This window comes from Devosia sp. (assembly GCF_014860165.1).
GTDB lineage: Bacteria > Pseudomonadota > Alphaproteobacteria > Rhizobiales > Devosiaceae > Devosia.
In genome coordinates this window covers 1-112,215 of sequence record NZ_JACZKG010000003.1, presented here as the reverse complement: position 1 = coordinate 112,215, position 112,215 = coordinate 1, and the positions used below count along the sequence as shown (strand labels likewise).

General features: G+C 61.8%; 113 protein-coding genes and 7 pseudogenes (1 of these 120 only partly in view). 57 read left to right on the top strand and 63 right to left on the bottom strand.

Annotated features, from left to right (window positions below; genetic code table 11):
- The 6 genes from IH615_RS00875 to IH615_RS00850 form a co-directional block, all read right to left on the bottom strand.
- Positions 1 to 768: the 5' portion of a toprim domain-containing protein gene (locus IH615_RS00875; protein WP_291359063.1), read on the bottom strand. 285 nt of this gene lie to the left of the window's left edge; 768 of the gene's 1,053 nt are visible here — the first part of the coding sequence; the start codon lies at positions 766 to 768; the stop codon falls past the left edge of the window.
- 10 nt (positions 769 to 778) lie between these two features.
- Positions 779 to 5,131, bottom strand: coding sequence for a strawberry notch family protein (locus IH615_RS00870; protein ID WP_291359062.1), 4,353 nt, complete (start codon positions 5,129 to 5,131; stop codon positions 779 to 781).
- A gap of 70 nt (positions 5,132 to 5,201) precedes the next feature.
- Complete coding sequence (locus IH615_RS00865; RefSeq protein ID WP_291359060.1) at positions 5,202 to 5,648, bottom strand: hypothetical protein; 447 nt, start codon at positions 5,646 to 5,648, stop codon at positions 5,202 to 5,204.
- 142 nt (positions 5,649 to 5,790) lie between these two features.
- The gene (locus IH615_RS00860; RefSeq protein WP_291359058.1) at positions 5,791 to 7,908 is read right to left on the bottom strand and encodes a ParB/RepB/Spo0J family partition protein; all 2,118 of its coding nucleotides are present in this window, start codon (positions 7,906 to 7,908) and stop codon (positions 5,791 to 5,793) included.
- Between the two features lie 221 nt (positions 7,909 to 8,129).
- Entirely contained in the window at positions 8,130 to 9,092 is a 963-nt protein-coding gene (locus IH615_RS00855; RefSeq protein ID WP_291359056.1) for a zincin-like metallopeptidase domain-containing protein, read from the bottom strand.
- Between the two features lie 215 nt (positions 9,093 to 9,307).
- The gene (locus IH615_RS00850; RefSeq protein WP_291359054.1) at positions 9,308 to 9,493 is read right to left on the bottom strand and encodes a hypothetical protein; all 186 of its coding nucleotides are present in this window, start codon (positions 9,491 to 9,493) and stop codon (positions 9,308 to 9,310) included.
- Between the two features lie 364 nt (positions 9,494 to 9,857).
- Between IH615_RS00850 and IH615_RS00845 the strand changes: the two genes are divergently transcribed.
- Positions 9,858 to 10,343 carry a MucR family transcriptional regulator gene (locus IH615_RS00845; protein ID WP_291359051.1) on the top strand — a complete coding sequence of 162 codons (486 nt, stop codon included), beginning with the start codon at positions 9,858 to 9,860 and terminating at the stop codon, positions 10,341 to 10,343.
- Between the two features lie 285 nt (positions 10,344 to 10,628).
- A complete protein-coding gene (locus IH615_RS00840; RefSeq protein WP_291359050.1) occupies positions 10,629 to 11,069 on the top strand; it encodes a rhodanese-like domain-containing protein in 441 nt (146 codons plus the stop codon).
- A 16-nt stretch (positions 11,070 to 11,085) separates the two neighbouring features.
- Here the strand turns inward: IH615_RS00840 and IH615_RS00835 are convergent, their stop codons facing one another.
- From IH615_RS00835 to aztA, 4 genes and pseudogenes are all read right to left on the bottom strand, one after another.
- Entirely contained in the window at positions 11,086 to 11,355 is a 270-nt protein-coding gene (locus IH615_RS00835; protein ID WP_291359049.1) for a hypothetical protein, read from the bottom strand.
- 17 nt (positions 11,356 to 11,372) lie between these two features.
- Positions 11,373 to 12,260: a metal ABC transporter substrate-binding protein gene (locus tag IH615_RS00830; RefSeq protein WP_291359047.1), complete on the bottom strand. Its 888-nt coding sequence runs from the start codon at positions 12,258 to 12,260 to the stop codon at positions 11,373 to 11,375.
- Between the two features lie 9 nt (positions 12,261 to 12,269).
- On the bottom strand, positions 12,270 to 13,142 hold the full coding sequence (gene aztB, locus IH615_RS00825) for a zinc ABC transporter permease AztB (protein WP_291359045.1): 873 nt from the start codon (positions 13,140 to 13,142) through the stop codon (positions 12,270 to 12,272).
- Positions 13,139 to 13,909: pseudogene (aztA, locus tag IH615_RS00820) on the bottom strand (zinc ABC transporter ATP-binding protein AztA). The gene aztB and the pseudogene aztA overlap by 4 nt, the downstream one beginning before the upstream one ends.
- A 944-nt stretch (positions 13,910 to 14,853) precedes the next feature.
- Between aztA and IH615_RS00815 the strand changes: the two are divergent.
- The 11 genes from IH615_RS00815 to IH615_RS00765 all read left to right on the top strand — a co-directional run bounded on the left by IH615_RS00815 (position 14,854) and on the right by IH615_RS00765 (position 21,437).
- Positions 14,854 to 15,168, top strand: a complete 315-nt coding sequence (locus IH615_RS00815; protein WP_291359043.1) for a hypothetical protein — start codon at positions 14,854 to 14,856, stop codon at positions 15,166 to 15,168.
- A gap of 129 nt (positions 15,169 to 15,297) precedes the next feature.
- Positions 15,298 to 16,263, top strand: coding sequence for a hypothetical protein (locus IH615_RS00810; RefSeq protein ID WP_291359040.1), 966 nt, complete (start codon positions 15,298 to 15,300; stop codon positions 16,261 to 16,263).
- A gap of 11 nt (positions 16,264 to 16,274) precedes the next feature.
- Positions 16,275 to 16,757, top strand: coding sequence for a DUF411 domain-containing protein (locus IH615_RS00805; RefSeq protein WP_291359038.1), 483 nt, complete (start codon positions 16,275 to 16,277; stop codon positions 16,755 to 16,757).
- 34 nt (positions 16,758 to 16,791) lie between these two features.
- Positions 16,792 to 17,256: a cytochrome c gene (locus IH615_RS00800; protein WP_291359037.1), complete on the top strand. Its 465-nt coding sequence runs from the start codon at positions 16,792 to 16,794 to the stop codon at positions 17,254 to 17,256.
- The gene (locus IH615_RS00795; protein ID WP_291359036.1) at positions 17,253 to 17,855 is read left to right on the top strand and encodes a DsbE family thiol:disulfide interchange protein; all 603 of its coding nucleotides are present in this window, start codon (positions 17,253 to 17,255) and stop codon (positions 17,853 to 17,855) included. The genes IH615_RS00800 and IH615_RS00795 overlap by 4 nt, the downstream gene beginning before the upstream one ends.
- Complete coding sequence (locus IH615_RS00790) at positions 17,852 to 18,469, top strand: TlpA disulfide reductase family protein (RefSeq protein WP_291359034.1); 618 nt, start codon at positions 17,852 to 17,854, stop codon at positions 18,467 to 18,469. Before IH615_RS00795 ends, IH615_RS00790 begins: the two co-directional genes overlap by 4 nt.
- A 13-nt stretch (positions 18,470 to 18,482) precedes the next feature.
- On the top strand, positions 18,483 to 18,809 hold the full coding sequence (locus IH615_RS00785; protein ID WP_291359033.1) for a hypothetical protein: 327 nt from the start codon (positions 18,483 to 18,485) through the stop codon (positions 18,807 to 18,809).
- Between the two features lie 48 nt (positions 18,810 to 18,857).
- Positions 18,858 to 19,550 carry an SCO family protein gene (locus IH615_RS00780; RefSeq protein WP_291359032.1) on the top strand — a complete coding sequence of 231 codons (693 nt, stop codon included), beginning with the start codon at positions 18,858 to 18,860 and terminating at the stop codon, positions 19,548 to 19,550.
- Between the two features lie 17 nt (positions 19,551 to 19,567).
- Complete coding sequence (locus IH615_RS00775; protein WP_291359031.1) at positions 19,568 to 20,371, top strand: DsbA family protein; 804 nt, start codon at positions 19,568 to 19,570, stop codon at positions 20,369 to 20,371.
- 30 nt (positions 20,372 to 20,401) lie between these two features.
- Positions 20,402 to 21,142, top strand: a complete 741-nt coding sequence (locus IH615_RS00770; protein ID WP_291359029.1) for a cytochrome c biogenesis protein CcdA — start codon at positions 20,402 to 20,404, stop codon at positions 21,140 to 21,142.
- Between the two features lie 88 nt (positions 21,143 to 21,230).
- Complete coding sequence (locus IH615_RS00765) at positions 21,231 to 21,437, top strand: hypothetical protein (protein ID WP_291359027.1); 207 nt, start codon at positions 21,231 to 21,233, stop codon at positions 21,435 to 21,437.
- Positions 21,438 to 21,450: 13 nt separating this feature from the next.
- Here the strand turns inward: IH615_RS00765 and IH615_RS00760 are convergent, their stop codons facing one another.
- Positions 21,451 to 21,882, bottom strand: coding sequence for a helix-turn-helix domain-containing protein (locus IH615_RS00760; RefSeq protein WP_291359025.1), 432 nt, complete (start codon positions 21,880 to 21,882; stop codon positions 21,451 to 21,453).
- Positions 21,883 to 21,985: 103 nt separating this feature from the next.
- Here IH615_RS00760 and IH615_RS00755 point away from each other — a divergent pair, with 103 nt between their 5' ends.
- From IH615_RS00755 to IH615_RS00740, 4 genes are all read left to right on the top strand, one after another.
- Complete coding sequence (locus tag IH615_RS00755) at positions 21,986 to 22,357, top strand: mercuric transporter MerT family protein (protein WP_291359076.1); 372 nt, start codon at positions 21,986 to 21,988, stop codon at positions 22,355 to 22,357.
- Between the two features lie 14 nt (positions 22,358 to 22,371).
- Positions 22,372 to 22,704, top strand: a complete 333-nt coding sequence (locus IH615_RS00750; RefSeq protein ID WP_291359023.1) for a cation transporter — start codon at positions 22,372 to 22,374, stop codon at positions 22,702 to 22,704.
- 4 nt (positions 22,705 to 22,708) lie between these two features.
- Positions 22,709 to 24,127, top strand: coding sequence for a mercury(II) reductase (merA, locus tag IH615_RS00745; RefSeq protein ID WP_366484659.1), 1,419 nt, complete (start codon positions 22,709 to 22,711; stop codon positions 24,125 to 24,127).
- 328 nt (positions 24,128 to 24,455) lie between these two features.
- Complete coding sequence (locus IH615_RS00740) at positions 24,456 to 26,291, top strand: type II toxin-antitoxin system HipA family toxin (RefSeq protein ID WP_291359022.1); 1,836 nt, start codon at positions 24,456 to 24,458, stop codon at positions 26,289 to 26,291.
- Between the two features lie 174 nt (positions 26,292 to 26,465).
- Here IH615_RS00740 and IH615_RS00735 read toward each other — a convergent pair whose 3' ends face one another.
- The 4 genes from IH615_RS00735 to IH615_RS00720 all read right to left on the bottom strand — a co-directional run bounded on the left by IH615_RS00735 (position 26,466) and on the right by IH615_RS00720 (position 30,043).
- Positions 26,466 to 27,995, bottom strand: coding sequence for a multicopper oxidase domain-containing protein (locus IH615_RS00735; protein WP_291359021.1), 1,530 nt, complete (start codon positions 27,993 to 27,995; stop codon positions 26,466 to 26,468).
- A gap of 76 nt (positions 27,996 to 28,071) precedes the next feature.
- A complete protein-coding gene (locus tag IH615_RS00730; protein WP_291359019.1) occupies positions 28,072 to 28,452 on the bottom strand; it encodes a hypothetical protein in 381 nt (126 codons plus the stop codon).
- A gap of 306 nt (positions 28,453 to 28,758) precedes the next feature.
- Entirely contained in the window at positions 28,759 to 29,103 is a 345-nt protein-coding gene (locus IH615_RS00725) for a hypothetical protein (protein ID WP_291359018.1), read from the bottom strand.
- Between the two features lie 421 nt (positions 29,104 to 29,524).
- Positions 29,525 to 30,043, bottom strand: coding sequence for a DUF305 domain-containing protein (locus IH615_RS00720; RefSeq protein WP_366484657.1), 519 nt, complete (start codon positions 30,041 to 30,043; stop codon positions 29,525 to 29,527).
- Positions 30,044 to 31,222: 1,179 nt separating this feature from the next.
- Between IH615_RS00720 and IH615_RS22200 the strand changes: the two genes are divergently transcribed.
- From IH615_RS22200 to glgP, 3 genes are all read left to right on the top strand, one after another.
- Positions 31,223 to 31,486, top strand: a complete 264-nt coding sequence (locus IH615_RS22200) for a DUF2933 domain-containing protein (protein WP_366484656.1) — start codon at positions 31,223 to 31,225, stop codon at positions 31,484 to 31,486.
- A 143-nt stretch (positions 31,487 to 31,629) separates the two neighbouring features.
- Positions 31,630 to 32,169, top strand: coding sequence for a hypothetical protein (locus IH615_RS00715; protein WP_291359016.1), 540 nt, complete (start codon positions 31,630 to 31,632; stop codon positions 32,167 to 32,169).
- Positions 32,170 to 32,209: 40 nt separating this feature from the next.
- Complete coding sequence (gene glgP, locus IH615_RS00710; RefSeq protein ID WP_291359015.1) at positions 32,210 to 33,892, top strand: alpha-glucan family phosphorylase; 1,683 nt, start codon at positions 32,210 to 32,212, stop codon at positions 33,890 to 33,892.
- Between the two features lie 81 nt (positions 33,893 to 33,973).
- Here glgP and IH615_RS00705 read toward each other — a convergent pair whose 3' ends face one another.
- The 18 genes from IH615_RS00705 to IH615_RS00620 all read right to left on the bottom strand — a co-directional run bounded on the left by IH615_RS00705 (position 33,974) and on the right by IH615_RS00620 (position 55,460).
- Positions 33,974 to 34,498 (bottom strand): SRPBCC family protein, encoded by a 525-nt coding sequence (locus IH615_RS00705; RefSeq protein ID WP_291359014.1) that lies wholly within the window; start codon positions 34,496 to 34,498, stop codon positions 33,974 to 33,976.
- 27 nt (positions 34,499 to 34,525) lie between these two features.
- Positions 34,526 to 36,898 carry a phosphoketolase gene (locus IH615_RS00700; RefSeq protein ID WP_291359012.1) on the bottom strand — a complete coding sequence of 791 codons (2,373 nt, stop codon included), beginning with the start codon at positions 36,896 to 36,898 and terminating at the stop codon, positions 34,526 to 34,528.
- Positions 36,895 to 38,091 (bottom strand): acetate/propionate family kinase, encoded by a 1,197-nt coding sequence (locus IH615_RS00695; protein ID WP_291359010.1) that lies wholly within the window; start codon positions 38,089 to 38,091, stop codon positions 36,895 to 36,897. Before IH615_RS00695 ends, IH615_RS00700 begins: the two co-directional genes overlap by 4 nt.
- A 23-nt stretch (positions 38,092 to 38,114) precedes the next feature.
- Positions 38,115 to 39,320, bottom strand: coding sequence for a hypothetical protein (locus tag IH615_RS00690; protein WP_291359009.1), 1,206 nt, complete (start codon positions 39,318 to 39,320; stop codon positions 38,115 to 38,117).
- Between the two features lie 207 nt (positions 39,321 to 39,527).
- Positions 39,528 to 40,820 carry an MFS transporter gene (locus IH615_RS00685; RefSeq protein ID WP_291359007.1) on the bottom strand — a complete coding sequence of 431 codons (1,293 nt, stop codon included), beginning with the start codon at positions 40,818 to 40,820 and terminating at the stop codon, positions 39,528 to 39,530.
- Positions 40,795 to 41,742 carry a carbamate kinase gene (gene arcC, locus IH615_RS00680; RefSeq protein WP_291359006.1) on the bottom strand — a complete coding sequence of 316 codons (948 nt, stop codon included), beginning with the start codon at positions 41,740 to 41,742 and terminating at the stop codon, positions 40,795 to 40,797. Before arcC ends, IH615_RS00685 begins: the two co-directional genes overlap by 26 nt.
- Positions 41,743 to 41,746: 4 nt before the next feature.
- A complete protein-coding gene (argF, locus tag IH615_RS00675) occupies positions 41,747 to 42,748 on the bottom strand; it encodes an ornithine carbamoyltransferase (protein WP_291359004.1) in 1,002 nt (333 codons plus the stop codon).
- An 18-nt stretch (positions 42,749 to 42,766) separates the two neighbouring features.
- Positions 42,767 to 44,011 carry an arginine deiminase gene (locus IH615_RS00670; protein ID WP_291359003.1) on the bottom strand — a complete coding sequence of 415 codons (1,245 nt, stop codon included), beginning with the start codon at positions 44,009 to 44,011 and terminating at the stop codon, positions 42,767 to 42,769.
- A complete protein-coding gene (gene arcD / locus IH615_RS00665) occupies positions 44,008 to 45,480 on the bottom strand; it encodes an arginine-ornithine antiporter (protein ID WP_291359001.1) in 1,473 nt (490 codons plus the stop codon). The genes IH615_RS00670 and arcD overlap by 4 nt, the downstream gene beginning before the upstream one ends.
- A gap of 67 nt (positions 45,481 to 45,547) precedes the next feature.
- Positions 45,548 to 46,513: a ribose-phosphate diphosphokinase gene (locus tag IH615_RS00660; protein WP_291358999.1), complete on the bottom strand. Its 966-nt coding sequence runs from the start codon at positions 46,511 to 46,513 to the stop codon at positions 45,548 to 45,550.
- The gene (locus tag IH615_RS00655; protein WP_291358997.1) at positions 46,510 to 48,927 is read right to left on the bottom strand and encodes a cation-translocating P-type ATPase; all 2,418 of its coding nucleotides are present in this window, start codon (positions 48,925 to 48,927) and stop codon (positions 46,510 to 46,512) included. The genes IH615_RS00660 and IH615_RS00655 overlap by 4 nt, the downstream gene beginning before the upstream one ends.
- Before the next feature lie 32 nt (positions 48,928 to 48,959).
- The gene (locus IH615_RS00650; RefSeq protein ID WP_291358995.1) at positions 48,960 to 50,339 is read right to left on the bottom strand and encodes a multicopper oxidase family protein; all 1,380 of its coding nucleotides are present in this window, start codon (positions 50,337 to 50,339) and stop codon (positions 48,960 to 48,962) included.
- Positions 50,336 to 50,815: a hypothetical protein gene (locus IH615_RS00645; RefSeq protein WP_291358993.1), complete on the bottom strand. Its 480-nt coding sequence runs from the start codon at positions 50,813 to 50,815 to the stop codon at positions 50,336 to 50,338. The genes IH615_RS00650 and IH615_RS00645 overlap by 4 nt, the downstream gene beginning before the upstream one ends.
- Positions 50,812 to 51,879 (bottom strand): type II glyceraldehyde-3-phosphate dehydrogenase, encoded by a 1,068-nt coding sequence (locus IH615_RS00640; protein WP_291358991.1) that lies wholly within the window; start codon positions 51,877 to 51,879, stop codon positions 50,812 to 50,814. Before IH615_RS00640 ends, IH615_RS00645 begins: the two co-directional genes overlap by 4 nt.
- Positions 51,872 to 53,443, bottom strand: coding sequence for a thymidine phosphorylase family protein (locus IH615_RS00635; protein WP_291359073.1), 1,572 nt, complete (start codon positions 53,441 to 53,443; stop codon positions 51,872 to 51,874). Before IH615_RS00635 ends, IH615_RS00640 begins: the two co-directional genes overlap by 8 nt.
- The gene (locus IH615_RS00630) at positions 53,443 to 54,810 is read right to left on the bottom strand and encodes an MBL fold metallo-hydrolase (RefSeq protein ID WP_291358989.1); all 1,368 of its coding nucleotides are present in this window, start codon (positions 54,808 to 54,810) and stop codon (positions 53,443 to 53,445) included. The genes IH615_RS00635 and IH615_RS00630 overlap by 1 nt, the downstream gene beginning before the upstream one ends.
- A gap of 51 nt (positions 54,811 to 54,861) precedes the next feature.
- On the bottom strand, positions 54,862 to 55,137 hold the full coding sequence (locus IH615_RS00625) for a hypothetical protein (RefSeq protein WP_291358988.1): 276 nt from the start codon (positions 55,135 to 55,137) through the stop codon (positions 54,862 to 54,864).
- Positions 55,134 to 55,460, bottom strand: a complete 327-nt coding sequence (locus IH615_RS00620; protein WP_291358986.1) for a hypothetical protein — start codon at positions 55,458 to 55,460, stop codon at positions 55,134 to 55,136. Before IH615_RS00620 ends, IH615_RS00625 begins: the two co-directional genes overlap by 4 nt.
- Before the next feature lie 311 nt (positions 55,461 to 55,771).
- Here IH615_RS00620 and IH615_RS00615 point away from each other — a divergent pair, with 311 nt between their 5' ends.
- Together IH615_RS00615 and IH615_RS00610 are read left to right on the top strand one after the other, a co-directional pair.
- On the top strand, positions 55,772 to 56,149 hold the full coding sequence (locus tag IH615_RS00615; protein WP_291358984.1) for a hypothetical protein: 378 nt from the start codon (positions 55,772 to 55,774) through the stop codon (positions 56,147 to 56,149).
- A 242-nt stretch (positions 56,150 to 56,391) separates the two neighbouring features.
- Entirely contained in the window at positions 56,392 to 57,060 is a 669-nt protein-coding gene (locus IH615_RS00610) for a DUF6629 family protein (RefSeq protein WP_291358983.1), read from the top strand.
- Positions 57,061 to 57,168: 108 nt separating this feature from the next.
- Here IH615_RS00610 and nirK (IH615_RS00605) read toward each other — a convergent pair whose 3' ends face one another.
- The 3 genes from nirK (IH615_RS00605) to nirK (IH615_RS00595) form a co-directional block, all read right to left on the bottom strand.
- The gene (nirK, locus tag IH615_RS00605) at positions 57,169 to 58,341 is read right to left on the bottom strand and encodes a copper-containing nitrite reductase (protein ID WP_291358981.1); all 1,173 of its coding nucleotides are present in this window, start codon (positions 58,339 to 58,341) and stop codon (positions 57,169 to 57,171) included.
- 276 nt (positions 58,342 to 58,617) lie between these two features.
- Positions 58,618 to 59,055, bottom strand: a complete 438-nt coding sequence (locus tag IH615_RS00600) for a DUF411 domain-containing protein (protein WP_291358980.1) — start codon at positions 59,053 to 59,055, stop codon at positions 58,618 to 58,620.
- Between the two features lie 14 nt (positions 59,056 to 59,069).
- Positions 59,070 to 60,023: a copper-containing nitrite reductase gene (gene nirK, locus IH615_RS00595; RefSeq protein ID WP_291358979.1), complete on the bottom strand. Its 954-nt coding sequence runs from the start codon at positions 60,021 to 60,023 to the stop codon at positions 59,070 to 59,072.
- 397 nt (positions 60,024 to 60,420) lie between these two features.
- Here nirK (IH615_RS00595) and IH615_RS00590 point away from each other — a divergent pair, with 397 nt between their 5' ends.
- A complete protein-coding gene (locus IH615_RS00590) occupies positions 60,421 to 61,401 on the top strand; it encodes a heparan-alpha-glucosaminide N-acetyltransferase (protein ID WP_291358978.1) in 981 nt (326 codons plus the stop codon).
- A 332-nt stretch (positions 61,402 to 61,733) separates the two neighbouring features.
- On the opposite strand, the gene IH615_RS00585 is transcribed toward IH615_RS00590, so the two are convergent.
- Complete coding sequence (locus IH615_RS00585; protein ID WP_291358977.1) at positions 61,734 to 62,135, bottom strand: four-helix bundle copper-binding protein; 402 nt, start codon at positions 62,133 to 62,135, stop codon at positions 61,734 to 61,736.
- 1,198 nt (positions 62,136 to 63,333) lie between these two features.
- On the opposite strand from IH615_RS00585, the gene IH615_RS00580 reads away from it, so the two are divergent.
- From IH615_RS00580 to IH615_RS00565, 4 genes are all read left to right on the top strand, one after another.
- Positions 63,334 to 65,070, top strand: a complete 1,737-nt coding sequence (locus IH615_RS00580) for a penicillin-binding protein 2 (protein WP_291358975.1) — start codon at positions 63,334 to 63,336, stop codon at positions 65,068 to 65,070.
- Positions 65,067 to 65,624 carry a GH25 family lysozyme gene (locus tag IH615_RS00575; RefSeq protein ID WP_291358974.1) on the top strand — a complete coding sequence of 186 codons (558 nt, stop codon included), beginning with the start codon at positions 65,067 to 65,069 and terminating at the stop codon, positions 65,622 to 65,624. Before IH615_RS00580 ends, IH615_RS00575 begins: the two co-directional genes overlap by 4 nt.
- A 107-nt stretch (positions 65,625 to 65,731) precedes the next feature.
- Positions 65,732 to 66,739, top strand: coding sequence for an acyltransferase (locus IH615_RS00570; RefSeq protein WP_291358972.1), 1,008 nt, complete (start codon positions 65,732 to 65,734; stop codon positions 66,737 to 66,739).
- A gap of 227 nt (positions 66,740 to 66,966) precedes the next feature.
- The gene (locus tag IH615_RS00565; protein ID WP_291358970.1) at positions 66,967 to 67,161 is read left to right on the top strand and encodes a hypothetical protein; all 195 of its coding nucleotides are present in this window, start codon (positions 66,967 to 66,969) and stop codon (positions 67,159 to 67,161) included.
- Between the two features lie 103 nt (positions 67,162 to 67,264).
- On the opposite strand, the gene petA is transcribed toward IH615_RS00565, so the two are convergent.
- Positions 67,265 to 67,828, bottom strand: coding sequence for a ubiquinol-cytochrome c reductase iron-sulfur subunit (petA, locus tag IH615_RS00560; RefSeq protein ID WP_291358969.1), 564 nt, complete (start codon positions 67,826 to 67,828; stop codon positions 67,265 to 67,267).
- A 306-nt stretch (positions 67,829 to 68,134) separates the two neighbouring features.
- On the opposite strand from petA, the pseudogene IH615_RS00555 reads away from it, so the two are divergent.
- A pseudogene (locus IH615_RS00555) lies at positions 68,135 to 68,437 on the top strand (integrase core domain-containing protein); the annotation flags it as partial.
- A 283-nt stretch (positions 68,438 to 68,720) separates the two neighbouring features.
- Complete coding sequence (locus IH615_RS00550) at positions 68,721 to 69,500, top strand: murein L,D-transpeptidase family protein (protein WP_366484653.1); 780 nt, start codon at positions 68,721 to 68,723, stop codon at positions 69,498 to 69,500.
- An 8-nt stretch (positions 69,501 to 69,508) separates the two neighbouring features.
- On the opposite strand, the gene IH615_RS00545 is transcribed toward IH615_RS00550, so the two are convergent.
- From IH615_RS00545 to IH615_RS00525, 5 genes and pseudogenes are all read right to left on the bottom strand, one after another.
- Positions 69,509 to 69,835 carry a DUF305 domain-containing protein gene (locus tag IH615_RS00545; RefSeq protein ID WP_291358967.1) on the bottom strand — a complete coding sequence of 109 codons (327 nt, stop codon included), beginning with the start codon at positions 69,833 to 69,835 and terminating at the stop codon, positions 69,509 to 69,511.
- A gap of 149 nt (positions 69,836 to 69,984) precedes the next feature.
- Positions 69,985 to 70,191: pseudogene (locus IH615_RS00540) on the bottom strand (hypothetical protein); the annotation flags it as partial.
- Positions 70,191 to 70,664 carry a DUF305 domain-containing protein gene (locus IH615_RS00535; RefSeq protein WP_291358965.1) on the bottom strand — a complete coding sequence of 158 codons (474 nt, stop codon included), beginning with the start codon at positions 70,662 to 70,664 and terminating at the stop codon, positions 70,191 to 70,193. The gene IH615_RS00535 and the pseudogene IH615_RS00540, both read right to left, overlap by 1 nt.
- Positions 70,665 to 71,164: 500 nt before the next feature.
- Positions 71,165 to 72,046 (bottom strand): cytochrome c, encoded by an 882-nt coding sequence (locus IH615_RS00530; protein ID WP_291358963.1) that lies wholly within the window; start codon positions 72,044 to 72,046, stop codon positions 71,165 to 71,167.
- A 2-nt stretch (positions 72,047 to 72,048) separates the two neighbouring features.
- The gene (locus tag IH615_RS00525) at positions 72,049 to 72,690 is read right to left on the bottom strand and encodes a cytochrome c (protein ID WP_291358962.1); all 642 of its coding nucleotides are present in this window, start codon (positions 72,688 to 72,690) and stop codon (positions 72,049 to 72,051) included.
- A gap of 889 nt (positions 72,691 to 73,579) precedes the next feature.
- Between IH615_RS00525 and motA the strand changes: the two genes are divergently transcribed.
- Entirely contained in the window at positions 73,580 to 74,443 is an 864-nt protein-coding gene (motA, locus tag IH615_RS00520) for a flagellar motor stator protein MotA (protein ID WP_291358961.1), read from the top strand.
- Positions 74,444 to 74,481: 38 nt separating this feature from the next.
- Here the strand turns inward: motA and IH615_RS00515 are convergent, their stop codons facing one another.
- On the bottom strand, positions 74,482 to 74,748 hold the full coding sequence (locus tag IH615_RS00515) for a hypothetical protein (RefSeq protein WP_291358959.1): 267 nt from the start codon (positions 74,746 to 74,748) through the stop codon (positions 74,482 to 74,484).
- A 648-nt stretch (positions 74,749 to 75,396) separates the two neighbouring features.
- On the opposite strand from IH615_RS00515, the gene IH615_RS00510 reads away from it, so the two are divergent.
- Genes IH615_RS00510 through IH615_RS00500 form a run of 3 tightly spaced genes read left to right on the top strand, consistent with a single transcriptional unit; the run spans position 75,397 to position 77,998 of the window.
- Complete coding sequence (locus IH615_RS00510) at positions 75,397 to 76,647, top strand: L,D-transpeptidase family protein (RefSeq protein WP_291358957.1); 1,251 nt, start codon at positions 75,397 to 75,399, stop codon at positions 76,645 to 76,647.
- Positions 76,648 to 76,688: 41 nt separating this feature from the next.
- Positions 76,689 to 77,180: a cytochrome b/b6 domain-containing protein gene (locus IH615_RS00505; RefSeq protein WP_291358956.1), complete on the top strand. Its 492-nt coding sequence runs from the start codon at positions 76,689 to 76,691 to the stop codon at positions 77,178 to 77,180.
- Positions 77,181 to 77,215: 35 nt separating this feature from the next.
- Positions 77,216 to 77,998: a DUF1007 family protein gene (locus IH615_RS00500; protein WP_291358955.1), complete on the top strand. Its 783-nt coding sequence runs from the start codon at positions 77,216 to 77,218 to the stop codon at positions 77,996 to 77,998.
- Here the strand turns inward: IH615_RS00500 and IH615_RS00495 are convergent.
- Positions 77,982 to 78,602, bottom strand: coding sequence for a TetR/AcrR family transcriptional regulator (locus IH615_RS00495; RefSeq protein ID WP_291358954.1), 621 nt, complete (start codon positions 78,600 to 78,602; stop codon positions 77,982 to 77,984). The two genes, IH615_RS00500 and IH615_RS00495, sit on opposite strands and share 17 nt — an antisense overlap.
- A gap of 15 nt (positions 78,603 to 78,617) precedes the next feature.
- Between IH615_RS00495 and IH615_RS00490 the strand changes: the two genes are divergently transcribed.
- On the top strand, positions 78,618 to 79,088 hold the full coding sequence (locus tag IH615_RS00490) for a hypothetical protein (protein ID WP_291358953.1): 471 nt from the start codon (positions 78,618 to 78,620) through the stop codon (positions 79,086 to 79,088).
- Between the two features lie 81 nt (positions 79,089 to 79,169).
- Here the strand turns inward: IH615_RS00490 and IH615_RS00485 are convergent, their stop codons facing one another.
- Both IH615_RS00485 and IH615_RS00480 read right to left on the bottom strand, forming a co-directional pair.
- Entirely contained in the window at positions 79,170 to 79,370 is a 201-nt protein-coding gene (locus tag IH615_RS00485; protein WP_291359072.1) for a heavy-metal-associated domain-containing protein, read from the bottom strand.
- A gap of 90 nt (positions 79,371 to 79,460) precedes the next feature.
- Positions 79,461 to 80,027, bottom strand: coding sequence for a TetR/AcrR family transcriptional regulator (locus tag IH615_RS00480; RefSeq protein WP_291358952.1), 567 nt, complete (start codon positions 80,025 to 80,027; stop codon positions 79,461 to 79,463).
- Positions 80,028 to 80,121: 94 nt separating this feature from the next.
- Here IH615_RS00480 and IH615_RS00475 point away from each other — a divergent pair, with 94 nt between their 5' ends.
- Together IH615_RS00475 and IH615_RS00470 are read left to right on the top strand one after the other, a co-directional pair.
- Entirely contained in the window at positions 80,122 to 80,298 is a 177-nt protein-coding gene (locus IH615_RS00475) for a hypothetical protein (protein ID WP_291358951.1), read from the top strand.
- A complete protein-coding gene (locus IH615_RS00470; protein ID WP_291358949.1) occupies positions 80,295 to 80,807 on the top strand; it encodes a hypothetical protein in 513 nt (170 codons plus the stop codon). Before IH615_RS00475 ends, IH615_RS00470 begins: the two co-directional genes overlap by 4 nt.
- 20 nt (positions 80,808 to 80,827) lie before the next feature.
- On the opposite strand, the gene IH615_RS00465 is transcribed toward IH615_RS00470, so the two are convergent.
- Entirely contained in the window at positions 80,828 to 81,448 is a 621-nt protein-coding gene (locus IH615_RS00465; protein WP_291358947.1) for a Crp/Fnr family transcriptional regulator, read from the bottom strand.
- Between IH615_RS00465 and IH615_RS00460 the strand changes: the two genes are divergently transcribed.
- The 10 genes and pseudogenes from IH615_RS00460 to IH615_RS00415 all read left to right on the top strand — a co-directional run.
- On the top strand, positions 81,432 to 81,953 hold the full coding sequence (locus IH615_RS00460) for a hypothetical protein (protein ID WP_291358945.1): 522 nt from the start codon (positions 81,432 to 81,434) through the stop codon (positions 81,951 to 81,953). The genes IH615_RS00465 and IH615_RS00460 overlap by 17 nt on opposite strands.
- 127 nt (positions 81,954 to 82,080) lie before the next feature.
- Entirely contained in the window at positions 82,081 to 84,639 is a 2,559-nt protein-coding gene (locus IH615_RS00455) for a heavy metal translocating P-type ATPase (RefSeq protein WP_291358943.1), read from the top strand.
- Complete coding sequence (gene cueR, locus IH615_RS00450; protein WP_291358941.1) at positions 84,636 to 85,100, top strand: Cu(I)-responsive transcriptional regulator; 465 nt, start codon at positions 84,636 to 84,638, stop codon at positions 85,098 to 85,100. Before IH615_RS00455 ends, cueR begins: the two co-directional genes overlap by 4 nt.
- A gap of 738 nt (positions 85,101 to 85,838) precedes the next feature.
- Complete coding sequence (locus IH615_RS00445) at positions 85,839 to 86,144, top strand: hypothetical protein (RefSeq protein ID WP_291358940.1); 306 nt, start codon at positions 85,839 to 85,841, stop codon at positions 86,142 to 86,144.
- A gap of 193 nt (positions 86,145 to 86,337) precedes the next feature.
- Positions 86,338 to 86,850, top strand: coding sequence for a disulfide bond formation protein B (locus tag IH615_RS00440; RefSeq protein WP_291358939.1), 513 nt, complete (start codon positions 86,338 to 86,340; stop codon positions 86,848 to 86,850).
- Between the two features lie 83 nt (positions 86,851 to 86,933).
- Positions 86,934 to 87,290 carry a hypothetical protein gene (locus IH615_RS00435; protein WP_291358937.1) on the top strand — a complete coding sequence of 119 codons (357 nt, stop codon included), beginning with the start codon at positions 86,934 to 86,936 and terminating at the stop codon, positions 87,288 to 87,290.
- Between the two features lie 23 nt (positions 87,291 to 87,313).
- A complete protein-coding gene (locus IH615_RS00430; protein WP_291358936.1) occupies positions 87,314 to 87,961 on the top strand; it encodes a L,D-transpeptidase in 648 nt (215 codons plus the stop codon).
- On the top strand, positions 87,958 to 88,656 hold the full coding sequence (locus IH615_RS00425; RefSeq protein WP_291358935.1) for a ferric reductase-like transmembrane domain-containing protein: 699 nt from the start codon (positions 87,958 to 87,960) through the stop codon (positions 88,654 to 88,656). Before IH615_RS00430 ends, IH615_RS00425 begins: the two co-directional genes overlap by 4 nt.
- Before the next feature lie 110 nt (positions 88,657 to 88,766).
- Complete coding sequence (locus IH615_RS00420) at positions 88,767 to 88,967, top strand: heavy-metal-associated domain-containing protein (protein ID WP_291358934.1); 201 nt, start codon at positions 88,767 to 88,769, stop codon at positions 88,965 to 88,967.
- Between the two features lie 259 nt (positions 88,968 to 89,226).
- A pseudogene (locus IH615_RS00415) lies at positions 89,227 to 89,334 on the top strand (ATPase); the annotation flags it as partial.
- On the opposite strand, the gene IH615_RS00410 reads toward IH615_RS00415, so the two are convergent.
- Complete coding sequence (locus IH615_RS00410) at positions 89,329 to 89,652, bottom strand: hypothetical protein (protein ID WP_291358933.1); 324 nt, start codon at positions 89,650 to 89,652, stop codon at positions 89,329 to 89,331. The pseudogene IH615_RS00415 and the gene IH615_RS00410 overlap by 6 nt on opposite strands.
- A 546-nt stretch (positions 89,653 to 90,198) precedes the next feature.
- Between IH615_RS00410 and IH615_RS00405 the strand changes: the two genes are divergently transcribed.
- Positions 90,199 to 90,696, top strand: coding sequence for a cytochrome c biogenesis protein CcdA (locus IH615_RS00405; protein ID WP_291358932.1), 498 nt, complete (start codon positions 90,199 to 90,201; stop codon positions 90,694 to 90,696).
- A gap of 36 nt (positions 90,697 to 90,732) precedes the next feature.
- Positions 90,733 to 91,068, top strand: a complete 336-nt coding sequence (locus IH615_RS00400) for a YnfA family protein (protein WP_291358931.1) — start codon at positions 90,733 to 90,735, stop codon at positions 91,066 to 91,068.
- Between the two features lie 52 nt (positions 91,069 to 91,120).
- Here the strand turns inward: IH615_RS00400 and IH615_RS00395 are convergent, their stop codons facing one another.
- The 3 genes from IH615_RS00395 to IH615_RS00385 are packed head-to-tail and all read right to left on the bottom strand — an operon-like array spanning position 91,121 to position 93,921.
- Positions 91,121 to 91,534, bottom strand: a complete 414-nt coding sequence (locus tag IH615_RS00395; protein ID WP_291358930.1) for a Fur family transcriptional regulator — start codon at positions 91,532 to 91,534, stop codon at positions 91,121 to 91,123.
- Between the two features lie 31 nt (positions 91,535 to 91,565).
- Positions 91,566 to 92,762, bottom strand: a complete 1,197-nt coding sequence (locus IH615_RS00390; RefSeq protein WP_291359071.1) for a metal transporter — start codon at positions 92,760 to 92,762, stop codon at positions 91,566 to 91,568.
- A 13-nt stretch (positions 92,763 to 92,775) separates the two neighbouring features.
- Positions 92,776 to 93,921, bottom strand: coding sequence for a multicopper oxidase domain-containing protein (locus IH615_RS00385; protein ID WP_291358929.1), 1,146 nt, complete (start codon positions 93,919 to 93,921; stop codon positions 92,776 to 92,778).
- Positions 93,922 to 94,076: 155 nt separating this feature from the next.
- On the opposite strand from IH615_RS00385, the gene IH615_RS00380 reads away from it, so the two are divergent.
- Both IH615_RS00380 and IH615_RS00375 read left to right on the top strand, forming a co-directional pair.
- The gene (locus IH615_RS00380) at positions 94,077 to 94,358 is read left to right on the top strand and encodes a copper chaperone PCu(A)C (protein ID WP_291358928.1); all 282 of its coding nucleotides are present in this window, start codon (positions 94,077 to 94,079) and stop codon (positions 94,356 to 94,358) included.
- A 495-nt stretch (positions 94,359 to 94,853) separates the two neighbouring features.
- Complete coding sequence (locus IH615_RS00375; protein WP_291358927.1) at positions 94,854 to 95,492, top strand: transglutaminase-like cysteine peptidase; 639 nt, start codon at positions 94,854 to 94,856, stop codon at positions 95,490 to 95,492.
- Positions 95,493 to 95,643: 151 nt separating this feature from the next.
- On the opposite strand, the gene IH615_RS00370 is transcribed toward IH615_RS00375, so the two are convergent.
- The 7 genes from IH615_RS00370 to IH615_RS00340 form a co-directional block, all read right to left on the bottom strand.
- Entirely contained in the window at positions 95,644 to 97,617 is a 1,974-nt protein-coding gene (locus IH615_RS00370; protein WP_291358926.1) for a heme lyase CcmF/NrfE family subunit, read from the bottom strand.
- 323 nt (positions 97,618 to 97,940) lie between these two features.
- Positions 97,941 to 98,192 (bottom strand): winged helix-turn-helix domain-containing protein, encoded by a 252-nt coding sequence (locus IH615_RS00365; protein WP_291359070.1) that lies wholly within the window; start codon positions 98,190 to 98,192, stop codon positions 97,941 to 97,943.
- Between the two features lie 98 nt (positions 98,193 to 98,290).
- The gene (locus IH615_RS00360; protein WP_291358925.1) at positions 98,291 to 99,349 is read right to left on the bottom strand and encodes an acyltransferase; all 1,059 of its coding nucleotides are present in this window, start codon (positions 99,347 to 99,349) and stop codon (positions 98,291 to 98,293) included.
- A complete protein-coding gene (locus IH615_RS00355; RefSeq protein WP_291358923.1) occupies positions 99,346 to 99,906 on the bottom strand; it encodes a DsbE family thiol:disulfide interchange protein in 561 nt (186 codons plus the stop codon). Before IH615_RS00355 ends, IH615_RS00360 begins: the two co-directional genes overlap by 4 nt.
- Before the next feature lie 5 nt (positions 99,907 to 99,911).
- On the bottom strand, positions 99,912 to 100,214 hold the full coding sequence (locus IH615_RS00350; protein ID WP_291358922.1) for a hypothetical protein: 303 nt from the start codon (positions 100,212 to 100,214) through the stop codon (positions 99,912 to 99,914).
- A gap of 95 nt (positions 100,215 to 100,309) precedes the next feature.
- Complete coding sequence (gene lspA / locus IH615_RS00345; RefSeq protein WP_291358920.1) at positions 100,310 to 100,795, bottom strand: signal peptidase II; 486 nt, start codon at positions 100,793 to 100,795, stop codon at positions 100,310 to 100,312.
- Positions 100,792 to 103,143, bottom strand: coding sequence for a heavy metal translocating P-type ATPase (locus IH615_RS00340; protein WP_291358919.1), 2,352 nt, complete (start codon positions 103,141 to 103,143; stop codon positions 100,792 to 100,794). The genes lspA and IH615_RS00340 overlap by 4 nt, the downstream gene beginning before the upstream one ends.
- A 67-nt stretch (positions 103,144 to 103,210) precedes the next feature.
- Between IH615_RS00340 and IH615_RS00335 the strand changes: the two genes are divergently transcribed.
- The 4 genes and pseudogenes from IH615_RS00335 (at position 103,211) to IH615_RS00320 (ending at position 106,053) form a co-directional block, all read left to right on the top strand.
- Positions 103,211 to 103,669 carry a helix-turn-helix domain-containing protein gene (locus tag IH615_RS00335; RefSeq protein ID WP_291358918.1) on the top strand — a complete coding sequence of 153 codons (459 nt, stop codon included), beginning with the start codon at positions 103,211 to 103,213 and terminating at the stop codon, positions 103,667 to 103,669.
- Positions 103,670 to 104,040: 371 nt separating this feature from the next.
- A pseudogene (locus tag IH615_RS00330) lies at positions 104,041 to 104,139 on the top strand (transposase); the annotation flags it as partial.
- A 788-nt stretch (positions 104,140 to 104,927) separates the two neighbouring features.
- Entirely contained in the window at positions 104,928 to 105,107 is a 180-nt protein-coding gene (locus IH615_RS00325) for a hypothetical protein (protein ID WP_291358917.1), read from the top strand.
- 558 nt (positions 105,108 to 105,665) lie between these two features.
- A pseudogene (locus IH615_RS00320) lies at positions 105,666 to 106,053 on the top strand (DUF302 domain-containing protein).
- A gap of 215 nt (positions 106,054 to 106,268) precedes the next feature.
- Here IH615_RS00320 and IH615_RS00315 read toward each other — a convergent pair.
- A complete protein-coding gene (locus IH615_RS00315) occupies positions 106,269 to 106,625 on the bottom strand; it encodes a hypothetical protein (protein ID WP_291358915.1) in 357 nt (118 codons plus the stop codon).
- A 67-nt stretch (positions 106,626 to 106,692) separates the two neighbouring features.
- Here IH615_RS00315 and IH615_RS00310 point away from each other — a divergent pair, with 67 nt between their 5' ends.
- Entirely contained in the window at positions 106,693 to 107,424 is a 732-nt protein-coding gene (locus IH615_RS00310) for a Crp/Fnr family transcriptional regulator (RefSeq protein WP_291358913.1), read from the top strand.
- Here IH615_RS00310 and IH615_RS00305 read toward each other — a convergent pair whose 3' ends face one another.
- The 3 genes and pseudogenes from IH615_RS00305 to IH615_RS00295 all read right to left on the bottom strand — a co-directional run bounded on the left by IH615_RS00305 (position 107,425) and on the right by IH615_RS00295 (position 108,786).
- Positions 107,425 to 107,730: an SDR family oxidoreductase gene (locus tag IH615_RS00305; protein ID WP_291358912.1), complete on the bottom strand. Its 306-nt coding sequence runs from the start codon at positions 107,728 to 107,730 to the stop codon at positions 107,425 to 107,427.
- Positions 107,731 to 107,803: 73 nt separating this feature from the next.
- Positions 107,804 to 108,193 (bottom strand): annotated as a pseudogene (locus tag IH615_RS00300) (SDR family NAD(P)-dependent oxidoreductase); the annotation flags it as partial.
- A gap of 35 nt (positions 108,194 to 108,228) precedes the next feature.
- Positions 108,229 to 108,786, bottom strand: a complete 558-nt coding sequence (locus IH615_RS00295) for a hypothetical protein (RefSeq protein ID WP_291358911.1) — start codon at positions 108,784 to 108,786, stop codon at positions 108,229 to 108,231.
- Between the two features lie 366 nt (positions 108,787 to 109,152).
- Here IH615_RS00295 and IH615_RS00290 point away from each other — a divergent pair, with 366 nt between their 5' ends.
- Both IH615_RS00290 and IH615_RS22195 read left to right on the top strand, forming a co-directional pair.
- A complete protein-coding gene (locus IH615_RS00290; protein ID WP_291358910.1) occupies positions 109,153 to 112,041 on the top strand; it encodes a cation-translocating P-type ATPase in 2,889 nt (962 codons plus the stop codon).
- A 98-nt stretch (positions 112,042 to 112,139) separates the two neighbouring features.
- The coding region (locus IH615_RS22195) for a transposase (RefSeq protein ID WP_366484651.1) at positions 112,140 to 112,215 on the top strand (76 nt) is incomplete at its 3' end.

Genomic DNA, 112,215 nt, shown 5'->3' with positions numbered 1-112,215 from the left:
CGCGGACGCCACCATGCGCAGCGACAGCAGGGTTTCGAGGCCCTCGCCGGCTGCCATAACCGTGATCGGCTGATCGGACGCGATACCGAAGCGGACCCCGGATCCCAACAGTTGACCCATGGCGCGGCGCGGTGACTCGACCGGGGCTTTGTCGGAACCGTCCGGACTGAGCCAGGTACGATGCAGGCCGGTTAGTTCGCCTGAGGTATTCGTGACAGCAGCGATCAGCGCCGGAAATTGGGTGGTGATCCCGTTCGCAGCATCCCGATAATAGCAGTTGGCGTGAAACCGCAGCGCGGAACAGCCGCGGAAGTCGGTGATGCCGCGGTGGCGGAGATAGCGCTCGGCAATTGTGCCCTCGATCGGCACGGTCATGGCATGAAGTCGCCGTGCCGCCTCCTTCGAGCCACGGACTGCGGGTTGCCCGTCCACAATGCCCTTCGGGCGTTCCGGCCGGGGCAGGCTCAAGAACCGGCGCGCTTCATCGGCGACGTCGCGGAATTCGGTGAGCTTGCCGGCATGGGCGATGATATCGAGCAGATCGCCAAATTCTCCCGTTGCCGCGTCCGTCCATTTTCCGGCGGCGCCGGGTCCAGACTCTGGCCCCTCAAGACGGACATAGAGCGAGCGGCCCGGAGAATTGTCGACGTCCCCGACCAGCCAGTAATTGCCGCTCCTCTGCCCATTGGACAGATAGTGTTTGCACACCGCCTCGGCCTCATGCGCGAGGCGCTGTGCCAGCTCGGCGACCGAGCCAGCACGCGACATCGAACAGGCCCTACGCGATCTGGCGATCGGCAATGCCGATCAGGGTATACCGCTCGATCAGACGGGCGAGGATAGCTGGACCCTCAGTGCCCATGGGCACGAAGAAGCGCAGTTTCCAGGAGATGATCTCCGACATCAATCCCATCGACCTGAGCCGATCGCGCATGCCGTCGGTGAACCCGGTCAGTTCGAGGCGATAGTCATTCATCGACCGAACCCGACGCAAATGCAGCCCATCGCCGAGTTCGAGGATGGACTTTCCTGAGGCCAACGCCGTCCAGGCGTCACCCGTCGACAGCAGTGGGACGTCATCGAGGCCAAGGTTCCGATACAGCGCCGCTACATTGGCCGGCGATATCAAGCGGCCAACGATACGTTCGCCGGCATCCGTCTGCAGCCGATAGACCCGGCATTCGTCACCGGGGATGCGCTTCCAGATCGGCAGCAAAAGGCCGGTCAACACATGGAAGGTGCTGCTGGTGAACTCGGGGACCGTGGCCAACTCGTCCGACCAGGCCGCAAAGAAGCTCTGTGCATCCACCTCGCGCCAGAAGGTTTCGGCAAGAGCGGCAACGCCGATATTGGTATGGTCAAGCGGCCGATAGAGCCGAACGCGCTCTTCGACGGCACCGTCGTCGAGCGTGATACTGGCGGCCGGGACCTGCACGGCCGCCCGGTTCGACTTGGTATTGATGAGCAGCTTCCCGGATCGTCCGGCACCGAGCTCGAGCGCGCGCGCCAGAGTCCTCGGACGGTTGCGGTCCTGGCGGGTAATAGTCACCAGCGTCGTCGCTGCCCCTGAGCCCGGATGGGTGTGAACCACCCGACGATCAGCGACGTCGAGACATTCGGCCGTGATGGTTTCCAGACCGCGGTCATAGGTGCCGGCGGCAATCGCACCGTCGATCTTGCCGGCCAGCAGCCCCTCGAAGACCGAGAACAGCAGGTTCTGCATGTCGATGGTGAGCGCGAGCAAGCGATTGAGGAATGTGGTGATCGGCGGCAGCTCATCGAGCAGTGTGCCGTCCTGCCCCTTCAGCGACAAGCCGGTGGTGTCCTCAAACATTTGCAAGGAACAGCCATCGACATTGCCGCGATAGATCTGCAAGTAGAGCTGGCGTAGCGCCGCGCGGGCATAATCGCTTTCCAGGTTATCCTCGGAGCGGAACATCCCCTGCCCGCCCGTCTGGCGCTGTCCCTTGGTGATGGCGCCTAGCGTGTCGAGGCGCCGGGCAATGGTAGACAAGAAGCGCTTTTCCGCTTTGACATTGGTGGCGATCGGCCGGAATAGCGGCGGCTGCGCTTGGTTGGTCCGATTGGTGCGACCGAGCCCCTGGATTGCGGTGTCAGCTCTCCAGCCGGCTTCCAGGAGATAGTGGACGCGCAGCCGGCGGTTCTTCGCACCGAGATCGGCATGGTAGCTGCGCCCGGTGCCGCCAGCATCGGAGAATATCAGCACGTGCTTGATATCGTCCTGGAACGCCTGGGTCTCGGCGAGGCTGGCTGAGCCGGCGCGGCTCTCGACAGCGAGGCGGACGACACCGCTGTTCCCCAGCTTGCGGACGATACGGCGGGACCGCCCGGTGACCTCCGCGACAATTTCGGTGCCGAACCGCTGGATGATCTGATCGAGCGCCCCCTGTACCGCCGGCAGCGACGCGAGATGCTCGATCATCGCACCGCGGCGCCGGACTGCCTCCCGGCACTGCACGGGATTGCCGTCGATATAGACCGGACGCGAGGCGATATTGCCCTCGTCGTCGGAATATTCCTCATAAAGCTGGGTGGGGAAGGAGTGCTGCAGATAATCGAGCACATATTCGCGGGGCGTGATGTCGACCTGCACATCGCCCCAGTCTTCCGTGGGAATTTCTGCCAGCCTGCGTTCCATCAACGCCTCGCCGGTGGAGACAATCTGGACAACGGCGGCATGACCGGCGGCCAGATCCTGCTCGACTCTCGCAATCAGCGTAGGCGTCTTCATCGAAGTGATGAGGTGATTGAAGAAGCGCTGCTTGCTGGATTCGAAGGCCGACCGCGCCGCGGACTTGGCCTGGCTGTTGAGCGTGCCGGTCTCACTGGTGATATTGGCGGCCTGCAGCGCCTCGTTGAGATGGCTGTGGATCACCTGGAATGCACTGGCATAGCTGTCGTAGATGCGGACCTGATCGGGGCTCAATTCATGCTCGACGATCTCGTATTCGACGCCTTCGTAGGAGAGCGATCGGGCGGCATAGAGCCCGAGCGATTTGAGATCGCGTGCCAGCACTTCCATGGCCGCGACGCCGCTGGCCTCGATCGCCTCGACGAATTCGGCACGGGTGGCAAACGGGAAGTCCTCGCTGCCCCAGAGCCCAAGGCGCTGGGCATAGGCGAGGTTCTGCACGGCAGTTGCACCGGTGGCCGAGACATAGACGATGCGGGTATTGGGGAGAGCGTGCTGCAGGCGCAATCCCGCGAGACCTTGTTGCGAGGGCCCCTGATCGCCCCGCGCACCTTTGCCGCCGGCGGCATTCGCCATGGCGTGGGCTTCATCGAAGATGATAACGCCATCGAAGTCGGGGCCGAGCCAATCGACGATCTGCTGCACGCGGCTGGCCTTTTCCTGCCGCTCCTGCGTGCGGATCGTGGCGTAGGTGGTGAACAGGATGCCCTCGTCGAGCCTGATCGCCGTGCCCTGTCGGAACCGCGACAACGGCGTGATCAGCAGCCGTTCCTGGCCGAGGGCCGACCAGTCCCGCTGGGCGTCTTCGATCAGCTTATCCGATTTGCTGATCCAGACGGCGCGGCGCCGGCCTTGCATCCAGTTGTCGAGCAAGATGCCAGCGGCCTGACGGCTCTTGCCGGTGCCGGTGCCATCGCCGAGAAACCAGCCACGACGAAACCGCACGGCGTCCCCAGAGTCGTCGGGAGCGGCCGAAACGGTGTCGTAGGTCTTGGCGACCACCCATGAGCCCGCCAACATCGCACCATGCGCCTCACCGGCATAGATGACGCTTTCGAGCTGTGCTTCCGACAGCAGGCCCTTTGCGACGACATCCGTCGGCAGCGTCGGCCGATAGCTCGGACGGGGTGGTGCGACCGATGCCATGGCTGCGGACTGGACCAGTTGGGTGGGATGGTCTTGCGCGCCAGGGATCTGGATCGCTTCGAGGGCATATCCCTCGTAGATCGCCTCGGTCAGTGAGCCATTCTCGACAGGGCTCCAGTCGATTGTCTCGTAGTCGAGTGGGACCGGCTCTGCCGCGGCCGGGGCCGGCTTGACCGCCCGGGGCGTCGTCAACGCCGTCTGCGAATGCCGACGCAGTGCCGGCACGATGGATCGTGCCCCCTCGATCCCATCTTCCTGGCGTGGACGCTGTGGGATCGTAGCGAGCCATTCGAGCAGTTCAGCAACGCTGCGGGCGGTCTGCCGGGATGCTGGCACGGTTTGCGGAAAGTCAGCAGGAACCTTGTCGATGACGGTCAGGCGCGTCGAGGCCGTGGTGCCGTGCTTGGCATAGACGCGACCATCGATGGGTGCAGAGAAAAGAACGCGTCCCTGCCGCTGCAGGCGCCCGAATGCCTTTCGCCACTGGGGGCTCGCGGGATCGAGACTGGCGCCAGTAATGGCGACCAGGCGCCCGCCGTCGGCGAGCCGGGCGAAGGCGGCACAGAGGTGTCGGAAGTCGGCATGGGCGGCACGGCCCTTAACCTTGGCCGCCACCGAGAACGGCGGGTTCATCAGCACGACGGAGGGGCGGATCGCGGCATCGAGGAAGTCATCGATGTGGGCGGCGTCGTAGCGCGTCACCGATATCGACCGGAACAATACCTCAAGCATGTCGGCCCGTTTGTCGGCCAGCTCGTTGACGTGGAGGCGCGCGCCGGCGCGCTCGGCAAAGATCGCGAGCAGGCCCGTGCCGGCCGAGGGCTCCAGCACCAGGTCGGCCGCGGTTATGCCGGCGGCGTGTGCAGCGACGAACGCCAGCGGGATGGGGGTCGAGAGCTGCTGAAAGGCCTGAGTATCGTCGTCGCGGCGAGTATGGGTCGGCAGCAAAGCCGCGACCTGCACCAACATGGCGAGCAACTTTTTGGGTGTGCCGGCGCGCAGCGTCATGCCGGCGCCGAACTGACGCAGAAACAGAATCTGCGCCGCCTCGCAAGCGTCGTATGCGTCCTTCCAGACCCAGAAGCCGTCGGCATCGCTGCCGCCAAAGGCGTCGATCATGACGGAGCGTAGATGGGTGGTATCGACGGCGCTACCGCGTTCGAGATGGGCGCGCAGGGTCTCGGCGGCGCGAAGGATGGCGGCGGCAAGGGCCGGAGGGGCAGACAGCGGTACGCTGTCGGCGGCAAATCGAGAGGAAGCGGCAATAGGCATGGGATTGGTCCAGGAGAGCCAGAAGCGGGACGGCCCGCCGGATGCTCTCTCTGAACCCGGCTGGCTCGCCTCATCCCGGCCTGTCTCTGCCTCTAGCCTCGGCCGCAGCATCCTCCGGATCATCGGGTCCGCGCCCACCGGCGAGGATGGCCTCGGCCATCTCGATGGCCCAGGTGGCTTTGCCAATCCATTCGGGTGATGTCGCTCGGCCGGCCTCGGCGTCCGCGACCATGATCTTGAGGAGGCCAAGCAAGACCTCAAAATGGCCACCTTGACGCTGCACCGCCTCGCCGAAATGCGGCGGCACCGGAACCGCAGTTCCGGAATAGGCGGTATCGGCGCCACGCCAGATGCCGGTGACGTAGGTCTCGCCGGAGGACTCCGGGTCCTCTTTCTGATTGGACCAGTCGCCGTCTTCGATAGCGAGGCGGCAGGCGGCTTCCGGGGTCTCTGCCGTATAAGTCCGATGCCGGAAGACCGGCAGGCGGTAGGTAGTTTCGATCGTGTAGTCGGGCATGGGTGGCTCCTGAACGAAAGCGGCCCGGCGCTCCATGGCGAGCCCGGGCCGTGAGTTGTGAACTGTGGCGGGCGGCCCGGAGCGTGTGCCCGAGCCGTCAGCGAGTTGCATGTCGAGCTGAGCGCGCGGCCGCCCAGCCGGACTATTCGGCGGCGATCGGGTGCACCTCTCCGGCATCCTCGGCTTCGTCCGAACCGGACCCGTCATTGCCGTTGAGGAAGGCCGGCAATGTGATCGTGTTGGCGCTTTCAAACTCAGCCGATTGGGCATTGGCATCGGCGACCGGCGGCAATCCGGGTGTACGGAGCGGTTCAGGCAACCAGCCGCTACCGGCCAGCAGGCGCTCCGCCTCCTTGGCCATGTCACCCTTTTTGAGATGGTCGATCAATTGAGCCGAGCGTTCATCCACGCCTTCGCGGACCGCTTCGAGAATGCGGAGCTTGGGGACCCGGTTAAGATAATTGTCCGCCGTCGGCGTCCAGCCTGCCGCCACCATATCGAGACCGACCAACTGTGCGATTTGATCGGCGCTGCGCTGACGGCCGCCGCGGTTCCACGCATCATGCTGGGCATTGATGCTGAGCGAAGCGCAATGGGCGAACAGCATTTGCCGGCTGTCGGTATCGAGATTGAGCAGGAAGGCCCAGACATTCTCCACGTCGGGCGGAAGCTGTTCCTTCCACGCGCCACGGCGGGCATCGATCGCCCGTGCCGAGATGGATTCGGCCAGACCCGGGGCCTGCGTGCCGAAGGTCGTATGCCGCAGGCCGACCTCCAGGCAGCTCTCGCTGGTGCGCGAAGGATAGAACAGCGAGAGCACCAGGACATGCAGCACCGCCAAAAACGCTGCATGCGGGTCGTTGGCCACGGCATCGCGCAGGGCGACCGTACGATGCGAGGTCAATTCGAGCTTGAGTCGGTCCGAGAGCGGACGCAGCGTGTCGTCGGCCTCTTCGTCCTCGCTCCCCGTTTCCGCGTCGTCACCGCCGACGAATGCAGCGCCAGGCGAGAGGGCCGAGCCGCGCGGCTCACCCGTCGCGGGGTCGATTGCGGCATCGGCGCTGTCATCGTCCTCACCCGCGAGTTTGGGCTCGTCGTGATAGCGGACATAGCCGCGCTCGATCTCGGATTTGCCTTCTGCATCGAGGCTGATGAACACGCCGGACCGCGCGATCTCCGCCGGATCGTAACGGGTCGGACGACGATCGAAGGTTTCGAGCAGTTCCTCGATCTCGCCGAGACGCTCGTCAACCTCATCGGGGAAGTCGCCCTGGTACTGCTCGTGCAGTTGATCGATTTCGGCCTGCAGCACGGCTCGCGCCGCCGCATCATCGTCATTGAGGGGCTCGACCTCGCCGACCAGCTCGCGCAGCCCGGCGGTGTGCCCATAGGGAAAGTCGATGGCGGTTTCGACCCAGAGCCAGCCTTCGGCTTGGACCTTCTGGGCTTCGATATCGAGCTTGTCCCGCACCAGCTTTTCGAGCAGCGCCGGGTCCTGCAACCAGCCGCCATTGTCGGCCTCGAACAGGTCGCGGGTGATAATACCACCCGCCGCCTCATAGGCCTCGAGGCCGGCATAGATGGCCCGGCGATCATTGGCATTGACGGCGCTCTCAGTCAGCAGGCGCTTGATATAGTAGCCCTGCTTGTTCCAGCCATTGGAGATGGAGATCCACACCTGCTCCTGACGGGCATGGTCGTGGCTGACGGTGAAGGCCATGAGCTGCTCGTAGGTCATGGCGTCCTCGGCATAGAGATCGAGGAGCTTGGAGGAGACCGATGCCAGCTTCAGGCGTTGCTTGACCACATTGACCGAGACGAACTGGCGGGCGGCGATGTCCTCGTCGTCCAACCCCTTGTCCTTGAGGGCCTGAAACGCCCGGAACTGGTCGAGCGGATGCAGCGCAGCCCGCTCGATGTTCTCGGTAAGGCTGTCGTCTTCGGCTATACCGCCCTCGCGGACGATACACGGCACCATCTCGGTCTTGCTCATGCGCTTCTGTTTTACCAGCAGTTCGAGCGCGCGAAAACGGCGGCCGCCGGCCGGGACCTCATACATGCCGGTCTCCTTGCCGTCGGTGTCGACGATGGCGCGGACGCTAAGGCTCTGCAGCAGCGTCTTCTGGGCGATGCTCTCGGCGAGTTGGTCAATCGACAAGCCCGCCTTGACCTGGCGGACATTGGACTGGCTCAGCACCAGCTTGTTGAAGGGGATGTCCCGGGAGGGGCTGAGACTGATTTTCTGGACAGCACTTGCCATGGTGGCGTTCTCCATGACGGGCCGGCCGGGAGCCTCTCTCTCGGCCTCCTGACCCGTCACCAAGAATCCCCGCCACTCTCTCCCTCTGGGATGCCGCCGCACGCGCCCAGGCTGGGGGGTAAAGCTGACCTCTCGAGGGGTCGAGCCCTACTGACGCGACGGGTCTGGTTTGGACGGCACGAGAGAGCCGCCCGATCACCCGCGGCCAGTGACGAACCGCCTCATGCGGCCTCCTCGCCGTCGTCCTGAGCCACTGTCGTCCCCGGCGCGGAGTCAGGAAGGAACGCGAGAATATGGTCGGCGGCCTTCGATGCTGCGCTCGCCGCGCGAACGATGGCCCGATCATCATCGCGCAACAATTCGAGCCATGAGCCGATATAATCTGCGTGCCGAACCGTCGGTACGATGCCGAGCGCGGCGCAGATATAGGCCGCGGAAATTTCCGCCACCAGCTCCTCCTGGGCATACTTCTTCGAACCGAAAGATCCGGTTAGATCGCGCCCCAAACGGGAAGCATGGCCCGAAGCATGCGCCAGTTCGTGAAAAGCGGTGCGATGCCAATTGACGGCCTCAAAGTAGGCCTGCGGGGGCGGTACGCGCACATGGTCGTGCAGTGGATCGTAGTAGGCCCGGGCACCGCCGATCCGGAAGTCGACACCTGTGGCTTCGATCAGACGCTCGGCCTGCGGCAGGATAAGCTCCAGTGCTGGCGGTGCCACCACGGGCACACCAATGCCCGCGGGCAGACCCTCGCATTGTTCGGCGTTGAATACCGTGAATCGCTTCAGGAACGGAATGCCGCGGCGCCTATCGTCAGCCGGGTCGGGCCGGTGGGAATCCTCTCCAGGAATGAACCGGCTGGCATAAACCACGGTCGTGCCGCGCTCGCCTTTGCGCACATTGGCGCCCACGGCCTTGGCCTGCCGAAAGGTCAGCCAGCTCTGGGTCGCGTAACCGCCCTCGATGACGGCGCCCCAGAGGATCAGGACATTGATCCCCGAATAGCGCCGGCCGGTTGCGGCATTGTTTGGCAGATCGAATGATGAGGCCGTGCCGGTGCTGCCCCAAGGCTGAACCCAGGGGAAGCGTCCCGCTTCCAGGTCAGCGACAATTTTATCGGTGATTTCGGCATAAAGGCTGCCCCGGTCCTGTCCGGCAGCACTCATTTCGGCATGGCGTGGCATGGAAATGTCTCCGCGACCGGCCGGTGCGAGCCTCTCTCGCACCCCAACCCGTCACCAACCGCTGGCCCCCCTCTGCCTCTGCTGGCACTGCCGGTTGGGGCCCACTGTGCGTAGGTTCTGAACTCTCATGCAGGCGCGATCTCTGCAGCTTGCGCATGGCCCCGCGGCAGGCCCGCCGACGCGCGGCGGGCGCCGGCGGGAGGCGAAGGCCCGGCTCAATGAGCCGGGCGTCCACCCTGGTAAGGATCGTATTCGAACAGCGGTTCGACTTCTGCGTCGTCAAGTTCATCGGCAGGCATGACGCCGTATGCGCCATCGACCTTGAAGAGAAGGACCGGCACCATCAGGGTGCGGGCGAGGTTCCAGGCGTGTTTCTGGGCAAGATCGAGATCGTTTGACATGTGCTGGCTCCCGTCTTTGGCGGGGACCATTCCCCGCTCGACAGGCGCCCGTTGCTTCCAGAGCCGACGACGATCATCGCAAGGCAAGGCCGTGGCGAACGCATGCATGCATAGCGAACCCCTTGCGGGTTGATCGGTTAGGAGGGGCCGGAACTAGGGAATGAGCCATTGAGAGCGGGGGGTGGCGCCCTGCCCTCGAAGCCAGGTCCCAAGGCGAGGTCGAGGCTGCCCGGAACTAACCGTGCATCCTGCCTCCCGATAGAGAACGCGAGCAGTTTCAGGGTTTGCAGTCGGCCGTTCTTACTGTAGCGAAATTCGTCACGATGGCGGCCCATCGCAACGGATCGAAACAAGAGTTGGCCCAATGACCGAAGAGAACGCTGCTGCCGGCATCGATCTGATCGAGATGACGATGCGCGTCGTCAGCGCCTATGTCAGTCACAACGCCCTATCGGCTGGCGATCTCCCAGGCCTGATCACCGACATAAACGCTGCCCTGTGTGGCTTGCAGTCGGTGAGCACGGCCCCGCAACAGGAAGCAAAGCTCGTTCCTGCTATACCAATCAGGAAATCGGTGACGCCGGATTTCTTGATCTGCCTGGAAGACGGCAAGAAGTTCAAATCGCTCAAGCGTCATCTCAGGACGCAGTACCAGCTGACCCCGGATCAATACCGGGCCAAGTGGGACCTGCCCGCCGACTACCCGATGGTAGCGCCGAACTACTCGGCGACGCGCTCGCAGATGGCTCGCGCAAGCGGTCTCGGACGCAAAAGAGCCGAACCTGTTCCGGAACCGGTGATGCCTGCAGCACCTGCGCCCCGCAAAAAGCTTGGGTTGAAGTTCACCTGAAGCGCCGAATGACGAAGCTGACGTTCTCGAGTTGCGCCAAACTCGAAATCGGGAAACACGCAGCTTCTGTGGCATCATCTCCCGCCATCGGGACACCCGAAATCCATCTACACAGTACCGCGATCATAACGAATCGTCGGCGCAGGGCGCCCTCTTCGCTGTAGTCGAATGCATCCAGTGCGCACCCACCCGATCACAAGCTGGTCAGTGGCACTGGACGTTCGTGGGTGACTGGGCGACAATTCGTTCCTCTCTCGAACTGATTACCCAATCAAGGATCCGACCATGACAGCGACCGGAGCCGATGCGTGGAGCCGGCGGACCTTCGTTCTTGCTCTGCTTGCGTCAGTCGGTTGCGGCAGCCCTCTTTGGAGTGTTGCCCGTGCAACGGCGGCTGAGGAGGCTGATCCGGCATTCGAAACGATCATGAGCGATCAATTGGCGCAGATGCTGAGCCGTAAGGACGTCGTCCTCGTGAACGTCCATATCCCGTATGAAGGCGAGATAGCGCCAACCGATGCTTTCATCCCATTCGATCAGATTGGCGAATATCTAGGCGTGCTCCCCGCCGACAGGACCGCATCGATCGTCCTCTATTGCAAGAGCGGTAGAATGAGCGAGATTGCGGCGAACGCACTGGTGGATTTTGGCTACACTGGCGTTTCTCACCTCGAAGGCGGGATGATCGAGTGGGAAAATGCTGGCTACGCGGTGATTCACAACTAGGCCGCATGACGATTTCTTAGCCCGCCAGCACCGCCTTGATCGCCACGATGAACGTGGCAGCCTCGCTTTCAACGAGGCGTCCGGCGCGGACTTGGGCAGCCGCGGCGTGGACGATGGCGAAAAAGAACGCCGTCAGCCTGGCGATGGGCCGATCAGGTGCGCAAACGCCCCCCGGCCCGCGAGGAAGAAGAATGGCTGCGTAGCCGATGGCCCGACAGTGATGGATCGGTGACCGCGCCAGGTCCTGGGCGCCTGCCGCCGAGAGACTGCTACCAGAATGGCCCACCGATTGGGTCCCGGTAATTACTGTCCAGTGAGCGCGGGGACCAAAAGTTCCACGTTATGTCGGAACATATCGACATAGGTCGCTGCGGGTTGGTTCGGCTCCGAAAGCGCGTCTGCATAGAGTTCGCCGCCGACCGTCGCTCCCGTCTCTTGCGCGATTTGTTCGATCAACCGCGAGTCGCTCATATTTTCGATGAACAGTGCTTTGACCCCTTCCGCCCGCACTTGCTCGATTAGCGCGGCGACGTCAGCCGCCGACGCCTCGCTCTCGGTGCTGACGCCCTCGGGTGCGAGGAAGGTGATGCCATAGGCCTCGCCGAAATAGCCGAAGGCATCATGCGTCGTGATGACCCTGCGCTGCGCCTCCGACACCTCGGCGATCTTCGCCTTAACTTCGGCGTCGAGCGCCGCGAGTTCCGCCGAATAGGCCTCGGCGTTGGCCGTGTAGGTTTTGCAGCCGGCCGCATCCACCGCGCAGAGGGCCCTGGCGATATTGCTCACGTAGATCTGGCCGTTGCTGAGGCTCTGCCAGGCATGGGGATCGGTAATCTCCTCCCCATCCTCATCCATTGTGTGGGTCGCGACGCCCTCCGATACTGTAACCACCGGACCGGCAAATCCTGTTGCTTCGACGAGCCGCTCGAGCCAGCCTTCGAAGCCGAGCCCGTTGACGAAGAACACCTGGGTCGAGGTCAAGGCCGCGGCGTCTGCCGGGGTCGGCTCATAGACGTGGGTGTCGGCATTGGGTCCCACGAACGTGGTAACCGCGACCCGGTCGCCGCCCACGCGGCTCACCATGTCCCCCAGGATCGAGAAGCTCGCCACCGCATCGACTTCAGCGGCTAACGTCGGCATCGCCGTTGGCACGGCGAGAGAAACAAAGGCAACGAAGGCGAGTTTGCGCATTTTAGATCCTTAAGCGACACGATGGCGGGGAGGCGTCAGCCGGGTGCGGATAAGCCCGCGGCTGCCTATGAGAAGCGATGCAAGGTAGATAGCGCCAGCGACGAGAATGATCGCCGGCCCGGACGGAACCGAGAGATGGTAAGAGAGGAGTAGCCCAAGATAGCTCGACACCGCGCCGATTAGGATGGCGACAACGCACATACTTTCGAGACCGTGCACCCAGAACCGCGCCGCTGCGGCCGGCAGCATCATCAGGCCCACCGCCAGCAGCGTCCCGAGCGCCTGGAACCCGCCGACCAGGTTGAGCACCACAAGCCCGAGGAAGATCAGATGCACGGGTTGCCCGGCGCCTGACACGCTGCGCAGGAAATTGGGATCGAGACACTCGGCGAAAAGCGGTCGCCAGATCAGCGCCAGCGACGCGATGCTAATCGTCGCGACCACCCCGATCATGATCAGCGCGTCGTTGTTGAGCGCTAGCACTGTGCCGAACAGCACATGCATCAAGTCGACATTGGAGCCCTTGAGGCTGACCAGCATCACTCCGAGCGCGAGCGAGATGAGGTAGAATGCGGCAAGGCTCGTGTCTTCGCGCTGGATGGTGAACCGCGATACCAGCCCCGCGAGCAGCGCCACCACGAGGCCTGCGACGAACCCGCCCATCGTCATCGGCAGAATTTCGAGGCCTGCGATAAGGAAACCTACGCCCGCGCCGGGTAGGATCGCGTGCGCCATGGCATCGCCCGTGAGGCTCATCCGCCTGAGCATCAGGAACACCCCCACCGGGCCGGCACTGAGGGCGATGACGATCGCGCCGACAAGCGCCCGATTCATGAAGCCATACCGAAGGAAGGGCTCGAGAAAGAACGCATAAAGGCTCACGCTGCCGCTCCATGTTTGTGACGGCCGGACGGCTCGTGCCACGGCGCGTGCTCGTCCCAGGCCTCGGTCATCCGCCGCGCCTTTAGCAAATTCTCGGGCTTTAGCGCTTCCGCCGTCGCGCCCCAGGCGACCGGCTCTCGGGCCATCAGCAGCGTTTGCGGGAAGACTCCGCGGACCAGTTCGGTATCGTGCATACCGCGATCACGGTGCGCCGTTCGGCGTGCCAGCGCAGCACCAGCGCTATCAAGTCCTGCACTGTGCGCTCATCGATTGCCGTGAACGGCTCATCGAGCAGGATGACGTCTGCATCCTGCAGCATCACCCGCGCAAACAGGGCCCGCTGTAACTGCCCGCCGGAAAGGGTGTCGAGTGGCCGGTTCTCGAACCCGGCGAGCCCAACTGTCTTGAGCGCCAACTCGATCTGGGCGTAGTCAGGACCGCTGATCGCGCCGAACAGCCTTCGCTTGGCCCAATGGCCCAAGGCCACGAGATCCGCGATCTGTCGCTGGAAAACTGCGGTCAATCTCGGCGCTCTGCGGCAAGTACGCGATGTTGCGCCCCTTGCGATCGCCCCGCTCGATGGCGCCGCCCAGAGGTCTCAAGATTCCGGTAATGCCTTTGAGCAGCGTCGATTTGCCGGAGCCGTTTGGCCCCATCACCGCAGTGAGTGAGCCGCTTTGAAAGCTCCCATCGAGATGGTGTACCGCCGGATGCCCGTCATAGCCGAGTGTCAAATCCCGCAGATGGATGGAAGCCGCCTCGCGCATGCCTAGCCTACCAGCGACAGGATGGCGGACCAGACCACAATCACCAGGACCGCGGCGATTGCGAGGCGGAACGCTGCGCTGCGTTGCGCGAAGCTAAACCTTCTCCGGGCAGCTACACCGCCGTTGCGGGTGTGCGCACGGTCGTCGTGCAAGAGATTTCTCATCTGAATGTGGGCCTAACAGCACAAAACTGAAAATGTAATAACATTACGACAACGGGCGGGTCAACCGGGGAAGCCGCTAGCGTCACTATACCCGCCACGCTTGGCGAGCCGTAGCGTAGCGCAAGTAGCGCCGTCGTCTAGACCGCAGCCAACCGGGGAGGCGTGAGCTGCTGCCTCGCGCCGCAGGAGCAGCGCGTCCGCCTTGCCAGCATGTCCCATGGCGGAGAACTGCTCCGCCATCCGGGCCATGGGCGCTGCCAACAGCGTGTTTGAGCGTTTGGCGAGGCGTCCGCCGTCTTTGAGAAGTTCGACCTTTAGCGACCCATGAGGCGGCCGAAGCTGGCCAACATCGGCGCATTGGCGATACCCATTTCCACGAACGGCATCCGGGTTGCGCCAGCGGCCCCTCCAGCCGGGCGAGCCAGTCCCGCATCAGGCCGAACTCCACCTTGCGATGTCCAGGATGGCGTCCCCAATCTCATCCCTCCGATCGTCAAGCGTCCGACATTCCCCTCCGGTCAAAGGCTGACTACGGTTTGCCTAGGCGATGCCCCACGCCCAAACTGAAGGGCTTCGCGTCCGCTCAAGCTGGTCGCATGGCAAGCATTCTGGGGAATAGTTCCAATGACCACATCGACGACGAAGACCAGCATTCCGACTTCCGCCAGAGTGGCGACCCCAGCAACCGCCGCGTCGACCACGGGAACATGCGGCAAACGGCGCGTGGACACCGGCGATATAAGTGTCTAGTTTTGGCCCATGGCAACTCTTGTGCGTGCATTGCTGATCGCGCTGGTCGCCGCATTTGCGGTAGGCACGGTTGCGCATGGCACGAGCGTTACGGCCATGGATGTCGCAATGTCGCTTTCGAGCGCCGACATGGGCATGAGCGATTGCCAAGGATGCCCGGATGCCGACGGCCAAGCTCTTTCCTGCGACAGCATCTGCGTGACGCCGGTCATGGCGGTGCTTCCATCGATACGCACGGGTTTGCTGCCGGCAACGTCCTGCACGGCGTGCTTCGAGGTCCGCAGCGTCGCTGGGCGCACCGGGCCGCCTGATCCCTACCCTCCGCGATCCATCATCCTGAGCTGACGCCGTCCGGACTTTGTTCCGGCTCGCGGTGTCTGACGGTCACGCGCGGTTCGTCTGACCGCCCGTGACTCTGCTTTGTAGCGCGCTGCGCCCGAGGTGACGCGAGCGCCCTCAGGATGGTTGGATATCATGATATCGTATTTATCGACGCCGACGCGTCGGACCTTTCTCACATCTGCCAGCGCTTTCCTGGTCGTTGCGACAGTTCCCTTCTCGCGCCCTCTCGGCGCAGAGGCGGATGTCGATCACGGCGTCCAGCCGGACGCGAGGAGCAGCACTGCGGGTTCCGCAATAGCCTTCGACGGCGACGCGCTGATTGTTGCTCACGATGGGCTGTCCCGCCGCGACGGCGATGAAGCGTGGTCACCGCTGCCCGCCCCGGCGGGAGGCAACATTCTGGCACTTGCCGCGCATCCCGATCGTCCCGGCCGAATTGTTGCGGGGTTGGCCGACGGCGTCGCTCTGTCCGAAGACGGCGGGCGCAGCTGGGAGGGGAGACGTCAGGGCCTGCCGGACGCGCCGGTAACGGCGATCACCATGGCGGCAGCCAAGCCGGACACCCTCTATGCGGCGCTTCGCGACGACGGTCTGTGGAAGAGCGAGGATGCCGGCCGATCCTGGGCTTTCGCCATGGACAGGCCATGGCTGGCGGAAGCGGAACGCGATCTGACGGCATTGGCCTCGGTCGAGCTGGCCACAGGCATGGGTGGCATCTGGGTTTATGCCGGAACCGAATTAGGCCTGACACGGGTGCCCGACTGCTTCTGCCGCTGGCAGGACGTACAGCCCGGCGACGCCATGGACGCATTGGTATCCGGGGCAGCGCCAGCGCCCCACGCCCCGCTGCCGGGCGGGGAACCGGTCATTGCACTGGTCAGTGCTGCATCGCTTGCGAGCAGGCTCTATGCCGCCCTGCCTTCGGGTGTCTGGGTGTCCGAGGACGCCGGAGTCGTCTGGGCGCAACGCTCAACTTTTCGCGCCGAAGCGATCGCTGTCCATCCCGGCAATGCCGATTCTGTCGCCGCTTTAACGAGGGACGGCCTCATCCAAAGTCGCGATGGCGGTAAGAGCTGGACCGTAGCCGCAAACCTGTAACGGAGAACATCATGAAAAAGATCATTATCGTCGCAACCGTTGCGGTACTGGCCGCCGCCGCTGGCGTGGGTTTCACCGCGTTGACCACAGCCCAGGACCCGCAAGAAGCAGGCGAGAGCATTGCCGATGCCAAAGCGATCACGATCTGGCGCGATCCGAACTGCGGATGCTGCGATGTCTATGCCGAATATCTGGAGGCCAACGGCTTTTCCGTGACGCGCATTGATGACCGCGACTTCGACAAGCGCTCGATCGAGGCCGGGGTTCCGCAGCAGGGGATTGGATGCCACCTGGCAGAGATCGACGGCTATGTCGTGAGCGGGCTCGTACCGGTCGAGATCATCGAGCGACTGGTCAGCGAGCGTCCGGACATCACTGGGATCACCCTGCCCGGGATGCCGGGGAATGCTCCCGGCATGGCGCCGGCGAAAACTGGCACGCTGAAGACCTACTCGTTCGGCGAGAACGGCGTTACCGTTTATTCCGATGAGTGAGCTCATAAGCGGAGTGGAGGCGAAGCGACTGCTCATGGCGACCGCCGGTTTGGCCGCCATTGCGATGGCCGTGGCAGTGGCATGGGGCGCGGGAATGCAGGCACCGCCAGATGGCCTGACCGTCCTTGGCCGGCCCGTGACGGGCGAGCAGATCGCCCGCGGCCGTGAGGTCTATGCGCAAAACTGCGCCTCCTGCCACGGCGCAAACCTCGAGGGCCAGCCGGACTGGATGCGCCGCCTCGACAACGGCCGCATGCCCGCGCCACCGCACGATGAGAGCGGTCACACCTGGCACCACTCGGACCAGGACCTGTTCGCCATCACCAAGCTAGGCGTCGGCGGAGTCGTCCCGGGCTATGAGAGCGACATGCCCGCCTTCGCCGAGATCTTGAGTGACGACGAGATCGCCGCCGTACTCGCCTTTGTCAAGAGCACATGGCCCGAGCGCCAACGGGGTTTCCAGGCGCAGGTGACGGCCAATGACGAGGGCGGTTCATGAGCACAGTCGGAAAACAACCCGCTGCCACAACGCGGCGCAGCATCCTGGCCTTCCTGCCACTTGCCGTCGCGGCCACTCTTGTCATCGTGCTCGCCTGGGGTCTGAACCGCGATCCAAGCAACCTCCCGTCCACGCTGCTGGGCAAGGCGGTGCCCGATTTCGATCTGCCGCCTGTGCAGGGGCGAACGCTCGGGTTGTCGGGCACAGATCTCAAGGGCGAAGTCTCGCTAGTCAATGTCTTTGCATCCTGGTGCGTCGCCTGCCGAGAGGAACATCCCCTGTTCATGAAGCTGACGGCGCAAGGCACCGTGCCGCTGCACGGCCTCAACTACAAGGATCAGCCGGACGACGCGGCGAAGTGGCTGGACAGTCTCGGCGATCCTTATAGACGCACCGGGGCCGACGTTAGCGGACGCGTAGCGATCGATTGGGGTGTCTATGGCGTGCCCGAGACCTTCGTCATCGGTGCAGACGGTCGCATCGCCTACAAGCACATCGGGCCCGTGAGCGAAGAGGTGCTCACCAGGACCATCCTGCCGCTCGTCGAATCGCTTCGCCAACAGGCGGAAGACCCGTACATGCCGGAGGGCGGCCAATGACGGGCCTCTTACACCGGCAGCGCGCGATATCTGTCTCTCTAGCGGCAGGGGTACTCGCGCTGGTCGCGGTTGCGATTGCCAGCGCGATTTACAGCGGCGGCGATAGGCCATCGGGCGCGCCCACAAGCCGCAACGACCAGGCTGCTGCGACCGCCCCGTCCCAGACCTTCGTCATTCATGAAACCCCGCAGCCACACCCCGAGATCACCTTCGAGGACGGGAGCGGCAGGCCCCTCACGCTCGCCTCATTCAAAGGCAGGACGGTTCTGCTCAACGTCTGGGCGACCTGGTGCGTGCCCTGCCGCGAGGAAATGCCGACGCTCGACGCACTCGAGGCGGCACTCGGCGGCCCTGGTTTCGAGGTCGTGCCGCTTTCGGTCGACAGGGCGGGACCCGAAGTGGTCCGCAAGTTCTATACCGAGATCGGCATCCAACATCTCGGTCTCTATGTCGACGCCTCGATGCGGGCCTCGTTCGACCTTGCGGCCGTCGGTCTGCCGACGACGCTCCTCATCGACGCCGACGGCCGGGAACTTGGGCGGCTCGTCGGGCCGGCTGAGTGGGACACGCCCGAGATGATCGCGTTTCTCAAAACCCATCTGACCTCGCACTGAAAGGGAAATCCTCATGACCACGACACGACAGCCCAATGCAGAAACCGGTTCGCTTGGCCGCGACCTCCTCCACGCGATACGTTACTACCTCCGCGGTCGCCGCGGCCTCCTCATACTTGCCGCGGTCGCGGTCGCTGGCGGTCTCGCGTTCAATTGGAGCTGGCTGGCCGCCGTGGGGGCGGCCCCGCTGATCCTGGCGCTCGCTCCTTGCGCGGTCATGTGCGCGCTCGGACTCTGCATTCACCGGATGACCGGCGGTTCTAGCAAGTCAAACCAGGCCGAAAACGTCGCTGCCGCTGGCGACGAAACGGCACCCGTCAAGCCCCGGACCGACGCGTGAAGCGGGGAAACGGTTGACGCCGGCGTCCCTGTCCCAAGGAAAGCGATCATGCGTATCTCGAGATTTGTTGCAGTTGTCTGCGTGACCCTGCTGGCGCTGTCTGCGCCCGCCATTGCTCATCACCCCGGCGCCAACCTTGACGCGGTGATGGGCGACAAGGAGAAGTTCTTTCAGGCCATCGATCAGCCAGCGCCCGGCTTTGACCTGGTGGATGCCAAGGGAGAGGCGGTGAGCCTTGCCGATTTCGCGGGCAAGATCGTCATCCTCAATTTCATCTATGCGGGCTGCCTCGACGTCTGCCCGCTGCATTCGGAAAGGCTCGCCGAGATCCAGCGGCTGCTCAACCAATCGCCGATGAAGACGCAAATCCAGTTCGTCACCGTAACGACCGACCCCGAACGTGACACGTCAGCAGTCATGGAAGGCTACGGCGAGGCGCACCGCCTCGATCCGGTCAACTGGATCTTCCTCACCAGGAAGCTGGACGAGCCCGAGGATGCGACCCGCGTTCTGGCGCGCACCTATGGGTTAGAGTTCACCGAGACCGAGGACGGCCAGCAGATGCACGGCGTGGTGACCCATGTCATCGACCGCGACGGCCGGCTCGCAGCCAAGTTCCATGGGCTGCGCTTCGAGCCGGTCAACATGGTCCTCTATGTCAACGGGCTCGTCAACAACGCCCAGGCACCAAAGCCAGCAGTCGAGAACGGCTGGTGGGAACGGTTCATGGGCTGGTTCTGAATGGCGGGAGAAGCACGTTGACACACCATTTGAGATTTGCCGGACGCCGGCTCGGATTCCTCCTTCTACCCCTGTTGCTCATCATTGCGGCAGGCTCCTGGTATCTGCTTGATCCTGGGTTCCGGGCAGGCCAGCAGCTCGAGGCCCCGCTGGAGACTCTGCCGCAGGACGCGTTTGAGCGGCGCGTCCGCGAATATCTTGTTGCCAACCCGGAGGTCATCGTCGAGGCCATGCGAAACCTTGAGCAGCGCCAGCGGGGTGCCGAACAGACCGAAGCGCAAGCGGCCCTTGCCACTCATCGCGACGAATTGCTCAACAGCCCGGAAAGCCCGGTTGGCGGCAATCCGCAAGGCGATGTGACCCTGGTCGAGTTCTTCGACTACAACTGTCCCTATTGCCGCGAGGTCGCGCCAGCGATGGTGGAGGCGGAAGCGGGCGATCCGCAACTGCGCATCGTCTACAAGGAGTTCCCCATCCTCGGGCCAAACTCCGTGTTCGCGGCAAGAGCCGCACTCGCTGCGCGCCGTCAGAATGACTATCCGCGATTCCACAAAGCGCTTATGCAGGTCTCGGGCTCTGCCGACGAAGCCCGGGTGTTGGCCATTGCGGAAGAGATCGGTCTCGATCTCGAGCAGCTCAGGACCGACATGGCTGATCCCGCGATCGACGCCGAGATCGAGCGCAATTTCGCACTCGCCCAGGCGCTGCGGATTAACGGCACGCCGGGCTTTGCCATCGGTGACGAAATCCTGCGTGGCGCCACTGACCTGCAAACCCTGCAGGGACTGATTGAGCGTGCCCGCGAAGGCGACAATCGATGAAGCCGGAAATGCAACTGAAAGTCCCTCCGAATGCCTGAACTCTCCAATATCGGCATCCTCAGCGCCTTCGTTGCCGGCATTATCTCGTTCCTGTCGCCCTGCGTGCTACCGCTGGTGCCGGGATATGTGTCCTACATCGCCGGCCGGTCGACCTTTGCCTCACAGTCAGGTGAGGTCGCTGTCGCCCGAAGCGCAACGCTCGGCCTCAGTCTCTGCTTCGTGCTCGGTTTCACGACCGTCTTCGTCATCCTTGGCGCCAGCGCCACCGCACTCGGACAGATGCTGCTCCGTTACCGGTTCGAAATGAACATCGTCGGGGGCGGGATCGTCACGCTATTTGGGCTATTCATGCTCGGAACGATCCGGCCCACCTGGATGATGCGCGAGGCGCGGTTTCATCTGGACATGCCCGGCGGCAAGGCCGTATCGGCCTATGTTCTCGGCCTGGCCTTCGCCTTCGGCTGGACCCCATGCATCGGCCCGATCCTCGGCGCCATCCTGACGGTCGGCGCCGGGTCGGCAACGGTTGCAGATGGTATTGCGCTGCTGACGATCTATTCGCTGGGCCTGGGCGTGCCATTCCTGCTCGCCGCCGTCTTCACCGACACCCTGTCTGCCAGACTGAAGGCATTCGGACGCCTCGGACGTATTCTGCGAACTTTCGCTGGGGCTATCATGATCGTTATGGGCGTCGCCATGATGACTGGCTATCTCTCGGCCTTCGCCTTCTGGCTCCTGGAGACGTTTCCGGTGTTGTCCGCAATCGGCTGAGTTCGCTCCGGGGCGGTTGAAGAGATCGTGATTTGACCTTCCCAGCGCTGGAAGGCGCACGCTCGACCAAAGTAAGGAGGTGACCGCGATGGCCTCGAACACCGACAAGTTGGAGCGTGATATCCTGCGCGTGCTCAGGTGTGCCTGCCGGCAAGACCGGCCCGACATTGCCGAATTCATGCTCGCCGCGCTGGAGAAACTCGATCGCGACGGGATCGAGGGCCCGCAATCTAGTAGTGCCTTGATCGGGGCCTATCGCGAGATCGTAAAGACGGAAGGTCGCAGAGGAAACTGAGCTCTCTCCGGCATCAACCGGGAAGGTCCCCTTGCGACGCCAACGTCTCCAGTACCGGGCATCCGGGTGCGTCGTCTCCGGAGCATTGCGCGGCGGTCACCGCCAAGACTTTCTCGATGCGCCGGAGGTCGGCGATCTTGGCGCGCACATCGGCCAGGTGCCGTTCAGTGCGCTCTTTCACCTCGGCGCAGGTCTGCGTGCCACCATCGACCAGAACCAGCAAGCCGCGAATATCATCGATGGAAAAGCCGAGTTCACGGGCCCGCAGGATGAAGCGCAGCCGCGAGACGTGGGTGTCATCATAGATGCGGTAGCCCGATGTGGTGCGCGGGGGATCGGGTATCATGCCGATCTTTTCATAGTAGCGGATGGTCTCGAGGTTGCAGCCGGTGCGCCGGGCGAGTTCGGCACGCTGCAAACCCCTCCCGGAAACGTGATCAAGCATCTCTCGGAATTCCTCTTGAGCCTGTAGTTGCTACAGACTGTAGCCTTCTTTGGACTGGATTTCGAGGGCGGACCGCATGAGCAGCACGGAAACCGAAACAGCAATGCCGGATGCGCCGCTGGATGTCGTCGACCGGCGCAAGAGTTGGTTCGCCACCGGCGGCATGGTTGGCGCGATCCTCGCCTCGACGTGCTGCATCGCGCCGCTCGTGCTGTTGACGCTCGGCATATCGGGTGCCTGGATCGGCAATCTGACCGCGCTCGAACCTTACAAGCCGATCTTTGCCGGTATTGCACTCGTCTTCATCGGACTCGGCTTCCGGAAGGTCTATTTCACGGCTTGGCCCGCCTGCGAGGTCGGCTCCTACTGTGCCAAGCCTGAATCCGCCCTCATCACCAAAACTGTCCTATGGCTCTCGACCGCGCTGGTCGCTCTCGCACTGACCATCAACTGGTGGGCACCACTGTTCTATTGAGGAGAAACGGTCCCATGAAATCGAAACTCGTTGTTGCGGCGGGATTGCTGGCCATAGGCCTGTCCGGCCTGCCGCTTATCGCCCTCGTTTCGTCGGCCGCTCTTGTTTCGGCCGCTTATGCAGCCGAGACCGAACAGACCGCCACCTTCGACGTGCCGGGCATGACCTGTGCGCTCTGCCCCGTCACGGTACGAAAGGCGATGGAAGGCGTTGAAGGCGTCAGGTCTGTAACGGTCGATTTCGATGGCAGGACGGCGACGGTGGTGTTCGATCCATCCGTGACGACAATCGAGGCCATTGCCGCTGCCTCGGCAAATGCCGGGTATCCGGCGATAGTCAGGGGCTAAGGCGATGGAGGCCTGTTGCGTCAACAAGGACGCCTATGATTTGGCCGTCATCGGGGCCGGCTCGGCCGGCTTTTCGGCCGCAATCACGGCGGCAGAGCAAGGCGCGAGCGTTGCTCTCATCGGCCGTGGTACAATCGGCGGTACCTGTGTCAATATCGGCTGCGTGCCGTCCAAGACCATGATCCGTGCAGCGGAGGCTGTACATGGAGCATACAGGGTAGGCCGGTTTCCCGGGCTCGCCGGGGAGGCTCTCGTTTCAGATTGGCGCGCGCTCGTCGCGGCCAAGGACGATCTTGTCAGGACGTTGCGGCGGAAGAAGTATATCGACCTGCTGCCCGAATACGAAGGCGTCGCATATCTGCAGGGACACGCACAACTCAACGGTGCCGGCGTGCTGGTGGACGGCAGGCCGATCGCGGCCGGCAAGATCATCATTGCCACGGGCGCGTCGCCGGCCATTCCCGATATCCCCGGCATCGAGAGCGTTCCTTATCTCACCAGCACCACCGCGCTGGAACTTGAGGAACAGCCGCGCTCGCTCCTGGTCATCGGCGGCGGCTATATCGGCTGCGAACTGGCGCAGATGTTCGCCCGCCTTGGCACCAGGGTGACGCTCGTCACGCGCGAGCGCCTGCTGCCTGAGGCGGAGCCGGAAATAGCGCAGGCGCTTGACCGATATCTGGCTGATGAAGGCATCGCGGTCCGCAGCGGACTGACCTATTCCAGGATCGAGAGCCGGGAGGGCGAAATCACGCTGACTTTCGACGTGGACGGTCGTGCCGAAACGCTCGTCGCAGAAAAGGTTCTGGTGACCACCGGGCGGTCGCCCAATTCGGCGGGCCTTGGCCTTGATGAGGCCGGAATCAAACAGATGCCGACCGGCGGCATCTACGTCGACGATCGCATGCGCACCTCGCGCCCCGGCATCTACGCTGCGGGCGACGTCACCGGCCGTGACCAGTTCGTCTATATGGCTGCCTATGGCGCCAAGCTCGCCGCGCGCAACGCGCTCAATGGCGACAGCCTTGTTTACGACAACACGACCATGCCCTGGGTGGTGTTCACCGATCCGCAGGTTGCGGGTGTCGGCCTTTCCGAGCGCCAGGCCATACAGCAGGGATTCGATGTCAAGACATCGGTTGTATCGCTCGAGCAGGTTTCGCGCGCGCTCGCCGCCCGCGACACGCGGGGACTGATCAAGCTGATCGCGGAAGCGGGGACAGGCCGTTTGCTCGGCGCGCAGATCCTCGCACCCGAAGGCGCCGATAGTATCCAGACCATGGCGCTGGCGATAAAATTTGGAATGACGACTGCAGAGTTGGGCGAGACGATCTTTCCCTATCTCACCACGGTGGAGGGGCTAAAACTCGCCGCCCAGGGGTTTGAGAAGGATGTCGCCAAGCTTTCCTGCTGCGCCGGATGATCGTCCGTGCCTGGCATCAGCAAGAATAAGTCGGCTATGCCTGTGTTCCGCTACCCGGTCGATTTGGCGGAACGCTCGGATTGATCGCGTGTCGGTGCTGCGCATTGCGTTCCAACGCCTGGCGGGCAGCCTGGCTGGAACCACCTTCCCAAAGTAGGAGGTTCCATGCCGCATTTTATGCCAATCTAATAGATTTCAGCGCCATGGCACGAAGCGCCGTCTTTAAACTATTCCGTATGTCAAACACGCGAAAGTTAAACACAACGTTGACCTCCCCCGGCCCTCGGTCTAACTTTCCCGTATGTGAGATACGAGAAAGTTAGTCCTGATGCTGTTCCTCGTCGGAGAGAATATCGACAAAACCCGCAGCCATTACCAAGCCGAAACGGGCAAACTCGTCCAACTGATGCGGGGCGTCTATGTCCAAGCGGATGACGACGTTGACGCGATGGTGATGAAGCACGGGGTCCGGATCGCGCGCTATCTATATCCCCATGCCTATCTATCAGCGGCCAGCGCCATGCTGCTTGGGCCCACGCGTGACGGGCGGCTCTTTATCAGCGGCCGCCGCATCCAGCGCACCAGGCTGCGCGCCCTCGAAATCATCCAGAACGCCGCTCCCGATCACCCTTCCGTCGGCCATGCCGTCGTTGATGACGGCATGGGCGAGTTCACGGTCAGCGTCTCCGCCCCGCGCCAGCGCTTCCTTGAGGCGTTCCGCATCCGCAGCGAACACGCCGCCTCCCTTGACGAAGGGATGCGCGAGACGATCGCCGAGCGCCTCAAGGAAGAGTATGGCGGCGCCCAAGCTGCCGCCGACGCGGTTTGGGCTCTCGCCCGCGAAAACCAATGGTATCGCGAAGGCGAGCAAGCCGAACGGTTCCTGCTGCGCCGCCCGTCCGCCTCGCCCGGCAAGAACGAAGCCGTGCTCGACCTGATCGTTGCTTGGCACAAAAAGCCGATCGGCAATCTGGCGCATGACGGCTTCGAATGGCGCTGGAAAGCCCCCGATGAACAAGGTCCGCCGCTGGTGCGCCAGACAACGCCTGGCCAGCTGCCGCCCTTCATCGTCTCGCTGTTACCGGAAGGCTGGCTCGAGTCGGTCCTCGGCGACCGCGACGAGCGCGCGCAGCTGCGCTCAGGCCGCCGCTACATGTCGAACATCACGATCGCGCCGACGCAAGCCGAACTCGCCACGATGCCGGCCGATATTCTCGACACGCGCCTGACCGACTACGTCAGCGACGGCGTCTTTACCGGCCACTACGAAGGGCCTGGCCGCGGCGAACTCGAGGGCAGCTTCGAGAGCAATCTCGCCGCGATCTTCGCACGCAACGATACGCCGCGCCTCTCGGGGATACAGATCAAGGCGCCGATGTTTCTCGCAGCCGACGGCGCGCTGCTCCCGAGCACCGGCCAGCCCTTTACCCATATCCTCAAGCCCGCCGGCACCAGCGGCTTCGACCACTTGCCGGTCATCGAATGGCAGGCGCTAACGCTCGGGGCGGCCGTCGGCTTCGAGACGCCTACTATGGCGCTTGTCGCCATGCCGGACCGCATGCCGCCGGCCCTGATCGTCGAACGCTTCGACATTCGCAGCGGCGGACACGACACGCGGCTTCTCGCGCTAGAGGATTTCACATCTGTCCTGGGCGTCGCCACAGACACCAAATATGACGGCACAATCGAACGCGTCGCGCGCGCGCTGCGCCCGCTCTCGACGGACCCCGACGCTGATCTGATCCTCATCCTCAAACGCGCGCTGTTCGCCTGGATGATCGCCGACGGCGACATGCACCTCAAGAATCTGGCGTTGCTCAAGATCGCGGAAACCCGCGGCGACCACTTTACGAGCGTGCGCCTTGCCCCACTCTATGACGCAGTGACAACGCGCGCCTTTCCCCGCCTCGTCCGCGACCGGATGGCCCTCAAGCTCAACGGCAAGGATGATCGATTGCGCCGTGCGGACTTCAAGTCCCTCGCCGCCACCGCCGGCCTCCGCGCCGTCGATGCCGGGGCCGCCATCGACGATCTCATGGAACGGCTCGCCACCGCCGTCGAGGACGTCACGCCGCCGCCGCTGATCACCGCCGGCTCGCCCGCCGCGGAAGCCATGGCGCTGATGCGCGGGCTTATCCGCCAGAGGATTGAATCCTTCGCCTAGAGCCATTTCAGGCCGTGCAGTCATCACAACTCACCGGTGAGGAATTGAGTATCGCTAGGCATAGAATTACTGCTCTGACGCAGATCCGATGATCGTGGCTATGAATCAGCACCAAGGTCTGACCCCGCACGGTGGTGTGGTACGGGGCGCTCGAAACGAGCGCCCCGCTTCCGATCAGGCCGAAGCCTCGACCGAGAACTCGGTCATCATGCCCGAGGCCATGTGAGGCATGTGGTGGCAATGCAGCATCCAGCGCGCGGCCTCGCCCGCATCGACCGCAATCTCGACCATCGCCATTGGGGGCACATAGACCGTGTCGCGCAAGGCCCCCGAGACGCGACGGCCGTTCAGGCCGACGACTTGGAACACATGGCCGTGCAGGTGCATCGGATGGCCCATCATCGACATGTTGTGAAACATCAGCGACACCCGCTCGCCGGCGCGCGCGGGGATGGGCTGGTGCCGGCCCCAGGCCGCTCCGTTGATGGTCCATGCATAGGGCTGCATCGACCCGCCCAGCATGATCATCTGGCTGCGGTCCACGGGACGCTCCAGCAGGGGGTGCAACGCCACCAGACGCGCCTCCTGCGACAGATCGGTGTCGAAGGCGGGTGCGTCATTCTCTGCCAGACCGTCAATGCGCGGTACCTCGGCCCCCGGCGTAGCGAGGATAAGACCGGTGCGCTCGCGCGCGCCTTCGCGCAGGGCCAGAATTGGCCAGGCGCCGCTCTCATTGGGAAGGTCGATCTCGAAATCCATCCGCTGTGCCATTGCCAGGCCGAAGCGTGTGCCGGAAATCGGCTGCACCGAGTCGCCGTCCACCGCGATCAGCCGTGCCTGCGCCGCCCCGGTGTCGATCCAGAACACCGTAGCCGCCGCAGCGTTGATCACCCGCAGGCGAATACGCCCGCCGCGTTCGACCTGTACCACATCGGGGTCCGAGAGCGTCCGGTCATTGGCGAGATAGGCGTCCCAGTTATAGTCGTTTAGGTCCATGGCCATGCCATCCATGCCCATCATTCCACCCATGTCCGGCATGTTGCCCATCGGCATGCCGCCCATTGCGCCTTCGCCAGACCCCGTCGGCATCGCGCCATGATCCATCCCCGGCATGTTGCCCATGGCTGTGCTTGACATATTCGGCGCAGGGCTCGCGTCGCCATGTCCCGCGCCACCGGTGGCGATCTCTTCGAGCACCTCTTCAGGCGCCTTGAAAGAGAAGTCGTGCAGGAACAGCACCACCTCCTGCCGATCGGCTGTCAGATCTTCCGGAGTACGCACGATCAGCGGCGCGGCAAGCAGACGCATTTCATGGGTCGGCACATGGGCGTGCATCCAGAACGTACCGGGCCGGGTCTCGTAGTCATAGGAGCGCGTCTCGCCCGGTGCCATCAGCGGCACCGTGTTCGGCGCCCCGTCCTGCGCATTTGGCGGGATCTGGCCGTGCCAATGCACGATGGTCGGTACGTCCAGATTATTGGTCAGGTCAACGCGGAACCGTTGGCCGGGATCAAAGGTTAGCCCCTGCCCCCCAGGTCCAGAAAGGCCGAAGACGGTTGCAGCGCGACCGTTGATATCCAGTGTGCGTGTCGTGGCCGAAAGGGCAATCGGGGCCGCCTGCGCGAAAGCAAAGCGGGGCATTTGTGCAGCGGCAATGGCAGCAGCACTCGCGGCCAAAAAGCCGCGACGGGAAAAAATAGTCATAGTCGTCTCCTCGGGACAGCGCGTCCCGTTCAAGAAAGTCGATGAAACGCCGCGGGCTGCAGCAGCCCGGGCGCGATCAGAGGAGACGGAGCTTGGGGGGGCGTTCGTTCAGTGCGGGCGGCAGGCTGGCATGGACCGTCCCGGAAGGGACGTCATAGCTCTCGGGCTCATATTCGTGCCCAGCTTCCCCGCATGGCGAGGTCAGGAAGGCTGACAGAATTGCGCAAACGACTTCACACATTTCGGCGTCGTCGGGTCCACAGGGTTGTTCGCCGTCGCATGAAAGTTCGCTATTGCCCGCAACCTGCATCATCTCGCCGACATGCGCCGAACGATCCGAAGCTGTACTCATACTCATACCGGCCGCGTGCGCGGCGGTCAGCGTCGTCAAGACAGTGATCGCGAGCACGGCAAAGATGGTGACTAGACGTGCGAACATGTTGAGGACCTTAGTCATCGCTTACGGGAATGTCCATTGGCGCTAAGGCAAGCCACTTTAGGTGAAGGTGGGTCAGCTCGATCTTGAGTTGACCACCACATCTCGAGGGCACGCATCCCATGCGTGTCATGGCCATCAGGTTCAAGGGGTCTATATCCCTTAACATCGAACGCGCGGCGCACTGCGCGACACCATCCACGCCTTCCATGAGGACTATGTTGGCGGCTCTTGATGCGGACAATCCGGGCATGACGGCTCTACAACTTCGGCAAATTCTATCAGATCGTGTGCGGCGTGACGTCGGAGGTCGTGCACGTCTGACCGCTAGGATGCGTGAGCAATGGATGTCTGCAATTCAGCTTCGGGAGATGGTGTTTTCTTGCCAAGCCGACGGGCAACGAGGAGCACCACTGTCGGCCACAGCATCGTGTTACCAATGTCCCGGAGGGCGCCGGAGATGTCGATATCCAGCGTGCCGTGGTGAATGCCGTCCAGCAGCTCGTTCGCCAACTGGGCGGCGAGAACAACCAACCATGGCACGATACTGGCGGGACCGCGCCGGAAGGCGAGCATGGCCGCAACGTATATGCCCAAGCCGATGTGGATATGTAGCGCATCCCTGCTCAGGAACAGCAACTCACTAAGTTCGGTCTTTATTTTGTTCAGCATGTCTGCCTCCTGCCGAACCTCTAGCAGGCAACCCTTGCCGCAGACTTAAGTGGCACAGCAGATTGGAAGCGCGCCAAATGGCGCACTTCCTGCCGATTGTTACTCGTAGGCGCCTCCGCCATGCCGGCCAACCAAACCCTTCGCAAGAAGTGGACAGCTTAGCCGATCGTGAACTTGTCCATCTTCGCTGCCTTAACGCCGCGTGGCAGGAAGCGAGTTCACTCTTTGGCTCTTGACGGACATCGCCTTGACCCGGTTCGTGGGCTACAGCAGTCGCAGCTGTATTGTCGCGCGGTCCTCACAACGCAAATACCTGGGTACTGATACTCGCCAGCGGTTCAGCAGCGGTGGCGCGGATCGGGTCAGCGAACGCTAACTCACCGGCCACCGGTGATCGCCCTGGCAACGCTGAACTTGTCCATCAGTTGCTCTCCTCCAGATCTTTGATCAAGAACTTCATTTCCGCGATCTCCCGCTCCTGAGCCTCGATGATTTCATCGGCGAGCTTGCGCACCCGAGGATCGGAAATCTGAGCCCGCTTGCTGGTCAGGATGGCAATCGAGTGGTGCGGGATCATGGCCTTCATATAATCGGTATCGTCTACCGTCACCTGACTACGGACCACCCACAACGCCAAGGCGAACACCAAGATCGCCCCACCGAAGATCATCAGATTCCATGCCATCTTCTTGTACATGTTGAGCATGAAACCAAGCATGATAACAACCATGGTCGCGCCCATCACCAACGCCATCCAAGCCCGTGTTTCGCTCCAGTACACATGCTCCAGCGCATAGGTGTTGAGGTACGTGAGGCCGTACATGACCGCAGTCGAGGTGGCGATCATGGCAGCGAAACGCCAATATGACATCCTCATCTTACCCCCGGTCCTGCCTGGCTCGCCAACTCCGTGCTCGCTGGATTTCTGATTGTGATTCATTGGTCTGTTCTCCCTTCTCCAAGTGTAGACGCTTGAATCCGGCAGCTGTTCCATCGACGGATAGGAAACCGTCTGCGCCGAGCCCAGTCAGGCCTTGCACCACGGGCTGGCCGAAGAACTCTACGCCGGCCTGCATCGCACCGAGGAGACTGATGCGCCAGGAAGGTCTGCAGGCTCGCCCGCGCCACCGCGGCTGCTGTATGGCCGCCACCGTCATGGCAGTCTTGCCCAACATGCGGACGGGCGATTGTCGCATCCGACCGAACTACGCTTGGACCGCCAACTTCACCTACATCACGCCAGCTCCAAGACTAGCGCTGCAGCAGTCATCGATCTCAATCCACGCATGGAGTGGGTTGGTTATGGGCTCGTCGATGGCCACAATAACTGGCAGGTGACACTGCAACTTCCAACCCCATGGTGTCGTGAAAACCGGTTAGGGCCTTGCCCCGACAGGGCTGGGCCAAACGCGGCACAACTAGACCCACCGCGACGGTTCTGCTGGATCAGCATTCTCGGAGGCCAAGTCCGAAGCAGCGTGCTTGTCCGTGATCAACTTCCCTTTTCGGTGCCGATAGCGGCACTAAAATGAGACCCAAGGGGCCACCAACTAGGGAATTTTTTTCGAAAGCCCACTTTTGCGGCGCATTGCAGGACCTATGACACCAGGGGCACCCCAAGGCAAAGCCCGGCTTCCGAAGGCGGACACCACGGGCCCGGAAATAGCAACCTCGCGCTTAGGAGGCTCCATGTCGAACGCGACGTCCGCGCGCATCGCGCGCATAAAGCGGCTGTCTGGTGGTCAAGGTCCTCCGATTACCATGGAGCCCAAGTCGTAAAGCAAAGTGACCTCGATTCAGTTGCCCGTGACCACCCTAAAACTTGACGAAGATCAAAGTCACACCTGATGGACTATGGCAAAATTAACAATAGCGCTGCAGGCCTCAGGAGAAGTCGCGTGACCGACGACGTAAGACACACCACGATTCAGGATGACGCAATCGAATGCGGTCATCAGAACGACCTTGCGTCCCATATAGTCGGCGGAGGCTCAAATCAAAGCTGTTGCAGCGAGCCAAGCGCCACCAAGGCGCATCGCCCCGTCAGTCCTGATCGTGACTGCCGCCAGACGCTATCCTTCGAAGAACCGGCCGAAGGCCGCCGCGTTGGAGGAGAGATATGAACGCCCCTATGCCACGGGACAGATCCCCAGCTCCGCCTACTTTCTTCAGAACGCCACTCGGCATCGCGACGCTCTTTGCCCTAGTGCTGGGAGGAGTAGTGCTGTTCTGGTCCGAGCGCCCAAACGTGCTCAGTTGGCTCCCTTGGCTGCTTGTCTTAGCTTGTCCTTTGCTGCACGTGTTCATGCATCGACATCGCGGTAGCGGCGAAACGAGCGAGACGGAGCATACCGAAAGCACTGCGCCGACCCACAGACACTAGCCAACGGTCGCGGCGCAATGTCACGGCGAGCCGTGAGGCCGGTTGCCCTGACTGGCGCCGCCGCGGCTGTGGGCCTGACGCTGGGCGCCAGCCAGCGCGGCGCCCACTACTAATCCCGTTGTAGCAATGAAAAGGAGCCGGGAATGACACAGCTTTCAGCGCGTATCGGCAACTGGGTCCGGCGGGCGCAAACCCCTTGCACGCCCAAAATGACGAGGTTGCTCGCAGCTTTCATCCTGGCCGTGCAACTCGCCTTTGCCATGACGGTAGAAGCAACCGCTAATGACACCAGCGGTTTCAAGACCGTCGCCGGCATTAGCGTCTATATCGGGCTGATGCCGGCCGAGATCGTCAAGGGCCACCCGAGCGGGCACCCCGAGGCGGAAATGCACGGTGGCGCCCCCAACGATCCGCACGCCTATCACCTCGTAGTTGCACTCTTCGATGAACAAAATGGCGCCAACCGGATCGAGGATGCCAGGATTGCTGCGACGGTGTCGGGAGTCGGACATGTCGGGCAGACCAATGTGGCTCTCGAGCCGATGCTCATCGCGGACACTGTCACGTATGGCGCCTTCATCGACCTAAGGGCTCCGGAGCGCTTCGAAATCGCTCTGACTATCACGGTACCAGATCGGGCCGAGCCCGTACGAGTGGACTTCGAGAATCAGCATCTGCCCTGATGGCGGTAGTGTCAAAGGCGGAGCAACAAAGGATGATGCCGTGAATGCCCTAGTCCCCTTTCTTCATCGGACCCGAATTGCGTATTTCTCGATGGAAATCGCGCTGCGCCCGGAGATCCATACCTATAGTGGCGGGTTGGGTGTGCTGGCTGGGGATACGGCTCGGTCTGCCGCCGATCTCGATCTGCCGATGGTCTTCGTCACTTTGCTCAGCCGAGAGGGCTATATCCGGCAGGAGATCGGAGTCCAGGAAAACCAGATCAACAAGCCCAACCCATGGCGCCCCGAGGAGTGGGCGTCACCTCTGCCGGCGATGATCGCGGTGTCGATCGAAGGGCGTAGCGTCTGGGTTCGACCCTGGCTGTACTTGCTCACCTGCCCGGTTGGGAACGTCGTGCCCGTCCTGCTGCTCGACACGGACCTCGAGCAGAACAGCGCCGAGGACCGGCAGATCACTGATCGTCTCTACGGCGGCGATGATGCCCATCGGTTGAAGCAGGAAATCGTGCTCGGGATCGGCGGTTCGCTCCTGCTGCGCGCGCTCGGCTTTAGGATCCAAACCTATCACCTCAATGAAGGGCATGCTGCGCTGCTGGCCTTACAGCTGCTCCGTGAGACGCATCGACCGGGAGGCTTGGGTTCGCCGAGCGTTTATGATCGGCCTAGCGTCCGAGAGCGGTGCGTATTCACGACGCACACCCCTGTCGAGGCGGGGTTCGATCGCTTCGACTACGGCCTGGTCTCGCGCTTGCTGGGGGACTTCTTCGACTTGGCGGAACTCAAGACATTGGCGGGCGAGGATAGGCTGAACATGACCCGCCTTGCGCTTAACCTCAGCGGCTACGTCAACGGTGTGGCGCGGCGTCATGCCGAGACAGCCAGCGGGCTGTTCCCCGGTTATCAGATTCGCTCGATCACCAACGGCGTCCATGTCCAAACCTGGGTTCATAGCGAACTGGCGCGCCGGCTCGAGGCGAGGTTCCCGCAATGGGCGCACGAGCCGGAGGTCATCGCGCTCGCGGACCAGATACCTGATGATGAAATCTGGGCAGCGCACCAGGCTGCCAAGGTCCAGTTGCTGGGCACGATCAGGGAAAGGACGGGAACCGAGTTGCAGCTTGATTTGCCGCTCATCGGTTTTGCCCGCCGCATGACGTCGTACAAGCGTCCGAACCTGCTGTTCACCGACCTCGCAAGACTGAAACAAATCGCCCGCGACCGGCCGTTTCAAGTTGTACTTGCGGGACTCGCACACCCCCTCGACGACCCCGGCAAGCAGATCATCGAGGAGTTGCATCGCCACATCCGTGCATTGCAGGATGCGATCCCGATTGTATTCCTGCCCGAATACGACATGACCCTCGCCCGCATGCTCGTTTCGGGTGCCGACATCTGGCTGAACACGCCGCTGCCACCGCTCGAGGCGTCGGGGACCAGCGGCATGAAGGCGGCACTCAACGGTGTGCTCAATCTCAGCGTCATGGATGGCTGGTGGGTCGAAGCATGCGTCGAAGGCGTGACCGGCTGGGGCATTCAAGGTACGCCACCCGGTGCGGGCGACGCCGAAGCCCTCTATCGCAAGCTTGAGGATGTTGTCCTACCGCTATACCAAGATCGGGCTCGCTGGATCTGGATGATGAAGCAGTCCATCAGCAAGATCGGCCCGACCTTCAACAGCCATCGCATGATGCGCCGCTACGCGACAGAAGCTTATATGCGGTGAGAAGTGTGCTCGCCGCGTTGAGCTGGGTAGAAGAACAATGGGGCTTCGCAACCAAGCAGAATGGGCTCGGCATTCAAAAGTTCACCGCACACGGGTGGGGAGTTGAGAGCGCGCCCTGGCGGAAAAATGCCGCTGCGCGTCCACAACCATCTTCTTGGTGCACCACCTTGCATAGGCTCGATGGAAGAAGATGGACAGAAAACGTGGGAAGCCACGCTGTGGCCTCTCGTAGCTGATACCGACGGTTAGGCTTGCCCCATCAGTTTCGGGTCGGATCTCGAAGCACATTTCGTAGGCTCCGATGACCCAGAGGACAGGGTCGCCGACCGTCTTCCACCGCTTGGATCTCGGAGGTTGGCGTAATGTCACCACTTCACGAACGAAGAGGGGCACGCCGACGATACTGCCCTTGAAGCCGAACTCAGATCCCACCTCACGCGTTCGAAGCGCATCCATGAAGATATCCATGGTCGAACCCAACATCATCCAGGACTTTTCGCCCATGTGAGCAGAAAGGTTGGACTGATCGTCAAGGAATTCGAAGGCATCCTTGTCTGACACCGGAAGCCGCCCAGAGTAGTTCGCCGAGTACTTGTAGGTGACCATCTTTCGCCCCTATGATAGATGTTACCCTCAGTTCTGAACTTGCAAAGGCCGCCACGTCCAGTCGCGGATCTCGGGCATATCCTCGCCGTTCTCGCGGATGAAGCTGTCATGGGCCGCCAGCCTTGTGTCTATCCAGGCTGAAAACTCGGCCCGACGGGACACGAGCGCCGGCACGCGATCGACCACCGCCCGAGCCAGATGGAAACGGTCGATCTGGTTCAGCACGGCCATGTCAAAGGGCGTCGTGGTGGTCCCCTCTTCCTGGAAGCCATGCACGTGGAAGTTCTGGTGGTTGGTGCGCCGATAGGTCAGGCGGTGAATCAGCGCCGGATAGCCGTGATAGGCAAAGACGACTGGCGCACTCCTAGAGAACATGGCGTCGAACGACGCATCCTCAATCCCATGCGGATGCTGGCTGGGCGCCTGCAGGGTCATGAGGTCGACCACGTTGACGAAGCGCAGCTTTAGCTCGGGAAAATGCTCCCGCAGCAACATGGTCGCCGCCAGCGCTTCCATCGTGGGCACATCGCCGGCCGCGGCAATCACCGCATCCGGCTCCTCGTCGCCGCAGGTCGAGGCCCAGTCCCATACCCCCACGCCATCGGTGCAATGCTGCACCGCCGCGTCGCGATCCAGCCATTGTGGCGCCGGCTGCTTGCCCGCCACGATCACATTGATGTAGTCGCGGCTCCGCAGGCAGTGATCGACCACCGATAGCAGGGTATTGGCGTCCGGCGGCAGATAGACCCGGACGATATCTGCTTTCTTGTTCATCACATGATCGATGAAGCCAGGGTCCTGATGGCTGAAGCCATTGTGGTCCTGCCGCCAGACATGGGACGTCAGCAGATAGGTGAGGGAGGCGATCGGCTTGCGCCATGCGATCTCGCGCGAGACGTTCAGCCACTTGGCGTGCTGGTTGAACATGGAATCCACGATGTGGATGAAAGCCTCGTAGCAGGAAAAAAACCCGTGCCGGCCGGTCAGCAGGTAGCCCTCGAGCCAACCCTGGCAGAGATGCTCGCTCAGCACCTCCATCACCCGTCCATTGGGCGATATCTGGCTGTCGCTGGCGATCAGTTCCCCTGTGAACACGCGATCGGTGGCCTCGAACACCGCCCCTAGCCGGTTTGACTCGGTTTCGTCCGGTCCGAAGACACGGAAGTTCTGCGCATCGTCATTGAGCCGCAGGACATCGCGCAGGAATTGCCCGGCATGGCGCGTGGCCTCGGCCACGACCGCCCCCGGTGCCGGCACGGCAACGGCATAATCGCGAAAGTCCGGCAGCTTGAGGTCCTTGAGCAGCAGGCCGCCATTGGCATGCGGGTTGGCGCCCATGCGGCGCGTTCCGCGCGGCGGCAGGTCTGCAAGCTCGTCGACGAGCCGGCCGCCCTCGTCGAACAGCTCCTCCGGCCGGTAGCTGCGCAGCCAGGTTTCGAGCACGGCGAGATGGCCCGGATCCTCGGCAAGCTTGGCCAGCGGCACCTGGTGCGATCGCCAGGACCCCTCGGTCGGTTTACCATCGACTTCGGCAGGTCCCGTCCAGCCCTTGGGCGAGCGGAGCACGATCATCGGCCAGGCCGGTCGACGGGAAAAGCCATTGGCGCGCGCCTCGGCCTGGATCGCCCGAATGTCGGCCATGGCGGCATCGAGCGTGGCCGCCATCTTCTGGTGCATCTCGTGGGGGTCGCTGCCTTCGACGAAAAAGGGTGCATAGCCATAACCTCGGAACAAGGCCTCGATTTCATCATGGCTGATCCGCGAGAGGATGGTCGGGCTGGCGATCTTGTAGCCATTGAGGTGCAGGATCGGCAGCACCGCGCCGTCGCGAACGGGGTTCAGGAACTTGTTGGAGTGCCAACTCGTCGCCAACGCCCCGGTCTCGGCTTCGCCGTCACCCACGACGCAGGCGACGATCAGGTCCGGATTGTCGAACGCGGCGCCATAGGCATGCATCAGGCAATAGCCCAGCTCGCCCCCCTCGTTGATAGAGCCGGGGACCTCGGCAGCCACATGGCTGGGGATGCCGCCCGGCCAGGAGAACTGGGTGAACAGCCGCTTGAGGCCCGCCAGGTCTTCACTGACCTCGGGGTAGAATTCGCTATAGGTGCCCTCAAGGTAGGTATTGGCCACCAGGCCCGGTCCGCCATGCCCCGGTCCGGTGACATAGATCGCGTTGAGGTCTAGCTCTCTGATAATGCGATTGAGATGCACATAGATGAAATTGAGGCCGGGCGTCGTCCCCCAGTGCCCGAGCAGGCGCGGCTTGACATGCGCCAGCGTCAGTTTCTCGCGCAGCAGCGGATTGTCCCGTAGGTAGATTTGCCCAACGGACAGGTAGTTGGCGGCGCGCCAATAGGCGTCGATCCGGCTCAGAAGCTCGGGATTAAGGGGCGTCATGACGCAAGGTTCTCCTGCTGCAGATGGGCAGCGACGGCTTCAGCGATGATCGCCTCCTCGTCAGTTGCCATCACATGGACAGGAACCGCGCTGGAAGGCGTGGAGATGATTGCACGGCCTTGCGCGTTGAAACCTTGATCGAGCGCAATTCCGAGAAATTCGAGCCCGCCGCAAACACGCTCGCGGATCACGGGTGCGTTCTCCCCGATCCCGCCAGTGAAGACGAGCCTGTCGATCCCGCCCAGCACCGCCGCAAACCCGCCTACGGCCTGCTTGATGCGATAGCAGAAGAGCGCGACGGCTTCGGCCGCGCGATGATCGGTCGCCTCCGCGGCGAGCAGCTCGCGCAGGTCTGAACTCGTTCCGGAAACCCCCAGCAGCCCCGCCTCGTGGTTGACCATGTGGTCGAATGCCTCTGCGTCCATCCCTTCCGTCTTAGCCAGGTACCGAACGAGGCCGGGGTCGATATCGCCGGTCCGGGTCCCCATCGGAATGCCTGCAGCTGGCGTAAACGACATCGAGGTGTCGACACTGCGGCCGCCATGGACGGCCGCGAGGCTTGCTCCATTGCCCAGGTGAGCGAGAACCAGCCGCCCGCCGGCCGCCTCCTGGCCGAGTGACCGTTCGAGCTCCTGCAGCAGAAAGCTGTAGGAGAGGCCGTGAAAGCCGTAGCGCTCCACCCCCACGAAGCGCCGCGGCAGGGGCAGGAGGCGCGCAACCGCAGGCATGTCGCGATGGAACGCAGTGTCGAAGCAGGCGATTTGCAGGACGCCGGGGTGTCGTTCGCGACAGAATTGCAGCATCGCGATCTCGGCGGGAAGATGCTCGGGTGCGTAGTCCACTATGCGCCGAAGTTCATCGAAGAGTTCGTCATCCACGACATTATGGGTGCGATAGCGGGGCCCGCCATGGACGATGCGATGGCCGATGGCAGCGAGCTTGGCACCCTTCATTGGCGTCTTGAGCCAGTCGAACAGATGGGCAAGCGCCGTGGCATGGTCGTTGGCCTTGACTGGCCGGGCCTCTTGAGGCTGCCTGGCCATCCGCACGTTGAATGTAGTGCCGGATCGCCCAAGTCGGTCAAACTGCCCGCGCAGGTCCGGAGCCGACTTTCCGGCTGTGTATAGGGCGAATTTCAGACTCGACGAGCCGCCGTTGAGCGTGAGGACGAGTTGGGGGTTGCTCTCGGCCATGTGCTGCTCCTCGACTGTTGGCGTTACACAATCAGGACCGGCGCAAATCCGCCGCCGGGCGTCCTGAGATTGGTGGCCTGTCCCTGATAGACGCGTGCCGCAACCAGCAGGGGCTGGGCTGCATAGGTGTAGAGGCGGACATCAACCTTGCGAGGAACGCGCTGCCCGTCCAGTTCGATGATCCTTTCCCCGGGTGGCACAAACGCTTGGGCGACGAACCCACCTTTGACGATATCTGCCCACACACCCTTCGTGAGCTTGTCGCCGCGGTATACCGCCTTGCTCCCATGGCCGGAGAGCGGCTTGAAGAACATTGTCTTCCTCGCCTGCCATAGCTCGTCAGCGTTCTCATGAGTGACAAGGCGTGTGAGCGGGACGCCCGCAAGGCGGGCAAGCACATCGGCCGTTACACCAAACGTCCGAAGCGATTCCGGATCTGAAAGAAGGGTGAGGTTGCGCTTATTGGCCAGCACGGCATGGTGAAAGGGGCTTGGCGTGACGACGGCGAGCCCGTCGGTATAGGCCTCTCGCAACGCAGAATGGTGAGGTGCCTCCAAGGCGAAATCGACCAGCCGATTGTAGACGAGGTCTACGCGGGTGTTTTCCAGCCAAAGGGCGCCATCGCGGACGTCAAGGTCGCCTGGATCGGCGATATGCGCTTCAAAGCCCTGGCGGATGAGAAGCTCTCTCGCTAGCACAAACTCCGGATACAGGTACTGCTCGTTGGGCGCATCATCTGCGATGACGATCGTGGCGAGGGCGCCATCGCCACGCTGGCGCCGCCACTCCTTGATGAACATAGCCGCGATGTTCGCGTCGAACTCGTCGATTAACCGGCGGTCGATCCTGACATCCGAACAGCAAGCTGCCTGAGCTCGCGCCAGGTGAGCATTTAGAAATGCGCCCCCAGCATTGGTGTTGATCTCAATCAGCTTGGGCCCGTCTGCTGTCAGATGGAAGTCATAGCCCATCAGAGCGCCGACCGGACCGTGATCAATCCGTGAACTCACGGGGGCCCACGACAACACCTCTTCCCGGTATTGGGGAAGGCGCCCGACGGTTTCGATAGCCTCGACAATGGCGACCATTTCGTCGAGTGCGGCGTGTCCAATGAACACCGGCAGGTTCGAAAATAGATGCGGACGATCCGCAGCAAGGTGCCTGAAAAAGCCTGGTTCACCGGCTTCATCGTCGAGCGATTTGGCCAGCTTCTCCGGGTCGATCGTCACACAAAAACACTGCTGATTTAGCCGGGCGGCCAATGGCCGTACAGCGCCAGTGCCTGGGGTGGCCACATCGCTAGATCCCATGGTCAACTTCCTCCCACGCCAATGCATTCGACCACTGACGGGCAAATGCAGGTCGGCGCTCTAACATGCGCCGTGCTCTCGTTTGTGCCCCCTGCGCTATGGCACCAAAGGCTTTGCAAGAGTTCTTCAACGCGGGGCCCCCGAACTTCCAGAAACAGACGCATGCTCTTTCGGCCGCAACAGATTGGGCAGCCCGAACGCCGCCAGCAGCCCGAGCAGCACGGCGACCGCTGCAACGAGAAACGAAGCATCCTTAATGTAGGGCAGATCGAACAGCACTCCACCGGCGACGGAACCGAATGTTGCTCCAAGGCTCGCCGCCGCCGTTTGTCGGCCGAGCAGTGCGCCTTGGGCGGCTCCAGCCTTGCTGGAGATCCAGTAGGTCACGATCGGGGAAAGTATGCCGGCGCTGGATGCCACGGCGCCAACGAGGGCGAGCATGAGGAGGTAGTCAGATGTTCTAGGAAGAAGAAATAGTGCTACCGCCAACACCAGCAGCGCAGGGGCGATGAGCCAGCGCGTTGCCTCTGGCTTTACGAGAGGAGAGAAGACGATGGCCTGCACGATGAACATTACCAGGCTGCATTCGGAGAACATCGTCGCTATCTGGTAGGCCGTCAGCCCCTCCCGCTGTCCTCGCAGCACCAGACCAACCTCAACGACCCCGACCGACGCCGCAACGACAAAGCTCACGATGAGAAGACGCCAAATGAGGTGTGGCTCGGGCCGCGTTCCGGTGGCCCCGATCGCGCCCGACGCTAGCCGCCGCCGAACTGTCGGAACCGCCATCAGAACCACAATAGAGGCGGCAAGACTGAGAATTCCGGTTGCCACCAAAGGCAATGACTGTGGTGCAAATGGGCCGCTTTCCGGCAGGACACTAACAGACTGAGCCAGTACAGCACCGGCCATGGGCCCCACTAAAAATCCCGCCATTCCGGCTAAGGTCACGAGCGATTGACGCCGGGCACGCTCCTCGTCAGCGCTGGCCAAGTCAGCAACGATGGCGAGCGCCACGGGAGCTATGGCAGCCGCGAATAATCCCGTCAGAAAGCGTTCCGCATAGAGCGTCATGGAGCCCTCGAAAAGGGAGAACGTCGCCATCGTCGCGCCGAAGCCCGCGAGGCCGATGACCAAGACCTTGCGACGGCCGTAGCGATCCGAAATCCACCCCCATAGTGGCGCGAAGACGAACAGTGCCGCTGTGTAAAGACCCGTAAGAATCCCGGTGGTCTGCGATAGGGCCGACGCATCTCCCGCTAGCCCTGTGACACGCGCGATCCGGTCTGGCAACATTGGCAGGATGGCTCCATACCCAAGCGACACAGAGAACAGTCCGAGCATTAGCGCCGCCAGAACCGTGGGCCGCACACCCTGCTCGGCACTCGAACGTTTAGGTGTCATGTCGCGCGCTTCCATGCGCAGGCGCATCGGTCGGAAGGATTAAGGTTCCCTCCCTGCCCTCAAGGATTTCGAGGGCTCGATCCAGAAGACCGATACCAGCGATGCCGCCAGAGCTGTCCACGAACGCGCACGCGGCTTCGACCTTGGGCCCCATCGACCCTGCTGCAAACTTTTCGTCCGCCATGGATTGCGGCGTGACGCGCCGAAGTGCCCTTTGACCCGGCTTTCCCCAGTCGAGATAGACGGCATCGACATCAGTCAGAAGCAGCAGGGCCTCCGCACCGATCTCCTGTGCGAGGAGGCTCGCAGTTCGATCCTTGTCGATTACCGCTTGCACGCCGATCAGGCTTCCGTCCGGCCGACGGACGACAGGTATTCCACCTCCGCCTGCGCAGATTACGATGACGTTGGCGTCGAGCAGGAGCGTGATGAGATCGACGTCGGGTATGTGACGCGGTGGCGGCGAGGGCACGACACGGCGAAACTTATCGCCATCCGGAGCGATGCTCCAGCCACGATCTGCAGCCAGTTTTTCTGCCTCGGCCTTGCTGTAGACCGGACCCACCGGCTTGGTCGGCCGCCCGAATGCAGCGTCGTTCGGATCCACTTCGACTTGTGTCAGAAGCGTGGCGACCTTTGGTCCGTCCGGAAGTGCATTTTCGAGCTCCTGCTCGATCAGGTAACCGATCATCCCTTCGGTCTCGGCGCCTAGAATGTCGAGGGGATAGCTCTCGTCCGGCTTTTGAGCGGCAGCCTGAAGAGCCAGAAGTCCGACCTGCGGCCCGTTGCCATGGGTGACGACCAACTGATGGCCAGCCCTCACCAACTCAGCAAGGGAGCCCGCGGCGCGGCGCACATTGTCCCGCTGCACGTCCGCCGACATAGGTTCACCGCGGCGAAGAAGGGCGTTGCCGCCAAGGGCCACTACCACTCGCATGACCTCACCCACCGATCGTGGCGACAAGGATCGCCTTGATGGTGTGCATGCGGTTCTCCGCCTGGTCGAACACTATCGAGGCGGCAGACTCGAATACCTCGTCCGTGACTTCCATGCAGTCGATACCGAAGCGCTTGGCGATGTCGGCGCCGACCTCGGTTTCCGCGTTATGGAAGGCCGGCAGGCAGTGCATGAACTTGGTGTGAGGGTTGCCGGTCGCGACCATGACGTCACGAGTGACGCGGTAGGGCGTGAGTTCGCGGATGCGATCCGCCCAGGCCGCCTCGTCCTCGCCCATCGAAAGCCAAACGTCGGTGTATACGAAATCAGCGCCCCGTACCGCCTCGGCGACGTCCTCGGTCACGGTGAGCCGACCTCCGGTTTCTGCGCCCAGCGCTCTGAGATGGCCGATGAAGCCATCGTCGGGCCACAAGCTGCGGGGAGCCGCGATGCGCATATCGATACCGACCTTGGCAGCACCCAAGGCGAGTGACTGGGCAACGTTGTTACGCCCGTCGCCAAGAAACACCACCACCAGTCCCGAAAGGTGCTTGTGGGTGAACTCGCGCATGGTCATGAAATCGCCAAGCGTCTGCGTGGGATGCGTCTCGTTGGTCAGGCCGTTATAGACGGGTACCCCCGCATAGGCGGCGAGCTCTTCCGCCGTCTTTTGACCAAAGCCGCGATACTCGATCGCGTCGTAGATACGGCCCAGCACGCGGGCCGTATCCTTCATCGACTCCTTGTGTCCGATCTGGCTCCCCGTCGGGCCGAGATAGGTCACGTGGGCGCCCTGATCATAGGCCGCAACTTCGAAGCCAGTGCGGGTACGCGTTGAGTCCTTTTCGAAGATGAGTGCGATGTTGCGGCCGGCAAGCTTCGGCCTTTCGGTTCCCGCCTGCTTGGCGGCCTTCAGCTCGGCAGCCAGACGAATAAGGAACCGGATGTCGCCCGGCGAGTAATCGTCCAGCGTCAGCAAGCTACGGCCACGAAGATTGATCGGCATGGCAAGGTCTTCCTTGTATCAGAGGGGATCGCGAGCGATCGGACAGGTCATGCAATGGCCGCCGCCGCGCCCTCGTCCAAGCTCGGACCCTGCGACAGTAATCACTTCGATGCCCGCCCGCCGGAGCAGGGTGTTGGTGTAGACGTTGCGGTCGTAGCCGATGACGACACCAGGCTCGATTGCCACCACGTTGTTGCCGTCATCCCACTGCTCGCGCTCGGCCTCGTAGCTGTCGCCACCGGTGGCGACGACCCGAAGATGATCGAGGCCGAGCGCCTTTTGGACGACCTCGACAAACGGAGCGCTTTCCGCTGTAATCTCAATGCCGTTAGGTCCGGTGCCGGGGCGGAGCGAGAACGCCCGGATGCGCTCGACGACAGGTGGGTAAATCGTCACAAGGTCGCGATCGCAAAAGGTGAAGACAGTATCGAGATGCATGAAGGAGCGGTCGCGTGGCATCAACGCAGCGATGATCCTTGTCGTGACACCCTTGGCGAAGAGGCGCTTGGCTAGCGTCGCCACGGCCTGCGGCGTCGTCCGCTCCCCCATCCCGATAAGAACGACACCGTTTTCCACCGGCATGACGTCGCCGCCCTCAAGGGTGGCGATACCGGTCCCATCCGAACCGTCCCACCAGGTTTCGAATTCCGCGTCACGAAAATGCGAATGGAAGCGATAGACAGCTTCCACGTTCGTCGCCTCTGGTCGGCGAGCCGGCCAGAACATTGGATTGATCGTGACGCCGCCGTGGATCCAGCACGAGCTGTCGCGGGTAAACATCTGGTTAGGCAGCGGCGGCAGGACAAAGTCCTGCGGCTCCATGGTCCGCCCTGCCAGGCCCGTCGGGGTGAATGGAAGCTCCGCGCGAGCGATGCCGCCGATCAGAAACCGGCCAAGCTCGACTGCCGGCATCTCGTCCAGCCAGCCTCGCATCTCGCCGACCATGTCCTCTCCGACCGTGGCGGCGCTGACTCTCCTGTCGAGGACCCATCGCCGGGCCTCAGCGAGCGCCAGCGTTTCCCCGAGCAGTGTTCCGAAGTCAAGAACAGTAACGCCTCGCTCGCGCATCGTATCAACGAAGGCGTCATGCTCCTGGCGCGCCTTCTTGACCCAGAGGACGTCGTCGAAAAGTAGCGCCTCGCGATTGTCGGGGGTTAGCCGTTGCAGACTCAAGTCCGGCCTGTGGACCATCACCTCGCGGAGGCGGCCCACTTCTGAGTAAGCACCCAGCCGGGTCGTGGAAGTGTTCGGTATCGCGTTCATAGTGGGCTGATGCTCCCGTTCCAGATGAGGTAGGCGGCGGCCAGGCCAGCGAGGACGAGGCCGACGGCCAGTACAGCCTCGAGGCCGTTGAAGCTTTTCTGGCCATTCTCGCGGCGAGCGATGACGTAGAATATGATCCCTGGGGCATAGAGCATCGCCGCCATGAACAGGTAGGTCGGGCCCGCGGCGTAAACCAGCCAGACACCATAGGCGGTTGCGACGAGCCCCGCTATGAGGTCGCGCGTCCGGCTTTCCCCGGTTCGATAGCCCTCTCCCGTGATCGCGAGCTTAGCGGCATAGGCGCCGGAAAAGACGTACGGGACCAGGATGGCCGTCGACGCAATATAGAACAGGGCCGTGTAGGTACTGTTGGCAAAAAGGGCGACGATCAGAAAGACCTGCACCAGCCCATTGGTCACCCAAAGCGACGTCGCCGGAGCGCCACGCTTATTCTCGCCGGCTAAGAAGCGCGGCATCGTGCCGTCGCGACCAGCGACATGCGGGACTTCAGCGGCGAGCAGGTTCCAACTGAGGAATGCCCCGAGCACCGAGACGACCAGCGTGACGTTGACGAGGATCGCACCCCAGGGACCGACAATATACTCAAGCACCCCCGCCATTGACGGGTTCTTCAGCGCGGCAAGCTCCGGCTGCGTCATCACTCCGAGCGACACCAGGGAAATCAGGGCGTAGAGGACGAGCGCCACGAAGAAGCCCACCATGGTCGCGAAGCCGACGTCGGATCGGCGTTCTGCGCGGCCGGAGACCACGCTCGCGCCCTCGACCCCGATGAACACCCATAGCGTGACCAGCATCGTGCTCCTGACCTGGTTGAGTATTGAGCCGAGCTCCAGGTTGCTGGCACCGGTGAAATCGAGGGTGAAGACATCGACCTTGAAGGCGACGACCGCGAGAACGACAAACAAAACCAGCGGGGCGATCTTGGCGATAGTGGTGATCAGGTTAACGAGGGCCGCCGTCTGCACGCCCGATAGTATCAGGGCGTGAACAAGCCAGAGCACAGCCGATGCACCGACGATGGCCTGCCAGGTGTTGCCCTCGCCGAAGGGTGGAAAGAAGTAAGACAGCGCACTGAACATGACCACTGCGTAGGAGACGTTGCCAATCCAGGCGGAGAGCCAATAGCCCCAGGCGCTGTTGAAGCCGATAAACGGGCCAAAGCCGGCCTTGGCGTAGGCATAGGGCCCCGCGTCCAGCGCCGGCTTTCGCCGAGACAGGCTCAGATAGACGAAGGCAAGCGCCAGGATGCCTACGCCGCTGATCAACCAGCCGATGATGATCGCCAGCGGGGCCGCACCGGCGGCCATGTTCTGTGGCAGGCTGAAGACGCCTGACCCGATCATTGATCCTACGACGACAGCCGTAAGTGCGAATAGTCCAAGTTTTCCCGACCCGGAAGACGACGAGCTTGTCGCAGTTGTCGTGTCTGTGGCGTTGGCAATTGTCATGTCTTTGACGCCGAAATCGGCCCTCCAAAATTTGGTGATGTTCTGTTCGGACAGGTGGAACTGAAGTCTATTTGCCGACGTCCAGAATGGGCGTCTGCACGAAGGCGGGACGGCGCTGATCGGTACGGGACGGCGGAGGAGCGTTGATCAAACGTGCCGCATCGAGCGCGATAGCAGGTGAGACATCGATTGCGTTCGAGGCGTGCAACACGGTGTTGGTAGTGACGACCGCTCCGGCCACTGCATCAAGTTCGGCGAAGCTCTCTTGGGCAAACAGGGCATGCACGGCGATGCAGATCGTAGGTTCGGAGGTTCTTTCGCGCAGCAGTCGGGTTGCTTGCAGCATGGTTTGAGCGGAGGACGCGATGTCGTCGACAAGCACGGGGGTCCGACCCGTCAACCCCTCAAGTTCTGGCACGGAAATCCGGACGTTGCGGTCGCCGAGTCGCTCCTTAATGAGGACCTTGTAGGGCGCTCCGACGAGCGCGGCGACGCTCGCCACCCATTGATCACTTTCGCTGTCTGGCCCGATAAGCAGCGGGTCAGGCACATTTGCTGAGATCCAGGTTGCAATGGCGGGAGCCGCAGCGACAGCGCTAGACGGGATGCTGTAAATGGCGTCCAACGAACCGTACCGATGCAGGTGCGGATCGACAGTGACCAGCCAGTCAACCTCCGAAGAAAGTGCCTTGGCGAAGCCCTCAGAGGTGATTGCCTCGCCGTCACGGAAGCGCTTGTCTTGGCGCAGATACGAGAGGTACGGCGCCACCAGCCCAACTCTGATGGCACCGAGCTGCCGTGCTGCTGATGCTGCAAAGACGATAGGCAGGAACTTGAGGTCGGGACGATCCAGGGTGCAGACCAGAGCGATCGACCGTCCTGCCGGGTTGGTCAAGAGGCGGAGATAAGTCTCTTCGTCGGGAAAACGGCGAGTTTCGATCTCTCCAAGCTCGGCATCCATGTGAGAGGCCAGCGCAGCAGCCATATCTTCATTGCCCGGCAGTGCGAACAGGAGGGGGCGGAGTTCGGTCATTGCCCCCTCCCCGGCTCGACCAACTCGCCTGATCGACCCGACTGCGATGTTGCGGGGCGGATGCCATCCAGCCTGGTTCGTTTGAGCAGGAGGGCATTGATCGCAACGAGCGCCGAACTGCCCGACATCGCCAGGGCGGCAATCTGCGGACTGAGGACGAACGGGTAGAACACGCCTGCCGCGATCGGGAACGCGATGACGTTGTAGCCCACGGCCCACCAGAGGTTCTGGTGCATCTTTCGCAACGTCGCCTTGGAAAGCGTCATGGCGCCGACGACATCGAACGGGTCGCTCTTCATAAGCACGATGTCGGCGCTTTCGATGGCCACGTCGGTACCGGCGCCGATGGCAAAGCCCACATCAGCCTGTATCAGTGCGGGGGCATCGTTCACCCCGTCCCCGACCATACCGACTTTCAGCCCCTGGCTCTGGAGCTCCTTGATTTTCTCCGCCTTTTGCCCCGGTAGAACGTCAGCAAGGATGATGTCGATACCGAGCAGGTCGGCTATGCGCTTGGCCGTTCCAGCGTTATCGCCGGTGAGCATGGCGATCCGGACACCCTGCTCGTGTAATTTGGCAATCGTCGCCGCCGAAGTCGGACGCGGGGCGTCGGCTACGGTGATGAGGCCGAGCAGCTTGCCGGACCGGGCGATGTAGGTCACCGTCCGTCCCTCGCCCTTGAGAACCTCGGCCTTCTGGCCGAGTTCGCCGAGCTCGACCGTGTTCTCGTCCATGAGCCGCCGGTTGCCGACGAATACGACGGCGCTATCAATCTCGGCGCTGGCGCCGCGACCGTCCATATAGTTGAAATGGGCCAGGTCCGGCCGCTTCAGATCGGCGGCCCGCTCCAGGATCGCGAGAGCGATTGGGTGATCTGAGTTCTGCTCGATCGCCGCCGCTATCCCGACCAGTTCGTCCTCAGTGACTCCTGATGCAGGAACCACGTCAATGACTTTGGGCTGACCCATCGTGAGCGTGCCGGTTTTGTCGAAGACGATTACATCGAGCTTGGTCGCGTCCTCGAGCGCCGACGCGTTCTTGAACAGGATGCCGTTGGACGCACCAAGGCCCGTTCCCACCATGACGGCCATCGGCGTCGCCAGCCCCAGGGCGTCGGGACAGGCGATAACGAACACCGTAATCGTCAGTGTAAGGGCAAATAGAAGCGGTTGCCCCAAGACCCAGAACCACACCGCAAAGGTGAGAAGGCCGATGAGGATCGCCGCCAGGACCAGCCATTGGGACGCACGGTCGGCAAGGAGTTGGGCCGGCGCCTTTGAATTTTGTGCCTCCTGCACAAGCTTGACGATCTGTGCCAGCGCCGTGTCTGCACCAACCTTGGTCGAGCGATACCGCAGGGTGCCGCTCTTGTTGATGGTGGCGCCGATCACTGCATCACCAACTGTCTTCGTCACGGGCATGGACTCGCCCGTAAGCATTGACTCGTCGATTGTGGACTCGCCCTCGATGACTTCACCATCGACGGGCAGCTTGTTGCCCGGCCGCAGGACAACGATGTCACCCAGGACCACCTCCGACGTCGGGACCTCGCGTTCGACCCCGTCGCGAAGCACCGTGGCCTTCGGCGGAGCAAGGTCCAGAAGAGCTCGGATCGCCGCCGATGCGCCGGCACGCGCTCGCATCTCGAGCCAGTGTCCGAGAAGAATGAAGACGAGCAGGATGGCCGCGGCCTCGTAGAACTGGGCCCCATCGAAGAAGAACGTCGAACCGACACTGAAGAGATAGCCAGTGCCCACACTGAGAACAACGAGGACTGCCATATTGAGCACGCGGTTCCGCAAGGCACGCCAAGCGGAGACGAGGAACGGCCAAACCGGGTAGATAATCGCCGCGGTGGCGAACAGGAACATCGTGACGTTCATGCTCATGCCAAAGGGGGGCTCGAAAAGCGGCTCAGCTAGCCCCATCGGATCCATGGCAAGTATCGGCAGCGTGAAAATGAGGCTGACCAGGAAGCGATTGCGCATGTCCCGGACCATGTCCTGCATGTCCATGCCCGCGCCATGGCCCATGTCGTGGGCCATGGCGTCGTGATCCGGCTTGCCTTTCGGGCTGGGAGACACTGCTTCCTGGTGGATGTGACCCGAGGCGCGGTGGTCCATATGTTCGGCGTGAGACGGCGCCCGCGGGTCGGTGACGCTGACAGCGGTCTGGTCCGGAACACACACGTGCCGGGGTGCGATCTCGCCTCTGCAATGGAAGCCGCAGGCTTCAATTTCCCGCGCCAGGCGCTCCGGACTGGTAACAGCTTCGTCGAAGGCAATGCTGGCCGTGCTGGACCCGGCATTCATGGCAACCCTCTGGACTCCGGGCAGCGCACCAAGGCGCTTTTGGACTGCCGCAAAATCTAAAATGCTGAGGAGATCGCTGACTTGCAGCGTCACGTTCTTCATGTGTCGTTCCTCTTTCGTCAGTATCGTGCGTCTCAGGTCTGATAGCCGAAGGTCGACATCATGCCGGTCGCCATGTGGTACAGATGGTGGCAGTGGAATGCCCATTGCCCGGGGTTGCTCGCATCGACCGCAATGGTAACCGCCCGCCTCGGCGGTATGAGGACGGTGTCGCGGACTGCACCAGCAATCCTCTTTCCGTCGATCGCAACCACTTGAAAATGGTGGCCGTGCAGATGCATCGGATGGGCCATCATACTCATGTTGGTCATCGTGACCTCGACCCGGTCACCCGACGCAGCGATGATCGGCTCCCGTAGGCCAAGGCTCCATCGGTACTTCGCCATGTCGCCGTTGAGCACCATCTCAAACGATTTGTCGGCAACACGGGTCGGGAGCGGCGCGATGGCTCGTAGCTCTGCCTCGAGCGCCAGATCGAGGATGGGCCCGTCTTCACTGCCTATAGATGCCACCCTGGCTATCTGGGAACCTGGTGGCTGCAGGATGACGCCGGTCCGGTGTGCAGAGCCCTCCCGAAGAGCCAGAATCGGGAACGGCCCTCCCTCGCTCGGGAGTTCGACACGGATGTCGAGGCGCTGACCCATGCTGATGGGAAAGCGGCGCCCGCCGACCGGCTCGATGTTCTGCCCATCCACTGCCACCAACTGACCATTGATCGCACCGAGGTCGATGGTGAACGCTGTGGCTGTGGCGCCGTTGATGATACGAACCCGAATGCGGCCACCGCGCTCGACTTTGACGGCTTCGGGGTCGTCCAGGGCTCGATCATTGGCGAGGTAGGCGTCGTATTCGATATCGTTAAGGTCCATCGCCATTCCGCCGTGGTCCATCGGCGCCATGGCATCCGCAGGCTTGGCCAGGCCAGCGAGCAATTCCTCCGGCGAGGCAAAGGAGAAGTCATGGAGGAGAATGACCACCTCCTGCTCATCGCGCCCATCATCCGCCGGATCCTCGACAATCAGGGGGGCGGCCAACAGCATTTGTTCCTGGAGCGTATGAGCGTGCATCCAGTGCGTGCCGGGCGTTTCAAGGGGGAACTCGAATACGCGTTCCATGCCTGCGTTGATCAGGGGCAGCGGGGCGTCGGGAACACCATCGCTCGGCCAGGGCGGCGTAAGCCCGTGCCAATGGATGATGGTCTGCTCAGCAGTCTCGTTGCGCAACAGGACGTTGAAAGGTTCGCCGGCCCGCAGGCGCAGCCCTGTTGAGCCGTCGGCCTGCTCTAGCCCAAAGACGCTGGCGGCCCTCCCATTCACTTCGATCGTCCTTCGCACGATACTGAGCGGGGTGGCGGTGGAGGGTTGGGCCGCATAGGCCGACCGCAAGAATGCGGGTGGGAGAGACAGGGCGGCCGTGCCGGCAACGAGCCCTGTTACGAATTGACGACGTTTCATTTCCATTTTCCTCTATGAATTGATGGGTTTGTCTCTTGCGCAAGACTGATCGGCACTTCGAAGGCGAAAGCCACGAGACTGCTCGCCCAGACGAGCGCGAAGCCGGCGAGTAGCCACTTGAAGTCGGAGTTGATGGAGAAGTTGACTATCGCCATCAGAACGATCGAGACCGTGCCTCCCAGCGAGGCGGCCAGCACGGCTGCCGGGCTCCTTGCGCGGTACGACGTGGCGGCCAACGCGATGGTTACAACGCCCGTCGCCAGGGCAAAGCCGCCCAGCACGTGAAAGACATTGGACAGCCACGGCCCCAATCTTGGACCCAGTTGCTCGACCTCTGTCGGCGAGAACCCGATGAACCGGATATCCTCGGGCAGCAGCGCCGGACGGAAGGCAAGAAAGTAGACGCCGATCCCGGACACCAGCAGGCCGGCGACCGAGAGAAGGACGGCCGACATATTCCATGGACCTTTGGTCATGGGGCATCAGCCTGTCGGTCGGGCCGAGCGACGAGCTTGCCAATCCCTAAAGGCGCGTTGGTGATGGCAATCGAGGACGCCGCCTCCCGCTCAAGCCCGCAAAGCGCTCGAATGGCGTCGATGGTTTCCGGGATGACGATCGCCTGGTTGTCGACCATGTAGGCGTAGAAGAGCTCATCGCCCTCAACAGTCAGCATGTCCTCCCACAACGCAACCTCATAGAGGTCCCCGTGCGGCCGCCCGAGGTCGAGCATCCACTCTTTGATGCTGTTGAGTGCCGGCAGCCCCGCGTCACTACGGATCAGCGCTATGCGGCTGGAGGCTCGAAAAAGGTCCAGGACTTCTGCCACTTCGGCGGGCCTGGTAAGCCGGACGTTCCAGAGGTGCAGGTGGCCAAGGGTTTGCGGGACCTTCACCGCCATCGTCACGACATCCAGATCGGGGTCGACACTTTTGGCATCCGGACCCTGGTGGCTCGGAATGCGGGACTCCGGAACCAGGGTGTTCATTATCCCCGACTGATGGCTCTCCCAGGGATCCGTCGCGCGGCGCAACAGCGTCCCTCTCGCGGACCCGAGCAGGCCACCCTTCTTGAGGGCTGTCAGTGTCCGCACGATTGAGGTGGTGTTGCACGACACCACGCGGGTGCTGGAACCGCCCACGGCACTGGCGTAAGACGCTTCGGCGACGAACGAATGCCCGGTGAGTGCGTGCTTTTCTCCACCTTGCAGAATGTGCTTCGCGCCAGCGGCACGATAGGTAGGGACATTGGCCGCGGCGATGTTCTTCGGTGTGCAGTCGATGACGATGTCGCTATCGGCAAGAAGATCCGCGAGGGTCCCGCTCGTCGCGATGCCGGCGTTGCTCATCGCGGCTACCGCCTCTACCGTCGCGCCGAACACTCGGTACCCTTTTTCGGCGGCCAACCGGATTCGCCAATCGTCGACAACATCCGCGATGCCGGAAACGCTCATGTCGGGTTGGAGCATGATCGCGTCCGCCACGCGCTTGCCGATCACGCCGTAGCCGTTGATCGCAACGCGGACTTTGCGAGGGTCAGTCATTGCCGTCTCCTATTGTTGGCCGAGCACCGTTGCGCTGATCGCCGACGCGGATGATGTCCGGATTGGCGGACACATAATCCAGGGCGTATTGAAGCTCACCGCCAGTATCGGCATGTACGGTGTAGAGTGGCTGGCCAGCCGATACCTTCTCGCCCACCCGGGCAAACATCCTGACGCCGGCGGCTGGAATTCCCGGAGCACCAGCGAGTTTGGCGACGCGCGCAATCTTGCGGTTGTCGATCGCCGTGACATATCCGCCCGACTGCGCAAGTTGCGGCTGCGTGAGTGCCGCCACTGGAGGAGCGCGCATGCCACCCTGAGCCTCGCAAATGCGCTGGAACTTTAACCAGGCGCTGCCGTCGGCGATTGCTTGTGCGGCCACGGCAACGCCGGTGCCTGGAGCTGCTCGCTCGACCATTTCCAGGGCGGCGCCCGCAAGCGTGCAGGCACGCAAGTGCAGATCCGTGGGGTATCCCGGGGTCAGTTGAAGCACCGCCAGGACATCGTGGGCCTCGAGGGCCGGCCCAATTCCGAAGCCGACTGGTTCGCTTCCATCGGAGACCACAACCTTCGTGGTGATCCCGAACTGACCCGCGATGCCCTCGAGCTTGCTGGCAAGCGCGGCGGCAGCGGCCGATGTTCGGATCTTTGCCGTCGGCCCGACAGGAATGTCGAGCACGAGATGTGTGGCGCCGGCCGCGACCTTCTTGGAAAGTACGGACGCTACAAGCTGGCCCTCGGAGTCGAGATCGAGGACCCTTTCGACCCGGATCAGTAGGTCATCGGCCGGACTAAGGCGGACGGCCCCTCCCCAGACGACACAGCCACCTTCTTGTTCCACCACCTGGCGAATGGTCCTAAGGTCGAGGTCGACGGGCGCCAGCGTTTCCATTGTATCGGCCGTACCCGCTGGCGAGGTTATCGCTCGCGATGATGTCTTAGGGATCGTGAGCCCCAGGGCTGCCAGAATGGCGACGACAATGGGGGTCGTCCTGTTGCCGGGCAGGCCGCCGACGCAATGTTTGTCCACGATAGGTCTGCCGGGCCAGGTCAAGGTATCGCCGAGCTCGACCATCACCTTGGTCAAGGCATGCATCTCCTGGTTATCCATCGGGAATGACGAGCCGGAAACCAGGTAGGCGGTCGTTTCGATCGCCGAGTACCGGCGTTCGGCGATATCGCCGATGATATCCCTGAGCTGCACCTCGGACAGCCGGCTACCAAATATTCTGGAGCGCACGTGTGCAAACGAAGCCAAGGGATTGGGATGCCGGGCGACGATGGGATCTCCCTCGGCGACATCGAGCTGGTCCCAGGCGGCCTCTGACAGGCCGGCTTCGTCGGCGTCGAGCATCTCGGAAGCCACCTGGTAAAGTGTCGCGACCACACTCTTGCCTCCCGACTGAAGCAGGACTCGCGAACGTGAGGACAGCCCCTCCGAACGGCAAACATGGCAATCCGTGCGCATGAAGACGATGGGATCGTCGAGCGTCAGGACGCCCATACGCTTTGCCCTCAGTGGCGCGGCTGAGGCGGTCTGATGAGAATCCGGCGAGGGTAACATCATATCAGCACCGCCCGCTGGGCGAGTTCCGGCACTGCGCAGGACCAGCCGAGCTCGGCCTCGATGCGTCGTTTCAGGGCGTCCGAAGCATCAGGTTCGCCATGGGTGATAAACGTCATGCGTGGCGGCCGCGCGAAGCCGCGCAACCAGACCATGATCTCATCGGCGTCCGCATGCGCCGACAGCATGGAGAGGTTCTGGACCTCGGCTCGCACCTGCACGTACTCGCCGTGAATCTTGACGGCGTCGGCACCGGCCACCATTGCGGCGCCGCGGGTCCCGGCCGCCTGGAAGCCGGCAAAGAGAATTGTGTTGCGCCGGTCGGGGGCGTAGCGCTTGAGATGATGCAGGACCCGCCCGCCGGTGGCCATGCCGCTGGCCGAAATAATCACCTTGGGCATGGGGTTGTTCGTGAGGGCCTTGGATTCCTCGACCCCGCGCACATAGGTAGCGATACCACACGCCTTGACGCACGCGTCCGCCGATAGCCTGTGATCATCGAGGTGTGTGCACAGCATATTGCTGGCGTTGATCGCCATCGGACTATCGAGAAATACGGACACATTCGTGAGTCGCCCTGCGGCGCTAAGCTGCTCCAGGTGATAGAGCAGCGACTGAGCCCGACCCACCGCGAAAGCGGGGATCACCACGGTGCCGCCGCGCGCCGTGGTGCGGTTTATGATTTCTGCCAGGGCATCCTGCGCGTTCACCGGATCGTGACGGCGATTTCCGTAAGTCGACTCCACGATCAGGTAGTCCGCTGCCGAAACCGGTTCGGGGTCGACCATCATGGCATCGTTGAAACGGCCGAGATCCCCAGAGAAGACAATCTTGGTTCCGTGCCACTGGCACTCGATCGAGGCTGCCCCCAGGATGTGCCCGGCTCGCCGTAGGGTGATCTCCGGTCCGCCGCCGGGAACGCTGTAGAGCTGGTGGAACGGCACCGGATTTAGGTGCGGCAGCGCGGCCTCGGCGTCCTTCAGGGTATAGAGTGGCTGGGCCGGTCGGTGTTTCGAGTATCCATGCCGGTTGGCTAGCTCGGCGTCCTTTTCCTGAAGGAAACCGCTATCGCGCAGGAGGATTTCGCAGAGCTCCATGGTGGCATGTGAGCAATAGATGCGGCCGGAAAAGCCGTCGCGGACCAGAGCCGGAAGATACCCCGAATGGTCGATATGTGCATGCGTAAGCAGCACCGCATCGAGCGAGCTCGGTGTTACGGGAAAAGCGTCCCAATTCTTCTGACGAAGCTCGCGCGGGCCCTGGAAGAGGCCGCAGTCGATGAGAACTCGCTTTGAGCCGTCTTCAAGGAGATACTTGGAGCCGGTGACGGTTCCCGCGCCGCCAAGGAATGATAGTGAAAGGCTCATGGATCGTTCACTCACAAAAATGGAAAGGGGAGGCCCGGCGACCCGCCATTACTAGAGCCCGCGGGCGGCGACGGCGTTGTGCAATGCCGCGACGATAGACCCACCGACGACCCCGAATGCCGAGCTAAAGAAGATGCCTTCTAGCCAGGCCTGCGGTGAAGTCACTGGGGCCAGTGTGAACAAGGTCACCCAAGCATGGGTCGCCTGAACGCCAGGAAAGGCCAGGCCTGCGACAGCACACAGCGCGAACAGCACGATGAGGGCCGCGCTGGTCCCCACGCTTAGCCCGAGCACCGATAGCGTCCGTTTCGCGACGGAATTGGTCATCGCGATGCCTCCTCGCCGGAACTCGGCGCCGCCGGCAAGGCCTTCTGCATCTCCAGCATCTGCCGCATCATCTCCATTTGCATCGTCTGCATGGACTGCATCATCGCCATCATGCCCATCATGTCCGCACAGCCCATCATCGGGTTCGCCGGAGCGTTTGGTCCGGGGGTTTCAGACTTGTCTGCCGGCGCTTCGATAATTGCCGGGGCCTCGGCGGCGGGCACCTCCGCCCCGGCAGGGTGATGGGGATCATCTTGAGCCATCACGGGATGAGCCAAAGCGAAAGCAAGAGCAGCGATGGATAGGGTTCTAAAAGCGCGCATGGGTAAACTCCCTTTGCGTCTGCGTGAATCTTGATGTGGGGGTGACGTGGTAGCCGATGACACCGCGCGATCGCGATGGCAGACACGACAATCAGCTTGCAACGGGCGCAATCTGGCGCAATGCGCCTAATCGACCCGGATAGCTGGTTTTCTAGACTGCGTGACGGGGAGGCCGCTTACCGACTTCTAGGTGCGCGTCGTACATGGCGACGGGCATCCACGGGCCCGTCACAAAGAGGCGAACAACGGATGGGCCAGCGTTGGTTTCAGTCCCTAAGGCGACAAGGTGGCCACAACAAAGGGAGCTTCCCATGTCATGGCAGCAAATCGAACACTCAGCCTTGGGAGACGCGATCACGCAGGCCTTTTCGATGGGGCCCGTCAAATCACCGACCGCGCGGTGCATCTCATCGGCGGTTGGAAACGGTGCCCCGTCTACGGCGGCAAAGGCTGTGCCGGCGAGTACAACGCCCGCCGCCAGGATCAGCAGCACACCAAAGGTCCGCAATTTGCCAAGTACAGCGTTCATGGGCACACCATACCTTCCGACCCTGCGCTCAACTTTGATCCACATCAATTTAGCGGGCGAGCGGACGCAGTTGAACGAAAAATATCAGCACGCAAAAGATGGCCGTCCGAAGGACCATGCACAAGCTTCGTGGATGACTGTTACCGCGCTGAAAGGGTAACGCCGGGCACCAACCCGGCCTACTTTTGACCATTGCACTTCGTCGGTCGGGCGTACCGCCTTAACCTGGCGACCGCGTCGAAGACCGTAAAGTTATCGGCGCGCGAACGGAGCCAGAATCGGAAAGCGATTGGAGGACAACATTTCGCGCGCTTTGAGGGAGGGCGGCCGTCTCTACTGGTGTCGCACAAATACGTCCGCTAGGTTGGTACCCATCCTACCGCCCGTACTGAGCATTGAAGCATGTGCCTGTCTGCTCCCGTCAGTTTCGCCGCCGCTGCCGCTCTTATTCCAACTGGAGCGTTTGCTGTGAACCGCGCGCTCAAAGTTGACCGACGCTTTCTCGCCCTTGCGGCACTCCCAGTATTCTTCGGCCTGCAGCAGTACTTCGAAGGCATGGTATGGCTCGCCGGCGCCGCGGGCGATCAGGGCGCTGTGTCAGGTAATTCACTGGCCTATATGTTCTTCGCGTGGATTGCTTGGCCAGTGTGGGTTCCCATCTCTGGATACTTCATCGAGACGGGCAGAAAGCGGCTCTTGTATGTAGCGTTCGCGATCGGCGGAGCGATGTTGGGGGCACTTCTGTACGTGCCTTACTTTGCGCATGATGGATGGCTGACGATCCGATTTCTAGAGCGGGCAATCGTCTACGACACAACCGAGCTGCTCGACTTCATAATGGCGCGCGAGTTTACATATGGCATCTATGTATTCTTCGTCGCTGCTCCACTTTTGATCTCGCGAGATCGTCACGTCAGATTCTTTGGATTGCTCGTCGCAGGCGCCCTTGCAGTAACGTATGCCTTCTTTCAATACGCACACATCTCGGTCTTCTGTTTTGGCGGAGCATTGGCCTCGCTGTACCTGGTGTTTGCGATGCTGCAGAAAAAAGAGGCAGTGTCTGCGGTATAGTGTGCCCACCTGCCTCTTTTTGGCAGCGTGCTCGCTTGTCTTTGCTTGCCACGTAAATCACCCAGTTATGAATGGTCAGCCCTTCACTATGCCGGGGCCAAGTCTGGATTAGTGGCCGGACATCGAAGGATCCGGCGGCTCCCCAATGGGCGCGAAGATCTCGGGTTGCTCATCGCCTTCGACGATGAGGTAGCCGGCTAGACCCCGCTCGGCACGCGACAGGGCATGGTCCACCAGCACATAGCGGCCGGGAACATCGCACTTGAATTCGACCACGGCCGCGCCGCCAGACGGAACCGTCACCGTCTGCACATTGGTCAACGGAGAGCTGGTAAGCGACGCCGCCTGGTACACGCGGTCGAAGATCTCGCCGATCACGTGAAAGGAGGAGGTGAAGTTCGGGCCGCCCACGCCGAAGAAGATGCGGACGGTTTCGCCTACATTGGCCTTGAGCGGAAAATGCTCGGTGAGCGCACTGACGTGGCCGTTGAAGACGAAATATTCCGGCCGCTCATTGATCAGCTTGTCGTAGCTCTCGGTGAGCAGGCCCGCCGTGCCGAATGCCTCCTCGGTATAGATTTCGCCCTGCATGACGTAGAATTCGCGGTCAACGGGGGCGAGGCCCTCCTCGGGTTCGACCAGGATCATGCCATACATGCCATTGGCGATATGCATGGCCACCGGCGGCACCGCGCAGTGATAGACATAGAGCCCTGGGTTAAGCGTCTTGAAACGGAAGGCGTGTTCCTCGCCCGGCATGGACGTGGTGAGCACGGCGCCGCCGCCAGGGCCGGTGGCAGCATGGAAATCGACGTTATGCGCCATCCAGCTGTCTTCGGCGTTCTTGAGGTAGCACTCCACCGTGTCGCCGACCCGCACCCGGATAAAGGGGCCAGGCACGCGCGCATTGAAAGTCCAGAAGCGGAATGTGCTGTTGGCGTCGAGATGGGCCTCGAGCTCGACGGTTTCGAGATCGACGCGGACGGTCTGCGGTTCCCGCCGGGTGAGCGGAGGCGGGATCTCGGCCGGATCATGGGCAATGTCATTATGCTCGGTCATCCCGGGATTGACCTGGTAGAGGCGGCCGCTAGGGCTGTTTGCCCCAGCGTAGGACATATGCGCGCTCCGGTTCACCGCAGCGCCGCCTGGGGCTTGAGCCAGCGCCTGCCCACCCAACGCGCCGGCGAAGGTCAAGCCTGCCGATCCAGCCAGCAGGCTGCGGCGGCTGAGACCCGCGCCCGCCTTCGGCCCGTGCATCTCATCGTCCTTTTTATCCGTCATTCGCTCTCTCCGTTCTTGCCAAAAAGGGCCTGCTCATACGGGCACAGGTCCTGAATTCCATTACTGGGCAGCGGGTGCCTTGGACTCGGGCTAATGCCGGCGCGGCGAGCATCAGCCCGGCCAGTCCGCATGCCACGCGAAATGATGCGGTTTTCACTTTCTTCCCCTATCGGTTTTCGGTTTTCTGTCGCAAACGGGGGGACAAGAAAAGGTTCAAACCTAAGTAGGCAAGTCAATGCTCCTGGTGCAGGGCATCCCCTCGGGTCTTACACGCCGCTAGTGCTTGGAAAAGACCACAGCCTCACCATTATCAAGCAGTAACAGCACATCGTAGGGCTCCTCGCTAGCTCCCTCCATGCCGGGCGAACCCGCCGGCATGGAGGGAGCCGCAAGACCTAGCGCGTTCGGACGCTCGGCCAAAAGTCGAGCGATTTCGGGAGCCGGCACGTGGCCTTCGATCACGTAGTCCCCGATCATTGTCGTGTGGCAGGAGGCCCAGTTAGGCCCGATGCCAGCTTCCATTTTGATACGCGCCATCTCGCCGACATCAATATCGCGTGGCAAGAGTTCGAAACCACCATCCCGGGCATGGGCGATCCACCTCTCGCAGCACCCGCACCCGGCGGTCTTGAAGACGTCGGCCACGTCGGCGAGAGCGACGGAAGCTGGCAGCAGCACCATTGCCCCGGCAAGGATAATCGTTCTCAGCTTCATTCGATCAGTTCCCTTCAATGTGCTGGCTCGCCGTGGGATTCTAACTGGTCAGGTTCCGAGCTCTCCGTGGCGCTAAAGATTGCTGGCGCATCCTCTCCTTCGACGACGAGCTTGCCAACAAGGCCACGAGCAGCCCGTGACAGTGCGTGATCGACAAGAAGAAATTCACCGGGCACCTCGAGTGTTAAATCGACCACCGCAGCGCCGCCAGGAGGAACCGAGACGGTTGCCACATCGGACATTGGCTCGGTCGCAAATGATGCCAGATTGTAGACCTTGTCGAAGATCTCCCCGATGACGTGGAAGCTAGAAGACTTATTTGGCCCACCCACTCCAAAGTAGATTCTGACAGTTTCTCCGACTTCTGCCCTCAGCGCGTGGTCGCCCGTCAGCGCCTCGGCGGCGCCGTTGAACACATAGTATTCCGGCTGTTCGTCGAGCAGCCGGTCAACGCTGCCCGTCAGCATTCCCTTGGAACCGAATTCCTCCGCGGTGTAGATCTCGCCCTGCATGACGTAAAACTCCCGGTCAACTGCGGGCAATGCCTCCTCGGGCTCCACGAGGATGAGCCCATACATGCCATTTGCAATGTGCTCGGCCGCAAGCGGCACCGCACAATGGTAGACATACAGGCCAGGCTTCAGCGCCTTGAAAGAGAAGCTCTTTGCTTCGCCGGGTTGCGCATGGGTGGCAGCGCCCCCGCCCCCAGGTCCTGTTGCTGCGTGGAAGTCCACGCTGTGCGGCTCGGTGCTGTCGTCCACGTTATGCAGGCTCACCTCCACGGTGTCGCCAACTCGTGCCCGTACGAAAGGCCCCGGGACCTTCCTGTTGAAGGTCCAGTAGTGGTAGGTGGCGCCGTCAGCAAGAGCACCGGTGACCTCCACCGTTTCCAGGCCGACCTTGATGGTCTCGGGGCCACGCGCAACAAGCGGTCCCGGCAAATCCGTGGGTGCACGAACGATGTCCAACGGCACATCCGCCGTCCCGTTCTCGGCGGGGTGAGCGTGAGTACCGGCCGCATGCGCCGGTGAGGCCAAAGTAGCTGCGAGCACAAGACCGGCAACGGCGTTGAGCAGGGACGTGCGGAGTAGCATCGGACAAGCCTTTCATCATTCTTGCTTTTGACTAGACCTCTGGTCGGCACCGCCTTCTTTGATCCAGCACAACTTCTGGTGCTGTCTCTCGGAAACGTGAATGCCAGCTGATTTCGGCGAATGCGCGATCGAATAGAAAGCACCGCGCCACCCGTCTTGGCCTTGCCCGATCCACCCACGAGGGGACAAGGGCGGCTCCACTCTTGACGCTAGTACCGTCTCTCCTTATCCCCTCGTGGGCGAAACTGCCCGCAGGGCGGATGAGGGTCCTATGACCGACAACCCCGGCACTCCCCGCCCGCGCTTCGCCATTATCGATATCGCCCGCGGCATCGCCATCATTGCCATGGCGGCCTATCACCTGTGCTGGGATTTGAGCTATTTCCGCTTCATCGCCGCTGATGTCGGCTATGACCCAGCCTGGGTGCTGATTGCCCGCAGCATACTTGCGGTTTTCTTGTTCCTTGTCGGCGTCGGGCTGGTGCTGGGCCATGGCAAAGCCATCCGCTGGCGGAGCTTCTGGAAGCGCTGGGTCTTTGTCGTCGCCGGCGCCCTGGCCATCACGGTGGCGACCTGGATTGTCTTCCCGCAGAGCTTTGTCTATTTCGGCGTGCTGCATGCCATCGCCCTGTTCAGCCTCATGGGCCTGGCCTTTGTGCGCACGCCGCTCTGGCTAGCCATCGGGGTTGCCGCCGTGGTCATCGCGTTGCCCTTCTTTTACTCGGATGCCCTGTTCAACGAGAAGGCCTGGTCATGGCTCGGCTTCTGGCAGGTGCCGCCGCCAACCAATGACCTCGTGCCGGTCTTTCCCGGGCTGGGCGTCGTGCTGCTCGGGGTGATTGCCACGCGGCTGGTGCTGGCCTCCTGGGCGCCGCGCATCGCCGCCATCGCACCAACCGGACGCCTGCCGCGCCTGCTGGCTATCCTGGGGCGCTGGAGCCTGCTGATCTATCTGCTGCACCAGCCCCTGCTGCTGGGGCTGGTTTATCCGGCCTCCCTGGTCTTCCAGCCGCAAATCGCCATGCGCAGCGCCGATTTCCTGCGCTCCTGCCAGTCGACCTGTGAGGCCGGCGGCACGGCGCCGGGCCTCTGCACCACCTATTGTCAATGCGGGTTGGAGGGCGTGGAGACCAATGACCTCTGGAGCGCCATCGAAACCGGCATCGTCACGGCTAGAGAGCAGGCCCTGCTCGACGCGCAGAACCGGCAGTGCTCGGCCGTGATCTATCCCGAGCTCAACGCGCCGCAGTGACGCTGGCGCGCGCCATAACAGCGTTATTCTCGCGTTTTTTGCTCAGATTCGAACTTGAATGGTAGGGCTAACCGGCGTTGACTAGTCACGCTTGATTTGTCCGAGCCTCGGCCCCGGTTGGCTTCACTTTCGGGTTGGCTCCACGTCGGTCGGGACCCACACATATATCGAAGTCTGGACTGGCGTGCATCCGAACGGCGACGCCGTCGAGGTCGTGCGCGAGATCAGCAGATACCTGCCGAACGACCACCTCGAGAACATGGCGAACTACCTGGTGAGCATGGAGTGAGTAGCAACGCGGAGCCGCAGCCAAGCCGCGGCTCCTCTGATTCCTAGTGGACGTCGGACAGTGCTTCCCTGCAGGCCAGCTCGCAGGAGCGACACGCCTCGGCACAGATTCGGCAGTGCTCGTGCATCTGGGCGTGCTTTGCACATTCGTCGCCGCAGGCGCGGCACGCTTCGGCGCATGCCTGGATGGCGGCGCGCAGCACTTCAATGTTGGAGCCGGTGCGGCGGGAAGCCATTGCCCCGGCGGCCGTACAAATGTCGGCGCAGTCAAGGTTCAGGCGAATGCAATGGGTCAGTTCGTTGACCATGTCCTCGCCAAGGCAGGCATCGGCGCAGCTGGTGCAGGTCTGGGCGCAGGCATAGCACTCTTCGATGCATTTCAGTAGGTTGTCTGCGGTGCCGCCCTGGACATGTGGGTGGGTGCTGATCATCTCGCGTACGTGCATCTTAAATCTCCTTAGTTGAGGAAGAGCCACAGTCGGCCCGTGGACCAAAAACCTCACCATCGATATGGTTGCAGCACAACTTCGAGCACACCGATCGCCAGGCGCCACCCTCGGAGTTCGGAACCGGAGGTCACCACGATGGAGCCAGACCACGCTAACTTACCAGGGGGGCATGACCTGCACCGGCTGCGAGCGATCGGTATCCAAAGCCGTCAAGGCGCAATTTGGCACGAGGGGAGGCTGAAGTAGACACTGCTTCCGGAGATGTGAGATTGTTCCGAGTTCGCAGATTCAAGCCGAGGTTGGACCAAAGAGCCCGTTGACAGCTTGTTTCGACCGACGATGAGCCATCCAGTCATAGCGCCGGTCGACCCCGCGCCGATTGCTCCGCCTCGTCTTGCGGCCTTTGCAGCATGGCTCGGCATTACTGATGGTTTCAGCAGGCTAGGCCTGATCCTTCCTCCCGGCGAGACCTCCCATGTTGACCGACATCAACGCCTCAACCAACCACGATTGTCCACTGGGCACCCAAGTCCGTTCCTGAACTGGATGGCGCTTCCAACACCGCGTGCACCGAGCCCTTGGCCCCCGGCGAGACAGGTAGCTTCGAGGTCACGGACCTGCGCAGCACCTGATGAATGTACTCCGTTCTGCGCCGGTCATCGACGCAGATGGGGAGCTTTGAGGAACACCTTGGATGAGCCAGGTTCTTTGGATTGTGCACACATGAAAGAAACGGCGTTTCCTCACGCATATTTAACAATTTTGTAGGACGCTGAATTCATGTCGTTCCGCAACCTGAAATCGCTCTTGTCGGTAGGGCTGCTGGCAATATGCGTGGCCATTTTTGCACAGGCGAGTGCGGGGTCTTTTGCGGGCGGTCATGGCGAACGAAGCATTCACTTCGTTTCTGCCAGCCATACACAGCTCCCCTCGGCTGGGGACGTTCAAAGTCACCGCCACGGGCACTCGGTACACGACCATAGCCCTGACGGAAATGCGAACGTCGCGACAAGTTACCAGAACCGCGATAAACCATCTTCGACTTGGCAGTTGAGCAGCACGCCACTGACGACTCTTTCCATTGGACACGTCCTGGAACGGCCACCGAACCGCTCCTGATTACGCAGCCGGGCAGGCTTGGCCCAGACTGACTAAGGCGCCTATAGCGGCGCAGTCGCGTAATTATGGAATCACCTTGAGCACCATTGACCAAACAATCACCCTCCCCGGGGCAAATTACGCGCGCACGGCGATGACTCGCCGACGGCTTGCCATCATGACAATCGTAGTTTCGATCGGCTTTGCTGTGATTGGCGCAAAGCTCGTCCAGCTGGGCACTGTGGAAACCACGACCACCATCGAGGGGCAGGAGATTAGCGAAATCGAGGCGTCTCGTCCGGCCATCCTCGACCGGAATGGATTGGAGATGGCCGTCGACCTTCGGGTGCCGTCGCTTTACGCCGAACCACGCAGAATTATTGATGTCGAGGAGGCGGTAACGGCCCTTCGAAGCGTTCTGCCTGATCTCGATCCCACTTGGCTGCGTAACCGTCTGACTGGGGACAAGGGTTTTGTGTGGGTCCAGCGAGAACTGACACCCAATATACGTGACCAGGTGATGGGCCTTGGGATCCCCGGCATCGATTTCTTGACCGAAAGCCGTCGCTTCTATCCAGGGGGTGTCGAAGCATCACATGTACTTGGAACCGTGAACATTGACAGCCAAGGCATAGCCGGTATCGAAAGCGACTTGGACGATAGCGGCGTGGCCGCCTTGCAAGCTGCGGGTATTGCTCGGGGCCAGGCCCTACAGGCGGTGCGACTGACGATCGACATGCGCGTACAGCACGCCATGTATGTTGAGCTGGTTGATGCGATCAAGCGCTACCAGTCCATCGCCGGCGCCGGTGTGATGCTCGACGCGCGTACGGGTGAAATCCTCGCCATGGTGTCCCTGCCCGACTTCGACCCCAATGTTCCCGCTTCTGCGTTGGAAGAGGGACGTTTCAACCGCATCACGGCCGGCAATTTCGAACTGGGGTCTGTGGTCAAAACCGTTTCGTTTGCCGCAGCATTAGACAGCGGTGCAGTTACCCTCAACGACTCGTTTGATGCGCGCTTTCCGGTGCGTTTTGGCCGCTTTGCGATCAACGACTTTCGCGGCGAAGGCCGCATCCTAACCGTGCCCGAGATCTTTCGTTACTCGTCCAACGTTGGAACGATCCAAATCGTCCAGCAAATGGGTAAAGACAACTACCGCGCCTTCTTTTCGCGCGTCGGTTTCGACAAGCCCATCGTCACCGAGTTGCCGGAAATGGCGGCCCCGAATGTGCCAGCCGAATTTTCCGAAGTCGTCGCAGCCACCGCTTCTTTCGGTCACGGATTCAGCATTTCGCCTCTGCACATGGCACGGGCTCTGGCTGCGTTCGTCAATGGGGGAAACCTGCTCCAGCCAACCTTTTATCCCCGCACTGAAACAGTGGCCCTAACGATGGCAACGAGGGTCATTTCCGAGGAAACTAGCGCCATACTCCGTCAGTTGTTGCGGTTCAACGCCATGCAAGGCTCGGGTTCGCGGATGAACCGTATCGCCATGGGTTATCGTGTCGGCGGCAAAACGGGAACAGCGGAGAAGGTCGTCAACGGACGCTATGGAGCAAAGAAAAATCTGAATGTCTTCGTTACCGCCTTTCCAATGGAAGACCCGCAATACGTGATGCTAATTCTCCTCGATGAAGCGGAACCGGAAAATCCGCAGTCGGGTAATACGGCGGGGTGGAATGCGGGCGAAGTATCGGGACGCATCATTGCAAAAGTTGCTCCGATGCTTGGGGTGGCACCCGCGCCGACACCCGATCTGGACGCCGCTATCATCGCAGCGATGACACGCCCGCTGACGGCTGCTCCGCTTGTCGCGGGAGAGCAGCCGTGATTACCCCGCCGACCAAACGGGTAAGCGCGCAGTATCGCGCGACAGCGCCCCTAACACCATTCAGGTCGGGTTCCAGCGCTGCCGAACGGGCGGCCTGGTTCACCGCCATGGTTCCCGCTGACGCTGACGCGCTGCCGCCGGTGCTCGATCTGGAATGGCAGAACGGCTCAAGCTGCCGCAGCCGCGGGTCGAGAGCCGAAACGCTTGGCAAGGTGCAGCTCATGCTCGCTGCGATGGAACGCCACACCGGCAAGCTGCCCATCATCTATACCGACATCAATTTTCATCGGGATATCCTTGCGGGAGAGACCTTTCCCAACAGCATCTGGCTGCGCTCTACTGCTGCCGATACTAAAGACCATTATGTCAATCGTGGTTGGACTTTCTGGCAGTGGACTCAGACGGGTGTGGTGCGCGGCGTAGTTGGTGAGGTCGATCGCAACGCCTTCTTTGGCTCTGCGATGGATTGGCAGGCCTTTTTAGCGACGGGCTGCGACCCGCGTGCGTTTGCCTATTTCGCCGGCTCCGGTCGCTGCGGGAAGGACCGACAATGAGAACTTTTGGACCTAGACTACCGTCGACCTTAAACGAGGTTGCCGGAATTTCGTTCAACGTTATCAGGTTCCGAAAAGGACTTTTGCCGCTTGGACCAAGCCTATCCATGGCGCTCGACAACCCAGCGAATAGCTTTAACTTTGTCCGGCTGCTTGCGGCCGTTATGGTGATAGTTTCCCATTCCTTTTTTATATTGCTGGATGGAAACCGGTCAGAACCTCTTTCATGGGCGGCCTATGATCTGGGAGCAACTGCAGTAAATATCTTCTTCGTCCTCTCAGGGATGATGGTCAGCCGTAGCTTTGCGCTGCGCCCGAACCTTGCAAGATTTCTGCGGGCCAGAGTTCTTCGAATATACCCGGCACTCCTCATGGCGGGAGTGGTCACCACGGTTGCGATCGGCCCGATAGGCGCCGATGTACCGGTCTGGCGTTACTTCACCGATCCTGCAAACTGGTTGTACCCATTGCAAGTTGCTTATGACTTTGCTGGAGCGGACCTCCCCGCCTTCAGCCATGAGATGCGACATGAGACCAATGCATCTTTGTGGACCATAAAGTTCGAACTTATCGCTTACGTATCCTTCGCTATTCTGGCTGTCCTTGGGTGGGCGGGCAGTCGCTTGATTCTGTCGGTCGTCTTGGCCATAAGCGCCGTGGCTGTAACTTTGGGCATCGGCGTAGATGCCGAAAGCGAGAACGCGGTGGCCAGTCTGGCCCGCTTCGCTTTCGCGTTCACTCTGGGTATGCTAGCTTTCGAGCTGCGACATCGTATCGGCCTGTCGCCTGCACTTGCCTTTATCGCGGTAGCAGCTGCCCTTTCCCTAAGTCTAGTGCCGGGCGCCTCCGTCTGGTCCATCCTGGCCTTCGGCTACGCCGCTTTGGTGCTCGGGGGAACAACTCTGCGGCAAGCGTGGGCGTGGACACAGCGCGCGGACATTTCATTCGGACTCTACCTATATGGCTGGCCAGTGCAACAGGCACTGGTGCATGTATTCAATTGGTCAGAGGGGCTCATCCCAGCCCACATAGCGACGTCCCTGCTCCTGGCGGGTTCCCTGGCGTGGTTTTCATGGGCAGCAGTTGAGCGTCCAGCACTGCGCTGGAAAGGCTAGACCGTAAGGCCAACTCTTGGGGGCTTTCAATTCTTTTAGTGACTAATTGGCGCGCCAGTGCCCACGCGTCGAGGCGATATGTAGCCTGCCAGAGTAATCAGAACGTACGCCAACCACACATGAACAGACGCCGCTCCGGATGGTACCGATCCGAGCGTCGGCACCGAGAAATGTGGCACGAGGCAAGATGCACCTAAGGCCAAACCGGAATGCAGTGAGGCGGCCAAGTGAAGGACAAGCTGCAAACAGGTGGACAAAGGCTTGAACCTGGCAAGGAAGTGAAGTGTGTGACCTCAAAAACCGGACGCTTGGAGCGCGCCATTCTTCATGTGTTTGGCGTGCCGCTGGCGGGACCGGTCGGACTTCGTTGTATTCGAATTGATTGGCGGGCAGGCGGGATGAAGGGAGCCTGCTGCGGATAGATTGTGCGATTGTAAGTCAGGCAGTCGGCGCTTGGCTAGCGTCCGGCGTTACCGCCGCGCGCTTGTGAGAGTCCGCAACGCTGCAACTCCCGAGCGGCGTCTGTCAACCGATCCGGACCATCATGTCAGAGACGAAGGCGTAGGGTGGAATTTCCAAATTGCGCGGAGCCGGCCCTTTTCGGACACGTCCCGAGGAATCGTATTGGGAGCCGTGGCAGGCACAGAACCAGCCGTCCCAATCGCCGACGGGATCGCCCGATTGTTGTCCTAGCGGGATACACCCCAAATGCGTGCAGATGCCGACCTGGATCAGCCATTCGGGCCGCAACGCGCGGTCTTCGTCCCTTTGAGGATCTCTCAATTCGGCCAGATTAGTGGCCCTCGCTTCGGCAATCCGCTCTTGGCTTCGGTGATCAATGAAAACCGGCATCGAGCGCCACATGACCGTTATGCGCTGACCCACTTCAATAGGCGACAGGTCCACCTCAACCGAGACGGCCAGCGCTCTAACGTCGTCGGCGGGGCTTAGGCTGTTGATGACCGGCCAGACCACTGCCGTGATGCCAACGGCAAAAGTTGAAGCGGTTGCAACGAACAGGAAGTCTCGCCGGCTCGACCTTACACTCTCTCCTGCACCCATCGTCCTTGCTCTAAATTCCCAAAGCATGGCATCCACCAGAATAAGGGGGGTTCCCGCCAGGTATCAAGTCACGATATCTTTTCTGCCGACTTGAAACGACGCGCGAAAGTCGTCCATTTGCCTGAAATCCTCTCTTAGCCGGTCTCGATGAGATCAGCATGAATGTCCCCTGCACCCGTCAACGCTGTGGACGCCCAACGTTCCTCCGCTTTACCTACCACCGCGGTTGATAGCTGTGATTACGCGTGGAATGAGGCCCCCCTTTTCGGGGAAATCGGCTTCCAAAAAGCCTCTTTGACGCCGATAGGAGGCCTTATCCGGCGCCGATTGACACGGGGCGCTCCGATGCCTCCCCAGACCCAGGGCAAGATCAGGCGCTGGCACCAGACCCTCAAGGAACCGCATCCTGCTGGAAAACTACTTCCTGCCCGGGAGACCTTGAGGCCCAGATCAGCGCCTTCGTCGAGCATTACAACCATCGGCGCTACCACGAGAGCCTCGACAACGTGACACCAGCCGACGCCCACTTTGGCAGGGCCGCAGCCATCATCAAACAGCGCGAAAGGATTTAAACGCCTGACCATCCAACATCGGCGCTTAACATCAACCCCCAAGACGAGGCCGACACTTCGCTAGCCGCCGACCCAATCTGAGCCAAATGATCCGTTTGCGGACACCGCCCCGCCTCGCCGCTTGGGCGAACGGCAGGGTGCGGCCTGCTTCCGCGACGACGTTTACGCCTTGATATGGCCGAAAGGTGCCGAGGCCCGAAATTCAGGCCCGACCCTTGCTGGAGGCGATACTCGTTGTCGGAGCTTGGGTGATCACTTTTTTGAGCGCCGCAGTCGTCTGGATCGACAGATCACCATACGGTAACCTACGACGCCTATGGTTGCCGAAAAGTTCAAGCGGTGACTTCATGTTCCTTTTCATCCGAACGATGCTACTGCTGGCCACCCTTGTCCTCATCACGGGCTGCAGCCAGTTCGTCGGCGACAACCGTCACAATGTTCCGCTGGCAAAGGCGACCATCGAAAGATTGGCGGAGATCGGCTCGTCTCCAGGCGAGGCCATGGTCGTTCGCGTCTACAAGCAGAGTTCGGAGCTCGAGGTCTGGAAACGCACCCGCACCGGCGACTATACGCTGTTCAAGACGTATCCGATCTGCAAGTGGTCGGGTGGACTGGGGCCCAAGATTCAGGAAGGCGACTACCAGTCTCCGGAGGGTTTCTACGACATCACCCCAGCGCTGATGAATCCGAAATCCGCCTATTGGCTGTCCTTCAACGTGGGTTTTCCCAACAAGTTCGACCAAGTCTGGGGCCGCACCGGCACCAATCTGATGGTGCATGGCGACTGCAAGTCGGTGGGCTGCTTCGCCATGACCGACGAGGGCATCAAGGAGATCTTTGCGCTGGCGCGCGAGAGCTTCCGGGGCGGCAATCGTTCGTTCCAGCTGCAATTGCTGCCGTTCCGCATGACCGACGCCAACCTGGCCTTGAACGCGACCAGCCCTCACGTGCCGTTCTGGCAGAACCTCAAGCAAGGCACCGACATTTTCGAGGCGACACGCCAGCCACCGGCTTGGGATGTATGCGAAAAGCGCTACTTTTTCGGTCCTACCGGCGCGTTGACCGCGCCGCTCGACCCTGCCGCCGCCTGCCCGGCCGGCTCTTTCTCGACCATGGCCGCGCTATAGTACTGCGCTCAAAGCCGCTCCAGGATCGCCTGCATCTGGTCGATCTCGCTCTGTTGGCCGGCAATGATCCGAGGCCACATCAGGATCGCCCCCGAATGGTGCGGCACCATGGATCGCACGAATTCCGCGTCGCCGATGGCGGCCTGGCTGCGCATGCCCCAGAAGCTGATCCCGAAGACCACAAGAGCGACGACCACAATGACCCTGTTGGCCCGCCGGGATGGAAACATCGAGCGCATCGAGATCAGCATCACGACCGCCATGGGCGCCACCATCATCAGCGTCATGTGGACATTGTTGAGGTTGAGGTAGAAGTGCCCGAGGGTCGCGATCATTGTACATCACCAGGTACATGATGACGAAGTCGATCGCGAGTTCGACGCCGAAGCGCCAATAGCTGCCCTTGGTCATCTCCGCATGGTGGTGGTCGGACATGATACCGCTCCTTTTGGGGTTGGAAGGGAACTGCCGTCTGGACAGACCCTCAGCCGATCTTCACATTGCGCAATCTGAGGGAGTTGCCGATGACGCTGACCGAGGACAGCGCCATGGCGGCGGCAATTGCCGATGACAGGGTCAAGCCGAAGGATGGGTAGAGCACACCCGCCACCACTGGAATGCCTGCCGCGTTCAACGGTCCGGCTCCTCGATTGGAAAGGGGCGCCGAAGCGCCCCTAAGTTTTGCGAGGCCTACTTGGCAGCCTGTTCTTCGAGCCAGGCCAGCATGTCGGCGATCTCGGCCTCCTGGGCATCGATTACCTTTTGGGCCATTTCCTTGGCCCACTCGTCGTCGCCGTGCTCCAACTCAGCCTTGGCCATGCTGATCGCGCCCTGGTGATGCGGGATCATACCGCAGACGAAGGCCACGTCGATGTCTTCGGCCATGGCACCGATCATCATATCCTGGTTCATGGCGTCCATACCGGCCATCAGGTCGGTATGGGCTGCGTCCATCTCCATCGATCCCATAGAGCCCATTGAATTCATCGAACCCATGGCTCCAGCCGTTTTGCATATCTCAGGGAGCATCGATTGAGCGGTGGATGCGCCTGACTGACCCATGGTCGACATATCGTGCCCGGGCATCGCGTCCTGGGCTGTAGATGGGCCGACCACCGCGAGCAGCATTGCGGTGGTCAGAATGGTGATTTTAAACGTGTTCATAATAGTGGTTCCTAGTTGGCTTTTGCCGGCAAGGCATAGAGGCCATGCCGTTTGAATCTGCATTCATCAAGAAACTTTTGGTGGCCGATCGGGTCCGTCATTTGACCACCGCAAGGCAATTGATGGGCCATGTGGATCGTGACCGATGACGTGGCTCACGGCCAAAAACCCGGCGGCAGAAGCTGGGGGTGCTCCTAGGCAAATATTCGTGGCGCAGCATCCAGGGGTTGTCTGGTGAGAAGGATCACAACGGCGCTCGGAACAGTCGAACGCTGCTTGCACATGCGTGATTGTGTGCGCTGTGTCTGGTACCCGGGCCACCAATGGTACGTGGTGGACAGTCAGGCTGAGCAGCACCGCGAAGAGAAGTGCAATCGCATGAGCTACTTTGCGAGTCTCGCGCGGAATTGGTGGCTTTGCTCGCATGGTGTGGCTAACGCTCCGGCGTTCAAACTGTTCCCCAATCGTGCCTTCCGCCCGTGGCGATCTTGCGACAAAAATCATTCGAGATTGAGCAGGTAGGTCGCCATGTCCTCCAGATGTTGGTCCAGCAGGTATTTCGTGCCTCCATGGACAACTTCGGCCATGGAGCCGCCGAAAGCATCGCCATCGGGAAGTACACCGGTTCGCAGAGCCGCGACGAGCGCGTCCTTGGTCCAGCCCCGCACTGTCAGGGCCCGCCAAGTTATGGCAGGCGAGCGTCCGCCATCCTGCATCGCCGGGTCGCCCGTCAGCTCCCGGTCAGAGATCAGACCACCAGCGATATTTCTTGGCGTATGGCATGCCGCGCAGTGGGCCGGGCCTTGAACCATATACCTGCCACGGTTCCAGGAAATGCTCCGACTTGAATCCTCCACGTATGTCTGCGGCTGTTCGAAGAACGATCGCCAAACGCGAATTCCGTCCCGGACATTGAAGGGGAAGCCCACTTGATGCGGCGTCGACGGCTGGGCCACCGGCGGCACCGCCTGAACTGCAGCCCAAATGTCTGCCATGTCCTGATCGGTCAAGCTGGCGTAGAATTCATAGGGAAAGGCCGGGTAGTAAGGTGCTCCCTCCGGGGAAACCCCCTGGCGCACGGCGCGGACAAACTGCTCGAATGACCAGCCGCCGATGCCATACACGGTATCGGGGGTGATATTTGGCGCGAAGAAGGCACCAAACTTGGAATTCAGCGCTGCGCCGCCGGAGAGAGGCTCCTCTCCGCCGGCAGTATGGCATGCAACGCACCCTGAGAGGCGTGCGAGGTAGGCGCCGCGCTTCGGGTCGCCTGTCAGTTGGACAACGCTAGTCGGCGGTGGCAGTGGCCAGAGCTTAATCGTCAACACGGCCAAAGCGGCCGCCAGCACCAGCGCGAGAGAAAGACCAGGTAGCAGCTTCATCTTCAGCGCCGGAATGCGGCGTGGCAAGATGAGCAAGTAGCGGTGACGTCGGCAAATACCTGCTGCTGCGTCCTGCTCGCTGGCGCAGCTCTGGGAACCGCGTCCCCCAGGGAACCGGTAATCAGACTGTCGATGCTAACGGTTTGAATGGCCGGCGCTGGCGCAAGACCCATCAGGCTGGCGAAGTCCAATCTCTCCCATTCGCTGCGTTCAGGCTCTGGCGGTGCCGGGACTGGCGCGGCGATATCGGCAAGTTTTGCTTCTGCCGGTCGAGCGACCGCGGCTAACTCTGCACCGAGCATTCCAAGGCGATCAGCGTATGACGTAAATTCCTGCCACCTGTCCCAAATTTCTGGCTTCGCTTCGGATGGCGCTTCGAGGCTACCCTCAGGAAACAGGTCAGTCATCGCCCGGCCGGCGTGCATTTCGATCATCGTGGCGGCCTCTGCGAGGAGCACTGGATCCACAGGTTCTCCATCGGCAAAAAGCGGCGCCAGGAGCTTTACCTGCTCACTGAGCATCATCATGCCCATCATGCGTTCACCGACAATACCGGTGGCGCCGCCATGGGCCAATGCCGTTACGCCCGTAAGCACTACTATTCCGCCGGCCGCTAGCCAGGCGATTCCGAGTTTATTCATCATGTCTCTATGATCCGCATTATTTGCCTTCGCCGCTGCTGCGGCGCACCCTTGTCGGTGATCAGGCTCGCGGCGGTCGGGGGTCCAATGGCGTCGGCCGGACAGTCAGAATGCGCACTTGGATTGATGCGTATGGCAACCGGCCAAAATAGCGCTCGGCGACGTGCTCGCACGCGATCCCCAAGAATGGCGCACCACAATGAAAGGTTGGCTCATTTTGCAACTTGTCTTGCTCGGTATGTAGGTCGCTTTGGATAGCCTCGTCCTGGGCCACCAGTACCGCCTCGTCAGCCGCGCCATGTACGTGCGCCGGCTGGCCAGCGTGGGAAAGACCCGCTCCGAGCACCAAGACCATGATCATGGCCGTCCAATTGACAAGAATAAGTAGCGACTTCAAGGGCGAATCCGAACTCGATTGCGCGTCGTTTTGAGGGGACAATTGTGTCGAGGCGATGGCCACCAGTTTTGGCCCGAGATGGCTAATCAATGGTTAATGGCGCCTGATACTTGCGCCCGACTGCAATTGTACACCTCAGCTGTGGGCCGGGTTGCAGTTTGCCCGGGAGGAGACGGTCCCCTTCTCCGCCCAGGACGGGGCTGGCCGTCAGACAGTGAGCACGATGACTATCATCAATCCGCCATCGCGACCTCTTCGCCGTCATTATTGGTGTTGTGGCGGGGGAGCCAGTTTCCAGGCGTTAGCGGTGGATAGAGGAAGAACAGAGAGCGCGAGATAGGCCCGAGCATATGCCGCCAGATGATACACCGCACATTAAGGTTAAGCATGGCAGAGTTCAGATGACGAAGGTTTGCGTCCCGAAGTCCGGGTCCACGGTGCCCCGTCGCGGCGTCCACCGCCGGTAGCTGCAATCGAGCACAGGTTTCGAAATAGATGCGCCTTATCATTGGCATACTTATCGTCTGCGGCAGCGTTTTTGGCGGTTATGTCGCACTGGGCGGCTACCTCGCTGTCCTATGGCAACCATTTGAATACGTGATCATCCTGGGTGCAGCGATCGGCGCCTATGTCATCGGCAATCCAGGCTCTGTGCTAAAGCAGTCCCTCGGATTGTTCGGCACGCTCTTTAAGGGCGCGAAATATAAGAAGGAAGCCTATGTCGAACTGCTTGGCCTGCAGTTCAGCCTTTTCAAGCTCATCCAGACCAAGGGGATATTGGCTCTCGAAACCCATATTGAAAGCCCGAAGGATTCCGAGATCTTCAAAAGATTCCCCATCTTCGCTTCCAACCATCACGCGGTCGAATTCACGTGCGACTACCTACGCATGGTGACCATGGGATCGAACAACGTCCACGAGCTCGAGGCACTGATGGACGAGGAGCTTGAAACCCACCATCAGGAACAAGAACGAGTGATCGGCGCCATCCAGGCTCTCGCGGATGGCACACCGGCGCTCGGCATTGTGGCCGCCGTGTTGGGTGTTATCAAGACCATGGGCGCCATTAGCGAACCGCCGGAAGTCCTCGGTCACATGATCGGCGGCGCCCTCGTGGGTACATTCTTTGGCGTGTTCGTCGCCTACGGCTTCTTTGGCCCGATGGCCCAGTCCCTACGGGGCATCTATGAATCGGAGTCCAAGTACTTCCTGTCGCTCAAGACGGGTCTGCTCGCACACGTCTCTGGTCAGGTCCCTGTTATGGCCATTGAGTTCGCTCGCAAGTCGCTAATGTCGGACGTCCGCCCAACCTTCGAAGAAGTAGACAAGGCTACCACAGACCTGTCCAACGCGGCGTAAGAGGTGAAATGCCCCGAAGGCCGGAGGGTCGCCGGGACCTAAAACACCCTAGTTAGCGGCAGCGACAGGAATGTTAGCCATCCGACAGGCACCCAGTCAAATGCGACGTCCAAACTAAACTCGCTCCGCTGCAAACGGGGCATCCCCTTTATCTGGAAGACACATTCCGCGTTTTCGCGGATGTCACCAATATGGTAGACTGAAACCACGGTCATTTTGCTTTCGACAATCCTGACGGAAACAAACTTCCGCACGTCTTCGCCGAGGTCAAAGTCATAGGTTTGATAGAAGCGGCGGCTGCCCAAGTTGGTTCCTTTGAAGACATCGAATCGGGTACCAAAGATCGTGAAAATGGCTGCCGTGCCCTATTCGGTTGAGACCGAGCCCACAAGCCCCTCCTTAGCGGTTTGACATGCCTGGAACCGCCGTGCAGGCGGGAGACGAGGCCGGTCGCATAAACGGCAAGCTGACGATCGTAAAGAGCAGACCTCTAAACCGACCATGTTCGCCGGCGTGGGCGGGACCTTTCCCGCCGGGTACGATCAGAAGCGTCGATGGATCCTCAGCGCAACCGGCACTTAGTACCCCTTCGCTGCCAAACCACCGCCCTCATTCCGTCCAATCTACGGCGCAAAGGTCGAGTGGGCGGTGAACACAAACGTCGCCCACATAAGCGCCGTTGCCCATAGCAAGAGCACCGAAATCAGGCCCGCGATACGTAGGAATTTCATCGACTGCCCCCTGCACAACATTGTGCCGGCCGGGGCTCCGAGTCCATCGGATCGACGCAACGTGATGGCCTTAGGCCAGTGGTGCCCTGCGACATCCGGATGTTGCTCTGACTGCGCGTTGCGGTGCAGATGGATCAAAGGGACGTGAATACTGGCGAGGTGCATTTCGGGCAAAGATCAAAAGTGCTAACGCCAGCTAACGCAAAACCTCAGGGGCTCCCCATGAAACGCCGAGATTTTATCAGAGTTCTCTCGCTCGCTGCGGGCGGGCTGGTGCCGATGCTTGCCCGCGCCCAGGAGGGTGACTCCATATGGGATATGATGTCTCGCGGCCGCGTCCTGAACGAAGCGGACAGGGAGGCCAACAGCGTCGCCGCGATGCAGGCGATCGACACCGTCGAGCCCGTCCTGTCTTACGACACTGCCAATAACCTCTTGCTTGCCATTGCCCAATACGAGCCTTTCGTTGTCGCGGGTGGCTGGGATGAGGTGCCCCAGGAAGCCTATCAGCTCATCCTGGGTAACTCTCGCGCTGCGGTGGTTGCCCTGAAACGTCGATTGATCTCTTCGGCTGATCTGGCGATGGCAGATCGCGTCGATGACGTGTTCGATGCCCCTTTGGACGCGGCCCTGCGGCGGTTTCAGGCACGGCACGGCCTTCAGATCACGGGACAGGTCGATGAGGCGACCTGGCATGCGCTCAACGTTCCGGCCGAGGCACGACTGCACCAGCTTCGGCTGAACCTCCTGCGCGTTCAAGCGATGGCGCCCCGGCTGGCGGACCGATATGTTGTCGTCAATATTCCGGCGGCGTCGATCGAGACAGTCGAGGGCGGAATGGTGGCGCGGCGGCACACCGCTGTGGTGGGCCGCATTGACCGCCAGACACCCATTCTCAAGAGCAACATCCACCAGATCAACTTCAATCCGTTCTGGAACGTGCCCAAGAGCATTATCCGGCGCGATCTCATCAAATACATGAATGAAAATCCGAACTACCTAACCGAGCAGCGCATCCGCATCTACGACGGCAAGGGCACCGAACTGCAGCCCACCGACATCAATTGGGCGACCGAGGATGCCGTGAATTACAATTTCCGTCAGGACCCGGGGCCCAACAACTCGATGGGCAACGTCAAGATCAACTTTCCCAACGAGCATGCGGTGTACATGCACGACACGCCGACCAAGGGTCTGTTCGGCGAGAACTCCCGCTTCTATTCCTCCGGATGCGTCCGTGTGGACCAGGTGCAGGACTTCGTCGCCTGGGTTCTGCGGGATAACGGCGACTGGGGCGCCCCGGAAATCGGCAGCGTCTTCGCATCGGGAGAGCGGCTCGACGTCTCGGTCAAGAGCCCGGTGGAACTGCATTTTACCTACATTTCCGCTTGGGCCAACCGGCAGGGAACGGTGAGCTTCCGGGACGACGTCTACGAGTTCGACAAGGCCGGCAAGGTCAGTTTTGAGGTCTAGGCAGAGCGCTTGGCCAGGTTGCCCTAACGGAAAGTGAACGAATGGCGAGTGCTCCACGCAAATGGCACTGGATCGTCCGCCTATCGCATTGGACAACCGTCGTCCTGCTGGTGCCGCTATTCTATACGGGCCTCACCGGTCGAATGGGCCACTTCAGCCCGTCTGAAACGCACGCCAACCTCGGCGTCGCGCTGCTGGTGGTCTTGCTGGTTCGACTGTTGACCAAGACCGTTGTCGCCCGCCCCGCGGGTTATCGATCGAGGATCTCGGCTCTTGTGCAAGCCGCGCTCTATGTCGTGCTGTTCGGCCTGCTCGTCTCCGGGGTGGCCGCGGTGCAGAACACGGCGTTTCTGCCGCGAGCCACCGTTCTCGGCGGGCTCGAGATACCGACGCTTGGCTTGGTGCAACCGCAGCTGGCCGGTCTGGTTCACCGGTGGATGGGCTATGTTCTGATTGGCCTGGTTGGCCTTCATGTCGCCTCGGCCATATGGCGCTGGATTGGCGATCGGTCATTCTTGTCCCGGATTGTGTAGCTGCAGGCGAATGCTATGGATCAGCGGGCCTGACTATGAAGCGGAGCCATACGGTGCCTAACATCAGTTCGTGTTTCCTGGCTGTCGCCGTGCTCGCGACTTGGACCTGGAACGCCAATGCACACCCGCACATCATGATCGATGCCAGGGCGACGATCGTCTTTGATGATGCCGGCACCGTATCTGCGGTGCGTCACACCTGGACCTTCGACGCCGCTTTCAGCGCCTGGTCGGTCCAGGGCATCGACACCGACCGGGACGGCACGGTGTCCCCTCAGGAGCTGCAGGTACGCGCCGATGACAACATGGTGGGTCTGGCGCAGTTCGAATACTACACCTACGCCTTCGAAGAAGACTATGCGCTCACATTCGGAAGTGACCTCCCGGCAACCTATGCCATCAACGACGGCCGCGTCACCTTGAGTTTCGAGGTGGCACCCCAACCCTCTTACCGGGTAGGCGATACCCTTCACATGGCCATCAATGATCCGGAATACTACGTGGCGATCGAGTTCCCCTCATCAGAGGCGGTGACGACAGAGAACATGCCCGCAGGGTGCGAGGTGGCTGTGGTACCACCCGAGCCACTCGATCCCGCCTTGGAGGAACGACTATATTCGTTGGGCGCCGAGGTCCTGGATCTCCCCCCGGACCTGGCGGCCGCCATGAAATGGGTGCAGGGCGAGATCTTGGTCCGCTGTGGAGCGCCATCGACTAATCAGCCGGACGGCACGCCAGGCGCCGAGGCGCCCGAACGCAAAGCTCCATTCGGCGGGGCGCCACCAAATCCAGGCTCCATTTCTATCGAGCCGCCGTGACCAGCACATCGAACGCCTCGATGATCTCTGACCCCGTTCCTTTGGCTCCGGCATCGATCCAGCGGCGGATCGCCGTCAGAAGGGCGCCGCTCAACATCGCTAACATGGTGCCACGGCGCTCACCCTCCCCCACTTCACTCGCCACAACGTCCTCGATGATTGAGCTGAACTCTGTCTCCGCAAGCCCCCCGCCTCCACCACGGGCAAGCGCGACGAAGAGCCCTGCATGCGATTTGGCGTGGCCAAGCAGAGCCGCAAGGAATGCCCTGCGGTCCTGCGGCGTTGAGCGCGGCAGGAGCTCGAGGTGCTCTCGCAAGCGGATGAAGCCAAACCGCAGCAGGTCATCCTTGGTCTTGAAATGGGCATAGAATGTAGTGCGGCCGACATCGGCCTCATCAATGATGTCCTGGATCGACAGCCGGTCATAACCCCTTTCGGCGACGAGCGCGGCGAAGGCAGAATAGAGAGCCTCCCTGGTCTTTCTGACACGGCGATCCATCGTTTGCGAACGCTCCCCTGTCATCCGTTCCGTAGCGAACACCGCTGGATGGACACCGTGCCGGATTCCGAACACCTGTTCCGTAACGGATAGCCTATCCGTCAACAATGGAACAGATCAATGTCAAAAACGTCCTCGGCGCTCGCCTCTCTCACGGCGCTTGTTGCCACTCTCGTCGCCACCGGAATTCACCACATCTTCCGCCTTGGCCCAGCTCTGATACTACCGACGGTGATCGGGGTGGCAGTGCCTGTCGTGCTGTGGCTCCTCCATGCACGGACCGGTAAACCGGCATTGCTCTGGGCCTACGCAGCCTACGCGGCACTTGTCGTGTTCTGGTTCGGCTTTCTGGACGGCTTCCTCGATCACGTCGCCAAAGCCGCCGGCATGGAAAACGTCACCTTTCTGCCGGGGAGCGAGGAGGACATCGTCGCAACGGCAATGCAGCTCTGGTCCCCGTCCGCGTCCACCGCTTTTTACGAGGGGACGGGCATTCTGAGCGCCGCCCTCGCCCTGCTGACCGTCATCACCACCGGCCTCTACCTCTATCGCGAGCTACCGGCTCGGAGCGCGATGCGGACGGAAATGTAACCCAGTCTGGGCTCCCGGCCCGTCCGGCACGGAAAGGCCGCGGCGAACGCTGCCGCGGCCCCTGCCCCAACTGTGGCTCCTTCACCCGCGCAACTCGCCGGTGTAGCCGGCGTCCTCAATTGCCTTGGCGAAGCTGGCCGCCGGCTTGTCGCTTTCGATCTTGACGGCGTGCGAGCCCAAATCGATTGCAACCTTCGAGCTCGGGTCGACGCTCTTGACTGCTTTTTCGACCGTCGCGACGCAATGGCCGCAGGTCATGTCGTTGACTTGGAAATCATACATCTGGTGGTCCTTTCCGATGGGATTGTCACAATGTGGGCTTTCCAACGGTGGGAAGGTCAAGAGCCGATCATCATTTTATCGCAGCTGCGGCTACAGCGGTCGAAGAGCGGCCAGCGTTACCGAGACTAACCGCCCCACAGCCTGCTTCGATCGCAGGTCGGCCGCGCCTGCCACCGCACTGAGGCAAAAGACGGCCAGTTCCCTGGGGGGCATATCCATACGAATCTCCCCCGCGCCCGCGGCTTCGGTGATGATGCCGGAAAGAAATGCCGTCAGGTGTTCCCGAGCGTGAACCATGTGTCCGCCCCGATGCAAGGCATTCGCCAGTTCGCTGCCTTCGTGGTCCTGGGCCATCTGCGCATATGCATCAAGTACATTGCGCAATCGCGGAAGAGGTGAACCCTCCCCTGACGCGATCGCCTTGAACGACGCCAGATGCCGATGAACTTGTCGTTCATGCCACGCAAGTAGCACCGCCTCCACGTCGGGGAAATACTTGTAGAGCGTCGCCCGGCCGATACCGGTCTCCTGCGCTATTTCCGACATGGTCACCGCGGCAAGGCCCTTTCGCGTCACGAGATCGGCTGTCGCGTCGAGGGTCGAATCCCTGACGTTGCGCTTGTGTGCGTCGATCGTGTCGTTCCAGAGCTTGGGCATGGCAGACGTCATAGCCGACAAAGTGACTATCGTCCATACAGATTGAATTGACCGAGACATACTGTATTGATAAATGAAACCGATGGAGGCCTTCATGACCGACCAAAAGCGCAGACCTGCCCCCGGCGGGTATTCGACACCCGGATGGGTGAAGGGGCTCGGTATCGCCGCCGCAGTCGTCGTGGTGCTTCTGATCATTGCGTTGGCGGGAGGGCTGGGAGGCAACCACGGTCCTGGACGCCACGTTGCGCAGGACCAGACAGCGCAATGAGGGCGGGACCGGCATTTCGCAAGCTGCTGCTGACGCTTCATATAGTCACGTCGATGGGGCTGATGGGCGCAGTCGCGGCTTTCCTGGCTTTGGCAATTGTCGGCCTCTCCACCGGTGCCGGCGGACCGCCGGTTTATCCCGCGATGGACTTGGTCACCGGTTACCTCATCGTGCCGCTGGCGCTAATGAGTCTGGTAATCGGCACGTTTCAGTCATTGGTCACGCCCTGGGGACTGATCAGGCATTATTGGGTGGTGGTGAAGCTGATCCTTACCGTTGCCGTGGTGGTGGTGCTGTGGATACAAACCGGGAACATCCAGATGCTGGCAATGCAGCCAGTCGGTGCCGACGGGCCGGCATTAGCCGCCGCGCGTGCGTCCATGGTTCTGCACGCGGGTGGCGGGCTGCTGGTTCTTCTCGGTGCAGTGATCCTATCGGTCTACAAGCCTCGGGGGCTGACGCGATATGGCTGGAACAGGCGTGCGTCAGCGGGCGCCGAAGAGGCGTGAGCAACAGCCGTGATCCATGATCATCTCAATTGGCGGCGGGCAATCTCGCGATAGAGAGCCTCATTCGAGACGCCCAGCTCGTCCGCCAGCTCAGTTCGGGTCCCCCTATCGGGCAAGGCATTGCCATGCAACTGCAACCAACCATCAAGCCTGTCGCGCACCGTGCGTCGGGAGAGCAACTCGGTAAGTTGCCGGGCTTTCATCAGCTCCCGTGCCAAATGCGCGTCCCACGTTTGGCGGAATGCGTCGTTCTCGGCCAGGGCCCTTCGAAAAGCTTCGACCTCCACCGCGAGACATTGCGTGCGCCGCATCACGATCGCATCGCAATGGTAGCGGTCCGAATAGAGCGACGCTTCCGCCAGAACCTGGTTGTCGCGAGCCCGCTGCAGGACCACGCGCCGGCCATCCGGCTGCGTGCGGATCAGGTCGACACCCCCTTCGACCAGGGCGAATAACGTCGTAACGGGATCCTCGGCGAAGAACACGGACTGTCCTCGCGCCAAAGCCAGGACGCGGTGTCGCAGAGCGGATATGAAACCCAAAAGGTCGCTAGACATGATTTCGATCATGTTTTCGGACGGAGCGGTTTGCAAGGGTACAGCCGTGAAAACCAGGAACATCCCAATGAAGACGCTCATCATCTCGTTCGCCTCCTTCGCAATGCTCGTTGTGCCGGCCGTGGCTCAAGAGACACCGCACCACGCACCAACTTCGGACGCGGCCGCAATCTCGATCCCCAAATCGTATTCGGCCGAGGATGTTGCCGAGCTGCTCGAGGGCGCCGGTCGAGGCATGGCGAAGCCCGCGGAACTCAATGGTGCGCCCGGGCCAACCCATGCCCTTGAACTCGCGGAGGAGCTCGAACTAACGCCGGAGCAGCGGACCCAGATCGAAGCCATCCGGCTGGACATGAAGACGAACGCAATCGCAGTCGGGCGGGAGTTGATCGCCCTGGAACTGGCACTGGACGCAGCGTTCGCCGCCGGCGAGGTGCAGGCCGAAGGGTTGCTCGCGGCGCTCGACCGGATCGCGAACGCCGAAGGGGATCTCCGGTACATTCACCTGTCGGCCCATCTTTCAACCCCAGCCATCCTCACGGCCGACCAAATCCGGCGCTACGACGCCTTGCGGGGAAACGCAGACTGATCAGCGCCGCGACCAATGAGCCTGGTCACGTCCCGCCAAAGCAATCGCAATGCCAAAAAATGAGACCTTGACCTTACAATGGTGGTAAGGATTATCTAGATCTGCAGTTGGAAAAGGACTGCAGAAAATGGCCTCGCAATCAGCATCGATAGAGCTCACTTCACCGAAATTTCCCTCGACCGAATTTCGGGTCGAGGGAATGACGTGCGCCTCTTGCGTCTCCAGAGTTGAGAAGGCCATCCGCGCCGTTCCGGGCGTCGCGTCCGCCAACGTCAACCTGGCGACGGAGAAGGCGACCGTAGCCTTTTCGAGCCAGCCGGATCCGCAGGCGGTCACCGCCGCCATCGCGAAGGCCGGCTATACCACCCCGGAAGAAACACTCGAGCTTCAGGTCGAAGGCATGACCTGTGCGTCCTGCGTGGCGCGGATCGAAAAGGCTCTGGCGGCAGTGCCGGGCGTCACCTCGGCGGCCGTTAACCTGGCAACTGAACGCGCTGTCGTGCGCTACCCTGCCGGTTCGGTGACCCGAGCCGCGCTGGAGAATGCCGTCCGTGTCAGCGGCTACGACGTCATCAAAAGCGCCGAGGGCGCCAAGAGCGACGACGCCGAAGAGCGCCGAGCTGCCGAGATCGGAGCGCTGGGCCGGGCCCTCGCCGTTGCCGCCACATTGACCGTCCCTCTCTTCGTCATGGAGATGGGCTCTCATTACGTGCCGGCAATCCACATGTGGATCATGACCAATATCGGCATGCCGACCAATCTCTACATCCAGTTCGTGCTGGCCACGGTGGTGCTGTTCGGGCCCGGCTTGCGGTTCTTCCGCAAGGGCATCCCCAACCTGCTGCGCCGCACTCCGGACATGAACTCGCTGGTGGTCCTCGGCACGAGCGCGGCCTGGTTCTATTCGATCGTCTCCACCTTCATGCCTTCGGTGCTGCCGAGCGGCACGGCTTACGTCTACTACGAGGCGGCGGCGGTTATCGTCACGCTCATCCTGCTCGGTCGCTTCCTCGAGGCCCGGGCTAAAGGGCGGACCAGCCAAGCGATCAAGCGGCTGGTCGGCCTGCAGCCCAAAACCGCCCGCGTGATCCGGAACGGGACCGTCGTCGAACTCGGCCTGGAACAGGTGGTCGTGGGCGACCGCATCGAGATCCGGCCGGGCGATCGCGTGCCGGTCGACGGCGCGGTGCTGGAAGGCGACTCCTATGTCGATGAATCGATGATCAGCGGCGAACCGGTGCCCGTGCGCAAGACAGTGGGCGCCGAGGTCGTCGGCGGCACCATCAACAAGACCGGCGCCTTCACCTTTGCGGCCACTAAAGTCGGCGCCGACACCGTCCTGGCCCAGATCATCCGCATGGTCGAAGAGGCCCAGGGTTCCAAGCTGCCGATCCAGGCCCTCGTCGACAATGTGACCTCGTGGTTCGTGCCCGCGGTTATCGCCGCGGCGGTGTTGACCTTCGCGGCCTGGTACGTGTTAGGCCCATCGCCGGCGCTGACCTTCGCGCTCGTCAACGCCGTCGCCGTGCTCATCATCGCCTGCCCGTGCGCCATGGGTCTGGCAACCCCGACCTCGATCATGGTCGGCACTGGTCGTGCGGCGGAACTCGGCATCCTCTTCCGCAAGGGCGAGGCGCTCCAGACTCTGCGCTCGGCCCAGGTCGTGGCGCTCGATAAGACCGGCACCCTCACCAAGGGTAAGCCCGAACTTACCGACCTGACGGTCCGGACCGGTTTCGATCGTGGCGAGGTGCTGCGGCTGATCGCTAGCATCGAGACCAAGTCCGAGCATCCCATTGCCGAAGCCATCGTCGCCGCCGCGGAGCGGGACGGACTGGCGCTGTCCGAGGTCACGGCCTTTGATGCGGAGCCTGGATTCGGGGTCGCGGGCACCGTCTCCGGAAAGCGTGTATTGGTCGGGGCGGACCGGGCCATGGCCAAGGCTGGGATCGACGTCTCCGAGTTCGCCGGCGTTGCCGGGATGCTTGGCGACGAAGGCAAGTCGCCGCTCTATGCCGCCATCGACGGTCAACTGGCCGCCATTATCGCTGTCTCCGATCCGATCAAGGAGACCTCGGTCGATGCTATCCGTGCCCTGCACGACCTCGGCCTGCGCGTTGCGATGATCACCGGCGACAATGGCCGGACCGCGCAAGCCGTCGCCAAGCGGCTCGGGATCGACGAGGTGGTCGCCGAGGTCCTTCCGGACGGCAAAGTGGACGCCATCAAGCGGCTACGGGCCGGCAATCGCGTCGTGGCCTTCGTCGGGGACGGGATCAACGATGCCCCTGCCCTGGCTGAAGCCGATGTCGGCCTGGCCGTCGGCACCGGTACCTATATCGCGATCGAAAGCGCAGACGTCGTCCTGATGTCCGGCGATCTCCGCGGCGTGGTCAACGCGATCGCCATCTCCAAGGCGACGATCGGGAACATCAAGCAGAACCTGTTCTGGGCCTTTGCGTACAACGTGACGCTGATCCCGGTTGCCGCCGGCATCCTCTACCCCATCAACGGGACGCTCCTGTCGCCGATCTTGGCCGCGGGCGCCATGGCCCTCTCGAGTGTATTCGTTCTGGGCAACGCACTGCGCTTGCGGCGGTTCGCGGCGCCCCTTGCCCTCACCCAGGAGACGCGTACGCGTGCCTCCGCATCCGACGGTATTGACATTCTGGAGCCTGCATCATGAATATCGGCGAAGCTTCCAAGGCGAGCGGCGTCTCCACCAAGATGATCCGCTACTACGAATCCATCGGCCTGATCAAAGCGCCACTGCGCACTGAGTCAGGATACCGGGTCTATTCCGACAACGACGTGCACGCGTTGCGCTTCATCAGCCAGGCCCGCGATCTCGGGTTTTCGGTGGAGCAGATGGGGAGCCTCTTGGCGCTTTGGCGGGACCGCAGTCGCGCGAGCGCCGACGTCAAGTCGATCGCGCTCGAGCATATTCGGGCACTCGACGAGAAGGCTCGAGCGCTTCAAGCGATGAGTAAGACCTTGCGGCACCTTGCCGACCATTGCCATGGCGACGACCGTCCTGACTGCCCGATCATCGAAGGATTCGCCGCGGCCGCGGCGCCGACGCCGAAGAAGCGGCAGCCACGCTTCGGCGTCACGGGGATCACGCCGGATCGGGCGCACGCCAACTAACTTCCACTGTCACAACGCGATGACAGGCCGCGGCTCATCATGGCCCGCGGCCTCTTGCGTGCTATTCGCCGACCTGCCGCAGCAGGGGAGCTGGCAGGCCCGAGCGCACCGGACCTCGCCTCTGCCTCATCAACACCACCTACTAGGTCGGAACCGCGATCGGATTAGCGGTCATGGTCGCACTGGCGGCGTCGGTGGCGCCCACGGCGGAACCGAAACCGGGGACCTGCCGCCCGCTTCCAGACCGCGTTCTTCGGTGCCGCGGTGGCGGCCTTCCTGGGCGCGGCGGCGGCGCTGCTGTTCGTGCACAGTTTCGCACCCCAGCGTGAAGTGCCGGTGGGCTGACGAGCGCGTCGGACCGGCGCATGCCGGCCTGGCCTCATCTAAAGGAGCAATACGCTAATCGATTGCCAAAACTGATCGTTGGTAGCCGAGGAAGCAAAAGCTCCAACGGGCGTATGCGCAGGTCTTTTACGACACCTTTTCAGGTTAGCGCGAGACGCTCGCCGATCTCCTCGCTCTTCCACAGGGAGCGTAGCGGGCCTCCAGGGGCAAATCGGAGCCAACAAGGGCACGCACAGCGGGCGACGTTCCCCCCGCATAGATATGCTCCGAGCGTCGTCGTGCGACAAACTTGTGTCTGGACCGCATCGTCGAACCCCGCCACAATGCCGCCGTCTATATCCTGCGATATGGTGCATGATTCCACGATCGGTCCAACTTCTGCTGAAGAGCCTCATGCTGGCAATGGTGGTTGCTGGGCTGGCGCTCGTGCCGTTGTGGCAATCGGTAGGCCATGCCAGTGAAGTCGAGCATTCGGTGATGGTTGTTCAGGAAGCCGATGCCAGGTCGAGCCAAGACCACTTCAGCGCAAATAATGCAGGTCATCACGTTGCCGCTGACCATGCGCACGAATTGCCCATGCTACGGCTAGCGGGCCTGCCCCAAGCCGCGATATCACGCGAGCGCTGGGGCTTCCCTGCGCCTGTGATTAGCGACGGCACCGAGCCTTACGATCCAGAGCAACCTCCTAGACGCATCTGAGCAATCGACCGCGGAACGACGACGTTCCGCGCGCAATGCTTTGATGAGGTCTAATCATGCTGAACTTTGTGCTGTCGCGGGGCTTTATGCCCCTCCGACAGACCCCCATTAGCGCTGGGGCGCTAATCGACAAATCCCAACCCAACACCCGGGTGGTAGAACAGGTCCCAAGTCGGTGGACACTGGTGCTGCCATGGGTGTGATCTCTGGCTATCCAGATCCGGCGCGTGTGGCGCTGGGACTCGCCACCGCGACGATCCTCGGGGCGCTGGCCTCCGAAATCCTTGGGGGCCTGGTGCCATGTGAGTTGTGCCTGACACAGCGCTTGCCTTACTATTTTGGTATCCCGCTTCTGCTCGCGAGCCTTCTCGCACCTGCCAGGAGTGTCCGCGTTGGATTGAGACTTTGCGCCCTGGCTTTCTTTCTGTGGGGAACCTATCTCGGCGTCTACCATGCGGGAGTGGAGTGGAAACTCTGGTCCGGTCCGACCGCATGTACAGGAACCGGCTCGGATGTCAGTTTTGATGCCATGGCCGACTTGAACAATGCCCGCGTTGTCCCCTGCGACCAAGTCCAGTTCCGTTTCCTCGGCTTGAGTCTGGCTGGTTGGAACGCGGGGCTCTCGTTGCTGATCTCGGTCCTGGTAGGATTCTCACTTGGCCTGCGCAAGGCGGGCGCCGAGCCAACCCGCCAAACCCAGCCATGAGGCGCGATTCGCTCCGACATCGTCAATCGACCTGGCAGCTTATGGCTTGGCTACCGGTTGTAGCACTCTTCGCGATTATCGCCATGTTGGCCGCGCCAGCGCTGCTTTCTGTGATCTCCCCGCGGCAGCCTGCATCAGCGTCGCGCGGTACCATTGAGCTGGATCGCTGGACGCTGTCGGCCGCTGTGAGTTCCCAGCCGTCACAGGCGTTGCTAGTGGATGTCGAACTGTTCGCTAAGGATCAGGACAACATGCGGCCGCCGCCTTGGCCGGTCATCTCCGCATTCATGCGCGGGCACGCCATGACCGGGCGTCCGCGGACGCGCGCGCTCGGCCCCACCCGTTTTCAGGCCATTCTCGAACCCGCCATGGCAGGCGCCTGGACGGTCGAGATCGAGGCCGACGGCAACTCGCTACAAATCCCCATAACGGTTCGCTAACTGCATAATACAAGAGGTATCCAATGCAACGACGCCACTTTATCGCTGGTCTGACGGCCATGTCGGCTCTGCCGATGACCTTAAATCGCACGCACGCCCAGCAGGCGACGGCGTTAACGGCGGATCCCGATGCGCCACTTTACGCCGGTATTCATGGGGAAGCGTTCGATATTCCACCGGTTGACGTCAGTCTGATCCGTCCGGGCTACCGGCGACAACTCACCGACTATACGACGACCGAGCGCCCAGGCACGATCGTCGTCGATACTGCGCACCGCTACCTCTATTTGGTGGCAGAGGGCGGCAAGGCCATGCGTTATGGGGTTGGCATCGGGCGTGATGGCTTCACCTGGTCGGGGCGTGGGGAAATTCGCCTGAAGCGGGAGTGGCCCACTTGGACCCCACCGTCCGAAATGATCGTGCGGCAGCCCGAACTTGAACCCTACCGGAACGGTATGGCTCCGGGGCTGGACAACCCACTGGGCGCTAGGGCGCTCTATATTTTCCAGGACGGGCGCGACACGCTTTATCGCGTACATGGCACCAGCGATCCGACCACCATCGGGCTGGCGGTGTCCAGCGGTTGTGTCCGGCTGATCAATCAAGACGTCATAGACCTGTACAGCCGCGTTCCCGTGGGCAGTGCGATCGTGGTCCAGCAAACAGCATGAAGACACCCGTGCGACATCTGGTGGTCCTGGTCGCTGCCGCTGTGGCGGTGTTGCTGTTTGGATGGCTAAGGGGTGAGTGGGACCCGATGCACCGCTGGAACAGGGCCTTTGGCGACACCGCCTTCATTCTTATTGCCCTCACCATGGCTCTGGGTCCTATCGTGACGCTGCTTCCGCGCGCGTCACCCGTTCTTCCCTGGCGTCGAGAACTGGGCGTCTATTCCGGTGTTGCCGCCACACTGCATACGGCAATCGTGTTCATTGGCTGGTTTGGCCTCGATCTTTGGCGGCTCAGCGGTTTCGCTTTTCATCCGACCCTTCAACGCTACGTGCTGGCGGAACATGGCCTCGGCCTTGCCAACTGGATTGGACTATTTGCCTTGGTTCCAGCCATCGGGCTGGCACTGATCAGCAATGATCGCGCAATTGTCCTGTTTGGACCAAGAACGTGGAAGTGGCTTCAGTCGGCGGCCAGCGCCATCTGGATCCTCGTGGTGCTCCACGCGGGATATTTCCTCCTCATGCACTTCCTGCACTATCACCGGCCTGACCCTCCACCCAATCCGGTCACCTGGTTTGTCGTCGGCCTGACGTTGTCCGTGCAGGTTTTGCGCTGGTGCGCGACCTATGTGGTTTGGCGCAGAGCCCGCAGGGGTCGCGACAAAATACCGAGCGTCGCGATAGATGCCGCGTGAGGCGGACACCGCAGCGATCAATCAATCCCGAACTGCATCTAGATGCGTCTTTGACCTTCCTACTGTGGGGAAGCCCACATTCCTCCCGTTACATTTTCTCGGAGTCGTTCATGTACAAGTTTAAAGTCAACGACATGACCTGCGGCCATTGCGCTTTGAGCGTAGACAAGGCGGTGAAGGCCGTCGATCCTGGGGCACAGGTCAGAATAGACCTCAAGGCGCACCATGTCGAAATCCAGAGCGACAAGCCTGCATCGGTGTTCGCCACTGCAATCACCGATGCCGGCTATACTGCTATACCGCAGCCATGAGCACCAAGGGCAGGCCCCAAGCCTGCCCGCATTCATCACGGAGATACGAACACATCGTGAAGGCGCTCGTTGGCCTGGCGTTCTCTTCATCAAGAGCATCTGGCCGGATCGCGAGCGCGACTATCAGCGTTCGCGATCGGAAGCCGAGGGGCCATGAGCGGCCATCAACACATCGCTTGACCTTGCCACCGCGGAAAGTCTCATCTAGGAGCGCCACGGCCCTCTCGCAGGAGCATAACCATGCCAATCAGCCCTCCATGGCGAGCAGGGGCGCATGGCAGACTATATGGTCCGACTGGACTTCGTCGTGCTCGATGAACTGGGCTATCTGCCCTTCGCCCAGTCCAGAGGCCAGTTGCTGTTACACAATTTCGGCTTTAATCGCTCGATGGCTGATATGACGCGACAGCAACACAATAAGCGTGGGCCAAAACATCGTATTGGCGATGTCTTTAATGCCGCCATCGAAAAATAGTGCCCAGGACCCATGCAGGCCGTGAAATGCGTCGAGATATTCGTTGACCATCTGCAGGGCTAATACAACGAGCCATGGCACCCAACTACCAAGCGATTTTCGCAGGAGAACGGCGGCAAGGAGGAAGATGGCGATACCAATGTGGATGTGAAGCGCGTCTTTGCTGAGGTCCAGCAGTTGACTCAGTTCTGTCTTGAATGAATTCCACATGCGAACGCTCCGCCACAGCGGCGAAGCATGACACAGAGTGGTTTACAATGTTTTTCAGGGCGCTGCTAAGTTTCAATCGCCGCATGCGAAAAGTTGTGCCTGGACCAAAGCAAAAGGGTGGCATGACCCTCGTTGAGGCGAACGTGCCGATGTTGAAGCCGAGCGCCCGCAACATGAGCACCCACCGAATCTCCGACCTGTTGGAGACAAGCGCCGGAACAATAGCCAGTAGCGTGCTTTGGTTTGGCGAAATCCGAAAATGGACCTTGCGCCGGTGAGAAAAGTGAACCGAGACCAGAAATACTGCGGTCCTCTGGCGCGATGCAAAATGAGGCGATGCTCCCAATTGCGGACGAGAGGAGACGCCTGGTGACGTCGATTAGGCCGGGGAAGCGGAACCCACTGCTCCGTTCCAGACTGCATGTTATGCGAATCCGCCGACCGCTTCGCGCCCGGCCCATGTCGGACGTTCAGCAGGGCTGAGCCATCTCCCGAAAGCATAGGTAGTCGGGCTTGCTCTGAGTGTGAGGCAGGTTCCCTGATGTGATGGCAGCCATCCTGATGATCGCGGTCGGCGCGGTCCTGCTCGTGCCACATTTACAAACCCGCTTTGCGACCGCTGCGGGACCGGTCGCCAACTGGACTGAGCATCGCTTCGGCAAGTTCTCGACGGCCGGCGTCGGCGGGCAGTTCGGCGTCGGCCTGTTGATGGGCGCCGTTTGGACGCCGTGCGTTGGGCCAACACTTGGCGCTGCCTCGCTGATGGCTGCCCGGGGAGAGAACCTGGTCGAAGTCGCCATCACCATGATGGCGTTCGGCGTGGGCACGGCGGTGCCGCTTCTCATCCTGGTCATGCTGTCGCGCGAGTTGCTGCTTCGCTGGCGTGGTGGCATGGTCCGGGCAGCGTCGACGCTCAAGATGGTTCTCGGCGCCCTCCTGGTGACGGCCGGCACCCTGACGCTGACCGGCCTAGATCGTCCGATCCAAACGGCGCTTACCGCTGGTGCGCCCGGTTGGCTGACCGCGTTGACGACGAGCATTTGATGGTGTCAACCAACCTGACCTAATCGGGAGGCGGCCATGCCCATCGTCGTGACCACTGGACTGATCTACGCCGGTGCGGCGCTGGCAGAGATCGCCGGATGCTTTGCGTTCTGGGTGTGGCTGCGCCAGGGGCAGTCGCCGATCTGGCTGGCGGCGGGCATCCCGTCACTGATCGCATTCGCCTGGCTGCTGACGCTAGCGCCGGCCGAGCACGCAGGCCGCGCCTATGCTGCCTATGGCGGCGTCTACATTGTCGCGTCGCTGCTTTGGCTGTGGCTGATAGACGGGACGGCCCCGGACCGCTGGGATCTTGTTGGGGGTGCGCTCGCATTGGTCGCCACCGCGATCATCCTTTTCGCACCGCGCTGGTGACTGACGTGCCCACTGACTGCCCCTTTTGGGCGCTGCAAACTACCGCGGCAGCTTAGCGCGCTCGAACGCCATATAGCTCAAGGCGGTGGCCGGTTAGCCGATAGCCAAGGCGAAGGGCAATGGCTTGCTGTAGCCGTTCGATCTCGGGGTCGCAGAACTCAACGATGGCGCCGCTTTCCTTATCGATCAGGTGGTCGTGGTGAGGGCGACCGGCCAATTCATAGTGGCAACGACCGTCCGGGAACGCGTGCTCGATGACCATGCCGGCATCGCGCAGCACGCGGAGCGTTCGATACACGGTCGCCAACGAGATCCGATCATGCTGGTGGGCTGCGTCTGCGTGTATCTGCTCGGCGTTCGGGTGCCCCTGTCCCTCCACCATGACCTGGGCGATAACCCGGCGCTGCCCCGTCAGCTTGATGCCCTTTATCCGGCATTCGGCGATGAAACTCTCAACTGACGCCATCGGCACGACACTCCTCGCTGGTTGCTCCGCCTCAGATCTTGATGATGGCGGCGGTGAGATACATGAAGCCGATGCCGGCGAGGAAGCCGCCAAGCACGGCCGGGGAGAAGAGCGGCGAGCGGGCGCCCTTGTTGGAGCGCAGCAGATAGGCGCCGACTTCGACGATGACCTGGGCGATGGCGCCGGCCCCCACAGCGAGGGCCAGGGCGGACCATTGCGGCGCATAGGCGAGACTGCCCAGCCACAGGCCGAAGACGGCGGGTGCGCCGGCGAGCAATGCCAGGGCGGCAAAGCTCCAGAGCGGTGGGCGGACCTTCAGGATGGGGGCGGCGATGCCGATGCCTTCGGTGACGTTGTGAACGGCAAAGCCCAGCACCAGGAAAGTGCCGAGGCCCGCCGAACCGGCCGCGAAAGCCGCGCCGATGGCCAGGCCCTCGCCGAAATTGTGCAGCCCGATGCCCAGCGCGATGAAGAAGGACAGCGACAGGCCGGCCGGCGTGCCGCGCCAGCGCCCGATGGCCATCAGGATGAGGAAGCTGGCCAGCGCCGCCAGCACCACCATGGATGAGCCCTGGAACATGGCGGCGGATTCGGCGCTCAGTTCCAGCGCCTCGAAGGTCATGTCGACGAGCAGGAAAGCCAGGAGGCCGATGGTGAGGGCCAGGAGGGCATTCATGCCAGTCTGGCCGACGCCGCGCAGCGCCGGATAGCACATGAGGCCAATGGCGACTGGCAGGACGCCGACGATGATGCCGATCAGGGCCTGCTGCCAGAGCATCGACTGGGTGGGGACCGGGGTCGGCACGGCGACGGCGATTTCGTGGGCGAAGGCGGTGCCGGTATTGGTGATGATGTTGACGACATGCGCTTCGCCGAGCACCCAGGGATAGGCGAGGTCGAGCCAGGCCGTGTTGCCGCGGGCGATCGGGCCGGGCGGGTTTTGGGTGAAGTTCCAATAGGCATCGTCGACCTGCACCTGGGCAATCGACATCGGCTCGGAGCCGCCGGCGCGGACCAGGACATGGATGCCGGTATCGTCGAGCACAGTGCGCTCATAGGTCAGCGCCTCGACGGGTGGCGCGCCATTGTTGAAGTTGCGCAGCGGATCGGTGGAGGCGATCCAGGCGATGGCCAGCAAGAGCAGTCCGAGCGGCAGCAGCAGCCAGAGAAGGGCCCTACCTTTGCCGGTGGTGGTCGTCGTGGCCGAGGGGGACATCACTTCGGTCATATCGTTCATCGGCTCAGCCCTCCACTACGTCGAACATGCCCATCCAGCCCAGTTCGGTGAACTCGGTCTGGTGCGGGTGGAACATGTAGCTGCCGGCTTCGTGTTCCTTGAACGAGAATTCGAGGATGCCGCGCTGGGCCTGGCACTGCATGATGAGGTCGACGGTGCGCAGCGTCGGGGTCAGATTGGTGCCGGTGTCGAAATAGTCGAAGAAATTGGCGTGCAGGTGAAACGAGTTGATCGGGTCGAACTCGGTGACGTTGACCAGGTAGATCCTGACCGGCCTGGACTTGACGATGCGGATCGGCGTCCGGGCGTAGGCGTGGGCGATGGTGTTGACGGCGTAGAATTCGTTCTCGTTGTCGAAATTGGTGTCGAAGGCATTCATCACCATGACCATTTCCTGCCAGCCGGCATTCTCGGGCGTGCCGAGCAGGCGGGAGGCGGCGACGTCGGCGAATTCGGGATGCAGCGCCGGATCGGGGTCGATGATGAAGGCGCCGTACATGCCCTTGTGCATGTGCCGTTTCAGCGGCAGCGCGTGGCAGTGATAGAGGTGGCAGCCGAACGGCCTGGCGTCGAATTCGTAGACGAACTCCTCGCCCGGATTGATCAGGCCGGCGCCGGGGACACCGTCCATGCGGGCGGAATGGATGCCATGGAAATGCATCGAATGCGGATGGGAGCCATAGTTCTTGAACACGACCCGCAGGCGCTCGCCCTCCTTCGCCCGCAGCGCCGGGCCTGGCACGCGGCCATTGAAGGTCCAGGCCGGGAACATGACTCCTGGAGCGATCTCGATTTCCTTGTCGATCGCTTCGATCTCGAAAGTGCGGAGGGTCTGGCCATCCTCCATGGTGGACAGCGTGCCGGTCTCCCACTCGGTCAGCATGGTGGTGGGATCGAAGCCATTGGCGGCGTGGTCCACCATGCCGACCGTGATCATGTCGCCGTGGGCGCCGCTATGCGAGCTGGGCGCGGCGTAGGGATCGGCGGGGGTCGTGGCCTCATCCGCCGGCATGGTGCCCATGTCGTGCCCCGGCATATCCTGAGCCACTGCGGTGTTGACGAGGGCAGCAGCCCCGCCAGCGGCGACAAGGCCACCAATCAGCAGGCTCCGGCGGGTCACCGTTTCGGGGGCAAGTTCGTTATTCGACATATGGCATCCAAGATGCGAACCGTTCGCAAATGATCCCTATCGCCTTTCGCATCCGTCTTGCAAGTAGGAATTAATTGCAAAAACCCGCTGGCCTGCCTATTGCTGCCCGGAAGGCGTCAACGACCGCATCGGGTGCCGGGCCCCAGGAGGACGAAATGAAACTGTTGCCGCTTGCCACCACAATCCTGCTGGCGTTGACCGGGTCCGCCGGCGGGCATGAGTTCAAGGTGGCCGATGTTGAGATCACACACCCTTATCTTGCCGCTACCCTTCCGGGAGCCAAGACTGCCGCAGCCTACATGATCCTGACCAATACCGGACCGGAGCCGGATCGCCTGCTCGCTATCGAGACCGATGCTGCGGTCAGGGTGGAATTCCACCAAAGCGTCGTGACGGCGTCTCCAGGATGCGTCGGGGCCAACCTTCGAGGAAGTTGACCTCGCCACGCAGAACTTGCCAGCTACAACTTAAGACCTCGACATCGCTTCGGCAGAGATTGGCGTTTGGTCGGCGACGGGACTTTGACGTTCGAAGGCGCGCCTTACCGCGCCTATCGCAATTTTCAACGATCTGCCGGCAGCTTTTTCGCGCAATTCGACCGAGCCACTCATGGCCGCCGCTGCGCGGGTCGCCGGTTTGCAGCACCACGGCTAAAGCTCGATGACCGGTGCAGCGCACCCACATGGGCGATCTGAGTACTACAACAGCATGATGAAGGTGGTCGCGCAGATGGATCGATGATCGAGGCCCGCACCAAGGTAACGCATGCCAAGCGCTAGCACATTTGAGCGAATAGCGCCCGCGCACCCAGCCACCTGATGCTTAACGACATCTTCGCGTTCTGCGCTGAATTCGATTTAAAATTTAGTAGCATTGTTCCGCGAGCGCAAATCTCGCCTTCGTAGCCTCGTCCTGCGTAGGGAGACGAGACTATGTCCCGCAGAGTAATTGCAGCTTTCGTTTTTGCCACTATGTTTTTGGTGCCTTCTACCGTAGCTCTGGCGATAGACTTAGCCAACCCGGCGTTTGCGCCTTCAGGGGAACTCACAAGTATTCCAATCGGGCACATGGAGTTCTGTCGCTCCCGTCCTCTTGAATGCGTCCGCAATCCCGTTATGGTTCCAGCAGTCGCCCTGGATCAGGTCCTTTGGAGCGAACTCCTTGGGATCAACGCCCGATACAATGCCGAGGTTCGTCCTGTCTCGGACGACGATCTATACCAGGTTGCGGAGTTTTGGACCTATCCCAACCGAGCGGGCGACTGCGAAGACTATGTTTTGGCAAAGCGCCGCGCGCTTTTGGACGCAGGATGGCCGGCAAGCACCCTGCTGATCGCTGTGGTGAGGCAAGCCAGCGGAGAAGGGCACGCCGTTTTGATGGTTCGTACGGATCGTGGAGATCTTGTGCTTGATAATCAGGATAGCAAGATCCTGACATGGTCGGAGACCCCATATTTCTACATCAAACGCCAGTCCCAAGCTGACGCCGGTCAGTGGGTCGATCTTCAAGATAATCGCTCGACCATAGTGGCCCAAAGCGCTGACGCGGCGGTCGGCGCGACGCAACCCTGATCACATGTGGAACACTTCAAAGGACAGCAGTCCGGCAATCGCTAGGCAGGGGTCAGCAGTGCGCCGGAACACCTGGTCGATCCGCCAAGACGACCGAGAAAATCAGCGCTGTCGACCATCGCTATCGCTTGTCCCTACTTCGGCTACCCGCTCATTCAGCGGGTTGCCGAATGGTTCTGACCGACACGCGCGGCACTCCAATACGATGGCGGCGATCGGAGAGGGAGAGCACCCCCGCTGCAGCCATCAATATCGCACCAAACCAGATCAGGGTGATGTAGGGCTTGTGCCAGACACGGATGACATGTGTCGTGTCCAGCGGCTCGCCGAGCTGGAGGTAGAGTTGAGAGAGATAGTAAGTTTCGATTGCCGCCTCGGTGGTCGGCATGCCGCTGGCGACATAGGTGCGACGTTCGGCGGTGAGCTGTCGAGTGTCGCCGGAAGGCGACGTAACGGTAAAGTGCCCCTCATCGGCAACATAGTTGGGGCCTGGCACCTGCTCGAAACTGTCGAAGGCGACGATGTAGCCCGAAAGCTCGGCGCTTTCCCCCGGATTGAGCGTGGTCACCAGTTCGGTTTCCCAGGCGGACGTGGCGACGATGCCGAGCACGGTGATGCCGATGCCGAAATGCGCCAAAGCCGTCGACCAGGCCGAGCGCGGCAGGCCGACGAGCCGACGCCAGCTCTCCACCAAGGGAATGCGGCCCAGCTTGCTGCGGTCGATCAGTTCGGCGACGGCGCCAAAGGCGACCCAGAAGCCGAGCAGCAGGCCCAGCGGCGCCAGTGAAATCGACACGCCACCCAGCGCCGAGATGAGGATGGTGCAGAAGATCGCCAGCGCCGCCGCTCCGATCAACCGTTGCGCTGCCCCGACGATATCGGCCCGTTTCCACGCCAGCAGCGGCCCGAAGGGCAGCACCAGCAGCAGTGGCGACATCAGCGCGCCGAAGGTGAGATTAAAGAAAGGCGCCCCGACCGAGATGGTGGTGCCGGTCAGCGCATCGAGCAGCAGCGGATAGAGCGTACCGACCAGCACGGCGCCAAGGGCGCTGGCGAGGAACAGGTTGTTGAGGATCAGCGCGCCCTCGCGGCTGACCGGCGCGAAGAGACCGCCCTGCCGCAAGGAAGAGGCCCGTAGCGCGAAGAGCATGAAGGCGCCGCCAATGACCAGCGCCAGCAGCGTCAGGATCACCAGCCCGCGCGTCGGATCGCTGGCGAAGGTATGGACCGAGGTGAGGATGCCGGATCGGACCAGGAAGGTACCGAGCAGCGACAGGGAGAAGGTGATGATGGACAGAAGAATCGTCCAGATCTTGAGCGCATTGCGCTTCTCCATCACCAGCGCCGAATGCAGTAGGGCCGTGCCGGCGAGCCAAGGCATGAAGCTGGCATTTTCCACCGGATCCCAGAACCACCAGCCGCCCCAGCCGAGCTCGTAATAGGCCCAGTAGGAGCCCATGGCGATGCCCAGGGTGAGGAAGGTCCAGCTCAGCATGGTCCAGGGCCGCACCCAGCGCGCCCAGGCCTGGTCAATGCGGCCCGAGATCAGCGCAGCCACCGCGAAAGAGAAGCAGATCGAGAAGCCGACATAGCCGGCATAGAGCAGCGGCGGATGGATGGCGAGACCGATATCCTGGAGGACCGGATTGAGGTCATTGCCCTCGAAGGGGGGCGGAAAGACGCGCTCGAACGGATTGGAGGTGAACAGCGTGAAGCCGGCAAAGGCCGCGGTGAGCAGGCTCTGCGTCGCCAACACCAGCGCCAGCAGGTCGTTGGGCAGGCGCCGGCCGAAGGCAGCGACCATGGCGCCGAAGGCGACGAGGATGAGGATCCAGAGGAGCATCGAGCCCTCGTGATTGCCCCAGACGCCGGAGATCTTGAACAGCAGGGGCTTGAGCGAATGGGAATTGTTGACGGCCAACGCCAGGCTGAAGTCCGAGGTGACGAAGGCCTGGATCAGTGCCAGGAAGGCCACCGTGACCAGCACGAATTGCAGCACGGCTCCCTGGCACAGCACCATGGCGATGCGCTGGCCGGGCCGCCAGAACGCATAACCGCCGATCGTCGAGACGGCAGCTATGGCGAAGGCGAGTACCAATGCGAAATGCCCCAATTCGATCGACATGAGGCAACTCCCTATGGACATAAACAGAAAGCCGGGCGGTTTGAACCGGCGGCGGCATCACCGCGAAGCATATAAAGTGAATACGACAGAAAACCATAGCACCTGTCATTTACGCAGCGCGCGGGTCTCAGACTGACATACGAACTGGCGGACAATCGCAATCATCTCAAACGCCCCGCCGTTCATGGACAATCGACATGCGCCAGCGATCCCCCAAAGCCGTCTGGTCGAGCAGCGAGAGCGACTGCGTCCCCTTGACTCACGCCAACGCGTGCGCGCGGCACGCCAGTTCCCCGGTTGAGCGTGCAGGGCGTCGCACAGATCTAGCGAGGCAACGCCTTTGACGTGAGCATGAGCATATCCTCCAGAAAGGTCCTGACGTGTCCATCGGCAAGCCTTAAGGACCCACGCTTTCCCGCTCGAACTCCGGTAACCAGACGCGCCGCTCGCAAAACCCTAAAGTGCTGACTTACCAGCGAGCGGGATAGGTCGAGATCCAGCGCGACGTTGCGTGCCGACTGGGGCCGGTCAAGACAGCAGAGCAGGATGCGCAAGCGCGCAGGACTGCCCAGCACCCTGAAAGTCGCAGCCAGAGCAACCACGTCCCCTTTACTCACGCCAACCTACCAAGCCACAAGGACCACACGCCAGGCCCACGAATTGTCTGCACACCTCAAGTCGGCACCGCAGGAACGGTTGGCGCTCGCGCTGCGAGTGGCGTGAACCATCGGGTTAACGGACGCTCGATAGCAACATGGAGGAGAACCCCCGCGGCGGTGGCGCAAGCGATGGTCACCATCGCTACCGATATATACGTTGCTGGATCCTCAGCGCGCAGGACAGCGTAAGCTAACCAGGAAAGGGCGCCTACCACATAAATATGCGAGAGGTAGGTCGAGTAGGACGCATCGCCGGACCGCTCCAGATACCTGACGCGTGGCAGGACAGGTTCGAGTTGCACCCCGAGGAATACGGCAGAAGTCGCGAAGACGAGACAGCCCAGAAAGGCTGTCCAGTCTTCGACGACCTGTGCAGGCCACGCCAAGCCCACCACCAGACCCGTCAGGCCGACCAGTCCAGCACTCCACAGGGTGAGCGGGGAAGTTGCGCGTGCGCCGCGAAGAGCCATGAGACCCAGGCCCATTCCGACGCAGAAGGCCAGCGGTACATAGCTGGTGTAGAAAACGGACAGGGCGTCCTGCGGCGTTGCGAGATACCCGTACAGAGCCAGTCCTCCGAAGAGGAGGGAGAGGATCATGACGCGAGACGTCGAGCCCAAAAAACACAGGATCGCGAAGCAAAGGTAGAAGTAGACCTCGTAGTTGAGCGTCCAGCCCAGCTTGTAGATCGGATGGATGCCACCGCTCGTCTCGTTGTAGAAGGGGATGAAAAGCAGCGAGCGCCAGAGCTGCGACCATTCGAAGGACATGGTCTTAAAGAGTTGGGGAGCACCCAGGGCTAGGGCCGCGGTGAACAGGGTGGCCGCCCAGTACATGGGGATCACGCGAACGGCCCGGCGCCGGAGAAAGAACGGCCCGTCGAAACGCCCGTTTCCGGTGACGGTCACCATGATGAAGCCCGAGATGACGAAAAACAGGATGACGCCCAGCCATCCCCAGCGACCATAGAGCAGGGGTTCGTCGGCAATGGGGTAGAGGAAAGCGTGGGACGCCACGACCAGGGTGGCGGCCAGGCCTCGCAAGTATTGTATCGAGCCGTATCTCGGGGTCATCTGGGGCTCTTCTCCCTGTCAATGGCAGCGACGAATTCATCAAGCGACGCGCGATCCAGCGGACCGACGTGTCTCCGCAGGACCAGACCGTCCGCCCGGACGAGGAAGGTTTCCGGGACGCCGTAGACGCCCCAGTCGATGGACGCCCGACTGTCTCTGTCGGCCCCGATCGCATCGTAGGGATTGCCCAGCTCATCGAGGAACGCCGTTGCGTTCGCCGCCTCGTCCTTAAGGTTTATACCGAGGAGCCGGACACCGGTCCGTTCCTTCAGTTCGACGAGCAAGGGATGTTCGTCTCGGCAGGGAATGCACCAGCTGGCGAAGACGTTGACAACGCTCACCTGGCCGAGCAGATCGGTCCGACCGAGCCCGGGCACGCCCGTTGCCACGATCGGCGGGAGAGTGAATTCCGGAGCCTGCCTGTTGACCAGAACCGAAGGCAGGTCGGTGGACGTGTCGTTGAGAGCGACAGCGAAAGTTCCCACCAGACCAACCAAGACAACCAGAGGGATGCCGGCGAGCAACAGACGCCGGGCGGGATGCGGGGATGCGTCCAACGGTCTCACGCGCGCCCGATCGGGTTGCGCAACTGCCGCGGTTGCGGCTTGGACGGCTCCCCTTCCTGGGTTGCCAAGGAACGGCCGGCGAAGTCATCTTGTGTTGGGTCGCGACCATCTTGTTCGGTCATCCCGAGCGGCTGGTCGAGGTCTGCCCCGGACGATGGGCTCTGCTGCGCCGGCGGGGCCTGCGGCGCGGTGGCCCTGAGGAAAAGGGGGATGACGAAGAACCACACGAGGACGAACAGCATGATTGCCCAAAGGGCGTACTGGAAGAGCCGCAGGGGCAGAGGGGCCTTATAGGCCATGTCGGTGCTCCGGTAATACCTGGTGGATAGTCGATCCCACCCCAAAAGACATGCCGGAACTGTCCCGCCTTTCAAGACGCCAGCAATTGTGGCCGTCATGGTCGCTCGCTCCGGGCAAGTGGGGAGGTTCCGCGCCGGCCGAGGAATGCGCCTCCAAACAACAAGATCACGCCAAGGGTGATCCAGATGTCCGCGAGATTGTTGGTGAACAGCGGTGCGTCCAGGCTCCCGAACGAAAGGAAGTCGGTGACCGCACCGTTCAGCAGCCTGTCGATGAGGTTGGAGGCGGCACCCGCCATGATGCAGCCGATGGCCAATGGCTCCCGGTCCGATTTCGAACAGGCGAACCAAACTGCGAGGGCTGCGGTCATCGCCGCCGTGACAAGAGTTACCGGCCACGGCGAGCCTGCGAATAGGCCAAAGGAAATGCCAGGATTAGAGAAGAGGCGCAGGGATACCCCGGGGAACAACGGAATCGCCCCCCAAAAGCCCTTCATCGTCTCCAACGCCCAAAACTTCGTCCCGAGGTCGATGGCGACAAGGATTGGGACGAGGTAGAGCGCGACGAACGCCTTCCTCACGCCTTGCCTCCCAATCCCTTCCAGCCAAGCAAGCGCATGGCGTTCGCCGTGACCAGGACAGTCGCGCCGGTGTCCGCCAGGATGGCAGGCCATAGGCCGGTGACACCTATCACCGTGGTGACCAAGAAGAAGGCCTTCAGTCCGAGCGAGATCGTGATGTTCTGGCCGATATTGGCCATGGTCGCCCGCGAGAGCGCGATCATGTTGGCCACGTCGACGACGCGCCCGTGCAGAACCGCGGCATCCGCCGTCTCCAGCGCCACGTCGGTGCCGCCGCCCATGGCGATGCCGATGTCGGCAGCGGCAAGGGCGGGAGCGTCGTTGATGCCGTCGCCGACCTTCGCCACTACCTTGCCGCTGGCCTTGAGTTCACCGACGATCCTTTGCTTGTCCTCGGGCAGAAGTTCGGCCCGCGGCTCGATGCCCAAGGCCCTGCCGATCGCGGCGGCGGTGCGCTTGTTGTCGCCCGTCAACATCACGATGTCAGCGCCCAGGGCCTTGATTGCCTTGAGGCCCTCGATCGCATCCGGGCGCGGCTCGTCGCGCATCGCAATGAGGCCGGCGACCTCTCCATTCGCCAGCAGCACCGAGACGGTCTTGCCTTCGTCGTTCAAGGCAACGATCCGCGCATCGAGCTCATTGTCGAGCGCGACCTTCTCCGCCACGGCCCTGGGCGAACCCAGGAACAAGTCAATGCCATTCACGGTGCCTACGACACCCTTGCCGCCGACAGCACCGGCCTTGCTGGACTGAGCGGGTTCGATGCCGTCAGCCTTCGCCCTGGTAAGAATGGCGCTGGCGAGCGGGTGGCTCGATCCGACTTCGAGGGCAGCGGCAAGTTCGAGGGTCTCGCGCTCGGATCTGGCGCCGGCGACGATGTCGGTGACCTGGGGCTTGCCGGCAGTCAGGGTGCCGGTCTTGTCCAGAGCGACCATATTGATCTTGCCCAGGGACTCGAGAACCGCGCCGCCCTTCATCAGCAGGCCGCGGCGAGCGCCTGCGGAAAGCGCGGCGGCGATCGCTGCCGGCGTGGAGATGACCAGCGCGCAGGGGCAGCCGATCAGGAGGACGGCAAGGCCCTTGTAGATCCACTCGTCCCACGGAGCGCCCGTGATCAAGGGAGGCAGGACCGCAATCAGGGCGGCGACCACCATCACGCCTGGCGTATAATAGCGGGAGAACCTGTCGATGAAGCGTTCGGTCGGAGCCTTGGATTCCTGGGCTTCCTCAACCAGAGCGATGATGCGCGAAATGGTATTGTCGGCTGCAGCGGCCGTTACACTTACGCGCAGAGCGCCTTCCTGGTTTATGGTTCCGGCGAATACCTGATCATCGATCTGCTTGCGCTTGGGTACGGATTCGCCGGTGACTGGTGCCTCGTCGATCGCGCTCTCACCGGATACAATGATGCCGTCGGCTGGGACGCGATCGCCTGGGCGCACCAATATGACGTCACCGATGGCGAGGGAATCGGCAGAGACTTCCTCGATCTTCCCTCCGACCTCGCGGAACGCGGTCTTGGGCACCAGCGTGGCGAGCGCCCTGATGCTGGCGCGCGCGCGCCCGGTGGCGACGCCTTCCAGCAGCTCACCGACCAGAAACAGCAGCACGACGATCGCCGCCTCTTCGGCGGCGTTGATGAAGACGGCGCCCACGGCCGCCACCGTCATCAGGGTCTCGATCGAAAACGGACTGCCATTGACCGCGCCGACATAGGCGCGACGGGCGATGGGGAGCAAGCCGACAACCATGGCGGCAATGAAAACCCACTGTTCGATCTGCGGGAATATCTGCCCCGCCGCGAACGCCACGGCGACCGCGATGCCGGCGATGATAGTCAGCCGCGCCTTGGGAGTCTTCCACCACGTCCCTTCTTCGAACGCGTGATCATGGCCGTGAAGACCCTCCAGGGCGACCGCATTCTTGGCAGTTGCGGGTCTGGTTGCGGACTCCCTGCGCTTGCCGTGCAGGCTTTCGTGTACGCTGTGGTCACGACCTCCATGATCGTAACCCGCGTGCGAAGCGTGGTCATGGTCCTCATGATCATGACCTTCATGATCATGATCCTCTCCAACACCATCCGCGGTGACAGGTTCATTCACCGCAGCTCCCGGCGCCGTGCTTGCGGGCAATGGGGTGGCCTTGTATCCGAGGCTCGTCACCTTACCGGAGACCGCACCGAGATCGGTGGTGGTCGAATGCTGGACCGTCATCGTGCCTGAGACGACCGAGACGGAAACGTCCTCGACGCCCGCAACGCGGCGCACTGCCGTGTCGACCTTGGTAGCGCAACTGGCGCAATCCATGCCTTCTACACGGAAGCGTGTTGTATCAACCCCTGCGGCCATAGCACCGACTCCTTGAATTCCTTCCATCGGGCGTACATCCTCTAGCCACTGTAGGAGCAAGCGCAAAATGAGTCACGCGATCGCGATCGGCAAGGTATCGGAAGCTACTGGGGTGAAAGTGCCCACCATTAGGTACTATGAGCAAATCGGCTTGTTGCCGGCGGCGCCGCGCACCGAGGGCAACCGGCGGACCTACGACCGCAAGGACGTGGAGCGTCTCACCTTCATCAGGCATTCTCGCGAGTTGGGCTTCGACATCGACGAGATCCGCACCTTGCTGTCTTTGCAGGATGCTCCCCACCAATCGTGTCACGAGGCCGATGCGATCGCGAAGGCCCGCTTGGTGGAGGTGAAGCGGAAGATCGCCAGCTTGACCGCGCTCGAGGCCGAGCTAGAGCGAATGGTAGAGGGATGCTCGCATGGTCGCGTGGAGACCTGCCAGGTCATCGAGATTCTCGCAGATCACGGCAAGTGCACATTCCACGACCAGATCGCCCACCACGACCGGGTCAACGAAAGCCTTTAGAGCGGCGAACATTTGCCCCCGGCCGGGCCTCCAGCGAGCGAGAACCCTGGATTGTCACTCATTAGCTCGGGAACGCCGCATTCTCCTTGGATGCTTCGCCAAGCGACCCTGCCTCGGCGGCGTGATCCGGACCCAAGGCAGCAATGGACAGTGACTAAACACCACGCAGCGGTGCTCCCTGCCGGTCGCTTAGCCTTCACGAAGGAGACGGGCGGCAGCGCCAGGCGGGATTAACCACCTGCCTGACGGCTTCTTCCTTAAATTCCGGGGTAATCTCTGTGTACTCACAAGCTGCCTCCTATGCTCAAAGGATAGGCGGGGCCTGTCTACCGGGCTAGGGGCAGTCCAGTTTTTGGAACTGGAGAGTTTTGATGGAGAGACGCACGTTCAGCCGGGAGTTCAAGCTCGAGGCTGTTAAGCTGGTTAGGGAACGGGGCGTTGCGGTGGCGCAGGCCGCCCGGCTCCTGAACCTGCCCGGATGGCGGCAGCTGCCGTGCCATGGGGGTCCGAACCATACTCGTAGCCATATCCGCCTAAAGGATAGCCATACCCGAGCCCCGGATCGCCGGTCCCATAACCGCCGAGCCAGTAGCCGTCCTGTTGCATCTGACTGTCTAGAGCGCGCAGATCGCTCAGACACTTATCCGCCGGCTCGGTGGCGGAAACGCTCACTTCACCGGAAGACAGTTGGTTGTCCACGCCAGTTTCTTGAGCCTCAGCCGCGAGCAGAGGGAGTGGAAAGACCAAGACAAAGCATGCGGCCAGCGATCTGGCCAAAGTCGAGCGTTTCGTGTGTTCGGGCATACAGGCCATTTTTGTGCCTCTGACCGCCTTGCCGCCGGAGAGGCTCTGGCGCCAAGCTTGCATCGCTATCATGTCGGTTCTTCCTTGAGCCTAGAAGCGCGCGGCAAATGTCGCGATCCTCTCCAATCTGCCTACACCGTTTCCGGAGTGCGGGTATTAACCTGCATCAGCCTGCGGAACCCGAGAGCCGAGGAACAGGACCCATCTGTCGTATTTATCTTGCGGGACCAGACGCAAGCGGAAAAGTCCGGAACACCTAACCTGCATCAGTTCCCGTCCCACGACATCCCGATATGGTTCCTCTGACGGCAATCGAACACGCCGTCAGTCGTCCGTTTCGAGTTGCGGCAAAGTGTGCTTGATCGGTTGCCGGGCGTAGTGCCGGTTCGACGGAGCGGCTTAGTGAATTCGGGCGGACCCAGAAAGGACCAGCCTCATGGATCACGAGTCCCACATGTTCGGCACCCACGACGACAAGATGAAATCCGTTAAGGAGGCGTGTGATAAGGCCCCTGCCGGTCCCAAGAAGGACGCGGCGATGAAGCATTGTCACGCGGCCGAGAAGGCGCATACGGCGAAGAACGACACCGAATGCAACCGTGAATGCGACGCGGCGATGCACGCGCTCGCATGACCTTTGCGCTCGACCGCGCCTCTCCGATAGGCAACCCGCGGAGGACGCCCAGCGGCGTCGGCGGAGTGTTTGAGCCGACAGCTGTCGCCGCCTGGCAATACGACACGGGCCGCCACCAGCCATGAGGTCAAGGATCTAAGCCGTGAGTCCAGTGCGCCGAAGGAATGCGTCGCCGGCCTGACACTGGAAAACCGTCCGCTCAAAAAAAATCGATCGCGGATGGGAACGAGCAAGAATGAGGTATCATGCCCTGACCCATCGGATACCAGCCGGTCCAGCGTTTTGCGGGTCGGCAGGTGGGACTGCTCGACGAGATTGATGATCTCGAGCTCTTCAGATGCGGGATAGTGATGGGCAACAACTAACAGGCCCCGTTCCCTCGCCAATCGAGCCTAGCGCCGGTTGGCGGATATTCCCGTTACAGATCAGGAGGCTTTGACGATGAATGACAATGGTATGGGTTTCGGCTGGCTCTGGATGATACTCATCACTGTGCTTGTCGGTCTTGCGATTGCAGCGCTGGTCAAATACCTGCGCAAATAGACGAAAGGTGAGCCAATGGATTACACGATCAACCGCCTGACAACAGGTGTACGGACTTTGACGCCGTCGATGCACGCGCCCGTGCAGCGCTGGCCGCGCATGGCTTTGGCGTTCTAACCGAAATCGAGGTCAAGGTGACGATGAAGAAGAAGCTCGATGTCGAGATGTCGGCCTACCGCATTCTCGGGGCCTGCAATCCGAAAATGGCACATCAGGCGATCGGAATCGAGCCTCGGGTTGGCGCGATGCTGCCCTGCAACGTCATCCTCCGTGAAGTCGAGGGCGGGTGGAGGTCAGCGCCATCGACCCGGTGGCATCGATGCAGCCGATCGACAACTCTGAATTGACGGCCGTGGCAGGCGATGTGCGGGACCTTCTGGCGAAGGCCGTCGACGCGATCTGAGATGAACCTGCGAGGCCAGCACCCTCGCCGAGCAGGGCGATCCTCGGGACCACCCTGCTCGGCGATTGCCTGTTCGCGCCTTCGGTGTTCACCAATGCACGCGGCCTGCTGGATGGCGAGCGCCTAGCGTCGGTTCGGCGAGACGTGCCGACGTGTTGCTCGAGGCAAGAGTGCATCTGATCGACCAGTTGCAACAGGCGGGGCGCCAATCGTCGCTATCTGCGACGAACGGAATTTCCACCTGCAAGAATACCATTGATCAGTGCCGCGACGGCGAGGTGAAGGTCGGCGTTGCCGTCCTTGCCGGTGTCGTTTGAATGCGCCCCAGCTGCGTCCCGCAGTATCCCGACGATTTCGTGTTCAGGTAAGATCTTGCGGTCGTTCAGCGCCAGCAGCAGCGACTCGCAAATCGCGAGGGCCGCCGTTCCGGACACGTCAGGGATCTTGGGCATTGGGCTGACTTTCTGAAGGCTGGCGCTGGACAGGCGGAACGCCAATTCATCCAGACCCTGCAACAGTGTCGCAGAAATATGGTATCGTGAACTGAGGCAGATCAGTGTTGTCAGCGGCATTGGTCGTTCACGCGGATTTTTCCTTCCGTTCCGTCTCAGGAGCATGGCTACCGAAGGAGCGTCGGCATTGACAGCACTGCACAGCCCATTCGCCCGCAAATTGGGAGCCTTCGTCGCCCTCTCCGGTGCCGAGATGTCGGCGCTGGACAGGTTGCATAGTCGCCGCAAGGTGTTTCCCGCCGGCCGCGACATGGTGCATGAGGGCCAGATCAATCAATCGGCCTACATTTTGGCCTCGGGCTGGGTGTGCTCGTACAAAATTCTGTCTGGCGGCACACGACAGATCGTCGACTTCCAGATTCCCGGCGATTTTCTGGGTCTGCGATCCGTGCTGTTCCGCACGGCGGACCACAACATCGAACCCGTCATCAAGGTCGAAGCGTCCGAGGTGTTGGCCAACGATCTTTTGGAAACCTTCAGCAACACGCCGCGCCTGGCTACCGCAGTCCTCTGGGCTGCGTCGCGCGACGAGGCGATGGTGGTCGAGCATCTGGTAGGCATCGGGCGGCGGGATGCAAAGGAACGCACGGCGCATTTACTGCTGGAGTTGGGCGCACGGCTGAAACTGGTGGGCCTCGGGTCAACCTCTGGATATGGCTGCCCGCTGTCACAATACCTGCTTGCCGACGCACTGGGACTGAGCGCGGTTCATGTCAACCGCGTCCTACGCGAATTGCGTGACGATGGTCTGGTCACCTTTCAGCACGGGCAGGTCGAGATACACGACCTTAATGCCCTGGTGCAACTGGCGGATTTCGACAAGACCTACCTCGATCACGACGGCCCCTTGCTGAAGTGATCAGGCGGCGGTCATACCGCCATCAACGGTATAGGCGGCCCCATTGACATATGCGGCGTCATCGGAGGCCAAAAACGCCACGACGCCCGCCACCTCGTCCGGGGTGCCATAGCGCTTCATCGGGATCGTGGCGGCGAAGCCCTCATGCACGGCAACCGCTTCGCCGGGGCTGACGCCCTCCTCGATCGAGGCCATCATCCGACTTTCGATCGGGCCGGGGTTGATGCAGTTCACGCGGATGCCCTTGGCCCCCCATTCCACCGCCGCCGCGCGGGTCAAGCCCAGGATGGCATGCTTGCTGGCCACGCGTCATGCTGGCGCTCAACCCCGGCGAGCCGATCAGCCCGGCGACACTGGACGAATTGATGATACTGCCGCCGCCCGCGCCAGCCATCACAGGTATGACCAATTTCAGCCCCAGGAAGATTCCGGTTACATTGACTTCCATCACCCTGCGAAATTCATCGGTAGGGAAATCCGGTATCGGCGCAACCGGACCTTCAATGCCCGCATTGTTGAAGAAGATGTCGATGGTGCCGAATGCGTTGACCGTGGCCGCGACAGCTGCGGCGAATGCTGCCTCATCGGTTACGTCCGCTTCCAGGACCAAGAGCCGCTCGGCATTCGGGATGGCGGATCGTAGCGGCCCAAAATCAGACCCGACGATGTCGGTGGCGACCACGGTGGCACCGCGGGCGGCCAGCAATTTGGCGGTAGCCAGGCCGATGGCACCTGCCGCTCCGGTGATCAGAGCGATTTCGCCAGTCATAGAATGAGTCATCTGGTATCCTTTGAGCCAGTCGATTACGGCGTCTCTGCTTCAGGTCGGTCCATCCGATGCGGTACGACAAAGGGCTGGTGGGTAGTGCGGATTGGGTCTTTTTTGCGGGCGTTCAACAGAATGGGTTCCACTGCCTGATATTCGCCCTTCAGACCGTCGCTTGCACTGATCCAGGTTGGTGCCGTGCCAACCCGGCGTTCTTCTTTTCGCCGGAAAGACGGTTCCCGGGTGTGACAGGCACAAGGCGCACCTGCGTGCCCGCCCGCCCCTCGACGATTGCGCGAGCGTCCTGCAAGCGTCCTATTCCCGCCATCGAGCCGCCCGCCCGCGCGAAAACGCAGGCGGCGGTAATTTTCGGACCCATCGACCCCGCCGCAAAGTCTATAGCATCCAGCGCGTCGGGGATGATTTGGGCTATGGCCGCCGCCTGGTCCGGCCCGCCCCAGCACTGCCGCCCCCACCGGCACCGTGATGGGTGATCCGGTGGACCGTACAGTCACACCACGAGAGAGCCCCGCAGTCGCCTGCAAGGCCACGGCGCGCAGCGTGGTCAAGTCAAGATGGCTCTGGACCTCCAGCATCAACGGGCAGGGGCGGTCCCATCCTACCAGCAGAGCCTCGTTCAGTGCGGGCAGCGAGCCCCGAGTCATAGCGCACATCGACAACCGCACCGCGCACGGCATTGACCCGCCCTTTGGATTCTGTTTTTGGCATTGGGTTCCTTTCCGTTTGCCGGTCCCGCAGCGAGTGATCCATTTTTGGCCCATCTGGCTAACCCTCGCACTGATGTGCATCAGGAACGGCGCGGTCAAAGGCGCGGAGACTGTTAGGGCATGGGCTAAGGTCCGCCACCCTCCGACACCGGAACAGGAAACCGCGATGAAGGGAGATGTCGCCGATATCGAAAAAGCTGACCTAGACCAACGATTTTCGGCAGGTGCTCTACGTTGGGCTTCACCTGCAACAGCATTCGAGCCAGACGCGTCCATGGTCGGCTGAAAGCCACTCTGGTGAACTGCGGTGTAAATATGAGCGACTTACCTCTGTCTTCCCCCCAAACCGATCCGTCGCTCTACGACGCCGAAGCACTGATGCGCGATCTGCACAGCAACGCTACGATTGGTCTGACCGGCGCTGAAGCGGCCCGCCGTCTCTCCTCCTACGGACGCAATGAACTGCGGGCGGTCGTGCCTCCGTCGGCTTGGCGCCGCGCATTGGCGCAGTTTCAAGACCCCCTGGTCTATCTGCTACTTGGTGCAATCTTCATCTCTCTTGTGGCTTGGCTGATCGAGCGCCCGGGCGGCTGGCCGGTCGATGCGATGGTCATTGCCATGGTGGTGCTTGCCAATGCTGTGCTCGGCTTTGTGCAGGAGGCCAAGGCGGCCGGTGCTGTGGCCGCCTTGGCACGGATGACCGCTGTCACATCGTCGGTGTTGCGCGACGGGGAAAGGCAACGGATCCCCAGCGCCGAACTGGTACCCGGCGACATCTTGGCGCTCGAGGAAGGCGACGCCGTCGGCGCCGACGCAAGACTTTTGCGTTCGGCGAGCCTCAGCGTGCAAGAAGCGTCACTCACCGGTGAAAGCGAAGCCGTTCTGAAAGACGCGGCTGTTCTTGATGGCCCAGCGCCGCTCGCCGAGCGCTTCTGCATGGTGTTCAAGGGCACCGCGGTCGTGCAGGGAACTGGTCTTGCCGTCGTTTCCGCCACGGGCATGCAAACTGAGATGGGCGGCATCGCAGCCATGCTCGACGCGACGGCCGATGAGCCGACGCCGCTACAGAAGGAGGTGGCCCGGATCGGCCGCATGCTCGGCACCGCTGTCGTCGGCATCACCATCATCGTGGTTACATCGGTGCTTTGGGTGTCCGACATAAAGGGGCCTTCGGACGTCATCACGGTGCTCCTCCTGGGAGTATCGCTGGCGGTTGCCGCCGTGCCCGAAGGCCTCCCGGCGATCCTTTCGCTTGTGCTAGCGCTGGGGGTGCAGCGCATGGCCAAACTGAATGCTGTAGTAAAAAACCTTTCATCGGTAGAGACGCTGGGCTCTGCCTCCGTGATTTGCTCGGACAAGACAGGTACGCTAACGCGCTCCGAGATGACGATCGAACAGATACTAACCGCATCCGGCGGCGCCCAGGTAACTGGCGTCGGTTACGAGCCGTTGGGCCGGCTAGAGGCGGACGAAGGCGGGACGGAGCCCAGGGGCCCGCTTCGTGCCGAGCAGATCGTGGTTTTGAGCGGCGGTAGTCTCGCGGGCAATGCCAGCCTGCGGCAGACGGGAGAGGGAACCTGGGCGATTCATGGCGATGCGACCGAGGCCGCCTTTTTGGTAGCCGAGCGCAAGCTTGGCGTTCATGAACGCCGCAAGCTGCGGTTCGAGCGGTTAACTGAAATCCCGTTCAGCTCTGATCGCAAGATGATGTCGACCGTCGAACGTGACCTAGAGCGCGGCGGCGAACTTGTTGTCATCTCAAAGGGAGCGCCCGACGTTTTGATGAGCCATTGTTCGCGCGTCCGGGTCGGAATGGACGTGGTGCCGTTCGATGCCGCGCATCGGAGCCGTGCCCAGGCCAGTCTGGAGCGTTTGTCTGGTGAAGGGTTACGCACGTTGGCCGTGGCCTACCGGCCGTTGGGCGCCCAAGAAGATCCACGAAACAGCGAGCAGCTGGAAGAGGACCTGATCTTTGTCGGCACCGTTGGGATCACTGATCCGCCGCGCGAGGAAGCGGAGGTGGCGATAGCAGAGGCGCGTCGCGCCGGAATTCGCGTGATCATGATCACCGGCGACCACCCCCGCACCGCGGCACGCATCGCTGCCAAGCTCGGCATCGTTGAATTCGGGACAAAGGCATTAACTGGGGCAGAGCTGGATGCCATGGACGATGACGAATTTGCGAACGCAGTTCGCACGACATCAGTCTACGCCAGGGTCGCGCCGGTCCACAAACTGCGCATCGTCGACGCGCTGCAGGCCGCGGGCAATGTCGTGGCGATGACTGGTGACGGCGTGAACGATGCCCCGGCGCTGAAGGCGGCCGATATAGGCATTGCCATGGGCGTGACCGGCCCGGAGGTGACCAAGGAAGCGGCGAAGATGATTTTGGCGGATGATAATTTCGCGACAATCGTTGAGGCAGTGCGTGAAGGGCGCGGCATCTTCGACAATATCCGCAAGTTCCTGCGCTACCTGCTGTCGTCCAACATGGGCGAAGTGATGACAGTGTTCCTGGGTGTTGTTGGGGCCAACGTCGTTGGACTACACCGGACGAATGGGGGCGAACTAGCCCTGCCGCTACTAGCTACCCAAATTTTGTGGATCAACCTAATAACCGATACGGGGCCTGCCCTCGCGATGGGCATCGATCCACAAACCGAGGACGTAATGGCTCGCCCTCCACGCAAAATGCATGAGCGGGCAATCGACGCACGGATGTGGCGCGGCGTGGTTGAGATCGGTCTGGTCATGGCCGTGGCAACGTTGCTTACGATTGATCTGTACCAGCCAGGTGGGCTGATCGCGGGAACACAGAGCCTGGATCAGGCGCGCACAGCAGGATTTACCGTGCTGGTCTTCGCCCAGTTGTTCAATTGCTTCAATGCGCGTTCAGAAACAAGCAGCGCTTTTCGGCATCTGTTCGCCAATCCGTGGCTGTGGCGGGCGGTCGGCCTATCGATCCTACTACAGGTGGCCGTTGTCAATTTCGGACCACTGAGCCAAGCGTTCGGCACCGTTCCACTTCCGCCCGAGCAATGGCTTGTATGCATAGCGATGGCCAGTAGTGTGCTTTGGTTTGGCGAAATCCGAAAGTGGACCTTGCGCCGATGGGGACAGTAAACAGAGACTAGAAATACTACGCCCTTCCGGCGCGTGACGTTGCCCCCTGCGCCTAATCCAGTTTGAAGTAGGCTCTGGCCCCATCAGAAGGACCAGAGATGAAGCGAAGCAGGTTCACCGAAGAGCAGATCATTGCGATCTTGAAGGAGCAGGAGGCCGGGGTCCCGGTTGCCG

Bases quoted from the DNA above. Each gene is read 5' to 3' on its own strand.
- IH615_RS00870 (WP_291359062.1), bottom strand. From the start codon at position 5,131: ATGCCTATTGCCGCTTCCTCTCGATTTGCCGCCGACAGCGTACCGCTG.
- IH615_RS00865 (WP_291359060.1), bottom strand. From the start codon at position 5,648: ATGCCCGACTACACGATCGAAACTACCTACCGCCTGCCGGTCTTCCGG.
- IH615_RS00860 (WP_291359058.1), bottom strand. From the start codon at position 7,908: ATGGCAAGTGCTGTCCAGAAAATCAGTCTCAGCCCCTCCCGGGACATC.
- IH615_RS00855 (WP_291359056.1), bottom strand. From the start codon at position 9,092: ATGCCACGCCATGCCGAAATGAGTGCTGCCGGACAGGACCGGGGCAGC.
- IH615_RS00850 (WP_291359054.1), bottom strand. From the start codon at position 9,493: ATGTCAAACGATCTCGATCTTGCCCAGAAACACGCCTGGAACCTCGCC.
- IH615_RS00845 (WP_291359051.1), top strand. From the start codon at position 9,858: ATGACCGAAGAGAACGCTGCTGCCGGCATCGATCTGATCGAGATGACG.
- IH615_RS00840 (WP_291359050.1), top strand. From the start codon at position 10,629: ATGACAGCGACCGGAGCCGATGCGTGGAGCCGGCGGACCTTCGTTCTT.
- IH615_RS00830 (WP_291359047.1), bottom strand. From the start codon at position 12,260: ATGCGCAAACTCGCCTTCGTTGCCTTTGTTTCTCTCGCCGTGCCAACG.
- IH615_RS00810 (WP_291359040.1), top strand. From the start codon at position 15,298: ATGATATCGTATTTATCGACGCCGACGCGTCGGACCTTTCTCACATCT.
- IH615_RS00805 (WP_291359038.1), top strand. From the start codon at position 16,275: ATGAAAAAGATCATTATCGTCGCAACCGTTGCGGTACTGGCCGCCGCC.
- IH615_RS00800 (WP_291359037.1), top strand. From the start codon at position 16,792: ATGGCGACCGCCGGTTTGGCCGCCATTGCGATGGCCGTGGCAGTGGCA.
- IH615_RS00795 (WP_291359036.1), top strand. From the start codon at position 17,253: ATGAGCACAGTCGGAAAACAACCCGCTGCCACAACGCGGCGCAGCATC.
- IH615_RS00790 (WP_291359034.1), top strand. From the start codon at position 17,852: ATGACGGGCCTCTTACACCGGCAGCGCGCGATATCTGTCTCTCTAGCG.
- IH615_RS00785 (WP_291359033.1), top strand. From the start codon at position 18,483: ATGACCACGACACGACAGCCCAATGCAGAAACCGGTTCGCTTGGCCGC.
- IH615_RS00780 (WP_291359032.1), top strand. From the start codon at position 18,858: ATGCGTATCTCGAGATTTGTTGCAGTTGTCTGCGTGACCCTGCTGGCG.
- IH615_RS00770 (WP_291359029.1), top strand. From the start codon at position 20,402: ATGCCTGAACTCTCCAATATCGGCATCCTCAGCGCCTTCGTTGCCGGC.
- IH615_RS00765 (WP_291359027.1), top strand. From the start codon at position 21,231: ATGGCCTCGAACACCGACAAGTTGGAGCGTGATATCCTGCGCGTGCTC.
- IH615_RS00760 (WP_291359025.1), bottom strand. From the start codon at position 21,882: ATGCTTGATCACGTTTCCGGGAGGGGTTTGCAGCGTGCCGAACTCGCC.
- IH615_RS00755 (WP_291359076.1), top strand. From the start codon at position 21,986: ATGCCGGATGCGCCGCTGGATGTCGTCGACCGGCGCAAGAGTTGGTTC.
- IH615_RS00750 (WP_291359023.1), top strand. From the start codon at position 22,372: ATGAAATCGAAACTCGTTGTTGCGGCGGGATTGCTGGCCATAGGCCTG.
- merA (WP_366484659.1), top strand. From the start codon at position 22,709: ATGGAGGCCTGTTGCGTCAACAAGGACGCCTATGATTTGGCCGTCATC.
- IH615_RS00740 (WP_291359022.1), top strand. From the start codon at position 24,456: ATGCTGTTCCTCGTCGGAGAGAATATCGACAAAACCCGCAGCCATTAC.
- IH615_RS00735 (WP_291359021.1), bottom strand. From the start codon at position 27,995: ATGACTATTTTTTCCCGTCGCGGCTTTTTGGCCGCGAGTGCTGCTGCC.
- IH615_RS00730 (WP_291359019.1), bottom strand. From the start codon at position 28,452: ATGACTAAGGTCCTCAACATGTTCGCACGTCTAGTCACCATCTTTGCC.
- IH615_RS00725 (WP_291359018.1), bottom strand. From the start codon at position 29,103: ATGCTGAACAAAATAAAGACCGAACTTAGTGAGTTGCTGTTCCTGAGC.
- IH615_RS00720 (WP_366484657.1), bottom strand. From the start codon at position 30,043: ATGAATCACAATCAGAAATCCAGCGAGCACGGAGTTGGCGAGCCAGGC.
- IH615_RS22200 (WP_366484656.1), top strand. From the start codon at position 31,223: ATGAACGCCCCTATGCCACGGGACAGATCCCCAGCTCCGCCTACTTTC.
- IH615_RS00715 (WP_291359016.1), top strand. From the start codon at position 31,630: ATGACACAGCTTTCAGCGCGTATCGGCAACTGGGTCCGGCGGGCGCAA.
- IH615_RS00705 (WP_291359014.1), bottom strand. From the start codon at position 34,498: ATGGTCACCTACAAGTACTCGGCGAACTACTCTGGGCGGCTTCCGGTG.
- IH615_RS00700 (WP_291359012.1), bottom strand. From the start codon at position 36,898: ATGACGCCCCTTAATCCCGAGCTTCTGAGCCGGATCGACGCCTATTGG.
- IH615_RS00695 (WP_291359010.1), bottom strand. From the start codon at position 38,091: ATGGCCGAGAGCAACCCCCAACTCGTCCTCACGCTCAACGGCGGCTCG.
- IH615_RS00685 (WP_291359007.1), bottom strand. From the start codon at position 40,820: ATGGAAGCGCGCGACATGACACCTAAACGTTCGAGTGCCGAGCAGGGT.
- arcC (WP_291359006.1), bottom strand. From the start codon at position 41,742: ATGCGAGTGGTAGTGGCCCTTGGCGGCAACGCCCTTCTTCGCCGCGGT.
- argF (WP_291359004.1), bottom strand. From the start codon at position 42,748: ATGCCGATCAATCTTCGTGGCCGTAGCTTGCTGACGCTGGACGATTAC.
- IH615_RS00670 (WP_291359003.1), bottom strand. From the start codon at position 44,011: ATGAACGCGATACCGAACACTTCCACGACCCGGCTGGGTGCTTACTCA.
- arcD (WP_291359001.1), bottom strand. From the start codon at position 45,480: ATGACAATTGCCAACGCCACAGACACGACAACTGCGACAAGCTCGTCG.
- IH615_RS00660 (WP_291358999.1), bottom strand. From the start codon at position 46,513: ATGACCGAACTCCGCCCCCTCCTGTTCGCACTGCCGGGCAATGAAGAT.
- IH615_RS00655 (WP_291358997.1), bottom strand. From the start codon at position 48,927: ATGAAGAACGTGACGCTGCAAGTCAGCGATCTCCTCAGCATTTTAGAT.
- IH615_RS00650 (WP_291358995.1), bottom strand. From the start codon at position 50,339: ATGAAACGTCGTCAATTCGTAACAGGGCTCGTTGCCGGCACGGCCGCC.
- IH615_RS00645 (WP_291358993.1), bottom strand. From the start codon at position 50,815: ATGACCAAAGGTCCATGGAATATGTCGGCCGTCCTTCTCTCGGTCGCC.
- IH615_RS00640 (WP_291358991.1), bottom strand. From the start codon at position 51,879: ATGACTGACCCTCGCAAAGTCCGCGTTGCGATCAACGGCTACGGCGTG.
- IH615_RS00635 (WP_291359073.1), bottom strand. From the start codon at position 53,443: ATGTTACCCTCGCCGGATTCTCATCAGACCGCCTCAGCCGCGCCACTG.
- IH615_RS00630 (WP_291358989.1), bottom strand. From the start codon at position 54,810: ATGAGCCTTTCACTATCATTCCTTGGCGGCGCGGGAACCGTCACCGGC.
- IH615_RS00625 (WP_291358988.1), bottom strand. From the start codon at position 55,137: ATGACCAATTCCGTCGCGAAACGGACGCTATCGGTGCTCGGGCTAAGC.
- IH615_RS00620 (WP_291358986.1), bottom strand. From the start codon at position 55,460: ATGCGCGCTTTTAGAACCCTATCCATCGCTGCTCTTGCTTTCGCTTTG.
- IH615_RS00615 (WP_291358984.1), top strand. From the start codon at position 55,772: ATGTCATGGCAGCAAATCGAACACTCAGCCTTGGGAGACGCGATCACG.
- IH615_RS00610 (WP_291358983.1), top strand. From the start codon at position 56,392: ATGTGCCTGTCTGCTCCCGTCAGTTTCGCCGCCGCTGCCGCTCTTATT.
- nirK (WP_291358981.1), bottom strand. From the start codon at position 58,341: ATGACGGATAAAAAGGACGATGAGATGCACGGGCCGAAGGCGGGCGCG.
- IH615_RS00600 (WP_291358980.1), bottom strand. From the start codon at position 59,055: ATGAAGCTGAGAACGATTATCCTTGCCGGGGCAATGGTGCTGCTGCCA.
- IH615_RS00590 (WP_291358978.1), top strand. From the start codon at position 60,421: ATGACCGACAACCCCGGCACTCCCCGCCCGCGCTTCGCCATTATCGAT.
- IH615_RS00585 (WP_291358977.1), bottom strand. From the start codon at position 62,135: ATGCACGTACGCGAGATGATCAGCACCCACCCACATGTCCAGGGCGGC.
- IH615_RS00570 (WP_291358972.1), top strand. From the start codon at position 65,732: ATGGCGCTCGACAACCCAGCGAATAGCTTTAACTTTGTCCGGCTGCTT.
- petA (WP_291358969.1), bottom strand. From the start codon at position 67,828: ATGCTTTGGGAATTTAGAGCAAGGACGATGGGTGCAGGAGAGAGTGTA.
- IH615_RS00550 (WP_366484653.1), top strand. From the start codon at position 68,721: ATGTTCCTTTTCATCCGAACGATGCTACTGCTGGCCACCCTTGTCCTC.
- IH615_RS00545 (WP_291358967.1), bottom strand. From the start codon at position 69,835: ATGATCGCGACCCTCGGGCACTTCTACCTCAACCTCAACAATGTCCAC.
- IH615_RS00535 (WP_291358965.1), bottom strand. From the start codon at position 70,664: ATGAACACGTTTAAAATCACCATTCTGACCACCGCAATGCTGCTCGCG.
- IH615_RS00530 (WP_291358963.1), bottom strand. From the start codon at position 72,046: ATGAAGCTGCTACCTGGTCTTTCTCTCGCGCTGGTGCTGGCGGCCGCT.
- IH615_RS00525 (WP_291358962.1), bottom strand. From the start codon at position 72,690: ATGATGAATAAACTCGGAATCGCCTGGCTAGCGGCCGGCGGAATAGTA.
- motA (WP_291358961.1), top strand. From the start codon at position 73,580: ATGCGCCTTATCATTGGCATACTTATCGTCTGCGGCAGCGTTTTTGGC.
- IH615_RS00510 (WP_291358957.1), top strand. From the start codon at position 75,397: ATGAAACGCCGAGATTTTATCAGAGTTCTCTCGCTCGCTGCGGGCGGG.
- IH615_RS00505 (WP_291358956.1), top strand. From the start codon at position 76,689: ATGGCGAGTGCTCCACGCAAATGGCACTGGATCGTCCGCCTATCGCAT.
- IH615_RS00500 (WP_291358955.1), top strand. From the start codon at position 77,216: ATGAAGCGGAGCCATACGGTGCCTAACATCAGTTCGTGTTTCCTGGCT.
- IH615_RS00490 (WP_291358953.1), top strand. From the start codon at position 78,618: ATGTCAAAAACGTCCTCGGCGCTCGCCTCTCTCACGGCGCTTGTTGCC.
- IH615_RS00485 (WP_291359072.1), bottom strand. From the start codon at position 79,370: ATGTATGATTTCCAAGTCAACGACATGACCTGCGGCCATTGCGTCGCG.
- IH615_RS00480 (WP_291358952.1), bottom strand. From the start codon at position 80,027: ATGCCCAAGCTCTGGAACGACACGATCGACGCACACAAGCGCAACGTC.
- IH615_RS00475 (WP_291358951.1), top strand. From the start codon at position 80,122: ATGACCGACCAAAAGCGCAGACCTGCCCCCGGCGGGTATTCGACACCC.
- IH615_RS00470 (WP_291358949.1), top strand. From the start codon at position 80,295: ATGAGGGCGGGACCGGCATTTCGCAAGCTGCTGCTGACGCTTCATATA.
- IH615_RS00460 (WP_291358945.1), top strand. From the start codon at position 81,432: ATGAAGACGCTCATCATCTCGTTCGCCTCCTTCGCAATGCTCGTTGTG.
- IH615_RS00465 (WP_291358947.1), bottom strand. From the start codon at position 81,448: ATGATGAGCGTCTTCATTGGGATGTTCCTGGTTTTCACGGCTGTACCC.
- IH615_RS00455 (WP_291358943.1), top strand. From the start codon at position 82,081: ATGGCCTCGCAATCAGCATCGATAGAGCTCACTTCACCGAAATTTCCC.
- cueR (WP_291358941.1), top strand. From the start codon at position 84,636: ATGAATATCGGCGAAGCTTCCAAGGCGAGCGGCGTCTCCACCAAGATG.
- IH615_RS00445 (WP_291358940.1), top strand. From the start codon at position 85,839: ATGCTGGCAATGGTGGTTGCTGGGCTGGCGCTCGTGCCGTTGTGGCAA.
- IH615_RS00440 (WP_291358939.1), top strand. From the start codon at position 86,338: ATGGGTGTGATCTCTGGCTATCCAGATCCGGCGCGTGTGGCGCTGGGA.
- IH615_RS00435 (WP_291358937.1), top strand. From the start codon at position 86,934: ATGTTGGCCGCGCCAGCGCTGCTTTCTGTGATCTCCCCGCGGCAGCCT.
- IH615_RS00430 (WP_291358936.1), top strand. From the start codon at position 87,314: ATGCAACGACGCCACTTTATCGCTGGTCTGACGGCCATGTCGGCTCTG.
- IH615_RS00425 (WP_291358935.1), top strand. From the start codon at position 87,958: ATGAAGACACCCGTGCGACATCTGGTGGTCCTGGTCGCTGCCGCTGTG.
- IH615_RS00420 (WP_291358934.1), top strand. From the start codon at position 88,767: ATGTACAAGTTTAAAGTCAACGACATGACCTGCGGCCATTGCGCTTTG.
- IH615_RS00410 (WP_291358933.1), bottom strand. From the start codon at position 89,652: ATGTGGAATTCATTCAAGACAGAACTGAGTCAACTGCTGGACCTCAGC.
- IH615_RS00405 (WP_291358932.1), top strand. From the start codon at position 90,199: ATGGCAGCCATCCTGATGATCGCGGTCGGCGCGGTCCTGCTCGTGCCA.
- IH615_RS00400 (WP_291358931.1), top strand. From the start codon at position 90,733: ATGCCCATCGTCGTGACCACTGGACTGATCTACGCCGGTGCGGCGCTG.
- IH615_RS00395 (WP_291358930.1), bottom strand. From the start codon at position 91,534: ATGGCGTCAGTTGAGAGTTTCATCGCCGAATGCCGGATAAAGGGCATC.
- IH615_RS00390 (WP_291359071.1), bottom strand. From the start codon at position 92,762: ATGACCGAAGTGATGTCCCCCTCGGCCACGACGACCACCACCGGCAAA.
- IH615_RS00385 (WP_291358929.1), bottom strand. From the start codon at position 93,921: ATGTCGAATAACGAACTTGCCCCCGAAACGGTGACCCGCCGGAGCCTG.
- IH615_RS00380 (WP_291358928.1), top strand. From the start codon at position 94,077: ATGAAACTGTTGCCGCTTGCCACCACAATCCTGCTGGCGTTGACCGGG.
- IH615_RS00375 (WP_291358927.1), top strand. From the start codon at position 94,854: ATGTCCCGCAGAGTAATTGCAGCTTTCGTTTTTGCCACTATGTTTTTG.
- IH615_RS00370 (WP_291358926.1), bottom strand. From the start codon at position 97,617: ATGTCGATCGAATTGGGGCATTTCGCATTGGTACTCGCCTTCGCCATA.
- IH615_RS00360 (WP_291358925.1), bottom strand. From the start codon at position 99,349: ATGACCCCGAGATACGGCTCGATACAATACTTGCGAGGCCTGGCCGCC.
- IH615_RS00350 (WP_291358922.1), bottom strand. From the start codon at position 100,214: ATGGCCTATAAGGCCCCTCTGCCCCTGCGGCTCTTCCAGTACGCCCTT.
- IH615_RS00340 (WP_291358919.1), bottom strand. From the start codon at position 103,143: ATGGCCGCAGGGGTTGATACAACACGCTTCCGTGTAGAAGGCATGGAT.
- IH615_RS00335 (WP_291358918.1), top strand. From the start codon at position 103,211: ATGAGTCACGCGATCGCGATCGGCAAGGTATCGGAAGCTACTGGGGTG.
- IH615_RS00325 (WP_291358917.1), top strand. From the start codon at position 104,928: ATGTTCGGCACCCACGACGACAAGATGAAATCCGTTAAGGAGGCGTGT.
- IH615_RS00315 (WP_291358915.1), bottom strand. From the start codon at position 106,625: ATGCCGCTGACAACACTGATCTGCCTCAGTTCACGATACCATATTTCT.
- IH615_RS00295 (WP_291358911.1), bottom strand. From the start codon at position 108,786: ATGCTGGAGGTCCAGAGCCATCTTGACTTGACCACGCTGCGCGCCGTG.